General features: G+C 33.7%; 107 protein-coding genes, 4 tRNA genes, 1 rRNA gene, 1 other RNA gene, 1 riboswitch and 1 other annotated feature. Of the genes, 104 read left to right on the forward strand and 9 right to left on the reverse strand.

The genetic code is table 11. From position 1 onward, the window contains the following. The 4 genes from KQI85_RS09505 to KQI85_RS09520 all read left to right on the forward strand — a co-directional run. Nucleotides 1-119 (forward strand): 23S ribosomal RNA (locus tag KQI85_RS09505); the annotation flags it as partial. 323 nt (nucleotides 120-442) lie between these two features. Then, nucleotides 443-1,249, forward strand: coding sequence for a Cof-type HAD-IIB family hydrolase (locus KQI85_RS09510; protein WP_216575857.1), 807 nt, complete (start codon nucleotides 443-445; stop codon nucleotides 1,247-1,249). Between the two features lie 58 nt (nucleotides 1,250-1,307). Beyond that, entirely contained in the window at nucleotides 1,308-2,039 is a 732-nt protein-coding gene (locus tag KQI85_RS09515; protein WP_216575858.1) for a phosphatase, read from the forward strand. A 71-nt stretch (nucleotides 2,040-2,110) separates the two neighbouring features. Continuing rightward, nucleotides 2,111-2,407: a YerC/YecD family TrpR-related protein gene (locus KQI85_RS09520; protein ID WP_216575859.1), complete on the forward strand. Its 297-nt coding sequence runs from the start codon at nucleotides 2,111-2,113 to the stop codon at nucleotides 2,405-2,407. A 292-nt stretch (nucleotides 2,408-2,699) separates the two neighbouring features. Here KQI85_RS09520 and KQI85_RS09525 read toward each other — a convergent pair whose 3' ends face one another. Next, the gene (locus tag KQI85_RS09525; RefSeq protein ID WP_216575860.1) at nucleotides 2,700-3,419 is read right to left on the reverse strand and encodes a DUF1836 domain-containing protein; all 720 of its coding nucleotides are present in this window, start codon (nucleotides 3,417-3,419) and stop codon (nucleotides 2,700-2,702) included. A 608-nt stretch (nucleotides 3,420-4,027) separates the two neighbouring features. On the opposite strand from KQI85_RS09525, the gene KQI85_RS09530 reads away from it, so the two are divergent. The 7 genes from KQI85_RS09530 (at nucleotide 4,028) to rlmD (ending at nucleotide 12,153) form a co-directional block, all read left to right on the forward strand. Further along, nucleotides 4,028-4,714 carry a PspA/IM30 family protein gene (locus tag KQI85_RS09530; protein ID WP_216575861.1) on the forward strand — a complete coding sequence of 229 codons (687 nt, stop codon included), beginning with the start codon at nucleotides 4,028-4,030 and terminating at the stop codon, nucleotides 4,712-4,714. 163 nt (nucleotides 4,715-4,877) lie between these two features. Further along, complete coding sequence (locus KQI85_RS09535; protein WP_216575862.1) at nucleotides 4,878-6,083, forward strand: hypothetical protein; 1,206 nt, start codon at nucleotides 4,878-4,880, stop codon at nucleotides 6,081-6,083. 99 nt (nucleotides 6,084-6,182) lie between these two features. Then, on the forward strand, nucleotides 6,183-7,208 hold the full coding sequence (locus KQI85_RS09540) for an SPFH domain-containing protein (RefSeq protein ID WP_216575863.1): 1,026 nt from the start codon (nucleotides 6,183-6,185) through the stop codon (nucleotides 7,206-7,208). A gap of 115 nt (nucleotides 7,209-7,323) precedes the next feature. After that, nucleotides 7,324-9,579, forward strand: coding sequence for a DNA helicase PcrA (gene pcrA / locus KQI85_RS09545; RefSeq protein ID WP_216575864.1), 2,256 nt, complete (start codon nucleotides 7,324-7,326; stop codon nucleotides 9,577-9,579). Nucleotides 9,580-9,670: 91 nt separating this feature from the next. Next, complete coding sequence (locus tag KQI85_RS09550) at nucleotides 9,671-9,952, forward strand: DUF4366 domain-containing protein (protein WP_216575865.1); 282 nt, start codon at nucleotides 9,671-9,673, stop codon at nucleotides 9,950-9,952. Between the two features lie 153 nt (nucleotides 9,953-10,105). Continuing rightward, nucleotides 10,106-10,528 carry a hypothetical protein gene (locus tag KQI85_RS09555; protein WP_216575866.1) on the forward strand — a complete coding sequence of 141 codons (423 nt, stop codon included), beginning with the start codon at nucleotides 10,106-10,108 and terminating at the stop codon, nucleotides 10,526-10,528. A 266-nt stretch (nucleotides 10,529-10,794) separates the two neighbouring features. Beyond that, a complete protein-coding gene (rlmD, locus tag KQI85_RS09560; RefSeq protein ID WP_216575867.1) occupies nucleotides 10,795-12,153 on the forward strand; it encodes a 23S rRNA (uracil(1939)-C(5))-methyltransferase RlmD in 1,359 nt (452 codons plus the stop codon). A 149-nt stretch (nucleotides 12,154-12,302) separates the two neighbouring features. Here the strand turns inward: rlmD and KQI85_RS09565 are convergent, their stop codons facing one another. Together KQI85_RS09565 and KQI85_RS09570 are read right to left on the reverse strand one after the other, a co-directional pair. Beyond that, nucleotides 12,303-13,580 (reverse strand): site-specific integrase, encoded by a 1,278-nt coding sequence (locus KQI85_RS09565; protein WP_216575868.1) that lies wholly within the window; start codon nucleotides 13,578-13,580, stop codon nucleotides 12,303-12,305. Between the two features lie 177 nt (nucleotides 13,581-13,757). Beyond that, complete coding sequence (locus tag KQI85_RS09570) at nucleotides 13,758-14,198, reverse strand: helix-turn-helix transcriptional regulator (protein ID WP_216575869.1); 441 nt, start codon at nucleotides 14,196-14,198, stop codon at nucleotides 13,758-13,760. Between the two features lie 153 nt (nucleotides 14,199-14,351). Between KQI85_RS09570 and KQI85_RS09575 the strand changes: the two genes are divergently transcribed. The 28 genes from KQI85_RS09575 to KQI85_RS09710 all read left to right on the forward strand — a co-directional run bounded on the left by KQI85_RS09575 (nucleotide 14,352) and on the right by KQI85_RS09710 (nucleotide 37,582). Next, nucleotides 14,352-14,558 (forward strand): helix-turn-helix domain-containing protein, encoded by a 207-nt coding sequence (locus KQI85_RS09575; protein WP_216575870.1) that lies wholly within the window; start codon nucleotides 14,352-14,354, stop codon nucleotides 14,556-14,558. Beyond that, entirely contained in the window at nucleotides 14,559-14,738 is a 180-nt protein-coding gene (locus tag KQI85_RS09580; protein ID WP_216575871.1) for a hypothetical protein, read from the forward strand. A gap of 97 nt (nucleotides 14,739-14,835) precedes the next feature. Then, nucleotides 14,836-16,746: a DNA primase family protein gene (locus tag KQI85_RS16955; protein ID WP_216575872.1), complete on the forward strand. Its 1,911-nt coding sequence runs from the start codon at nucleotides 14,836-14,838 to the stop codon at nucleotides 16,744-16,746. Between the two features lie 221 nt (nucleotides 16,747-16,967). After that, nucleotides 16,968-17,231 carry a hypothetical protein gene (locus KQI85_RS09590; protein WP_216575873.1) on the forward strand — a complete coding sequence of 88 codons (264 nt, stop codon included), beginning with the start codon at nucleotides 16,968-16,970 and terminating at the stop codon, nucleotides 17,229-17,231. Beyond that, nucleotides 17,228-17,398 (forward strand): hypothetical protein, encoded by a 171-nt coding sequence (locus KQI85_RS09595; RefSeq protein WP_216575874.1) that lies wholly within the window; start codon nucleotides 17,228-17,230, stop codon nucleotides 17,396-17,398. The genes KQI85_RS09590 and KQI85_RS09595 overlap by 4 nt, the downstream gene beginning before the upstream one ends. Continuing rightward, nucleotides 17,391-17,648 carry a hypothetical protein gene (locus tag KQI85_RS09600; protein WP_216575875.1) on the forward strand — a complete coding sequence of 86 codons (258 nt, stop codon included), beginning with the start codon at nucleotides 17,391-17,393 and terminating at the stop codon, nucleotides 17,646-17,648. The genes KQI85_RS09595 and KQI85_RS09600 overlap by 8 nt, the downstream gene beginning before the upstream one ends. 347 nt (nucleotides 17,649-17,995) lie before the next feature. Continuing rightward, on the forward strand, nucleotides 17,996-18,583 hold the full coding sequence (locus KQI85_RS09605) for a hypothetical protein (protein WP_216575876.1): 588 nt from the start codon (nucleotides 17,996-17,998) through the stop codon (nucleotides 18,581-18,583). Nucleotides 18,584-18,757: 174 nt separating this feature from the next. Further along, nucleotides 18,758-18,925: a hypothetical protein gene (locus KQI85_RS09610; protein WP_216575877.1), complete on the forward strand. Its 168-nt coding sequence runs from the start codon at nucleotides 18,758-18,760 to the stop codon at nucleotides 18,923-18,925. 235 nt (nucleotides 18,926-19,160) lie between these two features. Further along, nucleotides 19,161-19,598 carry a DUF4355 domain-containing protein gene (locus KQI85_RS09615; protein WP_216575878.1) on the forward strand — a complete coding sequence of 146 codons (438 nt, stop codon included), beginning with the start codon at nucleotides 19,161-19,163 and terminating at the stop codon, nucleotides 19,596-19,598. A gap of 24 nt (nucleotides 19,599-19,622) precedes the next feature. Next, nucleotides 19,623-20,459, forward strand: a complete 837-nt coding sequence (locus KQI85_RS09620; RefSeq protein WP_216575879.1) for a hypothetical protein — start codon at nucleotides 19,623-19,625, stop codon at nucleotides 20,457-20,459. A 98-nt stretch (nucleotides 20,460-20,557) separates the two neighbouring features. Then, nucleotides 20,558-20,809: a hypothetical protein gene (locus KQI85_RS09625; RefSeq protein ID WP_216575880.1), complete on the forward strand. Its 252-nt coding sequence runs from the start codon at nucleotides 20,558-20,560 to the stop codon at nucleotides 20,807-20,809. Nucleotides 20,810-20,937: 128 nt separating this feature from the next. Beyond that, complete coding sequence (locus tag KQI85_RS09630) at nucleotides 20,938-21,294, forward strand: hypothetical protein (RefSeq protein ID WP_216575881.1); 357 nt, start codon at nucleotides 20,938-20,940, stop codon at nucleotides 21,292-21,294. Then, nucleotides 21,278-21,688 carry a hypothetical protein gene (locus tag KQI85_RS09635; protein WP_216575882.1) on the forward strand — a complete coding sequence of 137 codons (411 nt, stop codon included), beginning with the start codon at nucleotides 21,278-21,280 and terminating at the stop codon, nucleotides 21,686-21,688. The genes KQI85_RS09630 and KQI85_RS09635 overlap by 17 nt, the downstream gene beginning before the upstream one ends. Nucleotides 21,689-21,692: 4 nt before the next feature. Beyond that, complete coding sequence (locus KQI85_RS09640) at nucleotides 21,693-24,314, forward strand: tape measure protein (RefSeq protein ID WP_216575883.1); 2,622 nt, start codon at nucleotides 21,693-21,695, stop codon at nucleotides 24,312-24,314. 3 nt (nucleotides 24,315-24,317) lie between these two features. Further along, nucleotides 24,318-24,707, forward strand: coding sequence for a DUF2577 domain-containing protein (locus KQI85_RS09645; protein ID WP_216575884.1), 390 nt, complete (start codon nucleotides 24,318-24,320; stop codon nucleotides 24,705-24,707). Between the two features lie 105 nt (nucleotides 24,708-24,812). Next, nucleotides 24,813-24,962 carry a hypothetical protein gene (locus KQI85_RS09650; protein ID WP_216575885.1) on the forward strand — a complete coding sequence of 50 codons (150 nt, stop codon included), beginning with the start codon at nucleotides 24,813-24,815 and terminating at the stop codon, nucleotides 24,960-24,962. A 130-nt stretch (nucleotides 24,963-25,092) separates the two neighbouring features. After that, complete coding sequence (locus tag KQI85_RS09655) at nucleotides 25,093-26,754, forward strand: right-handed parallel beta-helix repeat-containing protein (RefSeq protein ID WP_216575886.1); 1,662 nt, start codon at nucleotides 25,093-25,095, stop codon at nucleotides 26,752-26,754. 474 nt (nucleotides 26,755-27,228) lie between these two features. Then, a complete protein-coding gene (locus KQI85_RS09660; protein ID WP_055181289.1) occupies nucleotides 27,229-27,918 on the forward strand; it encodes a response regulator transcription factor in 690 nt (229 codons plus the stop codon). Next, entirely contained in the window at nucleotides 27,894-29,159 is a 1,266-nt protein-coding gene (locus KQI85_RS09665; protein ID WP_216575887.1) for a sensor histidine kinase KdpD, read from the forward strand. The genes KQI85_RS09660 and KQI85_RS09665 overlap by 25 nt, the downstream gene beginning before the upstream one ends. A 202-nt stretch (nucleotides 29,160-29,361) precedes the next feature. Further along, complete coding sequence (locus tag KQI85_RS09670; RefSeq protein WP_015516197.1) at nucleotides 29,362-30,036, forward strand: ABC transporter ATP-binding protein; 675 nt, start codon at nucleotides 29,362-29,364, stop codon at nucleotides 30,034-30,036. Then, nucleotides 30,033-32,477, forward strand: coding sequence for an ABC transporter permease (locus tag KQI85_RS09675; RefSeq protein ID WP_216575888.1), 2,445 nt, complete (start codon nucleotides 30,033-30,035; stop codon nucleotides 32,475-32,477). Before KQI85_RS09670 ends, KQI85_RS09675 begins: the two co-directional genes overlap by 4 nt. 84 nt (nucleotides 32,478-32,561) lie before the next feature. Beyond that, the gene (locus KQI85_RS09680; RefSeq protein WP_216575889.1) at nucleotides 32,562-33,005 is read left to right on the forward strand and encodes a GNAT family N-acetyltransferase; all 444 of its coding nucleotides are present in this window, start codon (nucleotides 32,562-32,564) and stop codon (nucleotides 33,003-33,005) included. A 146-nt stretch (nucleotides 33,006-33,151) separates the two neighbouring features. Further along, nucleotides 33,152-33,898, forward strand: a complete 747-nt coding sequence (locus KQI85_RS09685) for a GNAT family N-acetyltransferase (protein WP_216575890.1) — start codon at nucleotides 33,152-33,154, stop codon at nucleotides 33,896-33,898. Nucleotides 33,899-34,128: 230 nt separating this feature from the next. Continuing rightward, the gene (locus tag KQI85_RS09690) at nucleotides 34,129-34,455 is read left to right on the forward strand and encodes an HIRAN domain-containing protein (RefSeq protein ID WP_216575891.1); all 327 of its coding nucleotides are present in this window, start codon (nucleotides 34,129-34,131) and stop codon (nucleotides 34,453-34,455) included. Nucleotides 34,456-34,609: 154 nt separating this feature from the next. Continuing rightward, the gene (locus tag KQI85_RS16585; RefSeq protein WP_216575892.1) at nucleotides 34,610-34,924 is read left to right on the forward strand and encodes a transposase; all 315 of its coding nucleotides are present in this window, start codon (nucleotides 34,610-34,612) and stop codon (nucleotides 34,922-34,924) included. A gap of 48 nt (nucleotides 34,925-34,972) precedes the next feature. Then, nucleotides 34,973-35,143: a helix-turn-helix domain-containing protein gene (locus KQI85_RS16960; protein WP_371820597.1), complete on the forward strand. Its 171-nt coding sequence runs from the start codon at nucleotides 34,973-34,975 to the stop codon at nucleotides 35,141-35,143. 7 nt (nucleotides 35,144-35,150) lie between these two features. Continuing rightward, entirely contained in the window at nucleotides 35,151-36,236 is a 1,086-nt protein-coding gene (gene tnpB / locus KQI85_RS09705) for an IS200/IS605 family element RNA-guided endonuclease TnpB (RefSeq protein ID WP_216575983.1), read from the forward strand. 251 nt (nucleotides 36,237-36,487) lie between these two features. Further along, complete coding sequence (locus tag KQI85_RS09710; protein WP_216575894.1) at nucleotides 36,488-37,582, forward strand: FAD:protein FMN transferase; 1,095 nt, start codon at nucleotides 36,488-36,490, stop codon at nucleotides 37,580-37,582. Between the two features lie 113 nt (nucleotides 37,583-37,695). Here KQI85_RS09710 and KQI85_RS09715 read toward each other — a convergent pair whose 3' ends face one another. Both KQI85_RS09715 and KQI85_RS09720 read right to left on the reverse strand, forming a co-directional pair. Beyond that, complete coding sequence (locus KQI85_RS09715) at nucleotides 37,696-38,262, reverse strand: TetR/AcrR family transcriptional regulator C-terminal domain-containing protein (protein ID WP_216575895.1); 567 nt, start codon at nucleotides 38,260-38,262, stop codon at nucleotides 37,696-37,698. A gap of 80 nt (nucleotides 38,263-38,342) precedes the next feature. Beyond that, nucleotides 38,343-38,915 (reverse strand): manganese efflux pump, encoded by a 573-nt coding sequence (locus KQI85_RS09720; RefSeq protein ID WP_216575896.1) that lies wholly within the window; start codon nucleotides 38,913-38,915, stop codon nucleotides 38,343-38,345. A 436-nt stretch (nucleotides 38,916-39,351) separates the two neighbouring features. Between KQI85_RS09720 and KQI85_RS09725 the strand changes: the two genes are divergently transcribed. The 14 genes from KQI85_RS09725 to KQI85_RS09790 all read left to right on the forward strand — a co-directional run bounded on the left by KQI85_RS09725 (nucleotide 39,352) and on the right by KQI85_RS09790 (nucleotide 51,655). Further along, nucleotides 39,352-40,599 carry a hypothetical protein gene (locus KQI85_RS09725; RefSeq protein ID WP_216575897.1) on the forward strand — a complete coding sequence of 416 codons (1,248 nt, stop codon included), beginning with the start codon at nucleotides 39,352-39,354 and terminating at the stop codon, nucleotides 40,597-40,599. A 168-nt stretch (nucleotides 40,600-40,767) separates the two neighbouring features. After that, nucleotides 40,768-41,595, forward strand: a complete 828-nt coding sequence (locus tag KQI85_RS16965; protein ID WP_216575898.1) for an HAD family hydrolase — start codon at nucleotides 40,768-40,770, stop codon at nucleotides 41,593-41,595. Between the two features lie 84 nt (nucleotides 41,596-41,679). Beyond that, entirely contained in the window at nucleotides 41,680-42,294 is a 615-nt protein-coding gene (locus tag KQI85_RS09735) for a hypothetical protein (RefSeq protein ID WP_216575899.1), read from the forward strand. Between the two features lie 225 nt (nucleotides 42,295-42,519). Further along, nucleotides 42,520-43,461, forward strand: a complete 942-nt coding sequence (locus KQI85_RS09740; RefSeq protein ID WP_216575900.1) for a MoxR family ATPase — start codon at nucleotides 42,520-42,522, stop codon at nucleotides 43,459-43,461. An 11-nt stretch (nucleotides 43,462-43,472) separates the two neighbouring features. Beyond that, entirely contained in the window at nucleotides 43,473-44,597 is a 1,125-nt protein-coding gene (locus tag KQI85_RS09745) for a DUF58 domain-containing protein (RefSeq protein ID WP_216575901.1), read from the forward strand. A gap of 13 nt (nucleotides 44,598-44,610) precedes the next feature. Further along, nucleotides 44,611-47,223 (forward strand): transglutaminase-like domain-containing protein, encoded by a 2,613-nt coding sequence (locus KQI85_RS09750; RefSeq protein WP_216575902.1) that lies wholly within the window; start codon nucleotides 44,611-44,613, stop codon nucleotides 47,221-47,223. Nucleotides 47,224-47,397: 174 nt separating this feature from the next. Further along, a complete protein-coding gene (locus tag KQI85_RS09755; RefSeq protein ID WP_216575903.1) occupies nucleotides 47,398-48,138 on the forward strand; it encodes a TrmH family RNA methyltransferase in 741 nt (246 codons plus the stop codon). A gap of 38 nt (nucleotides 48,139-48,176) precedes the next feature. After that, nucleotides 48,177-49,166 (forward strand): AraC family transcriptional regulator, encoded by a 990-nt coding sequence (locus tag KQI85_RS09760; RefSeq protein ID WP_216575904.1) that lies wholly within the window; start codon nucleotides 48,177-48,179, stop codon nucleotides 49,164-49,166. Between the two features lie 215 nt (nucleotides 49,167-49,381). Continuing rightward, nucleotides 49,382-49,936, forward strand: coding sequence for a phosphodiesterase (gene yfcE, locus KQI85_RS09765; RefSeq protein WP_216575905.1), 555 nt, complete (start codon nucleotides 49,382-49,384; stop codon nucleotides 49,934-49,936). Nucleotides 49,937-50,017: 81 nt separating this feature from the next. Further along, nucleotides 50,018-50,140 (forward strand) — a sequence feature (ribosomal protein L20 leader region). A 28-nt stretch (nucleotides 50,141-50,168) separates the two neighbouring features. After that, on the forward strand, nucleotides 50,169-50,663 hold the full coding sequence (infC, locus tag KQI85_RS09770; RefSeq protein WP_216575906.1) for a translation initiation factor IF-3: 495 nt from the start codon (nucleotides 50,169-50,171) through the stop codon (nucleotides 50,661-50,663). Nucleotides 50,664-50,696: 33 nt separating this feature from the next. After that, the gene (rpmI, locus tag KQI85_RS09775) at nucleotides 50,697-50,894 is read left to right on the forward strand and encodes a 50S ribosomal protein L35 (protein WP_216575907.1); all 198 of its coding nucleotides are present in this window, start codon (nucleotides 50,697-50,699) and stop codon (nucleotides 50,892-50,894) included. A 32-nt stretch (nucleotides 50,895-50,926) separates the two neighbouring features. After that, nucleotides 50,927-51,283, forward strand: coding sequence for a 50S ribosomal protein L20 (rplT, locus tag KQI85_RS09780; protein WP_216575908.1), 357 nt, complete (start codon nucleotides 50,927-50,929; stop codon nucleotides 51,281-51,283). A gap of 187 nt (nucleotides 51,284-51,470) precedes the next feature. Continuing rightward, nucleotides 51,471-51,542 (forward strand) — tRNA-Asn (locus KQI85_RS09785). A 38-nt stretch (nucleotides 51,543-51,580) separates the two neighbouring features. After that, a tRNA-Pro gene (locus KQI85_RS09790) sits at nucleotides 51,581-51,655 on the forward strand. Between the two features lie 270 nt (nucleotides 51,656-51,925). On the opposite strand, the gene KQI85_RS09795 is transcribed toward KQI85_RS09790, so the two are convergent. After that, entirely contained in the window at nucleotides 51,926-54,235 is a 2,310-nt protein-coding gene (locus KQI85_RS09795) for a Crp/Fnr family transcriptional regulator (protein ID WP_216575909.1), read from the reverse strand. A 329-nt stretch (nucleotides 54,236-54,564) separates the two neighbouring features. Between KQI85_RS09795 and nrdD the strand changes: the two genes are divergently transcribed. The 19 genes from nrdD to rnpB all read left to right on the forward strand — a co-directional run bounded on the left by nrdD (nucleotide 54,565) and on the right by rnpB (nucleotide 76,914). Next, a complete protein-coding gene (gene nrdD, locus KQI85_RS09800) occupies nucleotides 54,565-56,691 on the forward strand; it encodes an anaerobic ribonucleoside-triphosphate reductase (RefSeq protein WP_216575910.1) in 2,127 nt (708 codons plus the stop codon). Between the two features lie 118 nt (nucleotides 56,692-56,809). Continuing rightward, complete coding sequence (gene nrdG / locus KQI85_RS09805) at nucleotides 56,810-57,340, forward strand: anaerobic ribonucleoside-triphosphate reductase activating protein (RefSeq protein ID WP_216575911.1); 531 nt, start codon at nucleotides 56,810-56,812, stop codon at nucleotides 57,338-57,340. Between the two features lie 17 nt (nucleotides 57,341-57,357). After that, complete coding sequence (dut, locus tag KQI85_RS09810; protein ID WP_216575912.1) at nucleotides 57,358-57,813, forward strand: dUTP diphosphatase; 456 nt, start codon at nucleotides 57,358-57,360, stop codon at nucleotides 57,811-57,813. 22 nt (nucleotides 57,814-57,835) lie between these two features. After that, entirely contained in the window at nucleotides 57,836-58,390 is a 555-nt protein-coding gene (locus KQI85_RS09815) for a helix-turn-helix domain-containing protein (RefSeq protein ID WP_216575913.1), read from the forward strand. Between the two features lie 91 nt (nucleotides 58,391-58,481). After that, nucleotides 58,482-58,565, forward strand: a tRNA-Leu gene (locus KQI85_RS09820). A gap of 367 nt (nucleotides 58,566-58,932) precedes the next feature. Then, nucleotides 58,933-59,016 (forward strand) — tRNA-Leu (locus tag KQI85_RS09825). A gap of 357 nt (nucleotides 59,017-59,373) precedes the next feature. After that, nucleotides 59,374-60,870 carry a glycerol kinase GlpK gene (gene glpK, locus KQI85_RS09830; protein ID WP_216575914.1) on the forward strand — a complete coding sequence of 499 codons (1,497 nt, stop codon included), beginning with the start codon at nucleotides 59,374-59,376 and terminating at the stop codon, nucleotides 60,868-60,870. A 254-nt stretch (nucleotides 60,871-61,124) separates the two neighbouring features. After that, nucleotides 61,125-62,345 (forward strand): DUF6709 family protein, encoded by a 1,221-nt coding sequence (locus tag KQI85_RS09835; RefSeq protein WP_216575915.1) that lies wholly within the window; start codon nucleotides 61,125-61,127, stop codon nucleotides 62,343-62,345. A gap of 180 nt (nucleotides 62,346-62,525) precedes the next feature. After that, nucleotides 62,526-63,542: a deoxyguanosinetriphosphate triphosphohydrolase gene (locus KQI85_RS09840; RefSeq protein WP_216575916.1), complete on the forward strand. Its 1,017-nt coding sequence runs from the start codon at nucleotides 62,526-62,528 to the stop codon at nucleotides 63,540-63,542. Between the two features lie 47 nt (nucleotides 63,543-63,589). Continuing rightward, nucleotides 63,590-65,350, forward strand: a complete 1,761-nt coding sequence (gene dnaG / locus KQI85_RS09845) for a DNA primase (protein WP_216575917.1) — start codon at nucleotides 63,590-63,592, stop codon at nucleotides 65,348-65,350. A 44-nt stretch (nucleotides 65,351-65,394) separates the two neighbouring features. Further along, nucleotides 65,395-66,495: an RNA polymerase sigma factor RpoD gene (rpoD, locus tag KQI85_RS09850; protein ID WP_216575918.1), complete on the forward strand. Its 1,101-nt coding sequence runs from the start codon at nucleotides 65,395-65,397 to the stop codon at nucleotides 66,493-66,495. 21 nt (nucleotides 66,496-66,516) lie between these two features. Beyond that, entirely contained in the window at nucleotides 66,517-67,212 is a 696-nt protein-coding gene (locus KQI85_RS09855; protein WP_253293826.1) for a class I SAM-dependent methyltransferase, read from the forward strand. Nucleotides 67,213-67,243: 31 nt separating this feature from the next. Then, a complete protein-coding gene (locus tag KQI85_RS09860; RefSeq protein ID WP_371820593.1) occupies nucleotides 67,244-68,908 on the forward strand; it encodes a nucleoside kinase in 1,665 nt (554 codons plus the stop codon). A gap of 33 nt (nucleotides 68,909-68,941) precedes the next feature. Next, nucleotides 68,942-70,756 carry a hypothetical protein gene (locus tag KQI85_RS09865; RefSeq protein WP_216575920.1) on the forward strand — a complete coding sequence of 605 codons (1,815 nt, stop codon included), beginning with the start codon at nucleotides 68,942-68,944 and terminating at the stop codon, nucleotides 70,754-70,756. A 268-nt stretch (nucleotides 70,757-71,024) separates the two neighbouring features. Beyond that, nucleotides 71,025-72,242, forward strand: a complete 1,218-nt coding sequence (locus KQI85_RS09870) for a hypothetical protein (protein WP_216575921.1) — start codon at nucleotides 71,025-71,027, stop codon at nucleotides 72,240-72,242. 78 nt (nucleotides 72,243-72,320) lie between these two features. After that, nucleotides 72,321-73,517, forward strand: coding sequence for a hypothetical protein (locus KQI85_RS09875; protein WP_216575922.1), 1,197 nt, complete (start codon nucleotides 72,321-72,323; stop codon nucleotides 73,515-73,517). A 4-nt stretch (nucleotides 73,518-73,521) separates the two neighbouring features. Then, the gene (locus tag KQI85_RS09880; protein ID WP_216575923.1) at nucleotides 73,522-75,576 is read left to right on the forward strand and encodes a hypothetical protein; all 2,055 of its coding nucleotides are present in this window, start codon (nucleotides 73,522-73,524) and stop codon (nucleotides 75,574-75,576) included. A gap of 131 nt (nucleotides 75,577-75,707) precedes the next feature. Next, a complete protein-coding gene (locus KQI85_RS09885; protein ID WP_216575924.1) occupies nucleotides 75,708-76,430 on the forward strand; it encodes an ABC transporter ATP-binding protein in 723 nt (240 codons plus the stop codon). Nucleotides 76,431-76,567: 137 nt separating this feature from the next. After that, an RNA gene (rnpB, locus tag KQI85_RS09890) (RNase P RNA component class A) lies at nucleotides 76,568-76,914 on the forward strand. Between the two features lie 65 nt (nucleotides 76,915-76,979). Here rnpB and KQI85_RS09895 read toward each other — a convergent pair. After that, nucleotides 76,980-77,405: an aspartate carbamoyltransferase regulatory subunit gene (locus tag KQI85_RS09895; RefSeq protein ID WP_216575925.1), complete on the reverse strand. Its 426-nt coding sequence runs from the start codon at nucleotides 77,403-77,405 to the stop codon at nucleotides 76,980-76,982. Then, a complete protein-coding gene (gene pyrB, locus KQI85_RS09900) occupies nucleotides 77,406-78,326 on the reverse strand; it encodes an aspartate carbamoyltransferase (protein ID WP_216575926.1) in 921 nt (306 codons plus the stop codon). It lies immediately after the preceding gene. Between the two features lie 253 nt (nucleotides 78,327-78,579). Here pyrB and KQI85_RS09905 point away from each other — a divergent pair, with 253 nt between their 5' ends. The 9 genes from KQI85_RS09905 (at nucleotide 78,580) to pstA (ending at nucleotide 86,852) form a co-directional block, all read left to right on the forward strand. After that, complete coding sequence (locus KQI85_RS09905; RefSeq protein ID WP_216575927.1) at nucleotides 78,580-78,780, forward strand: cold-shock protein; 201 nt, start codon at nucleotides 78,580-78,582, stop codon at nucleotides 78,778-78,780. A gap of 68 nt (nucleotides 78,781-78,848) precedes the next feature. Then, nucleotides 78,849-78,993: riboswitch (FMN riboswitch) on the forward strand. Between the two features lie 231 nt (nucleotides 78,994-79,224). Beyond that, entirely contained in the window at nucleotides 79,225-79,845 is a 621-nt protein-coding gene (locus KQI85_RS09910; RefSeq protein WP_253293827.1) for an ECF transporter S component, read from the forward strand. Between the two features lie 307 nt (nucleotides 79,846-80,152). Further along, complete coding sequence (locus KQI85_RS09915) at nucleotides 80,153-80,935, forward strand: response regulator transcription factor (RefSeq protein ID WP_216575928.1); 783 nt, start codon at nucleotides 80,153-80,155, stop codon at nucleotides 80,933-80,935. Between the two features lie 134 nt (nucleotides 80,936-81,069). Next, a complete protein-coding gene (locus tag KQI85_RS09920) occupies nucleotides 81,070-81,984 on the forward strand; it encodes an ABC transporter ATP-binding protein (RefSeq protein ID WP_216575929.1) in 915 nt (304 codons plus the stop codon). A 2-nt stretch (nucleotides 81,985-81,986) separates the two neighbouring features. Continuing rightward, a complete protein-coding gene (locus tag KQI85_RS09925) occupies nucleotides 81,987-82,757 on the forward strand; it encodes a hypothetical protein (RefSeq protein WP_216575930.1) in 771 nt (256 codons plus the stop codon). Between the two features lie 181 nt (nucleotides 82,758-82,938). Then, nucleotides 82,939-84,015: a HAMP domain-containing sensor histidine kinase gene (locus tag KQI85_RS09930; protein WP_216575931.1), complete on the forward strand. Its 1,077-nt coding sequence runs from the start codon at nucleotides 82,939-82,941 to the stop codon at nucleotides 84,013-84,015. Between the two features lie 199 nt (nucleotides 84,016-84,214). Then, a complete protein-coding gene (locus KQI85_RS09935) occupies nucleotides 84,215-85,177 on the forward strand; it encodes a substrate-binding domain-containing protein (RefSeq protein ID WP_216575932.1) in 963 nt (320 codons plus the stop codon). Continuing rightward, a complete protein-coding gene (gene pstC, locus KQI85_RS09940; RefSeq protein WP_216575933.1) occupies nucleotides 85,170-86,021 on the forward strand; it encodes a phosphate ABC transporter permease subunit PstC in 852 nt (283 codons plus the stop codon). Before KQI85_RS09935 ends, pstC begins: the two co-directional genes overlap by 8 nt. Nucleotides 86,022-86,024: 3 nt before the next feature. Beyond that, complete coding sequence (pstA, locus tag KQI85_RS09945) at nucleotides 86,025-86,852, forward strand: phosphate ABC transporter permease PstA (RefSeq protein ID WP_216575934.1); 828 nt, start codon at nucleotides 86,025-86,027, stop codon at nucleotides 86,850-86,852. 408 nt (nucleotides 86,853-87,260) lie between these two features. On the opposite strand, the gene bioB is transcribed toward pstA, so the two are convergent. Further along, complete coding sequence (gene bioB / locus KQI85_RS09950; protein WP_216575935.1) at nucleotides 87,261-88,238, reverse strand: biotin synthase BioB; 978 nt, start codon at nucleotides 88,236-88,238, stop codon at nucleotides 87,261-87,263. Nucleotides 88,239-88,558: 320 nt separating this feature from the next. On the opposite strand from bioB, the gene KQI85_RS09955 reads away from it, so the two are divergent. From KQI85_RS09955 to cysK, 23 genes are all read left to right on the forward strand, one after another. Then, a complete protein-coding gene (locus KQI85_RS09955) occupies nucleotides 88,559-89,542 on the forward strand; it encodes a MoxR family ATPase (RefSeq protein ID WP_216575936.1) in 984 nt (327 codons plus the stop codon). Beyond that, nucleotides 89,539-90,423 (forward strand): DUF58 domain-containing protein, encoded by an 885-nt coding sequence (locus tag KQI85_RS09960; RefSeq protein WP_216575937.1) that lies wholly within the window; start codon nucleotides 89,539-89,541, stop codon nucleotides 90,421-90,423. Before KQI85_RS09955 ends, KQI85_RS09960 begins: the two co-directional genes overlap by 4 nt. A gap of 79 nt (nucleotides 90,424-90,502) precedes the next feature. After that, on the forward strand, nucleotides 90,503-90,994 hold the full coding sequence (locus tag KQI85_RS09965) for a hypothetical protein (RefSeq protein WP_216575938.1): 492 nt from the start codon (nucleotides 90,503-90,505) through the stop codon (nucleotides 90,992-90,994). After that, nucleotides 90,985-91,995, forward strand: coding sequence for a VWA domain-containing protein (locus KQI85_RS09970; protein WP_216575939.1), 1,011 nt, complete (start codon nucleotides 90,985-90,987; stop codon nucleotides 91,993-91,995). Before KQI85_RS09965 ends, KQI85_RS09970 begins: the two co-directional genes overlap by 10 nt. A gap of 29 nt (nucleotides 91,996-92,024) precedes the next feature. Beyond that, nucleotides 92,025-92,951, forward strand: coding sequence for a VWA domain-containing protein (locus tag KQI85_RS09975; protein WP_216575940.1), 927 nt, complete (start codon nucleotides 92,025-92,027; stop codon nucleotides 92,949-92,951). A 5-nt stretch (nucleotides 92,952-92,956) separates the two neighbouring features. After that, nucleotides 92,957-93,631: a tetratricopeptide repeat protein gene (locus tag KQI85_RS09980; protein ID WP_216575941.1), complete on the forward strand. Its 675-nt coding sequence runs from the start codon at nucleotides 92,957-92,959 to the stop codon at nucleotides 93,629-93,631. 114 nt (nucleotides 93,632-93,745) lie between these two features. After that, entirely contained in the window at nucleotides 93,746-94,498 is a 753-nt protein-coding gene (pstB, locus tag KQI85_RS09985; protein ID WP_216575942.1) for a phosphate ABC transporter ATP-binding protein PstB, read from the forward strand. Then, entirely contained in the window at nucleotides 94,498-95,142 is a 645-nt protein-coding gene (gene phoU / locus KQI85_RS09990; protein ID WP_216575986.1) for a phosphate signaling complex protein PhoU, read from the forward strand. The genes pstB and phoU overlap by 1 nt, the downstream gene beginning before the upstream one ends. Before the next feature lie 81 nt (nucleotides 95,143-95,223). Then, nucleotides 95,224-95,664, forward strand: coding sequence for a hypothetical protein (locus KQI85_RS09995; RefSeq protein WP_216575943.1), 441 nt, complete (start codon nucleotides 95,224-95,226; stop codon nucleotides 95,662-95,664). A 21-nt stretch (nucleotides 95,665-95,685) separates the two neighbouring features. After that, a complete protein-coding gene (locus tag KQI85_RS10000) occupies nucleotides 95,686-96,078 on the forward strand; it encodes a hypothetical protein (RefSeq protein WP_216575944.1) in 393 nt (130 codons plus the stop codon). Nucleotides 96,079-96,276: 198 nt separating this feature from the next. Next, nucleotides 96,277-97,527 carry an MFS transporter gene (locus tag KQI85_RS10005; protein ID WP_216575945.1) on the forward strand — a complete coding sequence of 417 codons (1,251 nt, stop codon included), beginning with the start codon at nucleotides 96,277-96,279 and terminating at the stop codon, nucleotides 97,525-97,527. 157 nt (nucleotides 97,528-97,684) lie between these two features. Then, nucleotides 97,685-99,112: a PLP-dependent aminotransferase family protein gene (locus KQI85_RS10010; protein ID WP_216575946.1), complete on the forward strand. Its 1,428-nt coding sequence runs from the start codon at nucleotides 97,685-97,687 to the stop codon at nucleotides 99,110-99,112. 119 nt (nucleotides 99,113-99,231) lie between these two features. Continuing rightward, nucleotides 99,232-102,135, forward strand: coding sequence for an insulinase family protein (locus KQI85_RS10015; RefSeq protein ID WP_216575947.1), 2,904 nt, complete (start codon nucleotides 99,232-99,234; stop codon nucleotides 102,133-102,135). 10 nt (nucleotides 102,136-102,145) lie between these two features. Further along, nucleotides 102,146-103,057, forward strand: a complete 912-nt coding sequence (gene era, locus KQI85_RS10020) for a GTPase Era (protein ID WP_216575948.1) — start codon at nucleotides 102,146-102,148, stop codon at nucleotides 103,055-103,057. A 26-nt stretch (nucleotides 103,058-103,083) separates the two neighbouring features. Continuing rightward, entirely contained in the window at nucleotides 103,084-103,848 is a 765-nt protein-coding gene (recO, locus tag KQI85_RS10025) for a DNA repair protein RecO (RefSeq protein ID WP_216575949.1), read from the forward strand. A 53-nt stretch (nucleotides 103,849-103,901) separates the two neighbouring features. Further along, entirely contained in the window at nucleotides 103,902-104,501 is a 600-nt protein-coding gene (locus KQI85_RS10030; RefSeq protein ID WP_216575950.1) for a hypothetical protein, read from the forward strand. A 56-nt stretch (nucleotides 104,502-104,557) separates the two neighbouring features. Next, a complete protein-coding gene (locus KQI85_RS10035) occupies nucleotides 104,558-105,946 on the forward strand; it encodes a glycine--tRNA ligase (RefSeq protein WP_216575951.1) in 1,389 nt (462 codons plus the stop codon). Between the two features lie 1,212 nt (nucleotides 105,947-107,158). After that, nucleotides 107,159-109,783, forward strand: coding sequence for a pyruvate, phosphate dikinase (gene ppdK, locus KQI85_RS10040; protein ID WP_216575952.1), 2,625 nt, complete (start codon nucleotides 107,159-107,161; stop codon nucleotides 109,781-109,783). Nucleotides 109,784-110,050: 267 nt separating this feature from the next. Next, nucleotides 110,051-110,455, forward strand: a complete 405-nt coding sequence (locus KQI85_RS10045) for a GNAT family N-acetyltransferase (RefSeq protein ID WP_216575953.1) — start codon at nucleotides 110,051-110,053, stop codon at nucleotides 110,453-110,455. A gap of 29 nt (nucleotides 110,456-110,484) precedes the next feature. Continuing rightward, complete coding sequence (locus KQI85_RS10050; RefSeq protein ID WP_253293828.1) at nucleotides 110,485-111,159, forward strand: DNA alkylation repair protein; 675 nt, start codon at nucleotides 110,485-110,487, stop codon at nucleotides 111,157-111,159. Between the two features lie 223 nt (nucleotides 111,160-111,382). Continuing rightward, complete coding sequence (gene mscL, locus KQI85_RS10055) at nucleotides 111,383-111,811, forward strand: large conductance mechanosensitive channel protein MscL (protein ID WP_216575955.1); 429 nt, start codon at nucleotides 111,383-111,385, stop codon at nucleotides 111,809-111,811. Nucleotides 111,812-112,242: 431 nt separating this feature from the next. Beyond that, entirely contained in the window at nucleotides 112,243-113,559 is a 1,317-nt protein-coding gene (locus KQI85_RS10060) for an MATE family efflux transporter (protein ID WP_216575987.1), read from the forward strand. A 417-nt stretch (nucleotides 113,560-113,976) separates the two neighbouring features. Then, nucleotides 113,977-114,909: a cysteine synthase A gene (cysK, locus tag KQI85_RS10065; protein WP_216575956.1), complete on the forward strand. Its 933-nt coding sequence runs from the start codon at nucleotides 113,977-113,979 to the stop codon at nucleotides 114,907-114,909. Nucleotides 114,910-115,343 lie beyond the last annotated feature (434 nt).

Genomic DNA, 115,343 nt, shown 5'->3' on the forward strand with positions numbered 1-115,343 from the left:
TGAGATATCCCAAGCGCAAGCTGTAAGACCCCTTGAAGACGACAAGGTAGATAGGACAAAGGTGGAAGCGTGGTAACACGTGCAGCTGATTGTTACTAATAGGTCGAGGACTTAACCAAGAAAAAGAGGTTAACCTCAGAAAAAGGATTCTAAAAAGATATAATTTCAGCGTGTAGTTTTGAGTTTATAATATATAATATAATACAATGTAATATATTAAAGACCGTAAGGTCTTTTTTTGTGTCTATTGAAGTGCATTTTAGAATAGAAGATTATGAGTATTGTAAAAATCATATACTTGCACAAAAAAACATAGGTAAAATTGTATAAAATATATAGAGATTTTTTAAAAATGATGTGGTATACTAAGTCGGTATGTCGAGAAACGGTACTATAGTTTCTGGTGGCGAATATTAATTCACGTTCTAGAAAGGCGGTTTATATGAAATATAAGGTTTTGGTTTTGGATATAGATGGAACCCTTACCAATAGCAAAAAAGAGATAACACCTGATACCAAACAGGCATTAATTAAATTGATGGAGTCAGGAATAAAAGTAGTATTAGCATCAGGTAGACCTGTAGCAGGAATACAGCCAATAGCAGAACAGCTTGAACTTAAAAAATACGGTGGATATATTCTTGCATTTAATGGGGCGAGAATAATAGAGTGTAATACAGATACAGTGATTCACGACCAGACATTACCAATAAATATTATTCCTAAATTATATGATTTATCAAAAGAGTATAATGTTAATATTCTTTCGTATGATAAAGATGCTATTATCTCAGAGATTCCAGATGATAAATATCTTGAGATAGAGGCTAGAATTAATAAGATGCCGATAAGAAAGGTAGATTCATTTAAACAATATATAGATTATCCGGTTAACAAGTGTTTGATAACAGGTGATGGAGAATATTTGGCTGAAGTTGAAAAAAATATAAAAGATAGATTAGAGGGCGAGATTACTGTATATCGTTCGGAAGCATTTTTTTTAGAATGTGTGCCACTGAATATAGATAAAGCAACTTCTTTAGACGATTTATTGAGATATCTTGGATATACTAAGGAAGAGATGATAGCTTGTGGTGATGGATATAATGATATATCCATGATAGAGTATGCGGGTCTTGGTGTTGCTATGGCTAATGCTAAGGATGAAGTAAAAAAAGTCGCTGATTTCATAACTTTATCTAATGATGATGAAGGAATAACACATGTTATTAATAAGTTCTTTGATTAGATTTAGGTAGATAATAACATATGATTAAAGAGTTTAATAATGAAAGAAGGGATAAATAATGAAATATGTATTAGATACTCATACACATACTATTGCGAGCGGACATGCATATAATACAATAACCGAGATGGTAGAAGCAGCTAAGGAAAAAGGTCTTGAGGCGATTGCAATAACGGACCATGCGCCTAAGATGCCTGGTACATGTCATGAGTTTTATTTTACAAATTTAAAAGCGATTGATAGAAGTGTATATGAAGGTATCGAAGTTCTTTTTGGAACTGAGCTTAATATAATTGATTATGATGGACATGTTGATTTGTCAGACAAAGTATTAAGTACACTTGACATAGTAATTGCGAGTTTTCATGTTCCTTGTATTGCACCGGGAACTATAGAAGAGAATACAAATGCGTTGATAAAAGCCATGGAGAATCCATATATTAATATAATTGGACATCCTGATGATAATAGATTTAAGATAGACTTTGAACAAGTAGTAGAAGCGTCAAAAGCAACAGGTACATTATTAGAACTTAATAATAGTTCATTAAGGCCTGGAGGATCAAGAGTAGATCCAATTGAAAATGATAAAGAGATGATAAGAATCTGTAAGGAAAAAAGAGTTCCGATAGTTGTTGGCAGTGATGCACATCATATATCTTACATTGGTGAACATAAGTTAGCATATGATATGCTTGAGGAAGAGAATTTTCCAGAAGAACTTATTATAAATACATCATTGCAAAAACTTAAAAAATTTATAAATAAGCATAAAAGCAGTTTACTTTAAAACTTTAGTATGTTAAAATAGTAATGGGTTTTAGTGAATAATATAATTTTGACAAAAAAGGAGAAATTAGTATGAGCAAAAAAATCAGAACAGAAGCAGTTGATCATTTATTCGAGGCAATTTTAAGCCTTAATGGAACTGAAGAGTGTTACGCATTTTTTGAGGACATTTGTACTGTAAATGAATTATTATCATTATCACAGAGATATGAGGTAGCAAGAATGCTTCGTAATCACAAGACTTACTTAGAGATAGCTGAGAAGACAGGTGCTTCAACAGCAACAATCAGCAGAGTTAATCGTTCACTTAACTATGGTAATGATGGTTATGATATGGTATTTGCAAGAACACCAGAACAGGAAGAGTAGAGAGATATTGTAAATGCGTAAAGTAGACAATGTATATGCATTGTCAGAAATAGCAAGGAAAGAAGTGTCTGGCAATTAAGTTTGCAAGCATAAAAAAGGAAGGATGACTTTGAATTGTAAAAGTCATCCTTCCTTTTTGAACTTCATATTGAAGATTAAGTCGCAAAGAAGTTAGTATTCAATGTTAAAGTCTAGATAGTTATTATCTTGAGTTACAAAGAAGTTAGTATTTACTATTAAAATCTGGCTAGTTATTATCTTTGATATTCTTTGTAAAAGGTAATTTAGTTATTTAGTCTTTTTTTGATTTATCTTTGTTTTTTTCATCTTTTTTAGAATGATTAAACATAGACAAATCATCGATTATACTTTCAATCATCTGTTTTTTTATATATACATCAAAGCTTAACATGCATACAAATGAAAAAAGTTTTAAAAATTGACTATCATCAGATGACGTTTCAGATGATGTATCAAAATCAGATGATTGTTCTTGATTGTTATCTATATCAGAATTAGAAGCTTTTTCTTTTTTTGATGAAAAATGTTCATCTACCATTTTATATTTATCAATAACATCACGTGATAAAGCAACAATCTGTGATCTCTCAAGCGAAAATACTTCCTGATATATTTCTTCAAGTGAAGGAGCTGCATCAGTTTTAAAATATTTGTCAGTTAAAGGATTGAGAAGGCTTTGTATATCGTTTATTGATAATATATTTTTGAAATAGTAGATAAAAATTAAAATCAATAAATGTTCTTTAGAATATTTCTTCTTAACTGGTGGTGGAAGTAAATTATTCTTAGCATAGTTATTAATCATAGTCTTAGTTAGAATCTTATCCTGCTCATGGCGCTTAAGTGGAGCAAGATGTGAATCCATAAATGTAGTCACCTGATCCATATATAAATCTATATTAGGTATATCTCCAGGTTTAATATATTCAATTTCTGAAAGTTTTTTAATTAGTTGTTTAACATAATCAGAATTATTTTTTTCAAAATTCATTTTTATCACCTCATTATTACATTATATAGTATTAAAAACCATATGACAACAAAAAGTTAAAATCAAAATCAATAAAATTGATTAAATTCCCCCCTAAAAGGGGGGGGATTTTTAGAATGTGTATGCTAAAATATGTAAGAAAGGTTCAACAGATATGGGGTAAAAATGGCAATAGCAATTGGTTGCATTTGTTAAGTACCTATGTAGTATTAAAAATGAAAGCGAGAGTGATAAAGAGAGAATATTGTAGTAAAGACTAGTAATTGATAGAACTAATGATATAGACAAAGACTAGTATTGAACAAAGAGTAATTGAAATGACTGATATTAAACAAAGAATAATTAGAGCTACTAGTAAAGAAAAGAAGAAAAGAGAATGATGGATAACTAAAAGAATAGTGAAGAACTAAAAAGAACATTAATAGACATAACTAGTGGTAAAAAGTTAATAGTAAGTTAAGTAAGATTACTGTTAGCGATAATAAGTAAAGTGCATTTTAAGCTATATTATATATGGTTAAGTGCAGAAAAATCTAGTGACTTTTGATAGTCGGTGTAATATAATAATAATTGTAAAAAGCGTGTTAAACACAAGGAGGATAAAGAATATGGGAATTATGACAAGATTTAAAGACATTATGTCAGCTAATATTAATGCATTATTGGATAAAGCAGAAGATCCAGAAAAAATGATAGATCAGTATCTGAGAAATTTAGAGAGTGATTTAGGTAAAGTAAAAGCAGAAACTGCTTCTGTAATGGCAGAAGAGACAAGAGCAAGAAGAGCATTAGATGAATGTACAGCTAATATAACAAAGATGCAGACATATGCAGAAAAAGCAGTTGCAGCAGGAAATGATGCAGATGCTCGTCAGTTTTTAGCACAGAAGAAGATATATACAGACAAATTAGCTTCACTTCAGCAGACATATCAGCTTGCAGCAGAAAATGCAACTAAGATGAGACAGATGCATGATAAACTTGTAGCAGATATTAATGATCTTAATGCAAGAAGAGATGCCATTAAAGCTAAAGTTGCAGCAGCAAAGACACAGCAGAAGATTAATAAAATTGGAGCTTCTGGAGTTGGAGCTTCTAATAACCTTTCAGCTTTTGCAAGAATGGAAGAAAAAGCAAACAAGATGCTTGATGAAGCAAACGCAATGTCTGAATTAAACTCTTCAGCACAGGAGACATCAATAGATAATTTAGCAAGCAAATATGATACACCATCTACAAGTGATTCTGAAGTAGATGATGAATTAGCAGCATTAAAAGCTCAGCTTGGTAAATAATTAATTAAGTTATATATCATTAAAGGAACCTGTAAGTGTCTGCTTACAGATTCCTTTTTGTGACGAAAGAGTGCTATTTTGTGCTAAAAGTACGATGTTTTGTGGCAAAAATACGATATATAATATACGAGATATAAAAATATGAGATGGGAGTTGAATGTGTATGGAAGAACAGGTATACCGCTGTGAAGCATGTGGTAGTGTAATGGTATATGATGTAGTAAGTAAAAAATTAAAATGCCCTAATTGTAATACAGAGATAGAGATAGCTAATGATAAGGATAGTATTGTAGAGCATAAGCTTACACTTGAGGCACGTAGAACATTAAAGCCGGAAGAGAAACCAACAACAACAATGGAATGTACCGGATGTGGTGCAGTAATAGAAGTAGGTAAGAATATAACAGCTGTAGAATGTCCATATTGTGGTTCGCAGTATGTATTATCACAGAGACAGCTTGATTCAATTATTCCTGATGGTATTATACCATTTGCGATAGATCAGAATCATGTAAATGAGATATTTAGAAAATGGGTTAATGGAAGATGGTTAGCACCTAATGCTTTAAAGAATCTTTATCAAAATGATAAGATACAAGGCGTATATCTTCCATATTGGACATTCGACGCTAAAGCTAAAGCAGATTATACAGCTATGGGTGGAAAACATAGAACTGTTACATATAAAGACAAAGATGGAAATACACAGACTAAGACGGAAACTGATTGGTATCATACAAGAGGTCATGTTGATAAGTTCTTTGATGATGTGCTTGTTAAAGCAGTAAAAAGTGATAAAGCTTTTTTACTAGAAAGTGTTGAACCTTACAATACAAAGGAACTTGCATCATATTCTCCTGAATATATATCAGGATATATATCAGAATGTTATAGTGTGGATCTGGATACTGCACATCATCAAGCAGTTGCTGATATGAATAGTCAGTTAAGAAATATGGCAAGGCAGGATGTTTTAAGAAGGTATGATGATGTTAAGGATATTCATCTAAGAGCAGATTTTAGTAATGAATCATATAAGCATATTATAGTTCCAGTATATACAACATCATATAACTATAAAGGCAAGAATTATAATGTGGTAATAAATGGTCAAAATGGAAAGATAAAAGGAGATTATCCTAAGAGTTTTGTAAAAATAGGTATAATAATTGCCGCTATACTAGCTGTTATTATAGGTATATATTTCTACTCAGAAGGTGGAAGTAAGACTGATAGTGGTAAAGCTGTTGCTGATACACAATATGCATATTTAGAAGATTCAAATATGAGATATGAAAATGATTATCTTAAAGAGTCAGAAATGCTCTATGAGAATACTTATATAGAGAACGAAGATATTGTATTATAGAATAAAATGTGAGTATGGTATAACCAGAGAGTGAAATCAAAATAAGTATTAATAGAGAATAGATACAAATAATTAATATGATTAACAGGAGGCGTAAAAATGGGATTTTTAGGTGGTCAGTTTGCAAATGTAGTAGAATGGGAAGAATATAGAGATGATATAATCTTTTGGAAATGGTCAAACAAAGAAATAAAAAAAGGCAGTAAACTTGTTATAAGACAGGGACAGGATGCCATATTTATGTATAATGGTAAAGTTGAAGGTATCTTTACTGATGAGGGAAGCTTTGATATTGAGTCAGATATCATACCTTTTCTTTCAACATTAAAAGGATTCAAGTTTGGTTTCAATAGTGGAATGAGAGCAGAAGTATTATTTATTAATACTAAGATCTTTAATGTTAAATGGGGAACTAAGAATGCAATAAGTATTCCGGCACCAGGGCTTCCAGGTGGAATGCCAATAAGAGCCTTTGGTACATTTGATGTTAAAGTCAATGACTATCTTCAGCTTATTGAATCTCTTGCAGGAATAAAGAGAATGTATACAGTTGAGGATATAAGAGAATATGTATTATCAATGCTTGATCCATTACTCATGAAGTGGATTACAAGAGAAGGTAAAGATATGTTTAATCTTCAGATGAACTCAATCGAGATTGCAGATGGTATTAAGACTGATCTTGATATGCAGTTAATAAAGAGAGGATTAACATGTACAGCATTTAATTGTTCTAGTTTTACATATCCAAAAGAAGTTCAGGATATGCAGGCTAAGGCTGCATCACAGTCTATGGTAGGCGATATGGCTAAATATCAGGCATTTGCAGTTACAGATGCTATGTCAAAAGGCGGACAGAGAGGAACTGGAGCTGCAGTTGATATGGCAAGTATGCAGATGGGAATGATGATGGGGCAGCAGATGGTTAACAATATGTATAATAACAATATGATGAATCAGGGTTATAATCAGCAGATGCCTAACCAGAATATGAATCAGAATCAACCACAGCAGACATCACAGCAGCCGGCTGGTAATGGTACAGCACCAAAGTTCTGCCCTAATTGTGGTACACCTACTAATGGAGCAAAATTCTGTTCAGAATGTGGTCAAAAGTTAGTATAATTGCTATTAGTAACTGTATATGAATAAAAATAAAATCATAAAGCACTTGAACTTTTAAAACTGACATCGTATTATAGTAAGATATTAAATAAGATGCAGAAGGGAATTGGAACAGATGAGCATATATGACAGCTTAAATAATAAACAGCAGGAAGCTGTGTTTTTAACAGAAGGACCACTACTGATATTAGCAGGTGCAGGAAGTGGTAAAACACGAGTGCTTACTCATAGAATAGCATATCTTATTGAAGAGAAAAGTGTTAATCCATGGAATATACTAGCGATAACTTTTACTAATAAGGCTGCCGGAGAGATGAGAGAGCGAGTTGATAATCTGATTGGATTTGGTGCTGAAAGTGTATGGGTTAGCACATTCCATTCCATGTGTGTCAGAATACTAAGAAGATACGCAGACAGAATTGGTTATACGAATTCTTTTACAATATATGATACAGATGATCAAAAAACTGTTATGAAAGAAGTATGCAAAAAACTTCAGATTGATACTAAAAATCTTAAAGAAAAGGCAATTCTTGGCAAGATATCAGCCTGTAAGGATGAACTTATAGGAGCAGAACAGTTTTTAAAAGAAACACAGAATGACTTTGGTATGAAAAAAATAGCAATGGCATATAGTGAATACCAAAAACAGCTTAAGAGTAATAATGCAATGGATTTTGATGATTTGATATTTAAGACTGTTGAATTGTTTAGAATGAATCCAGATGTGCTTGAGTCATATCAGGAACGATTCAAGTACATAATGGTTGATGAGTATCAGGATACTAATACAGCACAGTTTAAGCTTATAAGTCTGCTTGCCGGTAAATATAGAAATCTATGCGTTGTTGGTGATGATGATCAGTCTATATATGGATTTAGAGGTGCAAATATTAATAATATTCTTGATTTTGAGAAGATATTTAATGATGCACATGTTATAAAACTTGAACAGAATTATCGTTCAACACAGAATATTCTTGATGCTGCCAATCAGGTTATAAGTAATAATTATGGGAGAAAGTCAAAGACTTTATGGACTGATAATGGCGAAGGCGAGAAGATTAATTTTACTGCATATAATACTGGATTTGATGAAGCCAATGGTATCGTAAGTGATATAAAAACTAAGGTGGAAGAAAGAAAATATGATTATAGAGATATAGCAATATTATATAGAACAAATGCACAGTCACGAGCACTTGAAGAAAAATTTGTTCAGAATAATATTCCATATAGAGTATTTGGTGGAGTTAATTTCTATGCACGAAAAGAGATTAAGGATATCCTTGCATATCTTAAGACAATAGATAATGCTACTGATGATGTTGCAGTTAAGAGGATTATTAATGTACCTAAGCGTGGTATTGGACAGACGACTATTGACAGAGTTTCAATATATGCTGATGAGAATGAGATAAGTTTCTACGATGCTCTTAGAGATGCAAGAAATATATCTACTATATCAAAAGGTGCATCAAAGATTGAACCTTTTACTAATATGATTCAGATGTTAAGAAGTAAAGCTTCTGTATATAGTGTTACAGAGCTTGTTGAAGATGTTGTTGAAGATACAGGCTATATACAATATCTGAAAGATACAGAGACTGAAGATGAAGTTGAACAGAGCGTTGAGAATATTAATGAACTTATAACTAAAGCTAAGAACTATGATGATACAGCAGAAGAACCAACATTAAGTGGATTTCTTGAAGAGGTTGCACTTGTTGCAGATATAGATAACCTTGATGAGAATACTAACAGAGTTGTACTTATGACACTTCATAGTGCTAAGGGACTTGAGTATCCGGTTGTATATCTTGCCGGACTTGAGGATGGCCTTTTTCCAAGTTATATGACTATAACTTCTGAAGATCCAAATGCTCTTGAAGAAGAGAGAAGGTTAGCTTATGTTGGAATAACAAGAGCTATGAAGGAACTTAACTTAAGTGCTGCGAAACAGAGAATGATTCGTGGTGAGACACAGTATAATAAAGTGTCACGATTTGTTAAAGAGATTCCACGTAACCTTTTGAAAGTTGATGGAAAAGAGACATCTGAGAGAAGAGTCTCTAAAGAAAATAGAGTTATAAAAGATGAGAGTGTATTTAAGAGAAATACACCGGTAAGAACACCAGTAAGGACTAACTATTCAAGTCTTTCATCAAGTAATATATTTGATAAGACTCCTTCAGGCAATAAAGCGACATTATCTTATGGTATTGGTGATAATGTTAAGCATATTAAGTTTGGAATCGGAAAAGTTGTCGATATAAAAGACGGTGGCAGAGATTACGAAGTTACAGTTGATTTTGATACTGCTGGAACTAAGAAAATGTTTGCTTCATTTGCTAAACTTGTAAAATGCTAAAAAATTTATAGTAAAATTACATGTTTGGTGGTATAATATATATTATATATTAAGAAGATTTCGATTTATGAGGAAAGGATGTGCATTGCCCATGAATAAGTTGGAGGAGTTACTTACAACTTCAAAATTGAATGAGTTGCTTAATAAAAAAGAGCAGGAAGAGAAACATAAGAATGCTGTTCTTTGGGTATTGGCAGTAATAGGTGCTATAGCTGCAGTTGCAGGAATTGCATATGCAGTTTACAGATATTTTACACCAGATTACCTTGAAGATTTTGAAGATGACTTTGATGAAGACGATTTCGATGATGACTTTTTTGATGATGAAGATGACGAAGAAGATGGACCATCATTCGAAGACGAAGAAGAGTAGTTAAGAATTACCGCGGGCCTGACGTGTATGATGACTATATCAGGTTACGCGGTATTTTTATGAAAAACGCGTTAGGTTTTTAGTGGTTATATATTAAGATACTAAGTAAGTAAATTTTAGATATTAATATAAAGATACAGAGGAGATAATATAATGAATAGTAAGAAACAGGAAAATGAATTGTTAGAGTTCCTTGGTGGACTTGCAATGCTTGTTGTAGGACTTTATTGGTTTTCAACAAAAGTTAATGTATCAAGCAGCTTTTTTTCAGGATTTACACTTGGAGGGTTTGGTGTTAATTCAGGAATGGTAATAGTTCCATTTATAATTGCTGTTGTATTATGCTTTGTAAAACCAGAGTCATTTGGATGTAAAGTCTTTCTTGGACTCACAATTTTGTTAATAATAGCAGCAGTTGTTGCATCAACAAGAATGTATCTTTCAACAATGTCATTGTTTGAATGGGCAGGAGTTCTTGTTCTTATCTTTGGTGGTGCTGGATTACTTGGAAGAATCCTATTCAAACCAGTTAAGGCAAAAGATAAGAAAAATGATGAAGAGAATAGACAATTCTAATGTAACATAATTCATTTTAATGTTGATGAATAAAATGATAACGTAGTATTATATACTAAAGACATATATCCTTACTTTACAGTGAGGATTTTTGTCGTATATACTACTATGCAAATATATAAAAATGGATAATAAAGATATTAGGTAATTGTGAAACTATGATTTTATAAAGAAGATTGATTATAATATAGTAAAGTTTTCAATTGAATGTTTGAAAATGTAGGTTTCGTAAATGTCTAGATAAGTGTATGAGTGAAAGGATTTATATGAAAAAAGGACAGTATTTTGAAAGTGTAATTGAAAGAGTTGATTTTCCAAATAAGGCAGTGACTTATGCAGAAGATAGAAAAGTTATAATTAAAAATGCAATACCGGGACAGAAGGTTGGATATACAATATCTAAGATGCGTAAAGATAAGTGTGAAGGAAGACTTGTAGAAGTTGTTGAAAAATCGCCACTTGAGACTGTAGAAGATGTATGTGAACACTTTGGTATATGTGGTGGTTGTACATATCAGTCATTACCTTACGAAGAACAGCTTAAGATAAAAGAAGGACAAGTTAAGAGCCTTTTAGATTCTGTGATAAGTGATTATGAATTTGAGGGAATACTTGGAAGTCCTAAGCATCTTGCTTATAGAAATAAGATGGAGTTCTCTTTTGGTGATGAAGTAAAAGATGGACCACTTGCACTTGGAATGCATAAAAGAGGTAGCTTTCATGATATTGTGACAGTTTCACACTGTAAGATTGTGGATACAGATTATAATAAGATTCTAAAGTGTGTACTTAATTATTTTACAGAGCGAAAAGTTGACTTTTATCATAAGATGCAGCATACAGGATATCTTAGACATCTTATAGTTAGAAAAGCTGTTAAGACAAAAGAGATATTAATAGATCTTGTAACAACTACAAGTGAAAATCATGATCTGACACAGCTTGTGACAGAACTTAACAGACTTACTCTTGAAGGTAAGATTGTTGGAATACTTCATACTAATAATGATTCGCTTGCAGATGCTGTTATTAATGAAGGAACAGAAGTATTATATGGACAAGAGTTTTTCTATGAAGAACTTTTAGGACTTAAATTCAAGATAACACCGTTTTCATTCTTTCAGACTAACTCGCTTGGTGCAGAAGTATTATATAGCAAAGCAAGAGAATATGTCGGTGATACTAAAGATAAAGTGATATTTGACTTATATAGTGGAACTGGTACGATAGCACAGATACTTGCACCGGTTGCAAAAAAAGTTATTGGCGTTGAGATTGTTGAAGAGGCTGTTGAGGCAGCTAAAGTCAATGCAAAACTTAATGGACTTGATAATCTTGAATTTATAGCAGGTGATGTTCTTAAAGTTATTGATGGAATAACTGATAAACCGGATTTTATAGTTCTTGATCCACCAAGAGAGGGAATTAATCCTAAAGCACTTGATAAGATTATTAACTATGGTGTTGATAATATGGTATACATCTCTTGTAAGCCAACAAGTCTTGTAAGGGATCTTGAGATATTAAAAGAAAAGGGATATAAAGTTGTTAAGGCTGCACTTGTGGATATGTTTGCTGGAACGGGGCATGTGGAAACAATTTGCAGTTTAACCCGCATAAAATAAGCATTTGCAAGGTTTTTGAAGTGTGGAAAAGGGCGGTTTGCCACCCATTTGCCACCCTAATTCTAAAAAACTTCACTGAACACAAGAAAAGCACTGAACCCGTTGAACTTTTGACGGATTCAGTGCTTTTTCAGGTCTATATGTAGTTATTATGATGTTTTTGCCCGTGTGAGCTGTTCAAACAGATCAACAGAGCGTTCAACCATCTTTTCGGTATCATGCACGTAAGTCTGCAAGGTGGTTTCAATGTTGGTGTGTCCCAACCGGGTCTGAACATCCTTTACATCAGCACCGTTTTCAATCAGCAGTGTGGCGTGGGTGTGCCTTAATGAATGGTAATCAAAGGCAAGCAGCAGTTCTTTATGAATGACCCTTGAACAGAACTTGAAGGAATCGGTTGAAGTATATTGACCATTTTCTGCAATGCAGACCATGTGAACCCGTGGCAAAGGCGTATTGACACATTTCTGAATTGGAACTATACGCTTCATATCGTTGCCTTTTTCATCCTTTTCAACCTTGATGACATGGATGGTGTAATATTCACCGTACTTCATTTCATTCTTTGCCTGTCTGACCTTTTCAGCCTTTAATGCCCGGTATAGAGTTTCACCAAACTTCACAGTTCGGTTTGATGTGACTGTTTTGGTTGTGCCAAAATACCATGATGATCGCTGTTCTTTCTTTCCCTTCTGTTCAACAACCTTTCTAACATCTGCCCCAAAGTTACGCTTTACAATCTGTTTGTTGACGCTGATGGTGCGGTTATCAAGATCTATATCATCCCAAGTTAGGGCAAAGGTTTCAGAGATACGCAAACCAGTATAAAAACCGATCATAAGCGGAATATGATAACGGGAATCAGGCGGGAAACGGTCAATGATTCGCTGCCATTCGTCCAAGGTCAAAATGATGCGTTCTCTTGGTGCTTTTTCAACCTTGGGAAATTTGACATACTGCATAGGGTTTGAAGTGATGTAGTGCATTGGTTCAACAGCATAGTTCAACGCTGCACTGAATACGGACAAAATGCCGATCATGTGACTTTTAGAATTACCGTTCATTTTCAGTTCAACGGCATATTCCTGTAATATTGCCGGGGTGATCGCTTTCAGGCGGTACACGCCAAACTTGGGAATCAAATGCCCCTGAATGATTCGCAAATAACCGACTTGTGTATTATATTTCAGGTTGGTCTTGCAGTACAGGTCAAACCACTGGTTCAGGTAGTCAGCAACCGTGATTTCAGTAGGTTCAAAAACTGCTCCCGCATTGTTGTATTCATTCAGAGCCTTGGCAAGTGCTGCTTCTGCTTCTTTCTTGGTGCGAAAACCTCTTTTTTCCTTTCTTTTGCGTTTTCCGTCAACTTTTCCAAGGTCAAAATAGTATGACCATGTTGAACCTCTTTTTCTTACTGAACCTTTCATAAAATAAGCACATCCTTTCTAAAAAATGGTGCATTTAACAAAGGAATGTGCTATACTGTATCTGTCTTGGAAGTATCACATATTCCTTTATATGGTTTATGGGTTACATCTATTGAAACCGTTCCGGCTGCAACCGGGGCGGTTTTTAGCATTATTTACATTGATTAAAAATATACTTTATTGATTATGTTTTCCATCACTTATATATTTGGTGATTCTCAAATCAATGTTTTCTTTGGTAGTACGTTCTAATGTGTCCATTTCTTCACGGCTGATATAGACTTCAGTATTGGAATTTTTAATATTGATCACCCATTTATCATTATAAGGGCTTTCATGTATTTCATAGCCTAAAATACCTAAATAATCTTTGAATGAAGTTGTTTCATGTATTTCCTTTTCCACTTCATCCAAATAGTCAGATATCCCCATTAAATCAGCAACTTTTACTTCTAGGGCGGTTGCTATTTTTTCTATAGTCTTTAGTTGGGGGGTTATGTTTGAGTTTATTTCATATTTTCTTATATTGGCTTCATTTATTCCGCATAGTTTACCAAGTGCTTTTTGGGTCAACCCCTTTTCTTTTCTGATTTTTCGTATATTTTCACCTATTGTCACTTTTTCACCACCTTCTATGTTCGAGTATATCATAAATGATGAAAAAATAACAGATAAAAAAACATCTATTGGCAGATAAACAAATATCTGATAAAGTGACTATAACAGATAAACAAATATCTGTCAATAGAAAATGAAAGAGAGGTAGACACATTGAAAATTAACAATTCTAAATTACAGATTGCCTTGGCTACTGCTTGTATGAATCCATATGATTTATGTAAAGTGGTAAATATTCAATATCAGACATACAGAAGAATTTCAGCCGGGAATAACTGTAAGCCCGCAACAGTTGGCAAAATTGCCAAAGCACTTGATGTACCAGTAGAAAGTCTGATTGATTTAGAGGGCGGTGATTGAATGAGATACCGGATTGAATACGCTAATGGTAAATGTTGCAGCTTTGCCAATAGTAGCAAAGATTTAATTGATTGGCTGAAACTTTTGAAAGATGAAACTATCAGTGACATCCGAAAAATTTATAAAAGTGGTGTTACTGATTCTGTTAAAGAAAAATATCAAAAGTATATCAGTAAATAGGTGTTGCAGCACCTTAGAAGATGTAACCTAGACAACTAACCAAGGAATGAATGTTAAAACGAATAAAAAATATAAGTAGGAAGGCGGTGAAAATGAAGTGATAGATTTTGATGAAACAGGGCTTTACAAAGGCTTTGTGAAGAATCAGAAGGGAAAGAAGTTCCCCGGTAGAAATCCGCACCTTTTAACTTTATCAGAAGCAGATACTTTTGATGGTTTTAGCGGAATAATGAAACCTAATACAGTACTTATAGATGCAGATGAAGAACCCCATAATGAGATTTTGCAGAATATCATCAAAGGGGAGAAATTAGCTTGCTATATGACAGATCGAAAAGGTGGCAGAGGTGTTCATGTACTGATGATTAACAGTAATATGTCACTGAAAAAGTCAGACAAAGTAATGCTTGCCTGTGGTGTTGTGGTAGATTTTCACCCCGGTTATTCATTGCCGGGTGAGTGTTTAAGGTTCAACGGTGTTGAACGCACACCAATTTATAATGAACAGCCTTATCAGGAATTACCCAAGTATTTTACACCGTTGCCAAAGTGCAGCATAGATTTTACGAATATGGGTGAGGGTGACGGTAGGAACAGCACATTGTACGCCTATATCCTGTCTTTGCAGAATGCCGGACTTGATGAAGATGATATTAAGGATACAATCAGGATAATCAACCAGTATGTGCTTGCTGAACCACTGGAAGAAAAAGAACTGGATGTGATTCTTAGGGATGAAGCGTTTAAGAAGTCGGTTTTCTTCACAAAGAACAAGTTTTCGCATGACAAATTTGCAGAACATATCAGGACACTGTACCATGTGAAAAAAATCAATGGTCAGCTTCATATTTATGAAAATGGTATCTATGTACCCGGTTATGATGCGATTGAAAGGGCAATGGTGAGGGAGATTCCTTCCCTGACATCCAATCAAAGGAATGAGGTGCTGAAATACCTAAATGTAGTGTGTGTTGGGGAAGAAAGAAATGCAGATCTGAATTTGATAGCGTTCAAGAATGGAGTATATAACCTGAACACTGACAGTTTAGAGCAGTTCAGTCCACAGTATATCATTACAAATAAAATACCTTGGAACTATAACCCTGATGCAAAATCAGATTTAGTGGATAGTATGCTTGATAAATTGTCATGTGGTGATAAAGACATACGATATTCATTAGAAGAAGTTGCCGGGGCGTGTCTATACAGATCGGCTGCTGTTGGTGGTGGTATGGCTGCTATACTGGTGGGGGACAAGCATAACGGGAAAAGTACGTATATTCATTTAGTAGAATGTATGCTTGGAAAAAATAATTACTCTGCTGCTGATATAGGTACTCTTGGGAACAGGTTTATTACAATTACACTATATGGTAAGTTGGCAAATATCGGTGATGATATATCAAATGTGTATATTGCAGATACTTCAATTTTTAAAAAACTGGTAACAGGTGAAGAAGTTCAAGCAGAGGAAAAAGGCAAACCACCAATTAACTTTGCATCTTATGCAATGCACATTTATTCAGCAAATGATATACCGCACATGAAAGACCCTACCGGGGCAGTGCTTAGAAGGTTGTTATTTATCCCTTTGAATGGGAAATTTACAAAAGATACCCCTGACTATGATCCACTTATCAGGTACAAACTAGAACAGCCGGAACATATAGAGTATTTCATACAGTGCGCCTTGGATGGGCTTGCAGATGTTTTGAAAAATAAATCCTTTACAATTCCGGCAAAGTCAGAGCAGCAGAAGGAAAGCTATGAGAGGGAAAACAACCCTATTCTTGCATTTATTGATGAAGTAGGAAAGGAAAGCATTATCAATGAACCAACTGCTGATGTTTATAAAAGGTATCAGGTATTTTGTGCTGACAGTGGATTTCAGCCGGGAAGTAACCTGACATTTTCAAAGAGCATTAACCGAACATTGGGAACAAAAATCATAACCGGACATATAGGAACAGGAAAGAAAAGGAAGTCAATCAAAATGTTTTCTGAATAGTGGCACTGTATGGCTACCGTTAGGTACTGTTATACGGTACGGTTAAAAAACAATAAAAATCAATGTGGCACTGTATGGCACTGTTTGGGTGAACTCTTTAATATATTTTTTTGTGTGTTGTGTTACATAAGTAAAAAATATAAAAATAATATAATTTACCCCTTAAATAGTGCCAACAGTACCCGAATAGTGCCAAGCATAGAAAGGATTGGTGAAAAAATATGAATCAGTATGAAGCTATTGTTAAACATCCATACATAGACAGGCAGAATAAACATTTTATTCTATTGAATAATGCAGAGCCGGAAACAGTGGAAACTTTCATGATTGTGTTGGATATTGCTGAAAAATTGTGTACTTGCAGTGATGAAATGTATATGAAACTGCTGCCTATATTTAAAGAGTTTTATTCGTTAGTAGGTGATGCAGAAATTGAAATTGAATTTATCAAAAAGCAAAGAAAGGAATCAGGTGGTAGATCATGAAGAAAACTTTAGAGGTAAACACAGATTGGAAGAAAATGGTATTTGATATGTGTGCAATGTTAAAAGACAAACCAAGAGAAACACAGCTTGCATATACTTATGTTTGTGCACTTACTGGTAGTAAAATGTCGGATTTGAAAGAAAGAGAAGGTGAAGCTGATGAATAGACAGGACTATGAAAAATTAAACAATCTTGCAATATCTTTTGATTATCTCATGTCTATGATTGAACTTGCTGAATATATGACAGGTGAACTCGTATGCAGTGACATAATAGATGATGCAGAAAGGGCAAAGGAACATATAGATAGACTTTGGTCTTTACTGAATGGAATGGTTGAACTTTCCCATTTAAGACATGAAGAATTTGAACAGGTGTTAAAGTTAGTGACAATAACAGAAAATGCCCCTGAATAATCATAAGGACTATACAAGGGGCTTGCCACATGGTAAACACATGACCTGAACAACCATAGTTTATCATGTGGCAATTTGTTTTATCAAGTATCAGTTTTAAATGATTTTTGAATAAAAAAGTTGAATAATTTTACATAAATCGTGAGTTGGAAAACATAAATTTCAGATTTTTTTAATCAGTGAAACAAAATCGGGAAAGTATTAAAAGTGAAAAATGCCCTATATTGGGATATTACAAAATTGATGGTTGAAAATAAAGTTAGTATTTAGGGTTTTGTTCGCGCACACGTGCGTATTGTCAGATTTGTCAGTCCCTAAAAAGGCATATGCAGAAAGAAGGTGATTTGATGACACGAATTGATGTAAGAGATTTGAAGGGAAAAATTAAAGACAATGCTATTCAGGTCACTTTGGATGTGATCGGTAAAAAGCATGATCTGATGCTTGCATATCAAAATACTGGGTTCGGAAAGAAACGGTTTTTTGTATGTCCGTATTGTTCAAAGAATGTTCAGTATTTGTATATTACCGGGAACAGCTTGAAATGCCGGGTGTGCAGCGGTGTGAAATACACCGGAATACAGAACAACACCAAGGGCGGTTATGATGAAATAGCATACAGAATGAAAAAATATGCTGCTGCACATGACATTCAGTTTGATTTCCCGTTCAATTACTTGGATTTCGTTCTTGATAGTAGGATGCACCGGGAGAAATTCAGAAATTATGTGATAGTGCTGCAAGCATTGGAAAACATGAGATTTCAAGGAATCATCTGTAAAACAACATACAGTGCAAAGACAATCAGATTGGTGACCAGTGGAAAGCATCCATTGTTGCAAAAGTGTAGCCTGATGGAACTGAAAGAATATTTTTATGACTGGGAAACAGGACAGCAGATCATCATTCCGTCAGTTAAAAGCATACTGAAATAATGGCATAGTGACATTTCTGACACCCTAAAAAGCGTGTGTTGGTGGCATCAGGGTGGCAAATGCTTGGTTTTAGGTGCTGCCGGATGACAAGAAACATAGGAAAATAGCGGTTTTGAATGGTTGGGGTTTCCTAATGGTTACACTGTTGAAACCCTGACAGAAAGGATGATGAAGATGAAAATTAAAGTTACATATGCAGAGAATGAAAAAGAGAAAAAGGCAAAACATGAAGCAATAGTGAAAAAACTTTTCCCTGATGCCAAAGTAAAAGAAACAGCACCAAAAGATGGTTTTTTGCATACTGTTTTAACTATCCCCAAGCCTAAAGAATATACAAAATAAGCTGTATTTATTGACTACAACCACTAAATATAGTATAATAATATATACAACAGAATAACGGCATGAGTACCGCACTACATGATTTTAACTGTTTTCTTGATGTAGTGTTAGCTTTAATTTTGGATTGTTAAGGCATGGGAATAACTGATTTTTGATTGATTTGGTCAGTTATGCTCATGCCTTTTTTGTTTGGTAAATTTAGTCAACTTCGGACGTAAAAAGAAGGGAGAAAATCATGGAAGAAAAAAACATGAATCAGAATGCAGACCCGGCAACCAGTCAGGAAACAGGGGAAAAAACCTTTACACAGGAAGATGTGAACCGTATTGTTCAGGAAAGACTTGCAAAAGAAAAGTCAAAGAATAACGGTGATGCAGATTTTGCAAAAAGGGAACAGGAACTTGCGCAGCGTGAACTTCATATGTCTGCAAAGGAAATGTTATCAGAAAAAGGACTACCTGTACAGTTATTTGATGCTCTGAACTGTAAGGATGAAGAAACATTGAAAAAGAGCATTTCAACAATAGAAACAGTATTTAATGAGTATAAAGCGAATGCAACTAAGTCAATACAATTTAAGAGTTTCACACCGGGTGTACCAACATCCCCAGTAAATGCGGGGGATGGGGATGCAGACGATCTTAATATTAGAAAGGCTATGGGGCTTCGCTGACGAAAAGAAAGGAAGCGTTAAACTATGGCAGTTATCAATTTAGTAACCAAATTTTTACCGTATGTAGATGAAATGTTTACTACGGAAAGTAAAACATCATTACTGACAAATAAGGACTTTGAATTTGATGGTGCAAAGACAGTAAAAGTGTATAAGGTGTCTACAGCTGAAATGTCAGACTATGACAGAGACGGTAGTTCAGGAAATCAGTCAAGATATGGAGTGATTCAGGGCTTGGATGCCACAACAGAGGAATTCACACTTAGCAAAGACAGATCATTCACATTTGCAATCGACAAATTGGATGAAAACGAAACAGGCGGTGTATTAAAGGCAAGCACTGCACTTTCAAGACAGTTGCGTGAGAAAGTTATTCCTGAAGTAGATACTCACACTTATTCAAAAATGTGTACTGGTGCGGGAATTAAGCCAACAGCGGTTGAACTTACAAAAGAAAATATTTGCACAGAAATCTTAAAGGCGAATACTGCATTAGATAATGCAGAAGTGCCGGAAAATGGAAGAATTATTGTTGTTACGCCTGACACATATCTTCTGATTAAGCAGTGCAAGGACATTATCATGGAAACAGACATTGGTAATGATTTGAGATTAAAGGGCGTTGTGGCTATGATCGACGGGGCACTAGTTGTAAAAGTTCCGGCTACAAGATTACCAAAGAAATTTGGTTTTATGGTCGCACACCCTTGTGCAACTGTATCACCGACAAAATTAAGCGAATACAAGGTACATGAGGATGCACCAGGTATCAGCGGTTCATTGGTAGAAGGTAGAATTGCCTATGATTCTTTTGTACTTGAGAACAAGGCAAAGGCTATTTACTATCAGGCAACAGTATAATTTTTGATAAAATACCCCGGACTTTTGTGGATAGTCCGGGGTGTATTTGAATATGGGAAATGTTGCACTCTTATTTGAACGGAAAGGAAATACAGAATATGAATAAATTCTATGAAACAGAACAGCCGGATTTAGTAACTGTGATAAGCGGTGAATTTCGTTTATATCGCAATGGTCAGCGATTGGCGGTATCAAAACCGCAGTTCACAGACAAGGATGGTCAGAAGCGCATAGGTAAGACCGTCAGCATTGATTTGGCAGCCAATAAAGGAAATCAGGAACTGATTAGACTGCTTCAAAGTGCGATTGAAATATTACAGACAGACAATTCAGCACAGGACAACAAATAATTGCTATATGGCGGTTATATGAGGTCAGAAAGGGCAAAGAAATGATGAAAACAGTACGCCACAACAGGAAGGAAATAAAACACATTGAAAACTGCACATCTCAAAATGCAGTGAAAAAACAGGTCAAGGTGAACAACTATCTTTTCATGGATAATAAGAAACGATTTGAAAATGTGTGCCTTGGGTATTCAATTCAGGCTGAACGGCTGATGAAGGTAATACAGAAGGACACCGCCGGAAAGATCACAAAGGACTGGGTGACACCTGAAAGAAAAACAGCCATTGAACAAAGTTCAGTGCTTATGGAAATGATTCAATTACAACTTCTGAAACTGAAAGAAGCAAGTGGAAAATATCAGAAACACATCAAAAATTCTGTTTACTGTCAGCAGTTGTTAAGACCGTACATCAGCAAATTACAGAAGATCATTACAGAAGTAGATGCACTGGTTGGAACAGGGGGACAGCATGAACGGGAACATTGAAGTTGTGAATGAAAATCTTTGGTGTGTCAATCAGCATTATGTTCATGCCGGGTATATTAAAGAACTGACTCTGTTACCGGGGACATCATTGGATAAAGAAATTTATCTGACTAATCAGGGTATTTTGGTTTTGAATACCGCTGCCCCGGCTTATGAAGTCACAAGAAAGATGCTGTTGCGTGTTATGGGGCATACAGATGAACAACTGGAATATGCACGGCAGAAGATGCAGAAGGTGGAAACGCCTGATGCGTATGTAAAAATGTATCTTAATGTGTTGGAGTGGGAAATAAAAAGACGGTGTGTAAAGGCTGAATATATTGCAAGCCAACCCAAGCAGACACTTTTAGATAAATTCAAAAATAAAGTAAAGAAATTTTTAGAAAGAAGGTGAATGAATGTCATCCATTCAAACAGGTATTGTCTTACAGGACAATTTTTCTAATGTTGCACAGGGTGTTGTTGAATCTATGTATAACATGACTGCTGCTGCATATGAAGCATCACAGGCTGTTAGTTCAAATGTTGACACAAGCAGTATTCAGGCAGCAACAGAAGAAATCAATCAAGCAACTGCTGCTATGGATGAACTTAGTGCAGCAGCAAGCAGACCAACAGCACCAAGTGTTGCACAGCCTGTTGTGGATGGGGGAAACGGTCAGGTGATTAACGTGGATGTAAACCCGGTACTTCCTGATCCTTTGGTTGAAAATCCTGAACCTTTAACATTGGATATTCAGCCAAACGCACCCCCGACAGGTGAAATCGGTCAACGTATCGAAAATATCAGAAATCAACTGAATGATGTATTATCAATGCAACAGCAGATTGACCAAACTGCTGCAACAGTTGATGTATTGCCGGATGAAGTCACTAACAGAATGTCACGGGTAAATGCTCTTATAGAGCAGATACAAGCAAACCTTGCCTTTTCAGTAGAAAATCCTTTTGGTTTAGGTGGCAATGAAATTGAACAGCAACTTTCAGCAATAGAAAGATCACTGAATCAGGCTGTTACACAGCAGAATATGCTTAATAATGCTGTTGGCAACACAGAAAGGTATATCCGTGACAATGTGGATGAACAGGGGCGTTTCAATCAGGAAATTTCAGCCGGAACACAACAGGCAAATGAACTGACCAACACCATTAAACGGGCAGTTGCAGCCTATGTCAGTATTCAGTCAGTCGGTAAGGCGTTGGATATTTCTGATGAACTTGCAAGCACAACGGCAAGATTGAATCTGATGAATGACAATCTGCAATCAACAGAAGAATTGACTAACATGGTTTATGCTGCTGCACAAAATTCAAGGGGTTCATTTTCTGATATGGCTGCAAATGTTGCCAAAATCGGAAATCTTGCGGGTGATGCGTTCAGTAGTTCAGAACAGATTGTTGTTTTTGCTGAACAGTTGAACAAGCAGATGAAACTTTCAGGAGCATCTACACAGGAAGCAAGTGCAGCAATGTTACAGTTGACGCAATCGTTAGCCAAAGGTTGCCTGAATGGTGATGAACTTACTTCTGTTATGGAAAACGGTTCAGCGGTAACAAAAACGATTGCTGAATATATGGGAATTACCCAAGGAGAACTAAAAGACCTTGCAGCAGAGGGACAAGTTACATCTGATATAATTATTGCAGCAATGCTTGGTGCAGCAGATCAGACAAACGCAGCCTTTGAAACATTACCTATGACGTGGGCAGATGTTTGGCAGAGCATGAAAAACAGTGCTTTGGTTGCGTTCCGTCCAGTATTGCAAAGAATCAACGATTTGGCGAACAGTCAGGCGGTTCAAACTTTTGTAAATGGTGCGATTGAAGCAATGGCAGTACTTGCAAATATTGTATTAAACATTTTTGAACTTGTCGGAACAGTAGGCGGTTTCATTGCTGATAATTGGTCAGTGATTAGTCCTATCATTTATGGTGTCATTGGTGCGTTAGCGGTATATGCAGCGTACCTTGGTATTGTAAAAGCTATTGAGTTAGCATCCGCAGCAGCAAGCATGATTCATTCATTGGCAATGTCGGCAAAGATTGCTGTTATGGCAGCAGTTACCGGGCAGACAATGGCAGCAACCGCTGCACAGATGGGTTACAACGGTGCTTTATATGCGTGTCCTGTTGTTTGGATTATTATGTTGCTGATCGCACTTATTGCAATAATTTTTGCCGTATGTAACGCAATAGCCAAGATGACAGGAGTTGCAAACAGCGGATTCGGTGTCATAATGGGTTGTATTTTTACGGTAGGGGCTTTATTCAAGAATTTGGGTCTTACCGTGGCAAACATTGCCTTGGGTATTGGTAACGCCATTGCAGCACTTGCATCCAATATGATGACGGCATTTCACAATGCTATTTGCAACGTACAGTCATGGTTTTACAATCTGTTATCAACCGCCTGTTCAGTAATTGAAAATATAGCAGCAGCCTTGAACAAGTTGCCGTTTGTAAGTTTTGATTATTCAGGCATCAGTTCAGCAGCAGATGACTATGCAGCCAAGGCAAGTGAAGCAGCCGGAAACAAAGAGGACTACACCAGTATTTCAGATGCGTTCAATGAAGGTTTCACAACCTTTGATGCGTTTCAGGACGGTTGGGCATCAGATGCTTTCAATGCGGGTGCAGCTTGGGGTGACGGCGTTGCTGATAAAGTATCAAATTTCAGTTTGTCAGACTTGTTTGGTAAAACGGAAGTACCTGACCCGGCATCATATGCTGATGGTTTCAATGATGTAATAGCAAATTCCGGCATTGGTGACGGTGTTGGAAGTATTGACGATAACACAGGTAAAATCAAGGATTCTTTGGAAGTATCAGAGGAAGAATTGAAATACTTGCGTGACATTGCGGAACAGGAAGCCATTAACAGGTTCACAACCGCAGAAGTAACTATCAATCAAACCAACAATAATAATGTTTCATCAGATACAGACATTGACGGTTTTATTACCGCATTGGATGATGCAATGGGTGAAGCAATAGATTCGATTACGGAAGGGGCAAGATAAAAGATGGATGCAAATGGAATTGTTAAGAAAGTACATCAGGCAGCGATTGATGCAATGGAATCAACAAAACCCGTGAATGTATATTTTGGTGAAGTGGTGAGTGCTTCACCGCTGAAAATCAATGTTGAACAGAAGATGATACTGGGTGAAAAACAGTTGATTCTATCAAGAAATGTGACAGATTTCAAGACAAAAATTACAGCCGGAAACATTAAAAACTATTACTATACAGGTGATGTAAATTCAGGAACTGCACCTGTTTCACCCGCACACGTTCATGCAGTAGGAACGATTGACATTACCGTACACAATGGCTTGGCGGTCGGTGATGGCGTTATTCTGATAAGACAACAAGAAGGTCAAAACTTCATTGTTATGGATAGAATTGGATAAAAATGATAATGCAAAAGTCCTTGGTGCAGATCAGGGACTTTTGTTTTGTCTTAGAAGGTGTTACAATTCTGATGAAGCATAAGATTATAATAGGTGGTTCAATCTATGGAAATTAAAAGAAAAGATGACGGGACTATTGAAGGAATGACAACAATGGGGGATTCCGTCAAGGAAAAATTCACTGATGAAGAAAAGAAACGTCAGGAAATGAAAAAGAAATATGATAAAAAGTATGCAGTAGGCACGGTCAAATAACCGTGCTTTTTTAATACCTTAACAAGTTATCAATCAATTAAACCAAGCGTTTATATAAGCGTTATATGAAACCCTGATATAATACTTTTACCCTTTTGCATGGGGAATATTATTTTGGAGGTTTCAGAAGATGAAGAAAAAGAAGATTGTGGTTAGTATGCTTGTGGTATGCCTGTTATGTGTGAATCTGTTAAGCATGGCAGTAAAAGCAGAAACAACACCAACTGTTCATGTAGTATCAGATTGGTATGATTTTAAGAATGCAGTGCAGTATTCACAGGATGGGGACATAATTGTTGTTTACGGTGTAGTTGATTTGGGTGATGTTGTTAAAATTGGCAGCAGTTCCAAGCATCTGACGATTGAAAGAGGGTCAGCAGATGGTTATATTATTTTTGGTTATACGCATGAAGAAGTGATGAATACAACATTTGACGGTGGTGGGATTGTATCATCATATTCTTGGATAACAAGCCAACATGAAACAACCTTTACAAATTGCACGTTCAAAAATTTTGGAAGCAAGGAAAATCTTTCAAGCAGTGGAAGTGTTGGCGGTGCGGTAAAAGTTCAATCAGGTTCATGTGTGTTCAATGCCTGTACTTTTGAAAACTGTTATGCCCTTGAGGGTGGTGCTATTAACATAGATGGTGATGCACAGGTTGAAATCAATGACTGCATTATAAAAAATGGTGGTGCAGTAAGTTGTGGCGGTGCTGTTTATAACAGCTCGTATGCTGCAACCTGTACCATATCAGGCAGTGAGATCACCGGGAACACTGCACATGATTTTGGCGGTGGGGTCAGCAATGCCGGGAATATGACCATAATAGGCACGAAAATATATGCAAATAGTGCGGTGAATGGTGGTGCTGATGTCGCAACAAAGGTTTCAGGTGTGACAACTCTGAAAGATACTGTTGAACAACTCAATGAACTGTTCAGCAGTGACAATATTGAAGTGAATGGTTGGGTATGTGACTATGATTTTGATGAAAATATTTATATCCCGGATGTGACCCCAACAAATGAAAATGCACTGTTGAAATTGGACTATTCAGAAAAGCAGCCGGAAACACCTGACCCAACAGACCCGGTTGAGCCGTCAGAACCTTCCGAACCATCAACACCAACAGACCCGGAAAAACCGGGTGAAACTGAACCAGGAACAGAACCAAGTGAAACGCCTGAACCGACAAAACCGGGAAAAGAAGAACCTGATGATAAAACTGAACCGTCAAAATCTGATAATGTGACAAATACAGATAATTCAAGCACCAATACAAGCAATGTCAGCAATAGTGACACGGTGAACAGCACCACAACCACCACAACAACGGACAATTCAAACAGCCGGGTTGATAATTCAAAGGTGAACAGTACGGGTGACACCAATACCACCACAACGACTAATACAACAAACAATTATTATCAGGCAGCAGCCGGGAACACATCACAACCAACCATTCAGGACAGCACCCCACAACATGAAAGCAATACATATATTGTTTATCCCAATAACTGGGATGCAGTCACACAGACTGACGAAGCACCCAAGGCGGTCAAGGATGCTGACCCGGTGCAGAATTTTAGTATTGATGCAAAGGGCGTTGACTGCAAGATTGAATTGGTGGATGGAAAATATAACATAACCATCAATGCAGATCAGCAGCAGACCGTGGTGGATGATTCAGCCAATGGCAGCAGCGTGGATTGGTTGCAGATTATTCAGGCGGTGTTGTTGGTTGCTATTCTTATATGCCTTGTCAGGAAGCCTAAAGACCGTCAATGATAAAATATAAGGGTATAGGGTAGAAATGCCATATATAACGCTTATATGAGTTGTCAGCGGTGTTGTAGCATGGTAAAATACTGATGAAGCAGATGAAAACAATGGGCGGTGTGTTCAGTGGTGGCATTGCCACCCTATTGCCACCGCCCCACAAGATATACAAAGAACTGCAAAGATATTGAAACACTGAACATTTGAAAAAACTTGATTTTTCAAGGCTTACAAGGTTTAACAAGAGCGTACGAGATACGGAAAAACAGAAGTTTCAACAGACGGGGCATGTGGAGACGGTTGTTCTCTTGTCTAGATTAAAATAAAAATTTGATGATTATATTAGTGTCACGATTGAACTTGAAGATGTGTACATAACATCTGCAGAGACTAAGGCAACATATGATGAGATAAAGAAAGTGCAATTGTGGAGGCATTGAAGCATTTTAAGATGAATAGTTAATAAAGAGAGGTGCATATGCTATGCCAGGTATACTCGTGGTTGAAGATGATGAAAATTTAAATCGTGGAATTACATTTTCACTGAAAAAATCCGGATATGAGGTTTTTTCAGCAGAATCAGTGAAAAAAGCGAAAAGAATTGCAAGTGATCATAATGTGGATGTTACCATTTGTGATGTGAATCTTCCGGATGGGAATGGACTGGAATTTGTAAGGTGGATGAGATGCAATTATAATACATACATTATTTGCCTTACAGCGCTAGATCAGGAGATGGATCAGGTCATGGGATATGAAGCAGGGGCCGATGATTATATTACAAAGCCGTTTAGTCTTTCGGTACTTCTTTTAAAAATAGAAGCACATTTCCGCCGCAGACAGGAGAAAACGGAAGCCGGAAAGATGATTTCGGGAGATATCGTATTTATCGCAGGAGAAATGAAAGTCCTGATAAAGAGTCGTGAAATCAGTCTGACAAAAACGGAGTTGAAAATGCTGACTTTTTTTCTTCAGAATCCGAAACAGATTCTTTCAAAAACACAAATATTGGAAAATGTGTTTGATCTGGAAGGGGATTTTGTGGATGAAAATACAATCGCTGTCAATATCAGAAGACTCCGTGAGAAAATCGAAGACAATCCGGCTGCACCGGTCTATATAAAGAATATCAGAGGTCTTGGGTATATATGGAATCAGGAGGTAAGGCAGTGACAAAGAGATATCGCAAGAAGATTACAGTAGTGCTCTCATTGGTATTACCTGTCATATTATTGTTTGCAATATTAAATTGCTTTACCACGTATGTGTTTTATGAAGATTATAAATATAAAATGAATCTTATGACAGAGATTGCTGCAAAGGAAGAATTTTCCGGGCTGGATGTTGTTTCGGAATTGCTTAAGGATAAGGATATTGAAACTAACGAACAGGGAAGGCGATTATTGGAGCAATATGGATATTGGGGGAATAAAGGGAATGCATTTTATTCGCAATTCCGGCATCAGGTTATGGTGACCGGTGCTGTAAGCACTGTGATATGCGTGCTTCTTTTGACTTTTTTACTTTATTGGAAGAAAAAAGAAGATGCGTGTCATCAAAAAATTTTAGACCAGTTGGAAGAAATTCTGATCAGATTCCGTGAAAATAAATTTGATGATTTACTGAAAACGGAAAATCATGCAGAACTGGAAAAATTGAATGACCAGCTTGAAGCAATCGGACATCATATTCAGTTGATAAAGGAAGAAGCAAGGGCAGAAAAGGAGAATACGAAAGAAATGGTTTCTGATATTTCTCACCAGTTAAAGACACCGGTTGCAGCTTTGGATACATGTTTTAGTGTGCTGATGCAGAATGACTTAAGTGCCACAGAACAGGAGGAGTTTCGTATCCGTTGTCGGAGTGCTCTGGATGGACTGGAGACATTATTGCAGTCGCTTCTTGAAATATCCAAGATGGAAACTGGACTGATTCAGATTAATAAGAAAAAACTTCCGCTTATGGATACTGTCATATCTGCTGTGAACCGCACTTATCCTAAAGCGGATGAGAAAGAAATTGAATTCGTTTTTGACTATGAAAAAGAGCTGGAAACATGCACGATTATGCAGGATAAAAGGTGGCTTGGTGAAGCTGTGATCAACGTTTTAGATAATGCAATCAAGTACAGTCCGTGTGGTTCAAAAATATTTATCCGGTTACAAAAAAGAAACGATCTTGTAAGAATGGAAATTGAGGATCAGGGAATTGGTATTCCGCAGAATGAGTATCACAAAATTTTTCAACGATTTTACAGAGGAAGTTCTGGGGAGGTCATGGAAAAGAGTGGTACAGGAATCGGACTTTTTCTATCGAGAGAAATTATCGAAAAACACGCAGGTACGATTACGGTAACCTCCGGCAAAAAGAAAAAAGGAAGCACGTTTGTGATTCAATTACCATATGTTGGTTAAATTTTAAGTGAGCAGAAATCTTACAATTCTGTAAGGGTTCTGCTCATTTTTTGAAAGTGAAATGAAAGATTGTCCTGATATAATTTGGGTGTAGGTTGAAAAATGACGAAATATTTCAAGTCGAGCAGCTGCGAGACTTGGCACGTGATTCTGGTCAGCGTAAGCTGACAAATTCTTTACAGAATTGAAAAGGAGGCAACACATGAGTGTGATATTAGAAACCAAGCAGCTTTGTAAGTTTTATGGCGCAGGTGAGAATCAGGTCAAAGCGGTCAATCAGGTGGACATTCAGATTGAGCAGGGAGAATTTGTTGCAATTGTTGGAAAGTCAGGTTCCGGCAAAAGTACATTACTTCATATGCTTGGAGGGCTTGATACCCCGACAAAAGGCAGTGTTATTTTAGCAGGGAAAGATTTATACAGGATGAAGGAAGATGCCCTTGCTGTTTTCCGCAGAAGAAAAATCGGATTTGTTTTTCAGGCATTTAATCTGGTTTCATCTGTTAATGTCTGGGAAAATATTGTACTGCCACTGGGGCTGGATGGAAGAAAAGTGGATGAAGCGTATGTAAATGATATCATTGCAACTCTGGGGATTGAAAAGAGGATTTACAATCTGCCAAATCAGTTGTCCGGAGGACAGCAGCAGAGAGTAGCAATTGCAAGAGCACTGGTGAATCGTCCGGAAATTATATTTGCAGATGAGCCGACAGGAAATCTTGATTCTAAGACCAGTGATGAGGTAATCGCCCTGCTTAAGATGACAGCAAAAAAATATGGACAGACAATTGTAATGATTACCCATGATGACGAAATTGCACAGGTCGCTGATCGTATTCTGGTAATTGAGGATGGACAGGTGGTGGATTTCAGATGAAGACAATAAGCAGGATTGCATATAGCAATGACAAAAAGAACAAGACAAGAAGTATACTGATTATGATGTCCATATGTCTGACTACGATGCTGCTTGTGATTATCAGTACTGTGGGAAATGGAATGATCCGTTTACAGAAAAGTCAGGCGGCAGGCTCATATGGAAGCAATTATGGTTTGTTTGTCGCAGCAGATGCCTCGCAGTTAAAGGAAGTAAGCCGCCGTGCAGAAATAGATGCAATAGGAATTATGTGTACAGAAGGCATCATAAAAGGCAACGAAAACGGTGGTTTTGTCTGCATGGATGAGACTGCAAGAAAAATGCTTCCCTATAATAAGGAATATGAGTTAAAGGAAGGAAAGTATCCGGGGGGAATGCAGGAAATTGCCGCAGGAAGAGCATTTTTTAGTGAAATGGGATATGATGATGTAAAGGTCGGAGATACGGTTACACTGGATTACCGCGCAGGGATGCAGTCAGAATATAAGCCGGAAGAATTTGTTGTCAGCGGAATCCTATATGATCGGGATGAGTATACCATAGAGGCATCTTATGTTGCTTTCGGGTCACAGGAGTTTTATGATGAGCACGTCGCAGAGAATGACAGACAGTATAATATTTATTTTACTTTAAATGATTCTGCAAATGTATCTATGAATAATATTGATTCGGTTATAAAGCAGATTGCAGCAGCTTGTGGGATCGAAGAAAAAAACGTTATAGTCAATGATCTCTATTTGCAATGGGTCTTGCAGCCGAGTTATGAAACGATTGCGGTATGCGGGGTTTTGATTCTTGCAATTGTACTTTTCTCTGTTGTGGTCATTTATAATATTTTTCAGGTCGGTATTGCCAACAAGATACAGGAGTATGGAAAAATCAAGGCTCTGGGAGCGACAAAAAAGCAGATGAAACAACTGATCTTCAGAGAGGGCATTTTTTTGACATTTTTTTCAATACCGGTTGGATTGCTTTTTGGCTTTCTGATTGCAAAATGCGGTTTTAACTGGCTGGTAGAACAGGGGAACCTTGTATCAACCCAAACTGGCTCTATGGAAGTTCAAAATCAGCAGGTGCCTCTGTTTTCCCTGCCTGTTATGCTTCTGTGTATTTTCGTATCATTTCTTACCGTTGCTTTGGCACTGCGTAAACCAATGAAAATTGTTTCACGGATTTCACCTATCGAAGCAACACGGTATTTAGAAAATGCAGAAACACAAAAAAAAGGAAAACGAAATGGCAGAAAAAATGTCACCGTGTTTTCTATGGCAATGGCAAATGTAACGGGTAATCCCAAAAGAACTATTGGTACTATCCTCACAATGGGTTTTTCTTGCGTATTGTTTGTGATTATCTCTAATTATGTGGGAAATATTGACACGGAGCATGAAGCACGTCTTTCCGTTAATCATGGACAATTTGAACTGCAGCTTGACTATTCTGCTGAGTATGATGAAAGATATCCGGAGAATAATCTGGATACGATTCTTACGGATGATCCATTGAATGATTCGCTGATTGAAGAAATCAAAAGCATTCCGGGAGTAACAGATGTCATGACGAGAGAGATTGTCTCTGTAAATCTGAACGGAACAAGATTTCCGGCTGATATTGTGAGTAAAAAGGATTTTGATTTTATGCGCCAGGACGGGGATATTGGCTCTATGGACTATGATCAGGCGGTAAAGAATGGTGATATTTTCTTTGGCTGGTCAACGTGGATGGAACAAGATGGATATGCTCCGGGTGAATCCATTGCATTTGACTTTGAGAATGGAAGTGGAACCTATACCTATCAGGGAAAGATTGCAGGATCTTTTGTAAGTGCGGACACTTATCTTGTCATTCCGGAAGGTGTATATCGTTCCATGAATCCGAGAGGAACAGCTTATGGCTATCTGTGGGTGGACTGTGATAAAAAAGATGTGGCATCTGTAGAACAAAGTCTGAATACTTTGATTTCTAATACTTCGCATATAAAAATGGATACTTATCATGCGCAGTTACAATCTGCCGAATTTGCAAGCAGCATGATGAAGCTTGGCTGTTATCTGTTTATGGCTATTGTAGGACTCATCGGGTTTATGAATATGGCGAATACCATGATCATGAATATTACGACAAAAAAGCAGGAATATGGTATATTACAGGCTGTGGGTATGACAAATAAACAATTAAATTTATGCCTGCAGTTACAGGGACTGATGTTTACGGTTGGTACCATATGCGTAGCTTTGATCATTGGTCTGCCGCTCGGCTATGCACTTTTTTCCTATGCAAAACATATGGGAATATTTGGAATGAATATCTATCATGTTCCAATCGTACCAATTTTTATTATGATTTTTTTGGTCGGTCTGTTGCAGATTGTACTTTCATGCGTTTTAAGCAGTAATCTGAAAAAGGAAACGCTGGTTGAAAGAATAAGGTATCAGGGATAGCAAGTAATATGTAATGAACTAGGTCTTAACGAAGAGGAGAAATAGATAACTTCCAGATTTGAAGTTGAAGGAGGGGCTTTCACTATGATTAGAGAATTACGAAAAGCAGATATCGATATAGTTGCAGATATATGGTTGGATACCAATATAAAGGCTCATTATTTTATCCCTGCTCAATATTGGAAAAGAAATTTGGAACTTGTGAAAGAACTGCTGTTGCAGGCAACAGTCTACGTCTATGAAGATAATAATGAGATACAGGGCTTTATCGGAATGAATGGTGAATATATAGAAGGCATTTTTGTTTCTGAGGCAATGCAGTCTCAGGGCATTGGCAAAAATCTGCTGAATTATGTAAAGAATACAAGGAGCAAACTGCTTTTAAATGTATATCAAAAAAATATACTGGCCATATCTTTTTATCAGAGAGAAGGATTTGAGATTCAGTATAGCGGCCTAGATGAGGCTACCGGGGAAAAAGATTATTTAATGGTATGGCTCCATTGCAACACATCGAAAGAAAAGTAATATTTTTATCATTTAACAGGATGCAAATTTTATGACAGGTTACGCATTTAACCTTTACGCATCCTGCTTTTTGTTATACTATATAAGCGTATTTTTAAGAGGAGCAAGTGGATGATTAGTTTATCGTAGTGAGAGGTGATGGAGATATGGATTATATAAAAGAAAAACTATATCAGCAGTTAGCAATTGACTATTGTTGTCAGGTTTCGGATATAAAGGATGATAAAAATCATTTTACGGAATATGAAAAACTTGAAGGCAGGAGAATCTTTGAAGAAGCTGATGAATGTATCTTAAAGGTGATTGCAGTAAATGGAAAGCTGATATTTACAGGAAAAAAGAGCATTGTTGATGTATGTCAACAGCAATTTTTAAATAAATCAGGTAATTGGTTTATGGATGCTTCAAATTTTAGAAAACTGGATGAAATTTTGCAGAAAGAAGGATGCAGAGTTAAAACAGTTCATCCGTTTTTTATTCCAAAGGATGATAATGTGCAAGAAATAAATGGTATTGAAATAAAAAAATACAATCAGGAAGAAATTCTTCAATTTAAAGATGATGATAGGTTTGATGAAGCATTTTGTTTTAGTGAAGAGTCACCGGATGTACTTGCAGTTGCAGCAATTATAGATGATGAGATAGTAGGCATGGCAGGAGCTAGTGCTGATAGTCCTTCTTTTTGGCAGATTGGAATCAATGTGAACAAGAATTTTGAGGGTAGGCATATTGCATCGGGACTTGTATCAATACTTAAAGCCGACATCCTCAAAAAAGGAATCGTGCCATATTATGGGACAAGTTTTTCAAATCTTGCATCACAACATGTCGCTGCAAAAGCAGGATTTGAGGTTGCATGGGTGGAATTGATTACAGAAAGAATGGAGAGTTAAGTAATTATATTCCTGGTATTGCTGCTTATAGGAATTGTTCTATGCAGAAAATAAAAAGGTTGATTCTTTAAAGTAATTAACAAAAAAGGTTGATTCTGACAGATACTTTTTATTGGACACCTTATATGATAATCTTTAGATATAGAAAAGAATTAGATAAATAATTCTAGAGAAACAATAAAAAACTCTATCAATTAAAGATTTATCAAGATAAGAAAGGTGGATATGGTATGGATAAGATGTATTTTACGATAGCAGGGTGTGGACATTATTATGGTAATAAGTTCATGGAAAAAGGAATGAAAGTTAAGCTTGAAAAAGAACCGGATAATAAGTTTGACAGTGAAGCAATTATGGTAAAAGTCAAAGGTCTTGGAAAGTGTGGATATGTTGCTAACAGTACATATACTGTAAGAGGCGAATCAATGAGTGCAGGAAGGCTGTATGATAAGATTGGAGACAAAGCTAAAGGCAAGATTGTAGCAATTATTCAGGACTGTGTTATTGCAAAGATTACTGATACAGGAATTGAGAAAGACAAAGTAACATCTAGATAAGACTAATATAAAAGAAAAATTAAATCAATCATTAGTCAGAAAATCTATGACACGTAAGCTATTATCTAAAGTTATATAGAACATTAATAATTACTAGTTAAAAAGCCCGTTTAAAGGTAATTTAGCAGAAATCCAGTTAGCTTTAGCTAAGTGAGTGGATGAATGCGACAATCATAAACAGATTGTTCTAAAGCAATCGTCCGTTGCCGATAAATCAAATAAAGGAGATTTGTCATGGGCGAATGGAAATCTAAAAATCATAGTAAATACTTATTACAGTATCAACTTATGCGACCTTGTTAGAACTATGAAAAGTTATACCACTTATCATATCTGGAAGAAATATCATACTTATCTTTCTAAATTCTTTTGGAAAGAACATACCTTTTGGACGGATGGATATTTTGTATGTTCAGTTGGAAATGTCAGTGAAAAAATTCTAAAGGAATATATCGAAAAGCAATGGTAAATGTAAAATTATGGTTGACTATTATGTGGTAGTTCCCTATAGTATAGTATATTAAGAAAAAGTACAGGATTGAGCCAAAGTAAGTTTTCTGCTTACTTTGGCATACCTACAGCAACATTACAGGATTGGGAGCACAAAAGACGTACTCCCCCACCATATATCATTGGTATGATGGCACGAATATTAGAACTGGAAAAAGAACTTTCAGAGAAAGGATAAGATTATGATTCAGAAAGCATATAAATTTCGATTATATCCAAACAAAGAACAAAGAGAATATTTTGCCAAGACTTTCGGTTGTGTGCGTTTTGTATATAATCGTATGCTTGCTGAAAAGATAGCCTATTACGAGGAAACAGGTAAATCTTTGTCTGTTACTCCTGCAAAGTATAAAACTGAATTTCCATGGCTGAAAGAAGTGGATTCCCTTGCACTTGCAAATTCACAGATGAATTTACAGAGTGCATATCGCAATTTTTTTCGTGATAAATCAGTGGGTTTTCCTAAATACAAGAGCAAAAAGAACAACCACAAAGCCTATACAACAAACAATCAGAAAGGTTCAGTTGCGATTGTTGGGAAATACATAAAGTTACCTAAGATTGGATATGTAAGGATAAAACAGCATCGTGGATTTATTGGTAGAATAAAGAGTGTTACGATTTCTCAAGTACCCAGTGGAAAGTATTATGTGTCAATACTTGCAGAAACAGAGCATATCGAGTTTCCACATACTGATAATAAGGTTGGACTGGATTTAGGAATTAAAGATTTATGTATCGCATCAAATGGAGATAAGTTTGAAAACCCTAAGACATTAAAGAAATACGAAAAACAGTTGGTAAAATTACAACGTCAGCTTGCACATAAGGAAAAAGGCAGTGCCAATTTCTATAAAATGAAACGAAAGATAGCAAGATGCCATGAAAGAATTACAAATATCAGAAAAGATAATCTGCATAGAATTTCACATAAACTAATCAACGATAACCAAGTGATAGTAAGTGAAAATCTAGCAATATCCAATATGATAAAAAATCACAACCTAGCAAAATCAATAGCAGACTGTTCATGGTATGAACTAACACGCCAATTAGAATACAAGGCTGAATGGAACAATCGTCAGTATATAAAGGTCGATACATTCTATGCGAGCAGTCAGTTGTGTGGGTACTGTGGATATAAGAATCCAGATGTAAAAAATCTAGCAATAAGAATATGGTCGTGTCCTGTATGTGGGACAAAACATGATAGAGACCTCAATGCAAGTCAGAATATATTAGCAGAGGGACTTAGACTACTCTCTGCATAACACAAAATACAACTAGGGATGGTTCAAGCCCGAAGTTACGCTTGTGGAGTTAGTAGGTTACGAGGACGTTGAAGCAAGAAGCCACTAAGCTTTAGCTTAGTGGTAGTTCACGAGTATATAGCATATAGACTATAATATATGCATTGCACTTAGATGGGCTTTTAAAGTAGAATATAGAAAGTATATGTTGATACTAATGAAGGACATGACATAGTATAAGCATCAATGCTAATGGGAAGGTATGAGATAGAATGGTTAGAATAATACAACAAAAAAGAATCAGAAAGATAAAAAAACACATACAACTTATTTTTACAATAATATTAACAGTAATTATAGGAATAAGTGTAATGACAAACTTAGCAGGTTGTTCTAATCTTAACGATAAAAGTGCAAAAAGAGATTTTTTTGCAATGGATACATATATGCAGATTGTATGTTATGGTAAAGAATGTGAAGAAGCAGTAGACAAAGCAGAAGAGGAGATTAAGAGGTTAGAATTAATATTTGATACAAATAGAGAAGATAGTGAAGTTACAGAACTTAATAAATCTAAGAAGATTAATGCAAGTAACGATATGTTAGAAGTTGTTAGAAGCAGTATAGATATATATATAAGTACAGATGGTGCATTCGATATAACATTAAAACCACTTATAGATCTGTGGGGATTTAGTATAGGAACTCTTAACATACCAACACAATCAGAGATAGATAACGAACTTATGGGCTGTGGCAGTGATAGAATAGTTACAGATGTAGATGGAGATATAACAATAGGCGATGAACAGATGATAGATCTTGGCGGAATAGCAAAGGGATATGCGACAGACAGGCTTAAAGAGATATTAGATAGTTATGAGATTACAAGTGCATATATGTCACTTGGAGGTAATATATATTGTTATAATAAAAAAGTTGATGGAACACTTTGGAATATAGGAATACGAAACCCAAAAGCAGCTGATGAGTCTGATTCGGATGGAGATTGTTATGCAAGTATTAGTGTAGCAGATAAAGCAGTAATAACATCTGGTGGATATGAGAGATATTTAACAGATGACAAGACAGGTAAAAGATATATTCATATAATAGATCCAAAGACTGGAAGACCAAGCGAGAGTGATATCTTGTCAGCAACGATAGTATCCGAAGATGCAACACTTGCCGATGGACTATCGACAGCATGTTTTGTAATGGGAAGCGAAGATGCGATTGCTTATTGGCAGCAGCATAGAGAAGAATTTGATATTATACTATATACTATTGATAATAAAGTGATTGTGAGTAGTGGGCTTGAAGATAATATTAAGTGTTATATAGATAATATTCAGATTGTAAGATAGAATGATGTCAGGGTCAAAAGGTCTAAACCCACGTGAGCTTGCATTGTATAACGTAGTCACAAAAATAAAAACAATACAAATCGCCTTCGTAGTAGCGAAGGCTTGTATTGTTTTTATTTCTTAAATAAATCAAAAAAAGTATGAGATATCATAAATTTATAACCTTCAAAAATATCATCCGCAGAGATTTTGTTGCCATGAATCTCAAAAAGCCAGCTTTTGATAACATTAACAATACCAATAGTATAGTATCTTGCGATAGTCTCAGGTCTAAACAGTTTGAGCTTCTGGTTATCAGCAACAGGATGTTTGTTTATATATTTCATAAAAGATAGAAAGACATGTTCACCAAGCATTTCTTCAAAACTATTTTGTCCTGTTATTTTAAAAGCATTAGTGAAGAACTTCCTATCTTTATCAATAGAGACAAAGATACATTTTAAAGCTTCAATTTCCATTCCCATATCAATAAGTTTATCTGTATTTTCAAAAATCTTTTTAACCATAATCCATTCAAGCAGATCATATTTGTCCTGAAAGTAGTAATAAAAAGTCGGTCTGATTACATTAGAAGAGTCTGTTATCATCTTTATGGTTATTTTCTCAAAATCATGAGTAAGCATTAATTCATAGAAACTCTCAGCAAGGAGTTCCTTGGTAATTTCTTTCTTTAGTTCCATAACACATCTCCTAAGAATATTTTATATTTTGCCTTGTTAAATAATAGCATATATAATAACATATTTACAATAACAGTTTACTAAAAATATTTTATAAAGACATTTATAGAAGCAGCAAGTAGTAAAATACCACCAAGAATATAAGCTTTATTCTTGTGTTCAAAACCGAAACGATATCCGGTATACAGTCCAAGTATAACTACAATTATAGTAGTTATCATAACGGATATTCCTTCTAATAAGAGTTTAGTCTTTAAAAAACCAAAACCGATACCGGCAAAGAAAGCATCAACACTTGTTAGTAAAGCCCATAGGCATAATATTTTAACAAAAAAATTATCTTCACGTTTTTCAAGAAAAGGTTTTTTGCTAAAACCTTTATATATCATAATTCCTCCAAGTCCGGCAAATATTACACCAGATAACATCTCTAGTGTATGTGCAAGTTTTTGCGATTTATCTGCAAAGTCAGGAAGTATGGCAATAAGATCACCAAGAATAAGAGCTATTACTTGCCATATAGCAAAGATAGCACAGGATTTAAAGACCTGTTTTGTAGGAATCTTTGATAAAACAGCACCTTTACATACCATAACAGCAAATATATCTAGTGAAAGCCCTATAGAGATCCAGATAATCTCGATTAAACTCATAAGATCAATCCTTTCATTATATTTTATTAGTTGGTTAATATTACAAAAATCTCAGTAAACACTATATCGCAAATTATAAGATTTGGAAAGTGCCAGTAAAAAATAAGTGTAGTTAAGGTTACTACATATTATAACTAATGTATAAAAAATAGAAAACTTAAATTTGAAAAAAGTTTTCCAAATGTAGGCAAAACTTAAAAAATTAATCTTTAAGAAATGAAATTGTAACAATTAGTTAATAAATAAAAGGTAAAAACCGTTTACATACATATATCGGAAACTAGTTGTGAAAAATAAGTGTAAATAAGGGAAAATTGGCGAAAAAAATATGAAAATTTACTAAAAAAAATATTTACAAACAACTTTTTATATTATATCATAGTAAATGAAGTAAACAAGTTTGTTTAAGTAACTTAAAGATAAGGAGAGCGAGAGTATGAGGAAAATCAAACAACTGATGTGTGCTTTACTGAGCCTGGTGCTAATTATTTCCATGGGAGGGTTTGGAAAGACAATTATTGTAAGTGCTGCAGACAGCGATGTTGTAACAATAGTTTATAACATAAAAGATACTAAGTATGGAATAGTTTCATTTGTGCAGTCATATGAACCGGGTGAGAAACTGGTTTTTCCTACCAGATATGATTATGAGTACAAATATAACAGTGAAGACGAAGGGGTTAATCTTAGAAGATACAGACTGGGAAAGAGATGGCTGAACAAAGATAATGAATTTGTATCAGACGATATAACAGTAACAGAAGATATGAACGGGATGGTTTTAACTGCTGAGATTTATTCAAGAAGTGATTTAAAATTATGTTATTATGTTCTTAACAGAGGACTTACACAGCCTGATGAGATAAGTTCATATCCAAAGCCTAACTATTCACAGGGAATTGAGATTAATGATGCGATAAGACATTTTACAGAACTTGGCGATGAGGAAGCTGTAAATGATAATATTATTATAAAACCAACAAGAGAACAGTTAGAAGAAGTTGGAGTAATTCTTGCAGATAATGAATATGTAAAATGGTATGTTCTAAAAGATGAAGCAGATCATTGGCATATAGATGGAATTATTACAGAAAAAGATCCGGAAATAGAAGAACCAACAACAGAGACTGAGACAGAAACAGAAGAACCAACAACAGAAACTGAAACAGAAACAGAAACAGAAGAAGTAACAACAGAAACTGAGACAGAAACAGAAGAAGTAACAACAGAAACTGAGACAGAAACAGAAGAAGTAACAACAGAAGTTGAGACAGAAACAGAAGAAGTAACAACAGAAGTTGAGACAGAAACAGAAGAAGTAACAACAGAGGCTGAGACAGAAACAAAAGAAGTAACAACAGAAGTTGAGACAGAAACAGAAGAAGTAACAACAGAGACTGAGACAAAAAAATCAGAAGTACTTGGTACAGAAGAAGTTAATAATAAAAAACCAGGAGAAACAGTTGTAAAGAAGCCAGCTAAGAAAAAAGGTGTTTTATCAACAATAGAGATAAAAGATCATGTAAGCAGATATACAAAGAATACTAAGAATACAGGAGTTCTTTCAGCTAATACAACTAATGTAGTAAAAACAAGTGATGATAAGCCTATTAATCAGGCAGTAGCAGCATTAGTAATATCAGGTGCAGCATTTATTATCGCTTTCAGAAAAAAAGTTAAATAAACAAAACATAAATATTAATATATGACAAAACTGTATCACAAACAAAAAGTGATACAGTTTTTTTGTTTTATTAATGCTTTATCTAAGTAAGAGTAAAGAATATGCCGAATAGATATTAAGAGTGACAGTACGCCATTATATGAACAAAACTTGAATGGAGGTATTAGTGTGATTGATTTTGAAAAAAGTAAAGATTACCTGATATGTGTTGATAGTGATGGAAGTGTATTTGATACACAAGAAGAGAAACATAGGAATTGCTTTGCACCAAGATGGATAGAAGTTTTTGATCTTAATGAGCATTATCAGGAAGCAATGATGATATGGTTAAAGACTAATCTATATTCAAAAGCAAGAGGAATTAACAGATTCATAGCACTTGAAAAATGCCTTAAACAGATTGAAGAGATAGGTGTGGAAGTAAAAGGACTTATGGGCTATGAGAATTGGATACTTTTATCTAATGAGTTATCAGATAAAGCACTTATGGAACAGATACGAAAAGTAGAAAATGAGTGTCTTGAAAAAGCACTTATATGGAGTCTTAGAGCAAATAGAAGTTTCAATATGCTTGTAGATGAAGTTAAGATATTTGACAATGTGAAAAAAGCATTACGTTTTGCAGATAAAATAGCAGATGTTGTATGTGTATCAGAAGCAAATATGGATACATTAGAGAAAGAATGGGGAGATAATGATATACGAAAGTATGTAAAAGCAATATATGGTCAGGAGGCAGGAATACCTGATAATACAATAGAGAAACTTATCGCAAAAGGATATGACAAAGATAAAGTAATAATGATAGGTGATTCGCCAAATGATCTTGAAGCAGCAAAAGCAAATGGAATAAGTTTCTTCCCTATTGTTGTAGGTCAGGAGGCTGAAAGCTGGGCACAATATATATATGAGGCATCAACAAAATTCCTTGAAGGTGAATATAAAGGAGAATATGAAAACAACCTTATTGATATATTTGAAAAAGTACTTGAATAAGAATACGAGAAATTGATATAATAAAAATATGGGGATACTTTTTATAGAGGCGAAAATATATAAACGGGAATGGAGATACGAGAGATGGAAACTGAATACATAGAAGTAAGAAAAAAACAATGGAACAATTGGTTGGCTAATTCACCAATCCAGATAACAGAATGGAGACTTATGGCAGGAACAACTTCTGCAGATTATTATATCCAGTTTATACTTAGGAATACAGGTAATGATGATATAACTAATATAAAGCTCGCAATAGCATTGTGTGATGAAAATGGTGAAAAGTTCAAGTTAGTTCCATTTGAATACAAGAAGATAAAGATGGTAAAGAGAAGGGATTTTGGCGAAGAATATTATATTAATGTTGGAGAAAGAATTCCTGAGAAGATAAAACTTTCGATAAATGAAGTCAGATATGAAAATGGAAGAGTATGGAGTAATTATAAGAGTGTAAGGAGAGAGATTCTTCCAAAACAAACGGAGATAGAATCGCTGTCAGAGATACAAAAAAATATGATAAAAAGATCTTTTAAAGTAGAACATATAATGTATATACCAGAGAGAGTGATGTATATACCGGTTGCAGAACATAATTTTTGGATGTGTTCATGTGGACAGCCTAATGAAGCAACCGAAGAGACATGTATAAGATGTTCATTAGATAAACAGTGGTTATTCAAAAATGTAAAAGCATGATAAGATAAAATACCGATTCTAAAGATATCAGATAAAAATGATGAAGAAGAATCGGTATTTTTTTACGAATTTTTAGGCAAAACTACACAAACAATCTTTTGTATGGTAATATAGAATTAATAGTAATCTGGTATTTACAATTAGGAGATAAAGAATATATATGAATATGATTATGTAAATATTGTATGAATACAAATGGATAATTAAAATGATGGGGGATATGAGATGGAAAGATATCTGAGTATAATTAATAGTATTACAGATGAGGTAAAAAAAGTAGTAGTAGGTAAAGATGATATAGTAGATAAAGTAATGATGGCAATATTAGCAGGAGGGCATATACTTATTGATGATATACCGGGAGTAGGTAAGACTACACTTGCAATCGCATTCTCTAAGGCAATGAGTCTTAAACAGAATAGAATTCAGTTTACACCAGATGTTATGCCGGCTGATATTACAGGATTCTCAATGTATAATAGTAAGACTGGCGAATTTGAATACAAACCGGGGGCTGTAATGTGTAATCTTTTTCTCGCAGATGAGATAAATAGAACATCTTCAAAGACACAATCAGCACTTCTTGAAGTAATGGAAGAAAGACATGTATCAGTTGATGGACAGGCATATAGTGTTCCGAATCCTTTTATAGTAATGGCAACACAGAATCCTGTAGGCTCAATAGGAACACAGATGCTTCCAGAATCACAGCTTGACAGATTTGCAATATGTATAAGCATGGGATATCCTGACATTAAGAATGAAGTACTTCTTATGAAAAACAGGCAGAATAAAGCACCATTAAACAGTGTAAAAGCTATTATAAGAAGTGAAGATCTTAGAACACTTCAGAATATAACAGAGCAGATATATATAGACGATGCAGTACTCACATATATAGCAACAATCGCAGACAGAACAAGGAAACATCCATTTGTAGAACTTGGTATAAGTCCAAGAGGAAGTCTTATGGTAGCGAAGATGGCTAAAGCTAGTGCATTTATGAATGGAAGAAACTATGTTATTCCAAAAGATGTTCAAAGAGTATTCGCTGATGTGTCAGGACATAGAATGATACTTAATTCAAAAGCAAAACTTAATGATGCGACAATGGAAACTGTGATTGCATATATATTACAGTCTGTTGCTGTGCCAAAAATAGCATAGGTGGTGACAGGATGATTATCGCAAGACTTATATATATATTGTGTTGTATAGAGATTATATGGATTAATATTGTATATACAGATTATATACCTATATTATTAATACCAATTATGCTTGGCGTTCCTGTAATATCATTTTTTATAATGTTTGTTGCAAGAGAGAATTGTGATATAGAATTTAAGAGCAATACAGAGAGTATTGTTGTCGGAGAAAAAGCAGTATTTGGAATAAGAGTGCATAATTCATCTATATTTCCGGTACTTAATTCAAAGTATAGATTAATAATAACCAATGAACTTACCGGTATGACAGAAGTCAAATATGTGAGAATACCAATAGGAGCAAGAAAAAGTGAAGTAATATATTTTGATATTACAGGAAAACATTGTGGTAATATGGCTGTTGAATTAGAATGGGTAAAATTATATGATTATATTAATATTTTTACATCAAAAATAAAAATTGATTCGAAGATTATTCTTAGTGTATTTCCGGAAACTTTACAGACAGAAGTAAGTGTAACAGATACTAATGAAGAAATATATGAAAGTGAGATATTCTCAAAAGTAAGACCGGGCGATGATGCATCAGAGATATTTGATATAAGAGAATTAAAACCCGGAGATAAGATACAGAGAATTCATTGGAAACTGAGCATGAAATATGAGAAGATGTTAGTAAAAGAATATTCTCTTCCAATAGCTGATAATAATACAATACTCTTTGAAGTAGATAGAGAATATAAAGATAATGAAGAACATTTAGATGTGATGATAACTGCATTTATCTCATTGTGTCTTGGTATGTTAAATTGTACAGAACAGATATCATATAAAATTGCATATATTGACAAATATACAGATATTCTTAATGTTATACGAATTGATAGTGAAGAAGAACTTTACAATACAGTAAAGACACTATTCTCATTTGCAAAGATAAATGATAATAAAGAACTTCTGCATACATATTGTGACAATACAAAAAATGTAGTTTCTGAAAAAATCTATTATTTTACAAATAAAAATAATGAGAATGTTACAAAAATTGCAAAAATATATGGAATAGCAAATACTATGAAAATATTTGAATATACAGAATCAGGAAAAATATTGCCGGAAGAGATGTATATATAAGGGGATAGACAGGATGAGATTAGCAGGAAAGATAATAAAAAATGACAAAAGAAATATAGCAGACCAAAATGTGAAAAGTAATTTTACAATAATGCATCAGGATAGTGCAAAAAGTGGAATGTTTTTACTTATATTGACTGTAATATGGGGGATGCTCTCATCTGTTATGTGTTTTGTGACATCATTCGAACTTGAAACAGAACCATATAAGATAGGTATTACAATTATTGTGACTGCATTGGTATCGTGGATATGTGCTTCACTAAAGAAGATAGGTAATATAGTAACTACAATACTGTTTATGTGTTACATTATGTTATTCGTATTCCTTGTTGTAACCGAAAAAGAGCAGTTTATGGTACTTAACAATGATGTGATGGGGACAATTAATAAAGTATATTTTACATCTTTTTTTGAGTTTGACATAAGTAAGAGCGTAATACAGAATACAGATTATACGATAGCAGTTATGTATATAGCATCATTACTTACATTTCTGCTCAATATATTTGTGAGTATAAAATATAATATAATTATGTGTCTCATAATAACATTTGTGCCGGCATTTTTTGGCTTTACATTTACACTTATGCCTAATGTTGTATGGTTTATTGCATATATAGGTTTCCTTATAGGACTATTCTTAAAGAATAATATGAGTACAGACTTTTCCGGAAATATAAATGGTAATTTTCAAAAACGAGGTAAAGAATATGTACTTAAGGATGATATAGGTTATGGTAAAGATGTATTTATTGCAACAGTATGTATAGGAATATCAGTTGCAATTATAAGTTTTACAACAATGATATTTATACCATTAGACAGTTATGAACGTCCGGGAATACTTGAAGATGTCAGACAGTCATTTGAAAAAGGAATAGTATTTATACAGAATAATATGTGGGGAAGTCGTAATGCAACAGGTGGCATTAGTGGAGGAAAGCTTGGAGATGTCTCAAATATAATATTTAGTGAGAATACAGAACTTGAATGTGAGCTGCCATATACAGGACAAAATATATATCTTAGAACATATATCGGAAGTGAATATACAGGAAGATCTTTCGAACCATTATCGGATGAAGTATATATGGAATATGCAGATGAATTTGAGCATTTAAAAAATGATAAATTCAATTCGTTAACAATGACTTGTGACATACTAAAAAAGCTAGAAGGTCAGAATGTATTTTATACTGACAATGGTGATGCCATACACTCATATGTCGGTGATATAAAGATTAAAAATGCATCTAAAAGACATAGTTACATTCCTTATTATACGAATGTTATATCTGATGATAATGTGAATGTTGAAGATGGTTTTATGAAGAAGATATCATCTAAATATACAATTCCTATATATTGGATTGAGAATGATGCAAAGTATGATGTGATATCAGAATATGGTTCATATAAGAGATATACAGATGATTATGAATTCTTTGGCGATGAAAGCATGAGAAGTGTAACAAGTGAGGGACTTGAGAGATATTTTGATGATGAAAAGATATATCGAGATATTGTTAATGATGTATATACAAGGCTTCCTGATAATATAAGCAGTGATATTGTAGACAATATGGGACAGTATGATATATTAACTAATGACGATATATTATCATTAATTGGTAACCTGCAAGATTATTATAACAAAAATTTCACATATACGCTATCACCTGGAGTAGTTCCTAAAGATGAAGATGTAGTAGAATATTTTTTATACAAGACTAAAAAAGGATACTGCACATATTTTGCAGCATCTTCTGTTATATTATTAAGAGCAGCAGGAATTCCGGCAAGATATGTAGAAGGATATGTAGTTAAGCGGAAGGATTATACTGACAAGACTAAGATAGAAGATGGGAATATCCAGATAGGAAAAGTTAATATAAAAGATTCCGCAGCACATGCGTGGACAGAAGTATATATTAATGGTTATGGCTGGCTGCCGGTTGATTTTACACCAGGATATCAGGAAGAATTCAGGGCATCAGGTGTAGTTCATACAGAAGAAGAGACCGAGAATATGACAACAGAAGAAGAAACAGAGACATTAGAAGAACAGACAAAGCAACAAAATGAGACAGAGCAAGATAATACGCATGAAGCTATCACTGAGGAAGAGACAAAAGCAGATACACAGAACGTGGCTGTTGGTAGTGATAAAAAAGAGTATTTTATAGTAGCTGCAATTAGGAAACTTGGAATCATAATATTGTATATTATAGCAGTAATGGCTGTTGTATGGATATATCATGCTATAGTAATATCTGTGATAAAGCTAAGGCTTAATAGAGCAGACAGAGATAGAAAAATTAAGATAATCTATAGACGTATGGAGAAACTGCTTGAGTTAGTGGATATTAAAAAAGAAAAATCGGAATCATATCCGGACTTTGCTAAAAGGACAGAAGAGTCAGTCAAGGTATTTGATCAAGGTGTATTTATAAAATGTGTTCAGATAATTGAGAGCATAGAATATGGCAATCATAAAGTGACAGAAAGTGAATGTATATATTTTGAAAATGCCTTAAAGACAGCACAAAAGAGAGTTACATCTTATATGGGAATAATGAGAAGAATTATATACAGATATTTTATAAACCGTCTTGGAATATAAAATGATACATGTAGATTCTTGACATAATGCATTATGTGCTTATAAAATATGATCTGAACAGGTAATTGTTAAAAAGAGAATAGCTTGTAGATTCATGTAGATATAAGCACTATAATTACATATATGATGTGGAAAAGAGAAAGGAGTACTGCGATAAGCAGCAGTAAGTACAATATGTCAGAGAAAAATATTAGTTTTGAAGCAATAAAATCATATAAAAAAGAGTTTGAATATTCATATACACTTGGAGCATTTCCAACTGTTGAACTCATAAAAAATAAGCCTGAGAAGATTCGTAATATATATCTTCACTCACATTATAAAGGCGATTGCGACATCGAAAAACTCTGCAACGAGAGACATATACCGGTTGTACATGATGATAAAGTATTTAACAGAATCAGCCAAAAAGAAAACTGCTTTGTAGCCGGTGTAGTTAAAAAGTATAGTTGTGAGCTTATGGGAGATAAGAATCATGTAGTATTAGTCAATCCGAGTGATATGGGTAATATGGGAACAATAATAAGAACTATGGTAGGATTTGGAATATATGATCTTGCTATCATTGCTCCATGTGCAGATATATTTAACCCAAAGACACTAAGAGCTTCAATGGGAGCAGCATTCAGGATAAGATTCAGAGTGTTTAATTCATTTGAAGAATATGATAAAGAATATGGTAACCATGATTATTTTCCATTTATGTTAGATGCAGACAGATCACTTACAATAGAGAGTTGTCCTCATTCAGAACTGTTCTCGCTTATATTTGGCAATGAAGCATCAGGACTTCCGGATTCATTCAAAAATGTTGGTCAAAGTATATTTATCCCGCAGTCACCTGATGTTGATTCGCTTAACCTTACAATAGCAGCAGGTATAGGAATATATACATTTACAAGATGTATGAAGTAACTTATACATATAAAATAATCTGAAAACAGGGTGAAGATATGAATACAGAATTGCTGGCACAATTAAAAAAAGTCACTGAAGAAGAATTGGCAATTCTTAATGGAAGCGACAAAATAGAAAAACAGATATATTCGAATACTAAAGATTTTACAATAAGAAGTAATAAAATGCTTGAAAAAGGAAAGTTTATAGATGTCAGGACACATACAAGATTTGTAGCATTTCCAAAGCATAGGCATGATTATGTAGAGATGATATATATGTGTAATGGAAGTACGACACATATAATCAATTCGCAGGAAAAAATAGTACTTAAAAAAGGAGAATTGCTAATTCTTAATCAATATGTATATCATGAGATTGAAGCCGCAGGAAGTGATGATATAGCAGTTAATTTTATTATATTGCCACAATTTCTTGATGTTGCACTTGAGATGCTTGGGGGAGAGAATATAATAAGCAGATTTATAATAAATTCATTAAGAGAAAAGAATGATGAATTTGGATATATGTATTTTCAAGTAGCAGATGTACTTCCAGTACAAAATCTCCTAGAGAATATGGTATGGTCACTTGTTAATAAGAAGAATTACAGAAATATAATTAATCAGACAGCAATAGGGCTTCTGTTTATGTATCTTGCTGATTGTATAGACATGATAAGTGTTAATGATAATATATCAGGCAAAGACAGGCAGACTGTAATGCGTGTTATGGCATATATAGACGAGAATTATAAGACAGCATCGCTTAATGAGATGGCATTTAATGAGAATATGTCGATATCAACACTTAGCAGGCTGATTAAGGAGTATACAGGAAAGAATTTCTCACAGCTTTTGCTTGAAAAACGTTTTGCAAAGGCAGCAAAGCTATTAAAAGATACAACACTTGCAATATCGGACATTGTTACAGCAGTTGGATATGATAATAATAGCTATTTTTACAGAGTTTTTAAAGAAATGTATAATGTAAGCCCTAAAGAATACCGAAGACTAGGGAAAACGGACACAGGTAATGAACTATAACTGATAACAAGTGATTGTAAAGATGTAGTGTTTGAACCAGCTATATTACCATACAATTGTAGATACAAGGACAGAAAAGCAGATTCAGAATGCTATGTATAGTCTTATGCAATGGCGAACATGTATTAGGCAGTTTGTGTGAAAATATGAGTTTGGTAATAAAAATATAAAAGCTAAAGAGATAAAAGATAAAGAGATGAGGAGATGTATGGTATATGAGATTAATGATAGCATCAGATATTCATGGTTCTAAATATTATTGTGAGAAGATGTTGCAGGCATTTGACAGAGAAGGAGCTGAAAAACTTCTTCTGCTTGGTGATATTCTATATCATGGACCACGTAATGATCTTCCAAGAGAATATGCACCAAAAGAAGTAATAAAGATGTTAAATGACAGAAAAGATATAATCATGTGTGTGAGGGGAAATTGTGAAGCAGAAGTAGATCAGATGGTTCTCAAATTCCCGGTAATGGCTGAATATATTGCTCTATTCATAGATGGACATACAATCTATGCAACACATGGACATAAGATTAATGCAGATAATCCACTTCCTTTTACAAAAGGTGATATTCTTGTGCATGGGCATACTCATGTACAGGCTATTGAAGAATATGATAACTTTACATATATTAATCCAGGCTCAGTATCAATACCAAAAAATGGTAATGAAAACAGTTATATGATATATGAAGATGAGACATTTAAGATTAAGAATATGGAAGGCAATGTTATACATGAGTATAAGATCAATACAGAGAGATAAAAATATAAAAACAATAATAAAAGCTATAAAAAGTATTGACACATATGCAAATGTATGATAGAATACAATAGTTGTGAAAAGAAAAGAAAGAAGAGTATCCACTCTCACCTTAGCACATATTAAGTGACTCGGGTTAATATTTGGAAAATGATTTAATTGTTTTTTATGAGTGGATAGTCTGACTATCCACTTTTTTAATATATTATGGAGGTGCACGATTATTAGCGATTTAATGATTAACGAACAGATCAGGGATAAAGAAATCCGTGTTATTAGTGAAGATGGTGAGCAGCTAGGCGTTATGTCAGCGAAAGAAGCAATGAAGTTAGCAAAAGAAGCAGGTCTTGATTTAGTGAAGATTGCACCAGCAGCTAAACCACCTGTATGTAAGATTATCGATTTTGGTAAATACAGATATGAATTAGCCAGAAAAGAAAAAGAAGCAAAAAAGAAGCAGAAAGTAATTGACGTAAAAGAGGTTCGTTTATCTCCAAATATTGAAGCTAATGACCTTAACACTAAGGTTAATGCGGCAAGAAAGTTCATCCAGAAGGGTGATAAAGTAAAAGTTACTTTGCGCTTTAGAGGTAGAGAGATGGCACACATGGCAAGCAGCAAGAAGATACTTGATGATTTTGCTGAGATGCTTACAGATGTTGCAGTAGTTGAAAAGCCACCAAAACTTGAAGGCAGAAGTATAATGATGTTTTTAACAGAAAAACGTTAAAATAAAATTTTTAGTATTTAAGGAGGATATATCATGCCAAAAATTAAAACAAGCAGAGCCGCTGCAAAGCGTTTCAAAAAAACAGGTTCAGGACAGTTAAAGAGAATGAAAGCTTACAAGAGCCATATCTTAACAAAGAAATCAGCTAAGAGAAAGAGAAATCTTAGAAAAGCAACTATTACAGATGCTACAAATGTAAAGAATATGAAGAAAATTTTACCTTATTTATAGGATTTATATAGAAAGAAGGAGGAATACTTAACATGGCAAGAGTAAAAGGCGGTTTAAACCACAAAAAAAGAGCAAATAGAACACTTAAGCTAGCTAAAGGTTACAGAGGCGCTAGATCAAAACAGTATAGAGTAGCTAAACAGTCAGTAATGAGAGCTTTAACAAGTTCTTATGCTGGTAGAAAAGAAAGAAAGAGACAGTTCAGACAGTTATGGATTGCAAGAATCAATGCAGCTGCAAGAATGAACGGTTTATCATACAGCAAATTCATGTATGGATTAAAAGCTTCAGGCATCGAATTAAACAGAAAAGTACTTGCTGATATGGCAGTTAACGATGCAGAAGGATTTGCAAAATTAGCAGAAGTTGCTAAAACAAAAATTGCTTAATTAATATTAAGTAGATATTTAGGCTGCCCGGATGGGCAGCTTTTTTATAGCTAGAGCTTAAAAACTACTACCTTTAGGTGGTAGTTTTAAGTGACAAAAGCATAAATGCCAAAAATAAAAAACCTATAAAAAAATTATGAAAAAGTATTGACTTTTGAAAAAAAGAGTATATAATAATAATTGTTCTTCCTCGATAGCTCAATGGTAGAGCGCACGGCTGTTAACCGTGATGTTGTAGGTTCGAGCCCTACTCGGGGAGTTCTTTTTATGTAATAATACAAGTTAACATAATATTAACGGGGTGTGGCTCAGCTTGGCTAGAGCGCTTGATTTGGGATCAAGAGGTCGCAGGTTCGAATCCTGTCACCCCGATTCCTAATATATTTCTTAATAAAAATCTCCTCTGAGGATAATTTCAGAGGAGATTTTTTGGTTTCATAATATAAGTTATAAGCAGATGACATTTCAAAAGATATTCGACAACTGCTACAAGACGATAACAAACCACAAGATATTCGACAACTGCTACAAGACTATAACAAAACATATAGATAAATACAAAATATGAGATATCAGCATATATGACAGTATAACCACAAGAGGGTTGTCGAGTAGTTTTGGATAAATTACATACCTTAATATCTACATATCATAGAATTCAAGATTAGTCTGGAGTGGAGGTGTTATTATACCACCATTTTTACTAACCTTAAGGTTGACACCTTCAGCACGTTTTTTCTTGTTAGCAGTCTGAACTGCATACCTTTCTAGTAACTCTTTGAACATAGGACTTTGTGAAAGTGTTGTACGGTATTCTTTAGAAAATGGACAATATGTGAAGATAATTCGCCTTGCAACTTTATTAAGTCTTGATGCTCCTTTAGATTCATATATAATCCATTGCTCGTAATCCTTGGCAAAAAGCTCTCTTGTACTATTTCTTGCTTTTTGAAGAGAAGATTTGAGCTTCTCTTTTGCCTGATCTGATAAATCTCTATTTTTCTTATAAAACTGTACATAATCACAATATTCAGCAGTAAGAGATTTCTCAGACAGATCATTCCATCTTGCACCTTGTATACGACGACATATCTCCCAACGATATCTTCCAACAAGTCCGACAAGAGTCTCTAGAAGTTCTTCTTGAAGAATAACAGGCATTGCGAACCTTGCAGGAGTATTTCGCTTAGAATTACCAAGTTCCTGCCACATATGTCCCTTTGTTCCTGAATTAGGAAACAATATAATATCGGGAAGAACTTCCTGTTGAACAAACTCTTTGTCAAGTCCATGTTTTATATCAGAATACATAACTTCTCTATAGAAAGCTGAGAAATCTATAGATCTTATCTTGTTAAGAGTATCGTCAACCTTAGATGCATTAAGACATGAAACTGCAAGTGGTTTTATAATAACATCATCTGACAGGAGTGGACAGAATGTTGAGATACGACCACAAGTTACTCGGTTAGCAGAGATGAAGAAGTTACGCATCTCAAAATTAAGTCTCATATCCATATTATTCATATATTCATTAAGTTGAGCAGCTGTTATTCTTCCTGATTTTTTCTCATCTCTAAGATAAGCAGGATAATCAAGGTCAAAATCATTCTTGGAAGGATCACGTCTACCGGTATAGATAGCTTTGAACCATTCGAATATTGTAAATATATGTTCACTGTTAAGTTCATGGATGTTCTCTGCATAACCATATATCTGAATAGCATTATCTATGCCAACAAGCTGTTCATCGATATATCCAAAGTTAAGAAACATAGATATAATGGTTGGAACATTAGAATCATGAATGGCTTTAACGAGTATTGATTCATATATATCATAATATAGCTTGGTGATTTCTTTTCGTGTCTTCATTGCATTATCACCAGTATCACTGCGATCTTTGAAATTCTTAAAAGTATGCACAAGCGATTTGAATCTTGTTGCAGTATCTTCATCAGTTTCTGAGTATTTAAGTATTGTATTTATAGAATCCTTGATGATGAGTTTGATCTTCTCAGGATCAGTATCAACATGAGTTTTATTGGCATTGTCATCAGTAGGAATAATCTCACCTACAGGAATCTCAGTAAGTTCAGTTTTAAATCTCTTTACACGTTCGGATGTCTTGTTAGCATCATACAGTTTAGATGATATTATAAAATCTGAGAGTTCGTTAACCATTGCAATAACACTTTTGACATCCTTGCCTGAGCGTGTAAGATCAAAAGCAAGCTCACATAGACATTTAAAAAAATCTTCATGTCTGTCATTGATGAGATTGTTCCTTAGATCGAATACATAATCCTTGATAGACTGAACATCATTAACAAGTGATACAACGAAGTTACTGGCTTCTGATATAATATATGCCGCAGTTCCGGGACTGCATTTGTAATAAGCATCAGAGATATTCTTAGGCATATGGCTGACACCATGATAATAAGATATAGTCAGCGGATCAACTGATGATATGTCAGGATCGTTATTAAGTATACTGATGTCGGTATATGGCAGTGGAGCAATCTTGTTATCTGCACAAAGTGTCTGATATTTTCCATAATTGTTTGTAATATAATTCTTTAATTCTACTGAATGATTGATAAAAATACGCAGATAATTGAGGTATTCATTAATATATCCGGTAATTTGTTTTACAAAAAAAGTTGCATAATTGTTATATGAACGCATTATTATCTCAATATCTTCGATGCCGGAATATGGAAACAATATTACTGTACTATCTTCCACAGCAACATAAGAAAAATTGTATATATCGAAAGAAGCGTCTAATATTCCGGCTATCTGACCGGATTCAATAGTGAATCCGATACGATTATCACTGGCTTTGATGCGACCGCTTTTAACAAAAGCCATCTGTTTAACGGGAGAACCCTTATGATAAAGAGTCTGCCCTTTTTTTACTTCAAATGTTTCACTCGCTGAATTCATACATACCCACCTTTTCTAAAATTAAATATAAAAAGTAAAAGTTGACACTAAATTACAAAAAAATCATTTTGGTTAGCTAATAACTAATTCGTATTTCGACCTGTTTTGGGTATAAATGTAGAGTAAAAGGTGTTTGATTGTAATAGTCAGTATATTGCGTAAAATGCTGAATAATACTAAATATAGTAAGACTTTTAAAAAAAACACTATATTTAGTGGACTTAAAGAGTGAGCGGTGCTATAATCAGTAGGAGAGAGTTTTGGTCTCGAATATATTTTAACAAATAAATAACGCAAAGAAGCGTTATATGGGAAAGGGAGAAGGTCACGTGAAAGTCATAAAAAGAGATGGACGCGAAGTTACATTTGACAGAAGTAAAATAGTAACCGCTATCCAAAAAGCCAATAGTGAAGTAGAACCTGAAGAAAGAGTAGATGAAGATACAATAGAGAAGATAGTATCATTTGTTGAATCTAAGAACAAGAAAAGAATGCTTGTTGAAGACATTCAGGACATTATTGAGCTTAAACTCATGGAACAGAACAAATTTGTTTTGGCTAAGACTTACATCATTTACCGTTACAAGCGAGAACTTGTCAGAAAAGCAAATACAACAGATGAATCTATATTAAGTCTTATAAGAAGTACTAATAAAGATGTTATGGAAGAGAATTCCAATAAGAATGCTGTTGTTGCATCAACACAGAGAGATTTAATTGCTGGTGAAGTATCTAAGGATCTTACAAAGAGAATACTTTTACCAGAGAAGATATCAAAAGCACATGAAGAAGGCGTATTACATTTTCATGATGCTGATTACTTTTTACAGTCAATTTTTAACTGTTGTCTTATCAATATTGGGGATATGCTTGATAATGGTACAGTTATGAATGGCAAATTAATTGAAAGTCCAAAGAGTTTTCAGGTTGCATGTACAGTAGTTACACAGATAATAGCTGCAGTTGCAAGCAGTCAGTATGGTGGACAGTCAGTCAATGTTAGTCATCTTGGCAAATATTTAAGAAGAAGTCGTGATAAATTCAGAAGACTTTTAAGAGAAAAACTTGGTGATGAATTAAGTGAAGAGATGATGGAGAAGATTGTTGAAGTAAGACTTAGAGATGAACTTAAGTCTGGCGTTCAGACAATTCAATATCAGATTAATACACTTATGACAACTAATGGTCAGTCTCCATTTGTTACATTATTCTTATATCTTGATGATAATGATGAGTATATAGACGAGAATGCTATGATTATAGAAGAGATATTAAAACAGAGATATGAAGGAATTAAGAATGAAAAAGGTGTATATGTAACACCTGCTTTTCCAAAACTTATCTATGTACTTGATGAGAATAACTGCTTAAATGGTGGTAAATATGATTATATAACAAGACTTGCTGTAAAATGTTCATCTAAGAGATTATATCCTGATTATATATCAGCTAAGAAGATGCGTGAACATTATGAAGGCAATGTATTCAGTCCGATGGGATGTAGAAGCTTCCTCTCACCTTGGAAAGATGAGAATGGCAATTATAAGTTTGAAGGAAGATTTAACCAGGGTGTTGTATCAATCAACCTTCCTCAGATAGGTATTATAGCAAAAGGTGATGAAGACAAGTTCTTCAAACTTCTTGATGAAAGACTTGAATTATGTTATGAGGCACTTATGTGCAGACATAGAGCACTTGAAGGAACATTGTCAGATGTCAGTCCAATTCATTGGCAGTATGGCGCTATTGCAAGACTTAAAAAAGGTGAGAAGATTGATAAATTATTACATGGTGGTTATTCAACAATTTCACTTGGATATATAGGTCTGTATGAAGTTACAAAACTTATGAAAGGTGTTAGCCATACAGATGAAGCTGGTAAAGAATTTGCATTAAAAGTAATGAATAAGTTAAGAGAAGCATGTGATAAATGGAAAGAAAAGACAGGACTTGGATTTGGTCTTTATGGAACTCCGGCAGAATCATTATGTTATAGATTTGCAAGAATAGATAAAGAGAGATTTGGAACAATCAAAGACGTAACAGACAAAGGATATTATACTAATTCATATCATGTAGATGTAAGAGAGAAGATAGATGCGTTCTCTAAATTCGATTTTGAAAGTCAGTTCCAGGTAATCTCATCAGGTGGTGCGATATCTTATATTGAAGTACCTAATATGAGTAAGAATCTTGAAGCTATGGAGACTGTTGTAAAATATATATATGATAATATTCAGTATGCAGAGTTTAATACAAAGTCAGATTATTGTCATGTATGTGGTTTTGATGGTGAGATTAAGATTAATGACAATCTTGAATGGGAATGTCCAAATTGTGGTAACAAAGACAGAAATAAGATGAATGTTACCAGAAGAACATGTGGATACCTTGGTGAGAACTTCTGGAATGTTGGTAAGACAAAAGAGATAAAATCAAGAGTATTACATTTATAATTATTTAACCAGAGAATACACAGAAGAGAAAACTTCTGTGTATTTTTTAATAATTATGTTGACTAACTGATTTTTCAGAATTATTATAGAAATACATTGCAACAGGAGGAAAATTGTTATGAATTATGCAGATATAAAACAATTTGATATAGCGAATGGTCCGGGAGTGAGAGTGTCACTATTTGTAAGTGGCTGTTATCATCACTGTAAGAACTGTTTTAATGAAGAAACATGGGATTTTAATTATGGAAGTCCATATACTAAAGAGACAGAAGATAGAATTATTGAATATATGAAACCGGATTATGTAGAAGGGATAACATTATTAGGTGGAGATCCTTTTGCACTTCCTAATCAAAAACCTCTTGTAGAATTGCTAAAGAGAATAAGAGAGATATATCCTTGTAAGACTATATGGTGTTTTACAGGATATCTGTATGACAAAGAGATACTTGAAGATATGGCAATAGACCATGAAGAGACGATGGAATTGCTTAATCTTATAGATGTACTTGTTGATGGAAGATTTGTAGAGAGTCTTAAGAATGCCAAATTAAGATTTAAAGGCTCATCTAATCAGAGAACAATTCTTGTAAAAGAATCACTTGAAAAAGGTGAGATTGTTCTATGGGATCCTAATACAAGATAGTTATGTGGAGGCTTATAATGAATAAAGTAAATGTAAAATTTAAGAAACTAAAAGAAAATGCAATTGTTCCAACATACGGAAGTGAATATGCAGCAGGAGCAGATCTATATGCATGTATGGATGATGGAATTAATGAGATTAGCATTAATCCGGGCGAGACTGTGCTTATCCATACAGGAATAGCTATGGAGTTACCAGTAGGCTATGCAGGACTTATATATGCAAGAAGTGGTCTTGCTAGTAAGAGAGGACTTGCACCTGCTAATAAAGTAGGTGTTGTTGATAGTGACTATCGCGGGGAATTTATGGTAGCACTTCATAATCATTCAGATAAAATTGCAACAGTTGAGAATGGTGAGAGAATAGCACAGCTTGTTATTACACCATATCTTACAGCGATCTTTGAAGAAGTAGATGAACTTAGTGATACAGTTCGTGGCGAAGGTGGATTTGGTTCAACAGGAACAAAATAAAGAGTAAGAGGATGACGGTGCAATGGACAAAGTGGAATTAGGAAAGAGAATAAGAGAAGCAAGGCTTTTTAGAAAGATGACTCAAAGTGAGTTGGCAGGTGATGCAATTACCCGTAATATGTTAAGCCTTATTGAAAGTGGAACAGCATCACCATCAGTTAAGACATTACAATATCTTGCTGAGAGACTTGGAGTGCCATACGAGCATCTATTAGCTCCAAAAGAAGAGAAAGAAGAGATTGCTGATACTGTTGAAGAAGCAGCACCTAAGTGGGCAACACCTGTTGAAGTGCAATATAATGAACTTCTTACTGGCAAGGAATTATATAGAACCAAGCATTATGAAGAAGCTATAGAGCATCTTAAGAAGTATACAGATAAGCAAAGCAAGATATATGATGAAGCATGTGCAATAGTAGCAAAGAGCTATTATGAACTTGCAAAACCAAAAGTAAGAACAGAAAAAGCAGCTAATGTTGAATATGCGAAGAGTGCAGCTGATTATGCAACAAAGGGAATATATGCGAATAAGAATCTAAGAGCAGAAGCACTTTTTATAATTCAGGATTATATCTGATAAAATCTTTAATTGTTAAAAACTAATCTAAAAATGAAAATAGATATTGAAATTATGAACAAAAGGTGTTAATATCTAATGGTGACGTTAAGCAGCAGTGGCGAAATTGGCACACGCGTATGATTCAGGTTCATATGATAGCAATATCATGAGGGTTCAAGTCCCTTCTGCTGCATACATTTTTACAACCCTAGTAATTACTGGGGTTATTTTTTTGCCATAAAGTAGGAACAGATATGATTATATTTAGAAAAAAGGCTATGTCATATAATGTGAATTCTGGTATATCGATATAATAAAATCATCTAATAAGTTGTGAATGGAGAGGAAAATATGCAATATTTGCGAATGAATGAACGGTATCATATGACACTCAAACTCGCTAAAATACTGCATTTGTTAATATCGGCAAAAAAAGTTGAAAAAAATATTAAAAAAAATTAAAAAAGGTGTTGACATAATTAGACAGATAGTGTATTATACTAACTGTTGAGGCAATCACTTAGAAGTCACAACAAAGACAACAACTTAATATAAGACTTGCGGGAATGCTGGAATTGGCAGACAGGCTAGACTAAGGATCTAGTGTTGGCAACGACGTGAGGGTTCAAGTCCCTTTTCCCGCACTTAGCTTTGCATGATATGCAAAGCTTTTTTTATATCTAAAAATGATATAATATGATTCAAGGGTCAAAAGGTATCATCGATGCATGCTTGCATGCAATTCGGTGTATGCCTTATTGACTCACACTACACCGAGAAAGTAGCAATTTACTGCGTGGAGGCAGTAAATTAGCGAATTTCGAGGTGTGGTCAGATTACAGGAATGCGTAGCATGTAGTAATCTGATGAATCATAAATGACGGGCAAAATACCTTTTGACCGTCATATCATAATATAAGAAGGTTATAAATATATGGCGCCCTGCCAGGTTTTCTTGTGGGAGCAGTCAGAATAAAATATATAGATGGGAGCAAAAGAATATGGAGAAGTATGTACTCGCAATAGATCAGGGAACAACAAGCAGCAGAGCAATTATATTTGACAAGCAGACGAACATAGTCGCATGTTCGCAAAAAGAATTCAGGCAGATATTTAAACAGCCTGGATGGGTTGAACATGATGCTAATGAGATATGGCTTAGTGTATTGTATGTAATGACAGATGTGCTTAATAGCAACAATATATCAGCAGAACAGATAGATTCAATCGGAATAACCAATCAGAGAGAGACAATAGTAGCATGGGATAAAAATACTGGAATTCCTATATATAATGCAGTTGTATGGCAATCAAGGCAGACTGATTATATATGCGATGAATTAAAAGAAGCAGGATATGCAGATATGATTCATCAAAAGACCGGACTTAGAATAGATCCTTATTTTTCAGGAACAAAAGTAAAGTGGATTCTTGATAATGTAAAAGGAGCAAGAGAAAAAGCAGATAAGGGTGAATTAATATTCGGAACAATTGATACATGGCTTATATGGAAGATGACAGGTGGCAAATCATTTGTCACAGATTATACTAACGCATCAAGAACACTTATGTTTAATATACATACACTTAAGTGGGATGAAGAACTTATGGATATATTCGGTGTTAATGAGAGTATGCTTCCAAGGGTACTTAATTCATCAGGTGATTTTGGCATGACAGTTCCTGGACTGTTTCAGAATTATTCAATCCGTATTGGTGGTGTTGCAGGTGATCAGCAAGCTGCATTATTTGGACAAAATTGTTTTGAAAAAGGAATGGCAAAATGTACATATGGAACAGGCTGTTTTCTATTAATGAATACAGGAGAAGAACCGGTAGAGTCTAAGAATGGTCTGTTAACGACAATAGCATGTGCAGCAGATGGAAGTGTTAATTATGCATTAGAGGGCAGTATATTTGTAGCAGGAAGTGCTATATCATGGTTAAGAGATGGAATGGAGATGATTCATAAGGCATCTGAATGTGAAGATGTTGCAAAAGAAGTACCTGACAGTGATGGCGTATATGTTGTTCCGGCATTTGTAGGACTTGGTGCACCATATTGGGATGATAAGGCAAGAGCATCTATATTTGGAATGACGAGAGGAACTACAAGAGCACATTTTGTAAGAGCAACGCTTGAGTCAATAGCATATCAGGTCAAAGATCTTATAATAGCAATGAATAAAGACAGTGGTAATAAACTTATAAGACTTAGAGTAGATGGTGGCGTTGTTAAGAATAATCTTCTTATGCAATTTCAAAGTGATATTCTTAATGAAATTGTGGAGAGACCTTTGATTAATGAGACTACAGCACTTGGTGCTGCATGTCTGTCTGGAATGGCAACCGGATTCTATAAAGATATGAGAGAGATAAGCGAGAATAGAAAAACAGATAGAATGTTTATTCCATCAATGGAAAAGGAGAAAAGAGAAAAACTGTATAGAGGATGGCTTAATGCAGTTGGGGCAACAAGAGTATTTAAAGGAAACTGATTGTTGCAGAAAAAGTGCCATATAGTACTTTTGACACATTGACACATTATAAAAAATAGTACTATACTGTACCTAGCTCATTGATATGAGCAGAGGGACTTGTTTAGAGACTTACTTAGCTACTAGTATACAGACATCGTGTGGACATCGTATCGACATCATGTAGACTTGTAGATAATTTACTTAATTAAAAAAGGGACGCATTAATAGCGCCCCTTATTTTATATAAAAAAAGTGAGTGGAGGATAAAAAGGATGACATTATTAGAAGAACTTAAGAGGGTTGAGAAGAAGAAGTTTAGGACATCGGTAATTATACTTGTTATTCTTGCAGTAGTGCTGTCGGGAGTGGTAACTTACTGTGGAATGTTCAAATTACTAAAACCTAACGACTTCTGGAAGTATTCAGAGCGACTTATGGATGGCGATGATAGCATGAAGGGTGAATTTGCCAAGCTTAAAGTTGACTATCTGATGGATTATTATATTCAGGAGTATACATATAAGGAGAATCAGTCATATAATAAGAAAGTGACAACACAGTATTATTTATTTCCTGTAGATGATCAATTATCATATTATGTGACGATTATTGCACCGAAGATGTACTTTGATGATTTTGATAAGATATCAGAAGAGACTTGGGATTATATTATCAATGGAACACAGCCTGAGACAACAGTTGAAGTACAAGGTGTATTCACAGAACTGACAGATGAAGATCTTGGATATGCTGCCGATTATTTTGAAGAAGCACTAGGGGCGCAATATTCAACAGAAGAGATAAAAAATATTGTATCACCAATGGCTATCAAAGTTGATTATACAACAGATAATGTTGCAGCAAGTGCTAAATATCTATTTATGGTTTTATATGCAGCTATATTGATAATGTTAATACATCAGATTATAAGATACTTAACACATGCATATTCAAAACCTATTATTAAGGCAGCTGGCGGTAGTGAACAGGTTCTTGCAGAGATGAATTCTGATTATATGAATGCGAATGAACTTGCAGGTTCAGTAAGAGTCGGAAGAAAGTATATATTCGGACCAAAAGGAAGAAACTACGGAGTTATTGAATTAGCAGATGTTATATGGACTTATTCGTATATATATAATAATAGAGGTGTTAAGTACTATTACGTACATATCTATAATAAAGCTAATAAGAAGGTGGCATTCGGACCACTAAGAGGAGTTCGTTCAACAGATCATATTATTGAAGCGATATATAAAGCAAAGCCTTACATATATGTTGGAGCTTCAAAAGAGAATAAGCAACTTCACAAACATGATTTTGCTCAGATGGTTAATAATGTAAAAGCCGGTGAACAGCAGTATGCAGCTAATATTGCATATGGTATGGATTATACTTCAGGTTATGCACAGCCTGATATGCAGGATGATTATGCACAGTATAATAATCAATCAGAAGGTAATATTAACCAGGAACATTTTGGTGATAATTAAAGTTAATATATTAAAAAATAAAAGGATAGTCATACACAGACTGTCCTTTTTGTGATAGAATGGTAAATGTATGTAAAATGATTAAAAAGTTGTTAAATAATGAAAATTTGTAATAGTAATTAGTATAACAGCCAAGTAGTAGTTAATAGAATGATTTATATCAGAAATGGAGGTCGTTTTATGGATATACGAATACAGCAGGAAGAATTAGAATATGCATACCTTAACAGATATGCATCATATAGTCGTGAATCAAAAGGCAGAGATATACCAGAGCCAGAGTGTGACATAAGAACCTGTTATCAGCGTGACAGAGACAGAATATTGCATTGTAAGTCATTTAGAAGACTAAAACATAAAACACAGGTATTTCTGGCTCCTGAGGGAGATCATTATAGAACTAGACTTACACATACACTAGAAGTTGCACAGATTGCAAGAACGATATCTAAAGCCTTGAGACTTAATGAAGAACTTACAGAAGCGATAGCACTTGGACATGATCTTGGACATACACCATTTGGTCATTCAGGTGAAGATGCACTCAATAGTATATGCAAAGAAGGCTTTAGACATTATGAACAGAGTATAAGAGTAGTAGAGATACTTGAGAATGATGGAAGAGGACTTAATCTTACAAAAGAAGTAAGAGATGGAATACTTAATCATAGAACAGCGGGACATCCTTCAACGCTTGAAGGACAGGTGGTAAGGTTGTCAGATAAGATAGCATATATTAACCATGATATTGATGATGCGATGAGAGCAGAGATATTATTTGAATCAGATATACCGGATAGATATACTAAAGTATTAGGCAAGAGTAAAAGAGAACGTCTTAATACAATAATATGCGATATAATAGCTAATAGCATGGATATGCCACAGATTAATATGTCAGAAGATATAGCAGATGCAATGTCGGGACTTAGAGCATTTATGTTTTCAAGTGTATATACTAATCCTAAGGCAAAGAGTGAAGAGAAAAAAGCAAAGAATATGCTTATAACACTTTATCAATACTATTTGGAGAATTTTGATCTGCTTCCTGATGAATACAAAAAACTTGTAGAGACGAGAAGAGAGAAACAGGAACGAATAGTATGTGATTACATAGCTGGAATGAGTGATACTTATGCAATTAATGCGTTCAAGGAACTATTTGTACCAAAGCCATGGACAAGAGTGCAAAAATAAATATATATAGATTAATTAAGAAAAAGCAATAGAATTGAGATGAGAAGATGTATTATCCAGATGAAGTAATAGAAGAAGTAAGAGAAAAAAATGATATAGTGGATGTGGTTTCTGAATATGTAAAGCTTACAAGAAAAGGAAGCTCATATTTTGGACTTTGTCCATTTCACAATGAAAAGTCGCCTTCATTTTCAGTATCACCAGGTAAGCAGATGTATTACTGCTTTGGATGTGGTGCAGGAGGTAATGTATATACTTTTCTTATGGAATATGAGAATTATACATTCCAGGAAGCACTTAAGACACTTGCAGACAGAGTGAACTATCCATTACCGGAGCTTGAATATTCAAAAGAAGCTAAGCAGGAAGCAGACCTTAAGGCAACACTTTTTGAGATTAATAAGCTTGCAGGCAAATATTATTATTATATGTTAAAGAGTGAGCATGGGCAAAGAGCGATGGAATATCTTAAGAACAGACAGCTTACAGATGAGACAATACTTAAGTTTGGACTTGGATATTCAGGCAAGAATGGATATGATTTATACAATTATCTAAAATCAAAAGGTTATAAAGATGATATTCTTAAACAGACAGGATTGTTTAATGTAGATTCAAAAGGTTTTTATGACAGATTTAGAAATAGAGTAATGTATCCTATAATGAATACTAATAATAAAGTAATAGGTTTTGGTGGAAGAGTTATGGGTGAAGGTGAGCCGAAATATCTCAACTCGCCAGAGACGAAGTTATTCGATAAGAGCAGAAATCTATATGGACTTAATATTGCCAGAAGCTCACGAAAGCCTAATATGATAATATGTGAAGGATATATGGATGTAATATCACTTCATCAGGCAGGATTCAATCAGGCAGTCGCATCGCTTGGAACTGCACTTACAGTTAATCAGGCGGCGATATTAAAGAGATATACAGATAATATTCTGTTAACGTATGACAGTGATGGTGCAGGTGTTAAAGCTGCATTAAGAGCAATCCCGATACTTAAGGAGGCAGGGCTTAGTATCAAAGTAATCAATATGCGACCACATAAAGATCCGGATGAATTCATAAAAGCACTTGGATGTGAAGAATTTCAAAAGCGAATAGATGGGGCAACTAATAGCTTTATGTATGAAGTGGCAATTATGGAAAAAGATCATGATCTAAAAGATCCAGATTCAAAGACAGCATTTTTTAAGGAGGTAGCAGGCAAACTTACTGAATTCACAGAAGAACTAGAGAGAAACAATTATATAGAAGCAATAGCCAACAAGTATATGATAAGTTATGAGAGTCTTAGAAATCTGGTCAATGCAAGAGGAATGCAACTTGGAATAGAAGCATCAAGAAGACCGGTAAGACAGAAAAATAAAGACAATATCATTAATAAAGAGGATGCGTTAGTACAGGCACAGAGAGTGTTGCTTACATGGCTTATAGAAGATACAGGATTATTCAAGAAACTTGAGAATGTGCTTAGTCCAAAAGATTTTATAGAGCCTTTATATAATAAAGTAGCAGTATTGTTGTATGAGCAGTATGCAGGTGGAAAAGTAAGCCCGGCAGCAATAGTTAACCATTTTGACAGCGAAGAAGAACACAAGGAAGTAGCAGCGTTGTTTAATACACCATTAAGAAGTAATCTTAATGATAATGATAGAGAAAAAGCACTTAATGAGACTCTGCAAAGAGTTAAAAATAATAGCTTTGATTATCGTAAAGAACATGCCTTAAGTGTTAACGAACTTCAGGAGGTAATGAAAGAGCAGGCGCAATTTCAGAAGATGCATATATACTTGAACTAATTTTGTAGAAATAGCGGATGCTATTTAGAAGGGTGGAGAAAGTGATGGATGAAAATATGTTAAAGTTCACAGAGAGATTAAAAGAATTGTTAGAGAGTGCAGCAAAGAATAATAATACAGTTGAATATAAAACAGTTAGAGAATTCTTTGGTGACATAGAACTTACACCAGATAAATTCGATAAGATTATAGCAATGCTTGAAAGCAATAATATAGATATTATAAGACCGACAGAAGATGAAGAAGTGCTTATTGTTGAAGATGAAGATGAGGAAGAAGATAATAATCTTGATCTTGGCAATATTGAGGGAATAAGTACAGAAGATCCTGTAAGAATGTATCTTAAAGAGATAGGTAAAGTGCAGCTTCTTACACTTGATGAAGAGATAGAACTTGCAAAGAGAATAGAACTTGGAGATGAAGATGCCAAACATAGATTAGCAGAAGCTAACTTAAGACTTGTTGTAAGTATAGCAAAGAGATATGTAGGCAGGGGAATGCTATTTCTTGATCTTATACAGGAAGGTAATCTTGGTCTTATAAAAGCTGTTGAAAAATATGATTATCGTAAAGGATACAAATTCAGCACTTATGCAACATGGTGGATAAGACAGGCGATAACAAGAGCGATAGCAGATCAGGCAAGAACTATAAGAATACCAGTGCATATGGTTGAGACGATTAATAAACTTATAAGAGTTCAAAGACAGATGTTACAGGAGCTTGGAAGAGAACCTTATCCGGAAGAACTTGCCAAAGAGATGAAGATGCCGGTTGAAAAAGTAAGAGAGATTATGAAAGTCGCACAGGAACCGGTATCATTAGAGACACCGGTAGGTGAAGAAGATGACAGTCATCTTGGAGATTTTATTCAGGATGACAATATGCCACTTCCAGTTGAAGAAGCTTCATATACACTTTTAAAAGAACAGCTTGTGGATGTGATGTCAACACTTACACCACGAGAAGCAGAAGTTATAAAGCTTAGATTCGGACTTGAAGATGGAAGAAGCCGTACACTTGAAGAAGTAGGCAAAGAATTCGATGTTACAAGAGAGCGAATAAGACAGATAGAAGCTAAAGCTCTTAGAAAGTTAAGACATCCAAGCAGAAGCAAGAAACTAAAAGATTACCTTGAGTACTAATAAGGAGAAAAAAATAGATATATGATTCAGTTATCAAAGAGATTACAGGCAGTTGCAGATTATGTAAGCAAGGGAACAACCGTTGCAGATATAGGGACAGATCATGGATATATACCAATATATCTTACAGTTAATAATATATGTAAGAAAGCATATGCCATGGATGTAAGAAAAGGACCACTAGAACATGCAAAAGCCAACATAGAGAGAATGGGATTATCAGATAGAATAGAAGCAAGATTGTCTGATGGTCTTAGTAAGTTACAAAGTGGAGAAGCAGATACAGTTGTAATCTCCGGAATGGGAGGACATCTGACAACAGAGATATTAGAAGCAGGTAAGGATGCATTAGAGAGCGTAGAAGAACTTGTATTGTGTCCACATGCCGATGTAGATGTTGTAAGACATTATCTTCATGATAATAATTATATGATTGAAAAAGAGACAATGCTTATAGATGAAGGCAAATTCTATAATATTATCAAAGCACATAGAGGAAGTGAAGTCTATGATAGAGAAGTATATTATCAATATGGCAAGAAGCTCTTAGAACAGCAAGACAGTGTATTAAAAGAATTCTTAGATATAGAAAGAGATAAATATCTAAGAGTTAGAGATATACTAAAGAATAATGATAATGAAGCCGGACAAAAGAGACTTATACAAGTTGAAGAGATAATAAAATATATGGATGAGGGACTTGAATTCTTCAAGTAACCCATAATTCCCAAAAGGATGGTGCATGATTATGGAAAAAATCAATGTTGTTATTAATGGTGAGAATAAAGAATATGATAAAAATATATCATTAGAAAAATTGGCACATGAATATCAGGGAAACTATGAACATAGAATAGTTCTTGCAAAAGTTAATGGTAAACTTCGTGAACTGTTCAAAAAAGTAAAAACAGATAACAGTGAGATAGAATTCGTTACACTTAATACCAAGATTGGATATATGACATATCAAAGAAGTGCCATATTCCTTATGCTTAAAGCAATATATGATGTATATGGCAAACAAAAAGTTCTCGATGTAAGAGTACAACATTCACTAAGCAAGGGATTATACTGTGACTTTAAAGGTGAACTAAAAGCTGATGAAGAGTTTATTAAAAAAGTTGAAAATAGAATGAATGAACTTGTAAAAGAAGATGTAAGAATTGAAAAAAGATCAGAGGCAACATCTAATGCGATAAGCATATTTAATAAACATAAGATGTATGACAAAGAGAGACTTTTCAGATATAGAAGAGTATCAAAAGTAAATATATATAGTATAGAAGGCTTTGAAGATTACTTCTATGGATATATGGTTCCATCAACAGGATACATAGACAGATTCAAGTTATATCCATTTGGCGATGGGTTCGTAATTCAGCTTCCGACAAGAGAAGAACCGGAAGTAATACCGGAATTTGAACCACAGGTAAAACTTTTTGGAATATTAAAAGAAGCAGCAAAATGGCTTGAACTAATGGAAGTAGAGAATGTAGGTGCGCTTAATGATGCAATAGCTAATGGAAGAATAAGTGAACTTATGCTTGTACAGGAAGCACTTCAGGAGAAGAAACTTGCACAGATGGCAGATGAGATAGCATCCCATAGAGATAAAAAGTTCGTTATGATAGCAGGACCATCATCATCAGGTAAGACAACATTCTCACATAGATTATCTGTACAGCTTATGACTAATGGATTAAAACCACATCCAATAAGTCTTGATGATTATTTTGTTGAGAGAGTGAATACTCCAAGAGATGAATTCGGAGAATATAACTTTGAATGTCTTGAAGCACTTGATATAAAACAGTTCAATGAAGACATGTGCAATCTTCTTGAAGGTAAGACAGTGGAGATACCTACATTTAACTTTAAGGCAGGTAAGAGAGAATATAAAGGTAATTATAAGACACTTGGCCCGGATGATATTCTTGTAATAGAAGGAATACATGGACTTAATGACAGACTTTCATATTCTCTTCCAAGAGAAAGCAAGTATAAGATATATATAAGCGCACTTACACAGCTTAATATTGATGAACATAATAGAATACCTACAACTGATGGCAGACTGATAAGACGAATAGTTCGTGATGCAAGAACAAGAGGAACATCAGCTAAGCAGACAATATCTATGTGGGATTCTGTAAGACGAGGTGAAGAACAGAATATATTCCGTTTTCAGGAAGGTGCAGATGCAATGTTTAATTCAGCATTAATATATGAACTTGCAGTACTTAAACAGTATGCAGAACCACTTCTGTTTAGCATAAAAGAAGATGAACCGGAATATGACGAAGCTAAGAGATTATTAAAATTCTTAGATTACTTCCTTGGAATTACAAGTGAGGATATTCCTAAGAATAGTATTCTTAGAGAGTTCATTGGAGGCAGTTGTTTTAGAGTATAAAAAAATAGGAAAAGACGGGATGATTAAGACACTATGATATTGGCAGATTTTTTTAACGAAGAGAGAACGAGAATTGGCGCAACACTTGAACAGATGAGTTATGGTCTGTATACAAAATCAATGATGATACAGATAGAATCAAAAGATAAAGAAGCGAATAGAAGATATATAAATAGAATTCTTCAAAGACTTGGGATAGAAGATGAACTAAATGAAGAATATGTAAGTTGTGAAGAATATGATATATATATGCTTGAAGAAAAAATAATGAATAATATCAGTAATAAGAATTATGAGCAGGCGAGTAAAGAACTGATAGAATACAAAAAACAGGTAAAGAATAATAAAGTGTCATTGCAGTTTATGACTGCAATGACAGCTTGGATTATGAGAGAACATAATTTTTCTAAGGAAGAAATAAGTAATACATATAAACAATCAATTAGATATACAGTTCCTGAATTTGAACTAAGTATAGATGAGTATCTGTTATCAAGTCAGGAATATAATCTTATTCTGGAATATTATAATTATATGTCTGGTGAAGTATTTGAAGAATGTATATTGAAGCTGATTGATAAGATAGAGAATAGCAGTCTTACGCAATATTCAAGGGCAAAGATATATCCTAAGATAGTAATATATCTGTCAGACAGATATATGGAGTTGAAAAAAATAGATGATAAGGAATTAATCAGATTAGGTGAAAAAGCATTGGAATTGTTAATTAGCTGCGGCAAAATGTATTATATTATGGAACTGCTTAATGTACATAATAGTAATCTATTAAGGTATATAAAAGAACATAATAGCGAAGATATCAAAGAATATGTATTACGAAGAACACAGATATTACAATATATGAATACTATAGATGACATTGCAAAAGAATGTAATATAGATATTGAAAGAGGCAATGACAGTTATCTCTATGAACAGAGAGGAATATATAGTATATCAGATGTAATAAGAATAAGAAGAATAATGCTTGGAATGACAAGAGAAGAATTGAGTGATGGTATATGTTCTGTGAGAACAATTATGCGAATAGAGAATAGAAAAGGATGTGCTCAGAAGAATATAGTAAGACAACTCTTTAGAAGGTTACATCTTGCACCTGAACTTACAAGGACAGAGGGAATAACATCACAGAGAAAAGCTATAGAATATGAAATAAAATGGAATGATGCTATATGTAGAAAAGATAACAATATAGCAGAGAAGATACAGTCAGAAGTGCATAATTACAAATGGGAAGATGTTGTTGAAAATAGACAATGTTTTGAAAATAAGAGTATAATAGCCAAGATACAGGCAGGTAAGATTGCACCGGATGAAGCTGAACGGGAATTAAAAAAGATTCTAGAATATACAGTGCCTTATGATAGTATTCATAAGAAAGAATGCTATTATACAAAAGTAGAAATGATATGCCTATATACGATAGCAACGCTTAATAAAGACAAGCGTATAGAGAGATTAAAACGATTAATAGATGTAATTAAATCAGAAAAAGGCAACGATCCTATATCGAATAGGATATCAGTGTATGAGATTATAGCGATAGCATATGCTAGTGAACTTGGTAATAGAGAGAGGTATGATGAATCTAATCAATATAGTATAAGGACAATGTATAAGTCAATTAAGAGTAATAGAATGTTCTATTTGGAATTAGACGAATATGGCTTGATTTGGAATTATGTGCAAAGGACACCAAAAGAACAGTTAGATCTTAAATATATAGAAGAGAAGATAGATAACTGTATAATATTGGCAGAATTAAATAAACAGGATAGAAAAGTTGAATTCTATAAAGAACATAAAAAAAGCTGGATACCTAATTAAAAAAATGGGTATCCAGGAAAAAGATTGTCATTAAAAGGAAATGCAAATAGATATAAAAATAAAAGCATGTGTTACCTCCTTAAATATGTATTAAATAGATATAAAATCTGTACGGTATAGATATCGGCGAATATCTAAAAAAGTAAATAGCATAATGATACATTAAAAGTTTACTACTCTGTCACTTGACTATGAAAAAAACGGTATATATAATTAAAGAGTAATTGATTACAAGAATATCAAAAATATTAAAAATGGGAGGATTGTTATGGAAAGAAAAATATATAAAAAGAGCAAAAGTATAAAAATAGTAACTATGATAATGCTTGTAATGATTATAAGCTCTTGTGGAAATAAGAAATCATCGCTAGAAGATTTACAAAAAGTAACAACTAATACAGAGGATAAAAGTAATAATTTTGCATCAGGATTAATAGCTAATACTGATACTGGATATTATACATGGAATATAGATAAAAAGCACATGATGTATTTTGATAATGAATCAGAAAAACAAGTAATATTATGTAACAGACCGGATTGTGAGCATAAGTATGACGCAGATGGTTCGGTTACAACCGATGTTAAGTGTAATGGATATTTTTCAGATGAATATTCTAAGAATCATATATTAACGTATGGAAATAGTATTTTTCTTATAAAAAAAGTAAACAAAAAAGGTTTATATCTTACTCAGATAGCTGAGGATGGGCATTACAGGGAAGAACTGCTATGCCTTACTGAGAATACTTCGGAGGAAAGTCTTAATAATATTATATTACATAGAGGATATTGCTATTTCGCAATTGAGAGTATGAAAGACAATATTGCTGTATCAGAATTGTATCGTGTGCAGCTTAAAAAGGATGCTAAGCCAATAAAGATAGATGAGATACAGGGAACATCGCCTATAATAATGCATATAAAAGGATATGAAGATGAAGTATATTATGTGAAGTTTACATGTAATAGTGAATCACTTAATAATCCACTTGATGCTAAGATGTCTTATGAACTTAAGAAGTATGATATAAAGGCAGAGACAATTAGCGATGTACTAGATGAGAATATAGATGATTATGTTGTTGATACAGTCAACAATGTTCTATATTACCATAGATGTGGAGAAGCAGTGTATAAGTGCGATTTGAATACTTTGCAGACAGAACAGATATATAGTGATAATAATCTTATATTGTGTAAACTTATGTATGATGGAACTAATATATATATTGATAATCTGCAGACATATATATGTGATGGAGATATTGACCGAAAAATATATGCTATAGACTCTTATGGAAATATTGTTAAGAAGATAGAGTGTCCGGTGACATTTGATAAAGGAATATTTGAATGTGGTGATAGCAAATATCTGTTTAATTATACATATGATTATTGGAATTATATAGGCAAAGATAGTTTGAATCAGAACAATAACGATGTAATTACACAGGAAGAATGGAAACAGATAGAGTGGGAATGATAGTGTGAAAAATAGCACATTTAGAGAAAAATGTTAAGTTATTATAAGAAAAAAATAAAAATAAAAGGGGATAATATGATGAGATACAAAAAAATAGTAGCTCTTGGAATTACGATAGCAGTTGCAGGTCTATCAGGATGCAATCAAAGTACAAAATTAGAAAATATGGAGTCAATATCAGTTAATACAGAAGATAAAAGTGAATATTTTCCAGGAAAATTTTTTGCAAGTAACACGAGTGGATATTATTATTGGGGATATACAGATTATATGACATTTTATGATCTGAATACTAAGAAATCAGTACTTCTATGTAATAAGCCAGATTGTAAACATGTAATAAATAATGATAATACAATAGAGACAGACAAAGATTGTAATGCATACTATTCTTCAGTTTATCAAAATGAAAAAGTATGGACATATGGAGATTGTGTTTTTGTGCTTCAAAAAATAGATAAAAAGGGATTATATCTTACACAGATATCATCAGATTCAACTATGCGAAAACCGGTTATTCGATTATCTGAGAATACAGAAGCGATCGTAGAACTTATTATGAATAATGGATATGCATACTATTCAATAGCAGCTAATACAACAGAGGGAATGGCAGAACTATATAAAGTTGAATTAAAAGAAAATGCAAAACCGGAAAAAATAGATAGTATCGAGGGTGCATCACCAATCATAACTCATCTGAAAGCATATGATGACAATGTCTATTATGTTAAATTTTATTCTGATGAGTATAATGCACAAGATCCATTATCAGTAGAGATGAATTATCAGCTATATATGTATAATGAAGAAAGTGATGAGACTAAAGCAGTATCTGATAAGAATATAGATGACTATGCAGTTAATGTTGATGATAATGAATTGTATTATCATGAATGTGGAGGCAATGTATATAAAGCTAATCTAGATGATATGACATCAGAATGCATATATAGTGATGAGAACTTAATACTAAGCAGAATAGCATATGATGGTAAGTATATTTATGTAGATAATTTTCAGGATGTTATTCTTGAAGTTGATGATGAGCGAAAAATATATGTGATAGATAATGATGGAAATATTAAAAAAAGAGTAATAGCTGATGATGATAAAAGAAAAGCAACAGTTGAATATGGAGACGATAAGTATATGTTTCTTATAAGTTCGAAAGGGTATTATATGCTTGATAAAAGCAATATATATTCAGATGAGGGAGATACCTGTAATGAGTGGATGCCAATAGAGGTAACTGGTCTTACTAAGAAGGAGTGACAAGATGGAATTTAGACATTTATGGAAGAGTAGATGGACAATTATTCTTATTGTTATGCTTATATTTAATGGAATTCTATTTGGCAGCAGTGGGATAATTAATCAATATGATAAAAAAGAATATATTGATGATTATTCAATGTATATAGAAGCTACACTGAATTCTGCAGATACAATGAGTGGAATAAGTATTTTTGCTAAACAGAATTCATATTCATCAAAGAATATTGAGAGAACTAAGAATGTGTTTGCAAAGTGCAGAAATATAGAGTTAGAAGAGACTAATGATACTGCATTAGAACAGGTTATGTCATGGAAACTAAGATATATATTGGTACTTATATTGCTTATAGTTGTAGCAGAAGAATTATTAGTTGAGCGCAAGAATGGATTGTGGGAAGTAACTTATGCAGAGACGATACATCGAAAAAGAGCTGAAGTTAAGAGAATATTTGCACTGCTTGCGACATCATATCTGGTTCAGTTATTATTCACAGGAACACAGTTAGTGATTGCATTAGTAAAATATGGTGGAATACAGGATATGTCATCTGTAGTTCAGACAAGTCTTCTTTTTAAACACTTTCCTTATATTATTAATAAGTGGGAGTTCCTTGTAATATATCTTATTTTGGCTGGTGCAGGAACATTTATAGTAGCTCTTTTTATTCTTATGGCTTTTAGTATATTTAAAGAGAGGCTGTTAAGCTATATTCTTGTAATTAGTATGAGCGTAATTGAATTATTATGTAAATATCTTATACCGGAACATTCAGTTATGAATATCTTTAAGTATGTTAATGCAGCGACAGTATTTATGCCGGAAGAATACTATACATATTATGCTAACTGGGGAATGGGCAGTTTTATAATCAATCGCAATATACTTATATTAATTGTGGCAGTACTTGCAATTCTTGTGTTCACAACTGTTCTATTGTGGAATAGAGACAGGCAAAGACCTTGTTCTGGTGGAGGAAGACTTGAGAGATGGGCTGTAAGATGTATGAGAGATTTTCACCAGTGGATAGCCAATAGAAGTATACGAGGAAAAGAAATCTATAAGATATATATACTTCGTGCAGGAATTGTATTCATTATAGCAGCAGGCATAATGTCTGTATATAATAGTAAGATTGATAACAAATCATATACTGTTGGCGAGCGTATGTATGAAGATTATTGTAGAAAGTACATTGGTGATGTCAATGCTGATGCACAAAAAGAGCGTGAAGATATAAGAGACAGATTGAATGTTATGGACGAGCAGTTTAATGCAATCAGAGAACAGAGAGATAATGCTAATACATCGGATACTTCAGGTAATAGTGATGGTACTAATGCTATAAGTGATGAAGATTATGCAATGTATATAACACTTATGGAAGGCAGTCAGTCATTAAGGGAAGAATTGCAATATATTGATGCGAATATGGAATATCTTGATAATCTTAGTGCAGAGCGTGGAATAGATGGTAAGATTATAGTACAAAGAGGTTATGATGAACTATTTGGAGAAGATATGGAGAAGACAGAGAGATATGGACTTCTCTTTATGTTTATTGTTCTTGTACTTGTAATGCACAGAGATTATTCAGAAGATATAGAGAATCAGATGTATTCACTTTATAGAAGTATTGCAGATGGATGTAAGAGAGTATATAGACTAAGAACATCCGTAGAGATAGGTTATATAACTCTTATGTATCTTATATTCTATGGAATTAAGATAGGAATAGTAGTATATTCGTATGGCTTAAGCGGACTTTCATATCCTGTACAGAGTATAATGATGTTGTCAGATGTCAAATTGCATATTAGTATTGGTATATATCTTGTGCTATTTTTACTTATAAGATATATGGTTATTCTGTCAGCTTACGAGATTGTAAAGTGTGCATCAATATTGTTAAAAAATAATTGGAAGAGCTTTTTCGTATCCGGTGTTATTATGATAATAGTGAGTGCTATAGGTGTACTTAAATATTATCCTGTTATTATAATACCAGGGATAATCGCAATTATATTAAGCAGAATGTCATGGAAGAAGATTAGTTAGAATTATAAGGTGACAAATGCCAGATTAGATGATGAAAAAGTCAAAAGATCTAAGATGAGATAGTTGACAAGTGAGTGATAGATATTTTGACTAATGTCATGTAAATAAGAATAATTGAAAGGGGAGATATTATGAAGCTTGAGATAAAGAATCTTACCAAGACGTATGGTGATCTTGTGGCTCTTGATTCATTTACAGCGAATCTTGAATGTGGAATATATGCACTGCTTGGTGTTAATGGAGCAGGAAAGAGTACGCTTATGGGACTTCTCACAGATAATGTTGAGAGAGAAAAAGGTGAGATTCTATTTGATGATAAAGAGATATTAAAACTTGGCGCAGATTACAGAAGATTGCTTGGCTATATGCCACAGAAGCAGGCTTTGTATGAAGATTTTACACCACTTGAATATCTCACATATATAGCAGAACTTAAAGAGATTAAGCGTAAGGATGCTAAGAAACAGATAGAAGATATTCTTAAGACTGTTAATCTTACACAGGTGCGTAATAAGAAGATTAGAGGTTTCTCTGGAGGTATGAAGCAAAGAGTAGTACTTGCACAAGCACTTCTTGGAGATCCTAAGATTATAATACTTGATGAACCAACAGTAGGATTAGATCCTAAGGAACGTAATAATTTTAGAAAGTATCTTAAAGAGACTGCAAAAGGCAGAATAATAATATATGCAACGCACGTTGTAAGCGATGTTGAAAGCATAGCTGACAGTGTAATTATTATGAAAAATGGTAAGATAATGGTTCAGGGAACGGTTGATGAACTTACTAAGAATGAGATTAATCCGTCAGACAGATTTAGCTTAGAAGATGCATTTCTTAATTATGTAAAATGATTAGAGAGTGTATATATTTTCTAATCTAACAGAATAGTATTATACTCATGTTAATTATTAGATTAACGTGGCTTAGTTGGTTGGAAGTAAGAAAATAAAACTTTACAAAATATGGTTCGGGTGTTAGAATAGAAATTCGAGTAGGATGAATGGTCGCGCTTGTACAGACGAAAGGGTGCAGGTGAGGAAAGTCCGGGCTTCATAGGGCAGGATGCCGGATAACGTCCGGTGGAGGTGACTCCAAGGCTAGTGCAACAGAAATATACCGCCACGCAAGTGGTAAGGGTGGAAGGGCAGTTTAAGAGACTACCGCCTCGTTGGTAACAAAGAGGGCATATGTAAACCCCATCCGAAGCAAGACCGAATAGAGAACTATGTGGCTGCCCGTCACGTTTTCAGGTAGGTCGCTTAAGACTATTGGTAACAGTAGTAACAGATAGATGATCATTCACGACATAACCCGGCTTACAGTTCTGCTCATACAAAAAGAGACATATATATTTGCGCATTATGTGCATTTACATATGTCTCTTTTTTATAAATTATCAGCTAGAGAGAATATTTCTCCTCACAATATTTACAACGGTATACCTGCTTTTCTTCGTCTGTTAAGACAAATATCTGTTTAAGCTCCTGTTCGATTGAGCTTATACATCTAGGATTTTTACATTTGATGACATTAGTAATTGTCTTAGGTAGAGAAAGTGATTTTTTCTCTGCAATTACACCATCTTTTATAATATTAACAGTGATATTGTGGTCGATAAATCCAAGAATATCAAGATCTACGACATCAAGACCACCATCAATTTTAATAATATCTTTTTTACCCATCTTATTACTCTTGGCATTCTTGATAATAGCAACACAGCAATCAAGTTTATCAAGACCAAGGTAATGATATATCTCCATAGCTTTTCCAGCTTCTATATGATCTAATACAAAACCGTTATTAAGACTTCCTACGTTTAACATTTATTTTACCTCCAGACCAAGTAATGTAGCGATTATAGCCATTCTTACATATACACCATATTGAACCTGCTTGAAGTAAGCAGCTCTTTCATCATCATCAACTTCAACGGATATCTCATTAACTCTTGGAAGTGGATGAAGAACTAACATATCAGGTTTGGCAAGTGCCATCTTGGCTTTGTCAAGTATGTAGAAATCTTTCATTCTAAGATAATCTTCTTCGTTGAAGAAACGTTCCTTCTGAACACGTGTCATATATAAGATATCAAGGTCTGCGATAGCATCGTCAAGACTCTGAACTTCCTTATATTCAATTCCTTTTGCATCAAGAACATCCTGGCGGATATAATCAGGGACTTTTAATTCATCAGGTGAGATAAGAACGAATTTGATACCTGTATAACGTACAAGTGCATTAATAAGTGAATGAACAGTTCTTCCGAATTTTAAGTCACCGCACAGACCGATAGTAAGGTTGTTAAGACGACCTTTTAATGAACGGATAGTAAGTAGATCTGTGAGAGTCTGTGTTGGATGCTGGTGACCACCATCACCTGCGTTGATAACAGGAATTGAAGAATGAAGTGAAGCTACTAATGGAGCACCTTCTTTGGGATGTCTCATAGCACATATATCAGCATAACATGAGATAATTCTAATAGTATCGGAAACACTTTCGCCTTTAGAAGCAGAACTTGATGCTGCTGAAGAAAAACCAATAACATTACCACCAAGATTCATCATGGCAGCCTCAAAACTGAGTCTTGTTCTTGTACTAGGTTCGTAAAATAGGGTTGCAAGCTTTTTACCTTTACAAAGTTCGCTGTACTTTGAAGGGTTCCTTTCCATATCGTTTGCGAGATCTAATAGTTTGTCAATCTCCTCGACTGAAAAATCTAATGGACTAAGTAAATGTCTCATAATATCCTCCTAAATGTTTTTTTTTATAATACTCTTTTTTTTATGAAACTACAACAATAAATTTTAAATTTTATGTACAAAATGAAAAACTTGTTTTGCAAAACATACCAATTAATTAACTGAATAATTGGCTAAATGTACCAAAATATTAAGGAAAAATAAAAAATATATTAAAAAATATTGACATCTAAAAATTAGTGTGATAAAGTGTTTACATCAATTAGATTAAGTAATTGGGGAGGGAGATTTAGCTATGCAAAAAGGTACAGTAAAGTGGTTCAACGCTAAAAAAGGATTTGGTTTCATCAGTGATGAAGCAGGTAATGATGTATTTGTACATTTTTCAGCACTCAACATGGATGGTTACAAACAGTTAAGTGATGGGGATTCAGTTGAGTTCGAAATTGCACAGGGCGCAAAAGGCCCACAGGCTGCTAACGTAACAAAGTTATAATATTGTAATAATAACAATAACAATATTATATTTAAGTTGCTATAATAGTAGTAACAAAAAACAATTTAATATGACTTCAGGGCAGAGTGAGGCGGTTGCCAATTCTCGACTGGCGGTGAATGTATGGTTGCATAAGTCCGCGAACTGTGTTAGCACAGCTGATTGGGTGTGATTCCCAGACCAACGGTATAGTCCGGATGAAAGAAGTAAGACTGTTGTAAGATGAAGATAGTTGTAATTAAGAATTAGAATTATATAATCGGAACTAAGATTTTAGATATCTGATCATTAATGCTTTTTAATATACAGTAAAGCTTTATTTTATATGACAGATTAAAAAGCCCTGTGTTTATGCACAGGGCTTTTTCGTATGAACAATTAGACAAACTGAAACGAGTATTATTGTTTTTTGATATAAATATTTTTTTCAGGAGGAAAAGAAAAATGGATATGAATGTAGAAATTAATGAAAAGGAAAAGAAAGTAAAAAAGGTGAATGTAAGGAAAATTACAGTTACAGGTATGTTTGCAGCACTTTCTGTTGTATTGTATATGACAATGAGTTTTAAACTTCCATTTATGCCAAGTTTTATATCACTTGATTTTTCAGAACTTCCAGCAGTAATAGCAGCATTTACAATGGGACCTTTATATGGCGTTGCAGTATGTCTTATTAAGAATATAGTGCATATGTTAGTATCAAGTTCAATGTGGATTGGTGAATTATCTAACTTTATTCTTGGAGCAGCACTTACATTATCATGTGGATATATATATCAGCATAACAGAACTAAGAAAGGTGCGATTATTGCAGGTATAGCAGGTGCAGTTACAATGGCATTAGTTAGTGTTGTATCAAATTATTTTGTAATATATCCTTTATATTTTACAGTATGGCCCAAAGAGGCAGTACTTGGAATGTATCAGGCTATTATGCCATCAATTCATGGACTTTTACAGGCACTTGTTGTATTCAATATGCCATTTACATTCTGCAAAGGGCTTATATGTGTGTTAATTACAATTCTTATATATAAACCACTGATTAAGATAATTAATCAATAGGAACAATCAGACAACACTGATAATAGATTAATAGAGATAATAAATTATATGAGAATAGATTACAATGTGAATATCAACTATCTTTATCGTCAAACTAATTGTAAGAGATTATGAAAATGTTGTTAATAAAGTTGTAGAAGTTGTTAAGAAAGTAGTTGAGACAATAGTTAAGATATTTAAATGGTTTGGCAGACATTAATAAATATAATAATTACAAACGGTTTAAGATAACAAGTCAAATTTTGACGACAAAAAAATAGTATGATAAAATGTCCTCTGATAGAATATGATCGGAGGACATTTTTTTATGGGAAAAATACTAGTGGTAGATGATGATCAGGATATAAACCGACTGATATCTACTATATTGAAGAAAAAAGGACATGATGTTACAAGTGCTTATTCGGGAACAGAAGCAGAATTACTTATTAATATGAATACATACGATCTTGTTATATTAGATCTTATGCTTCCGGGACTTACTGGTGAAGAAGTTATAGAAAGACTTAGAAAAGTGAGTAACATTCCTGTTATTGTATTGTCAGCGAAGGGCGCAATGGAAGATAAAGTAGAGGTACTTAATCTTGGTGCGGATGACTATATAACAAAGCCTTTTGAGAATGAAGAGATAATAGCAAGAGTCAATTCGCAGCTTAGAAGATATACTAAGCTTGGTGCAAGTAATGATATTAAAAATGATACTTTAATGAATTGTGATGATAAATCTTTTTCTGATATAGCAAATAGCAATATAGCGAATAGCAATATGTCAGATAGCAATATGTCAGATACCAATTCAGATGTTATATATAAGAATATTCATATACAATCAGCAGGGCGTGAAGTATTTATAAAAGGAGAACAAGTCTCATTTACAGCACATGAATTTGATATAATGGTATTATTGTTCTCTAATCCATCTAAAGTATATTCAAGAGAGATGCTATACCAAAGTGTATGGAAAAATGGATATTATGGTGAAGATAATACAGTTAATGTACATGTAAGTAATATCCGCAAAAAGATAGCAGAACATGATACAGAAGAATATATAAAAACTGTATGGGGAATCGGCTTTAAAGCATGTTAGATAAATCTATATATGATAAAAAATGATATAATATGCAATTTAAACTTTAAACTTTCTTTAAACTTTTTTTAAGACATATTAAATCTTAGATGATAATATATAGTTCGTAATAAACAACGAGAGGATGAGTAGATATGTATAATAATGCGGTTACAACGACTAATCTTAGTAAGCAATATGGCAGACAGATGGTTCTTAACAATGTAAGTATTCAGGTTAAACCGGGACAGATATATGGTCTTGTAGGTAATAATGGAGCTGGTAAGACGACACTTTTAAGAATTCTGTCTGGGCTTACAATTGAAAAATCAGGTGAATATACAATCTTTGATGAGAGCGAATATTCTAAGAAGAATGAAGCTAGAAGAAGGGTAGCTTCACTCATAGAGGAACCTGGATTTTTCCCATTTATGACAGCAAGACAGAATCTTGAGTATTTTAGAATCCAAAGAGGAATACCAGGTAAAGAGATTGTTGATGAAGTATTAAAAGAAGTTGGGCTTGATAAAGTAGGTAAGAAGAAGTTTGGTAAATTCTCACTTGGTATGCGACAGAGACTTGGAATAGCACTTGCACTTATGGGAGAACCTGAATTGCTGCTCCTTGATGAACCAATTAATGGACTTGATCCGGAAGGAATTATAGATATCAGAAATATAATTCTAAAAGTAAATAGAGAAAAGAATACGACTATAGTTATATCAAGCCATATTCTTCCTGAACTTTCCAATATTGCAACCTATTATGGTTTTCTTAAAAAAGGCGAGCTTGTTGAACAGATATCAGCAGAGGAATTAAGTGAAAAATGTGAGACATATCTAGAGATGATAGTATCAGATGTTAGCAAGGCTGTTATAATACTTGAAAAACAGTTAGGGATAACTAATTACAAGATTCTTCCAGGTAATGTAATTAATATATATGACAGAATAGATGATGGTGAGTTAGTAAGTCGTGAGATAGTGACTAATGGAATTGGTTTAAAATCACTCTATCTTAAATCTATTAATCTTGAAAAATATTATATGTCACTTATGGGGGAGGAATAATTATGATTAATTATATAAGAAGTGAATTCTATAGAATAAAAAGAACGAAGAGCCTGTATATATCAATGGGAGTGATATTAGCAGTGTTGGCGTTTGCGATATATGCAGCAACTGATGTAACTAGGGAATATGGACTCGGAGCAGGAATGATATATGCATCCATAGCACAGACACTTGGAATGTGTACTTATATGGTAATATGGATTATGTCATGTGCACAGGGTGATGAAGGTAAATATCATATATTTAAGAGCAGTATATCATCAGGGAGCGGAAGAGGAGTAATATTCTTTGGACGTTTTATAGCTGAGATAGTAACATGTATAATATCATATATAATTATTAACTTGTTCATAATACTTATGACATCACTTATGGCAGGTGATTTTGATACAGAAGCTATGAGTGCATACTGTATGCTTATGCTAAAGCAGTTGCCAGTACTTGTAGCGATGGCAGCAGTTGTTCATACATGCTATATAGTATTTAAAAATTCTCTTTCAGCAGTTGGTGTATCATATTTTATACTTTCATTAATGCCACAGATTGCTACAGTAGTAGGAATGAAGTATAAGTTTATATCTAAGTTAAGAGACTTTTCACCAGTGAGATTTCTAGAAGCTACATTTGATGCAGATACATATACATATAGAGTAGTATGTGCATGGGAGATTGGTAATTCAACTTGGAAGATGATATTGACAGTAGCTATCTATTTTATCGGAGCATTAGTAGTAGGTTATGCTATTATGAGAAAAAAAGATATTAAATAGGTACTAGGATATGAATAAGAAAGATATAAAATAGTTATTCGGATATAAAAATAAAAAAGATATTAAAGATATTCGGATATAAAAATAAAAAAGATATTGAAGTTATTCGAATATAAAAATAAGAAAATATTGAAGTTATTCGAATATAAAAAATTCAATTATGAAGATGGAAGTGGCTAATATGAAAGGATATATAGTAATAATCATAATATTGTCATTAATAAGCGTGTATTCAACTACACGCTTTCTTCTGTTAGAGAATGAGATAAGAAAACTTAATAAGTATCTTGAGAAGATATTAAAATCAAAATCAGATATTACAGAAGATTATAAAAATGCAGCTGATGTTGAAGATGCAAGGATTATAACATGTACAATAGGAGATCGTAATTACGAGAATTTGGTAAAAAATATTAATAAATATATTAAAAATAAGAGAGTTGAAAGAATTACTTTTTTTAACAGAGAGCAGGAGTTCAAGATGGAGATTGCTAATATATCACATGATCTTAGAACACCACTTACAACAATACTTGGATATATGGATTTGATTAAAGAATCACTTAGAGATGAACAGATAAGAATAGAAGATAATGTTAAGAAGAATGACATAATATTAGGCAGGGAAGATACTAGAGAGAATAATAATATATCAGAATCACAACGAGTAGAAGCAATAGAACATACAAAAAGTGATATATGGACATATATAGACATAGTAGAGAGACGTTCTAAGAATCTGCAGAATCTAATCGAGCAGTTCTATGAATATTCAAGGCTTAATGATATTAATTATGTAATTGAACTTACCAAAGTTAATATTACACAGATTGTAAGCGAACATCTTCTTTCATATTATCAGGATTTTGAAAACAGAGGGATAGAAGTTCATGTTGATATAGAAGACAGACCAATATGGGTAAGTGGAAGTGAGAATACAATAGGAAGGATAGTTAACAATCTTACAGGTAATGCATTAAAATATGCGACAGATGGACTAAAAGTTAAAGTATATGAAGATGATAATTATGCATATATAGAATATTCTAATCGGACAGAATGTATGACAGAGTATGATATTAAGCATATTTTTGATAGATTTTTTATGACAGATAAATCACGCAATAAGAGTAGTTCAGGACTTGGACTTACAATAAGCAGACTCCTTGCAAATAAGATGGGTGGCGAGGTTTATGCAGAATATGAAGAACCATGGTTTATAATAACAGTAAAATTAAAAAAATGGGATTCAGATTAATGAGTTAATTAAATATATGTGGATTGTCAAAACAATATTAATATTGTATGTGATAAAAGGTGATTAATAAAAAATAATTATAGATTTTACATTGATTTTACATAAGAATGATTATAGATTTTACATAAGACCATTATTATATGCATTGTAAAGAAAAAGAAATAAAAGTGCAAAGCACATAATAATGGAGGAATTAAAAATGAGAAAATTTATCGGAATGGCAATGGGAGTAATCCTTATGGCAACAGCCATGGTTGGATGTGGCAGTAAAGATGCTAATGGAACAGGAACTGAATCTGGTAAAGCAGTACAGGAGACAACGATTGATGGTACAGATAAGAAATCAGACAGCAAAGATTCAAAATCAGATTTTGATACAAGTTCTGAGATTACAGTAGTATCAAGAGAAGATGGTTCAGGTACAAGAGGTGCATTCATAGAACTTATGGGCATTGAACAGAAGAATGCCGACGGTAAAAAAGTTGATATGACAACAGAAGAAGCAGTTGTAACTAACTCAACATCAGTAATGATGACAACAGTAGCAGGTGATGAATATGCACTTGGATATATCTCACTTGGTTCATTAGATGATACAGTAAAAGCAGTAAAAGTTGATGGAGTTGAAGCAACTGTTGATAATATCAAGAGTGATAAATACAAAGTATCAAGACCTTTCAATATTGCAACAAAAGGTGATGTAACAGGAGTTGCAGCAGATTTTATCAAATTCATCATGAGTGCTGATGGACAGGAAGTTATCACAGATAATGGATATATCAGTGTATCAGAAGAAGGTGCTTTTACAAGTGATAATTCAGAAGGTAAGATTGTTATAGCTGGTTCTTCATCAGTAACACCTGTTATGCAGAAATTAAAAGAAGCATATCTTAAAGTTAATACAAAAGCTGAAATTGAGATTCAGGAAAGTGATTCATCAACAGGTATGCAGGCAGCTATCGAAGGTGCATGTGATATCGGTATGGCATCAAGAGACTTAAAAGATAGTGAAAAAGAAAGCGGACTTACACCAACAGTAATAGCAAAAGATGGTATTGCAGTAATCGTTAACAATAATTGTCCTGCAGAAGATTTAAAATCAGAAGATATTATGAAAGCATTCACAGGCGAAGTAACAGAGTGGTCAGAGATATATGAATAAGATAATAGATAAATTAATGAAGGTAGTATTCTTTATTGCAGCATGTGCGTCAATAGTAGCAGTAGCACTTATATGTGGATTTATGTTTGCTAATGGCGTTCCTGCAATAGGAAAGATAGGATTTGTAAAGTTTATATTTGGTAAAGTATGGAAACCGGGAAGCGAATTATTTGGAATCTTTCCTATGATAGTCGGAAGTTTATATGTTACAGCCGGAGCGATAATTATAGGAGTTCCAATAGGAATATTGACAGCGATATTTATGTCAAAGTTTTGTCCAAAAGGATTGTACAAATTTTTAAAACCTGTAATAGATTTACTTGCAGGTATCCCTTCAGTAGTTTATGGATTCTTTGGCCTTGTGGTTATAGTACCATTTGTGCGTGAGAATATTGGCGGAAAGGGGTATAGCATCCTTTCCGCTTCTGTTTTATTAGGGATAATGATACTTCCGACTGTCATCGGAGTATGTGAATCAGCAATTAATGCTGTACCTGAGAGTTACTATGAAGGTGCACTTGCACTTGGTGCAACACACGAGAGAAGTGTATTTAAAGCGGTAGTACCTGCTGCCAAATCAGGAATATTTGCCGGAGTAGTTCTTGGAATAGGTAGAGCAATAGGCGAAGCGATGGCAGTAATTATGGTATGTGGTAATCAGGCAAGAATGCCAAAAGGACTATTAAAGGGTGTTAGAACTCTTACGACCAATATTGTAATGGATATGGGATATGCAGCAGATCTTCACAGAGAAGCACTCATTGCGACAGGTGTTGTATTATTTGTATTCATATTATTAATCAATATTGCATTTTCAGTGCTAAAGAGTAAGGAGGCAAAATAATTCATGAAAAAATATATAAGACATCCTGGTTCACTTATAATAAGAGCAATTGTATATCTAGCAGCAGCATTCACTGTTATAATGCTTGGTTTTATAATTGCACATATACTTATAAAAGGTGTGCCATATCTTACTCCGGATTTATTCGCACTTAAGTATAATTCTGATAATGTGTCGATGATGCCTTCAATAATTAATACACTTATAATGATAGTACTTGTACTTGTTATAGCAGTTCCATTTGGTATATTCTCAGCAATATATCTTGTAGAATATGCAGATAAGAATAATAAATTCGTGAATGTAATAAGACTTACAACAGAGACTTTAACAGGAATTCCTTCAATCATATATGGTCTGTTTGGTATGCTCTTTTTTAATTATGCATTACATTGGGGTAATTCTCTTATCGGTGGAGCATTAACACTTGCAATAATGGTACTTCCTGTAATTATGAGAACGACAGAAGAAGCACTTATTGCAGTACCATTAAGTTACAGAGAAGGTTCATTTGCTCTTGGAGCAGGTAAGGTAAGGACAATATTTAAAGTAGTACTTCCACCGGCTGTTCCAGGTATACTATCAGGTATAATTCTTGCGATAGGTCGTATAGTTGGAGAAACAGCAGCTCTTGTATATACAGCAGGTACAGTACCGGATCTGCCAAAGAGTATATTCTCATCAGGCAGAACACTTGCAGTTCACATGTATTCATTAAGTCGTGAAGGTATGTATACGAATCAGGCTTATGCAACTGCAGTAATATTATTGTTACTTGTCATTATAATTAATAGAGTATCAGCACTTATTGCAAAAAAATTGCAAAAGTAATATTTTTAGGGGGTATCTGGGCTTGTCAGAGTATTAATAATATCAACGAAAACACGCTTTCGCTAAGTGTACATCGTAACGGTACTAAGTTTGTTGGAAGTTAAAACTTTAGGCGCACTAAGTGCCGACGATTACCACATTGTTTTTTTATGATATTATTAATACTCTGACAAGCCGATTTACGTTTTCGTGAGATGTTAGTAGTGTTTATGTAAGGCGATTTGCGATTTTGTGAGATGTTAGTAGTGTTTATGTGAAGCGATTTGTGTTTTTGTGAGATTTAGTAGTGTTTATGTAAGGTGATTTGCGTTTTTTGTTAAAAAAACGCTCTCACTAGTAATATTTTTAGTGAGAGTGTATTTTAAATGATACTATTATACTTTTATGGTGCTAATACAAGGGCAAGATTTATTTTAGATAGTCGGGTGTAACATCACGTCCCATATCTTTAAGAAGTTTTTTATCACTTCGTATTGTTGCACATGCAACGGTTGTAAGCATATTGCCGGTAATAGTTGCAGAAGCACCGGATTTAAAAGCAAGCTCGCCATCATTGGTAAGTAATGCACGTCCGGCAGCAAGTCTTATATCAGCAGTCGGATTAATATATCTAAAGAAAGCGATAGTTCTTAGAATATCTTTTTCACTTATTCTCTCAAGATTCTCAAGAGGAGTTCCTTTTATAGGCATAAGTGCGTTAATAGGGATTGAATCTACAGGAATTTCAGACAGGCTTACAGCCATGTCAAGGCGATCTTCCCATGTCTCACCCATTCCGATAATTCCACCAGAACAAGCATACATTCCTTCAGCTTTAACTTTTTTCAGAGTATCTATCTTCATATCATAAGTATGTGTAGTGCATATATTAGGAAAGTTTCTCTTAGAAGTTTCTATATTATGGTGGTAACTTGATACACCTGCTTCATGAAGTCTGTGCAATTGTTCAGAAGATAAGAATCCCATTGAAGCACATAAGTCAATTTTACATTCTTTTTTCATAGTCTCATAAGCATGAATTGCTTTATCAAATTCGATACCGGTAAGTGCCTTGCCGGCAGTTACTATTGAAAAGCGATCTACACCTTCGCTTTCATTCATGCGACATGCTTCTAATATCTTATCTTCTGGAAGAAAATCATATATATCACAATCTGTATGATGATGTGCAGATTGGGCACAATATTTACAGTCTTCAGGGCATCTGCCGCTTCTTCCATTTATAATAGAGCATAGATCAACTTTGTCACCTACAAAGTGTTCTCTTATCTTATCAGCACCTTTACACAATTCATCAAGATCACATGTAAGAAAAAAGGTTAGATCATCATCTCTTGTAATTCTTCGTCCGTTAATTATCTCATTAGCCAGTTCCATTGCATCCATACGCTCGTCTCCATTCGTTTATTATATTATAAAAAACTCTCATAAAAGTACATTGGTGGCATATATTTTTAAATTTTTTAGTGAATTATGATTGATAATATTATTTTTTATTAATACCATAATTAAAATAAGGAAATAAAAGGTAAACCTCAATGTACTATAAGTTAACAATAATACTTTTTATATTTGGTGTCAACTCTTAAAAAAAGACTATTGAATTTCGCTACCATATTAAAGTATAATACTAGTTGTGTGTTGTCTGGCTAAGAGAGGATAGACAGATATATGTATACACAAAAAAATATTAAGGGGTCAAAATAATGAGGACAGAGATTACGAGAGAAGAACTCGAAAGAGCAACAGGTACTATTAACAGAATCAATGGATACTATCAGAGTAAGGTAGTTGGACAGTCATATCTTGGATGTGCACTTTTGGTTGCACTTATGACTAATGAACATATTCTGCTTGAATCGGTACCGGGACTTGCCAAGACAACTGCAGCAAAAGTAATGACTGATGCTGTTAATGGTGAGTTTTCAAGAATTCAGTGTACTCCTGATTTATTACCAGGAGACATAATTGGAACACAGATCTATAATGCAGCAACTAATACGTTCGAGAATAAGCTTGGACCTGTATATGCTAACTTTGTACTATTAGATGAAGTTAACCGTTCAAGTGCCAAGACACAGAGTGCAATGCTTGAAGCGATGCAGGAACATGCTGTAAGTATTGGGGGAACTACTTACAATATGCCAGAAGTATTTGTTGTAATCGCAACACAGAATCCAGTAGAACAAGAAGGAACATATATGCTTTCCGAAGCACAGATGGATAGGTTTTTATTAAAAGTTAATCTTACATATCCGGATGCAGCAAGTGAGATGGAGATTCTTAATAGAATTGAAGCAGACATATTTAGCGAAAGTCATGCAGTTGCATCATTAGATGATATTGTATTTTTACAGAAACTTTGTAAAAAAGTATATATGGATCCGGCAATCAAGAAGTATATAGTAGATATAGTTCAGGCATCAAGAATGACAGACAGAATTCTGCCACCAGAATTATCACAGTATATCTCAATGGGAGCAAGTACCAGAGCAGCAATAGCATTTATGGATGTAGCTAAAGCAGTTGCACTTGCTAATGGAAGAGTATATTGCATACCAGATGATGTCAAGATGATGCGTTATTCCGTACTCAGACACAGAATAATGCTTAATTTTGCTGCAGTTGCTGATGGAATTAGCGAAGAGACGATAATTGATGCGATAATAGGGGCGGTTAAGACACCATGAGACTGAATTATATAATGAAGATAGAATCACAGCTTAAGAGATATAGGACAATAAGTACTAACAGACTTACTTCAAGAATACTTGATGGTTCGTATGTATCAATGTATAAAGGGAGAAGTATGAACTTCGATGAATTAAGAGAATATGAGCAGGGTGATGATATAAGAGATATTGATTTTAAAGCATCAGCAAGAAATCCACAGGGTAAATTCCTGGTGAAACAGTATATAGCAGAGAAAAAACATAATATTATGTTATGCATAGATACTAATAAAAGAATGCTTGCACATACACCGTCAGGATATGAAAAAAGAGAAACTGCACTTATGACAGCAGGTACTCTTGCATGTCTTGTATCTAAGAATGGTGATTATGTAAGTGCAACATTCTCTAATGACAAACTTATGGAACATTATCCTTTTAAAAATGGAACTATTAATATTGAGAATATATTAGAGCAATATTATAAAGCTGTTAATATGAATAATGAATCAACACTTACAGATTCACTTAAATATATTATCCGTAATTATAGAAGAAGAATGATAATCTTGATAGTTACTGATATTGAAGGAATAAGAAGTATAGATGAGAATATTCTTAGACAGATTAGAGCTGTTAATGATGTGCTTTTAGTATGTGTGGAAGATGCACAGGCAACCGGTGGGAATGTATATAGTGTTAAGAATGCAAGTTATCTGCCTGAATTTCTTACAGGAGATAAAAAACTTGCAAAGATATTGCAACAGAAGAAACAAGATGTATATGAAGAATGTGAAGCAAAACTTAAGAGATATGGAATAGCACATTCTATTATAAATAGTTGTGAAGAGATTGACACTAAGATAATTGAACTTCTTGAGAAGCACAAAAAGAATTAATATGTTTTTATAAAATATGTTCACACCTAATACAATTTAATTAGAATAGATGCAAAGCTAGAAAGAGGAAAGATATAATATGCAGACAGAGGTAAAACTTCAAGATCCTTTTTCTTATTCACTGTTACCGGTTATAATTACAGGTATTATTGTAGTAGCATTTATTATTTTTATAATAGTGAGAAAAATTATAATAATAAGAAAAAATGCAAAAATGCGTAAGAAAACGGTAATAGAAGATAGAAGAAGAGAACTTACTGAAGAAGAAATATTACAGATAAAAAAAGAATATATATCACAGCTTATAAAGATACAGGAAGGTTATGACAATGGCCAGCTTGCAATGCGTGATACATATCAGAGAATAAGTGCAAGTATCAGAGAATTTGTATTTAAAGTCACAGATATAGAAGTACATAATTATACACTTACAGATATAAAGAGACTTAATATGCCAGTTCTTGCGGAACTTGTTGAAGAATATTACAGACCGGAATTCGAAAGAGAATCACTAGGTGATGTTAAGAATTCTATAGAAAAAACAAAAAGGGCGATAGAAAGATGGAATTAAGAAATCAATATGTAATCTATATTTTTGCAGCCATCCTGGCAGTTGTTTTTATTCTGCGTGGTAAGAATAAGACTGATAGGTATAATGGCGGTAAAAAAGTAACAGGTATGTCTTATATTGAAGATGATCCATATTATAAGAAAAGATTAAGAACATACAAAGTATTATCAGCGATGGTTGCTATATTATGCATATTAAGTATTGTAACATCAGTTGTTATACTTGCAAGGCCTTATAGCAGAGCTTATGTTGAAAAAGAGAATCATAACAGAGATATAATGTTGTGCCTTGATATATCAACATCTGTAGACGAACTTAATCTGTCACTTGTTGAAAATCTTAAAAGTGTAGTAAATGAACTAAAAGGAGAACGATTCGGAATAGTAATATTTAATACATCTCCGGTATTATTAGTACCACTTACAGATGATTATGAATATGTTAATAATACTCTTGATGAGCTTGCAAGATGTCTTACTAATAGAATAGATGATGATTATAGCGATGATGAATGGATGTATCTTCAGTCATATCTTGAGACAGGAACACTTGTAGGTAATGAAGAAAGAGGAAGTTCACTGATTGGAGATGGACTTGCAGGTGCATGCATTAATTTTGATAATCCTGAGACTGAGAGAACAAGAATAGTGATATTGGCAACAGACAATGATATTCAGGGTGAGCCTTATTATACACTAAGTGAAGCGGCATCACTTTGTGCTGATAATAAGATAATTGTATTTGGAATTGGAACTAAAGAGATGACAAGTGACAATTCCGAATCTATGGAGAGTGCTGTTAGAACTACAGGTGGAAGTTTTTATATTGAAGAAGAGAGTGGAACAGTTAAGAGTATAATTAATGATATTAACAAGCAGGAAAAGAGCCTTATAAAAGGTAATAAAGAACTTATAAAAACAGACATAATAACGATTCCTTTTATAATTCTCATGATATCAATATCATTAATGTATATGCTTGCATCAATTATTAAAAAATAATAAGGAAGACATTATGGAGAGTATGAAATATGAAGATTAATCCTATTATACCAATATGGCTGATGGCTGTTATATGTGTGGTTATCCTCTTTTTTAGACGAAAAAAGGCAGCATATATAAGACAGATTGTAGCAGTAATATTATTATTTGTTATGAATCTTAGAATAATGATACCGGATATGACAGTTAAGAAGACAGATGTAGAGATGAATACAAGAGTATTATTTGTAATAGATAATACTCTTAGTATGATTGCGAATGATTGTGATGATAACAGACAGAGAATGGAAGCAGTTAAGGAAGATTGTGAATATATAACAGATAAACTTGCAGGATCAAAGTTTGCAATAATAACATTTGATAATGTGGCTGAAGTTGTATCACCATATACAGGTAATACAGAATTTGTTAAGAATGCAATACAGTCAATAAGACCGTTAGATTCGCTATATGCGAAGGGAACATCATTTGAAGCACCACTTGATGATATTAAGAGAATGTTAGATAGTATAGAAGATGAAAAATGTAATAAAATAATTTTCTATATAAGTGATGGTGAGATAACTAATGGTGATAATATGCCTTCATATAAGAAGATAAGTGAACTTGCAGATGCTGGAGCTGTACTTGGCTATGGAAGTGAAGAAGGCGGTAAGATGTATGTAGATGAGTACGGAGATGGTGAAGAAGCGATAAAAGATCCAGATACCTATAAAGATGCAATATCAAAGATTGATGAAGATAATCTTAAAAAGATTGCAAAAGATATGGGACTTAATTATGTCAAGATGGATTCTAAGAAAGATATTGATAAAATATTAAAGGATATAATAGATAATTCTGATGCAATAGAGGATGAGAATGATACAAAAGGCTATGCAGATATTTATTATTTTTTTGCAATACCATTAATTATTCTTGCTGCGTATGAATTATATACAATGAAAAGGAAGTGAGAGATATGCTAAAGCGAATGACAATCGTATGGGGAATAATAACAGCAATATTTGTATATCTTCTTGTTAACTATACTTCTAATGAGATAATGATTAACAATTATAAAAAAGGAGAATATAATAATAATCCACTGTCATTTATGGGATTTTATGAGCCTTATGTTGAAGATTATAACAGAGGTAACATAGCATATAAAAATGATGATTATGAGATGGCAGTTACTTATTATGAAGAAGCTTTAACTAAGAATCCTCCGGTTAAAAAAGAATGTAGTATAAGAATCAATCTTGTACTTGCAAAGCTTAATCAGATTGATTTTGATAATATCACAGAAGAAGATAAGAATGAGGTAATAAGAACACTTGATGACTGTATTGATATTCTGTGTGAAGATGAATGTGCAACAAGGGATGGTAAAGGACATAATGCTGATGCACAGCAGTTAGAAGAAGATATAGAAGCATTAAAAAAACAGCTTAATGAAACTTCAGAATATGTTAAAGATAATCATGATAATACTAAAGATGATAATAATGAGACTAAAGAAGATAATAATAATGAGCAAAAAAAGGATAAATTAAAAGAAGACCAGCAAAAAGGTCAAGAGGAGAGAAGTGGAGAATTAAGAGAAGACAAAGAATTATCAGATTATGATTATTATGATGGAAAAAGGTGGTAATAGTATATATTTTACATAGATTTTACATTAATCTGATTATACATTTTACATAGCAAATATATAATAAGCCATGATGAAAAAATAAAAAAGGTACTGCAAAAGGAGTAAAATTATATGGCAGAAAAATTTGTTGTGGAAAATTTGAACCTGCATTATGGAGATTTTCACGCATTAAAAGATATTAATCTATCTATGAATGAAAATGAGATAACTGCATTTATCGGACCTTCAGGATGTGGAAAGTCTACATTTTTAAAGACTCTAAACAGAATGAATGATCTTGTGGCAGGTTGTAAAATCGATGGAAGTATAAAACTTGATGGTGAAGATATATATGGTAATATGGATGTTAATATCTTAAGAAAAAGAGTTGGCATGGTATTTCAGAAACCTAATCCATTCCCTATGAGTATATATGATAATATTGCTTTTGGACCAAGGACACATGGTATTAAGAATAAAGCAAAACTTGATGATATCGTTGAAAAATCACTTCGTGATGCAGCAATTTGGGATGAAGTAAAAGACCGACTTAAAAAGAGTGCACTTGGTATGTCAGGCGGACAGCAGCAGCGTCTGTGTATAGCAAGAGCATTAGCTGTTAAACCAGAAGTAATATTAATGGATGAGCCGACATCAGCTCTTGATCCAATATCAACTTCCAAGATAGAAGATCTTGTTCTTGAACTTAAGAAAGACTATACGATTATAATGGTTACTCATAATATGCAACAGGCAACAAGAGTATCTGACCGTACAGTATTTTTCCTTTTGGGTGAGATTGTAGAAAGTGGAAAGACTGAAGACATCTTCTCAGTACCGAAAGATAAACGAACAGAAGATTATATTACAGGGAGGTTTGGATGATGAGAAACAGATTCGACAGGCAGCTTGATGAACTTAATAAAGAACTTAATAATATGGGTAGTCTTATAGAACAGGCTATTGAGATGGCAATAAAGGCACTTATAGAGCAGAATGTTGAACTTGCAAAAACAGCAATTGATTTTGATCAGGAGATTGATGATCAGGAGAAGAAGATAGAGAATCTCTGTATGAAGTTATTAAGAGAGCAACAGCCGGTAGCAAAAGATCTAAGAGTTATATCGGCAGCACTTAAGATGATTACAGATATGGAGAGAATAGGAGATCATGCAGCAGATATATCAGGAATTACAATAGAGATGGCAAAAGATAAATATATCAAGAAGCTTGAACATATACAGATGATGGCAAAAGAGACAACTGTTATGGTAATAAAGAGCATTGATGCTTATGTGAATAAAGATATTGAAATGGCAAAAGAAGTAATAAAGCAGGATGATGTTGTTGATGAACTTTTTGCAAAGATAAAAGCTGAGCTTATAGGTCTTATGAATGCCAATGTGCAAAATGGTGAACAGGCAGCAGATTTGCTTATGGTAGCAAAATATTTTGAACGAATAGGCGATCATGCAACTAATATTGGTGAATGGGTAATATTCTCTATTACAGGTAATCATGAGGTCTAATAATTTAATACGAATATTAAATTATTAGACTGTTACTTTAGATTGAATGATAATTAGTGGATAGAGGAGATGTTTGAGATTATGGGAGAATCAATAGAAGATATTATGCATGATTTCTTTGTAAGTGAGATAAAGCCAGTTTTGGCACCGTATGTCATAGGCTATAATCAGCCTGTTCCATATCTTTCACAAGATAAAGAATATATACTTACTATAATGAAGACTAGAAAAGGTAATCTTAAGGCTGGAATAATTCCACTTGATGAAGAGATGTGTAAAGTATATGATATACCGGGGCACAGAAAAGCAAAAAAAGCAGAACTTATATGTAATTACATAAGTGAAGTATATGAGAATTACAGAATAGAATCTACTGCATATATGATATTAAAAAGAGATGATAGGAAGATTGTATCTATAAATCTATCTGACAGAATAAAATTAAGTCAGGCATTATTCATCTGTAGAATAATTGGAATTGATATCAAAAATATTATGTATGATATGGAGGCTGTAGTCTAGCAAAGGTGGTTTCTGCGAATAATGAATAAACAGATTGAAGATATTGCAAAAATTGAGAGATATATTCAAAAATCGGATTTTGTTAATGACTGCATGAATAAGATAGAACATCTTGAAGCTGAGATAATTAAGATAAATGACAGAGAAAAAAAGCATACAGGAAAAGAAATTATATGCGTAATGTCACATCGTATAAAGACAGCACAAAGTATATATAATAAACTTATCAAAAAAGGTTACATACCTGTAAAGAAGAACATAATAAAACTCAAAGATATAATAGGAATAAGAGTAGTATGTTCTTCTTTGGAGGATGTATACAGACTTAGCGATGAGATTAAGAATATAGAAGATATAATTATATTAAAAGAGAAAGATTATATTAAAAAGCCTAAGAAAAAAGAAAAAATATAAAGTATAGATTTGGGTACAATACATTGTTATTGTGCTTTTTTTGATCTACGGATATGGTTTTGCCAGAGAGTATAATTAATAATGTATAATGATAAATTTTACATAATATTTACGTTAATGTATTAATAAAATTTACATTAGTAAAGTATCATTTATATAGTTAATAATTAAGTAATAAGTAGAAAGAGGAGAACTATAATGAATGGTAAAAAATTAACGTCACTTGAAAAAAGCTGGATATTGTATGATGTAGGTAATTCAGCGTTCATACTTCTTGTATCAACAATAATACCGATTTTATTTAAGAATCTGGCATCACAGGCAGGAGTAGCCAATGCACAATCAACTGTATATTACAGTTATGCAGCATCAATAACAACAATAATAGTAGCAATACTTGGTCCGATATTTGGTAAGATGGGAGATAGACATTCTACTAGAAAGAAACATTTTATAATAAGTTTTGTAGCAGGTGCAATTGCATGTCTTTGTCTTTCAATTACTAACAGTTATCTGGTATTTCTTGGAATATTCATTCTTGCTAAAGTAGCATATTCAATAAGTCTTATACATTATGATTCTATGCTGATGGACGTAACAGATAAGGACAGAATGGATGAGATATCATCACAAGGATTTGCCTGGGGATATATCGGAAGCTGTATTCCATTCGTAATAAGTCTTATGATTATACTTTTGTCAGATAAGATTGGTCTTACAATGAATAATGCAATGAAACTTTCATTTATAATATGTGGAATCTGGTGGATAGTAAGTTCAATACCATTAAGCAGACAGTATAATCAAAGATGTGTTAATTCTGAAGATACTAATATTATTAAAGTTTTAAAAGAGATTAAAAATAACAAGAAAGTATTAAAGTTCTTAATAGCTTTTTTCTTCTATATAGATGGAGTATATACAATAATTGAGATGGCAACTTCTTATGGCAAAGATGTCGGAATAGATGACAATTCAATGCTTTTAGCACTTTTACTAACACAGATAATAGCTTTCCCTTTTGCATTAATATTTGGAAAATTATCAAAAAAATATAAAACAGATAATCTTATATCAATTGCAGTTGGAGCATACTTTATTATAGCACTATTTGCACTTTCACTTGATTGTGCGTGGAAGTTCTGGCTTCTTGCTATATGTGTTGCTATATTCCAGGGAGCAGTACAAGCACTTTCAAGATCATATTATGCAAGAATAATACCACAAGAAAAAGCAGGTGAATATTTTGGAATATATGATATATTTGGAAAAGGAGCATCATTTTTTGGAACAATGTTAATGGGAATTGCGACACATATAACAGGGAATTCAAGAGTAGGTGTATTTATGATAGCACTTATGATATTCATAGGATTTTGTATATTTAATGGTGGACGAATAAGAGAAAGTGAAAAAAATAAGGAAGTTATAACAGATACAACATTTTAAAACTTACTTAAGTTTTTAAGACAGCTTCATTGACGATACTTATCTGGTGTGATATATAAATATAGGTAGTATAATAGAAACTACCCTTCTAAGAGAGAGCATTTTACTTTTGGAAGGAGTAGTTTTTTTAATATAATGAAAAAAGGATGTGTGAAAATTGTTAACTTACTCATTAGAAGACAGAGGTTCAGTGCCAATATATGATTATCTGTATCAATGTATTAGAGATGATATTTTGTCAGGCAAGATAAAAAAAGATGAAAAACTCCCATCAAAAAGAGAGTTTGCAAAACACAATAAAGTAAGTGTCATAACAATTGAAAATGCGTATTCACAACTTCTTACAGAAGGTTTTATATATTCACTTCCTAAGCGGGGATATTATGCTTCGGATATACTTAAAAACACAGAATACCTTGATAAGAATCAGAATGTTAAAGTTGCACATGAGCAAGAATTTGTAACAAAATATGTAGATCATGAATATTTTGTTGATCTGAAGTCTAATAGTGCATCGCTTGACAATTTTCCATTTTCTGTATGGTCAAAACTTATGCGAGAAGTATTATCTGTTCATGATACTTCATTATTAAAAATAGTACCTTTTAACGGAATTGCAGAACTAAGAATGGCACTTAGCGATTATCTATATAGATTTAGAGGAATTGCAGTATCACCGGATCAGATCATTATAGGAGCAGGAACTGAATATCTATATTCAAGACTTATACAGCTTCTTGGCAGTGAAGACAGATTACATTTTGCAGTAGAAGATCCGGGATATAAGAAGATATCAGAGATATATAAGAGTAATGGACTTGATTATTCATATATTCCGGTTGATGATAATGGAATGAAGATAGATGAACTTGAGAAGTCCAATGCTAATATAGCACATATATCAGCATCCCATCTATATCCGCTTGGACAGATAATGCCAATTAAGAGAAGACAGGAACTGTTACGATGGGCAGCTAAGAAGGAAGACAGATATATAATAGAAGATGATTATGATTGCGAATTCAGAATTAATGGTAAACCGGTGCCACCGATAAAAAGTTATGACACATGTAATAAAGTTATATATATTAATACTTTTTCAAAGACGTTGTCACCTTCGATAAGAATAAGTTATATGGTACTTCCGGAGAAACTTATGGAGAAATATATTAATACTATGAGTTTTTATGCATGTACAGTATCAAGTTTTGAGCAGTATACACTAAAGCGTTTTATCAGTGAAGGCTATTTTGAGAGACATATAAGCAGAATGAGAAATTATTATAAGAATCTTCACAGCGATATAATTAAGGCAGTTAGAAAGTCGGAATTTATAAACAGAGCAATTATATGTGAGGGTAATGCAGGAACGCATATTCTTTTGAAACTGGATACAGACAAGACAGATAAAGAACTGATTGAAGCAGCAGCCGGATATGATGTTAATATAACATTTGTATCAGAATATTGCAGCGATACTTTACTTGGCTGTGGTAATTACAATCATATTCTTATAGTCAACTATTCAGCGATAGTACCAGAGAGGATGGAGTATGCATTTAATGTTATTGCAAAGATATTGTAATAAGAAGGAATACAAAAATAGTTTGATAAATCAGAATATTTGGTGCATAATATGAGAAGATGATATCTTGATATATAGATAATATTACATTGACATATTAAAAAAGAGAGGAAGACAATATGAAGTTTACAAATTATGAGCTTATAAAAAAACAAAGTATCCCTGAATTAAAATCAGAAGGATATCTGTTAAGACACAAAAAGAGTGGTGCAAGAGTAGTATTGTTATCAAATGATGACGAGAATAAAGTATTTACAATCGGTTTTAGAACACCACCTGAGAATTCAAAAGGTGTACAGCATATAATCGAACATTCAGTATTATGTGGGTCAAAACTGTATCCGGCAAAAGATCCATTTGTTGAACTTGTAAAAGGATCACTTAATACATTCCTTAATGCGATAACATATCCTGATAAGACAATATATCCTATTGCAAGCTGTAACGATACTGATTTTCAGAACCTTATGCATGTATATGTTGATGCAGTTTTTAATCCTAATATATACGAGAGAAAACAGATCTTTATGCAGGAAGGCTGGCATTATGAACTAGAGAATGAAGATGACGAGTTAAAATATAATGGCGTCGTATATAATGAGATGAAAGGTGCTTATTCATCACCGGATGAAGTACTTAATAATATTACATTACAGACTCTTTTTCCAGATACATGTTATAGCAAAGATTCAGGTGGAAGACCTGATGTGATTACAGATCTTTCTTATGAAGAGTTTCTTGAATATCACAGAACACATTATCATCCATCAAATAGCTATATCTATCTGTATGGTAATATGGATATGGATGAGAAGCTTGAATTTCTTGATAGAGAGTACTTAAGCAAATATGATGCAATAGAAGTTGATACAGAGATTAAGAGTCAGCCACAGGCAGGTAGAGTTAAGAAAGTTACAGGAACATTCTCAGTAACAGAAGGTGATACAGATACAAAATCATATCTGTCATACATTGTATTATGTGGGAATATTCTTGATAAGGAATTGTATCTTGCAATGCAGATGCTTGACTATGCACTTTTATCATCATCAGGTGCACCATTAAAGCAGGCACTTATAGATGCAGGCATAGGAAGTGATGTATATGGTTCATATCTTAATATTAAACAGCCTGTATATTCAATTATTGCCAAAGATGCAGATGAAAAAGACAAAGACAGATTTGTTAAGATTATAAAAGATACATTACGAGAACTTGCTGATAATGGTATTGATAAGAATTCACTCTTAGCAGGAATTAATTATTTTGAATTCAAATATAGAGAAGCAGATTTTGGACAGTTTCCAAAAGGACTTATGTATGGAATACAGGCATTTGACAGCTGGTTATATGATGATAATGAACCATTTATGCATATACAGGCTAATGATACTATAGAATTCCTTAAGAATAATGTAGACAGTGGCTATTTTGAGAATATTATTAAAAAGTATCTTTTAGATGAAGACAACCTTGCAATCGTTGTTCTTAATCCAGAAGAATCACTTACTAAGAAACAGGATGATATTACAAAAGCAAAACTTGCTGATTATAAGAAGACACTTTCAAAAGAGCAGATTCAGGAGATAATTGACAATACAAAAGCACTTAAGAAATATCAGGAAGAGCCAAGTACAAAAGAAGAACTTATGACTATTCCTCTGCTAAAGAGAGAAGATATAAGGAGAGAAGCAGCACCTCTTTATGTTGATGAGAGAGATGTTAATGGAGTAAAAGTAATATATTCAGATGTATATACTAATGGAATTGGATATCTAAAACTTACATTTAACACACAGTATGTTCCTGACGAATTAGTACCATACGCTGGACTTTTAAGAGCTGTACTTGGAGACATTGATACAGACAGACATAGCTATTTTGAACTGTCTAATGAGATTGATATGAATACAGGTGGAATCGGTTTTGTATCAGCAATGTATCCAAATATAAAAGATTATAAGAAGTATGTAGCATCAATAGAAGTATCAGCCAAATCACTTTATGCAAAACAGGGATTTGTATTTGATACGATTGAAGAGATTATCAATCATTCAAAATTTGATGATGAAAAGAGACTTCTTGAGATAATCAATGAAGTTAAGTCAAGACTACAGTCAGCTATATTATCATCAGGACATACACTTGCTGTAAAAGAAGCTGCATCATATTATTCAGAATATTCATATTATTCAAACCTTACAGGTGGAATTGAATATTATAATTTTATTACAGATATTCAGAAGAATTATGATAAGAAAAAAGATGAGATAATAGCTAACCTTAAGAAAGTTGCAATGCTTATATTCAAAAAAGAAAATCTTACTGTATCATATACAGCAGATGAAGACGGATATAAGGAGATACCATCTCTCTTAACTGCTTTTATAGAGAAACTTAATACAGTTAAAGCTGAGAAAGTTGTAAGAAAATTTAACATTATTAAGAAAAATGAAGGCTTTATGACACCTTCACAGGTTCAGTATGTAGCAAGATGCGGCAACTTCATTAACCATGGATATCAATATACAGGTGCGTTGAAGATATTAAAGTTAATCTTAAGTTATGATTATCTGTGGATTAATGTACGAGTAAAAGGCGGAGCTTATGGTTGTATGAGCAGCTTTGGAAAAAATGGTGAATTATATCTTGTATCATATAGAGATCCAAATCTAAAGGAGACTAATGAGATCTATGAAAAGACAGCTGATTATATAAGAAACTTTGATGTCGATGAGAGAGATATGACCAAATATATCATAGGAACAATGAGTGAGATGGATACACCACTTACTCCATCAGCCAAAGGATCAAGATCTTATACAACTTATATGAATGGTATATCCTATGAAGATATTCAGAAAGAGAGAGAAGAGATACTTACAGCTAATAAGGAAGACATAAGAAAACTTGCCGGAATTGTTGAAAGCGTAATGAAAGATGATTATTTGTGCGTTGTCGGTAGTGAAGGTAAGATAAAAGAAAATAAAGATATGTTCTTAGAGATAAAGAATCTTTTATAAAGGAGTAAAAATGAACGAAAATTGTAAATCAGGATTTGTAACACTGATAGGAAGACCTAATGTTGGCAAGTCTACACTAATGAACCATCTGATTGGCCAAAAGATTGCGATAACATCTAATAAGCCTCAGACAACAAGAAACAGGATACAGACTGTCTATACAGATGAGAGAGGACAGATAGTATTCCTTGATACACCAGGTATTCACAAAGCTAAGAATAAACTTGGAGAATATATGGTCAATATTGCTGAGAAGAGTATCAAAGATGTTGATGTAATATTATGGCTTGTAGAACCAACAACATATATAGGTGCAGGTGAACAGCATATTGCAGAACAGTTAAGACACTGTAAGAAACCGGTAATTCTTGTAATTAATAAGATAGATACTGTAAAAAAAGATGAGATACCAAAGTTTATTGATGCATACAAAGAAGTATGTGATTTTGCAGAGATAATACCGGTATCAGCATTAAGAAGTAATAATACAGATACTGTAACAGACTGTATATTCAAATATCTTCCATACGGTCCTATGTTTTACGATGAAGATACAATAACAGACCAGCCAATGAAACAGATTGTTGCTGAGATGATAAGAGAAAAAGCACTTCGTTCTCTTGACGAAGAGATACCTCATGGAATAGCTGTATGTATAGACCGAATGAAAGAAAGAGGTAATACAGGTATTATGGATATTGATGCTACAATTATATGCGAGAGAGACTCACATAAAGGAATTATAATTGGAAAAGGCGGAAGTATGCTAAAGAAGATTGGAACACAGGCAAGAGCTGATGCTGAGAATATGCTTGAGATGAAAGTTAATCTTAAGCTATGGGTAAAAGTTAAGAAAGAATGGCGTGACAGTGATTTCTTAATTAAGAATTTTGGATATGATAAGAAACAAGAAGAGATATAATTGATAAAAAAGAGGTGAAGACAGGTATGGCTGACAATAATATTATAACTGTAACAGGTATGGTAATATCAACCATGCCTGTTGGAGAAACCGACAGAAGAATAGTACTTCTTACGAAAGAAAGAGGTAAGATAACAGCTTTTGCAAAAGGAGCAAAAAAGCCGAACAGTCCATTATCTGCTTCATGTCAGCCATTTGTATTTGGAGAGTTTGAAGTATACGAAGGAAGAACATCATATAATATAAGGAATGTTAATGTTAAGAATTATTTTAGAGAACTCGTTACAGATTTCTATGGAGCTTATTACGGGTTCTATTTTCTTGAACTTGCAGATTATTATGGAAGAGAAGGAATCGATGAGAGTGTACTTATAACACTTTTATATCAGACATTCAGAGCACTTCTTAATGAGAATATTCCTAATGAACTTATAAAAGTGATATATGAACTTAAGATAATGACAATTAATGGTGAATATCCGGAGATGACAGTATGTACAGAATGTGGTACAGATACAGATATAGCATATTATAGCGATAATAACAATGGAGTATGTTGCAAGATATGTGGAAGCAGAAGAGGAGACTGTTTTACAATATGTGATTCAACAATATATGCAATGCAATATATAATATTCTCTCCAATAGGCAAGCTGTATAACTTTAATGTTAAAAGAGAAGTGCTATATGAGATGCGAATGATAGTAAATCGCTTTAGAAGCAAGTATATAGATAAAAAATTGAAGTCATTAGAGATATTAGAAAGTCTCTCTAATGAAAAATTGGGTTGAAAAAATAAATTATAAAGGTTACAATAGATTATAATTTTTAGGAGGGTAAAATTGTGAAAAAATTATTAAAAACAGTAATAGTAACTGGATTACTGTGTACAGTTGCAATGTCAGGATGCAAGAAGGCAGATAAGTTCGATCCGTCTTCAAATGCTATTAATATTAAAAGCGACAATACAATTGAAGAGGCAGCTATAGGAAGTTTTTCAGAATCATATTACAATGAGAGCGAATTGACTACATATGTCAATGACAGTGTAGCATCATATAATGATGCTAATGGAAAAGATAAGATTAAAGTTTCATCTGTAAAAGTAAAAGATAACAGTGCAAAGATTATGATGAAATATCAGTCTTATGAAGATTATCAGACATATAATAATGAAGTATTATTTGTCGGAACTGTAAGTGATGCATTAAAAGAAGGATATGATTTTAATGTCAATTTTATATCAACAGAGACTAATGAGAACGTTGCAAAAGATGATATTATATCACACGTTGATTCAAAAGTTGTAGTTGTAAATGAATCTTCAGATTATCTTATTGATCTTCCGACAGCAATAGTGTATTATTCAGATAATACAGCTCTTAACGGTAAGAAAGAAGCTAAACTTACAAAAGATTCATTAACATATATTATATATAAGTAATAAACGTGTTGCGGAAGTCCGTTTTACACAAATAATAAAGAAAGGTTGTTATTAAGATGGAAAAAACAATGGAAAAAATTGTTGCTTTGGCGAAAGCAAGAGGATTTGTATATCCAGGTTCAGAGATTTACGGAGGATTAGCTAATACTTGGGATTATGGTAACCTTGGTGTAGAACTTAAGAACAACGTAAAGAAAGCATGGTGGCAGAAATTTGTTATGGAGAATCCATACAATGTTGGTGTTGACTGTGCAATACTTATGAACCCACAGACATGGGTTGCATCAGGACATCTTGGTGGTTTTGCAGATCCTTTAATGGATTGTAAGAGCTGCCATGAGAGATTTAGAGCAGATAAATTAATAGAAGACTGGTGTGCAGATAACAATTTTGAGCTTGAAGGTTCAGTTGATGCTTGGTCTAATGAACAGATGATGAACTTTATCAATGAGAAAAATATCTGCTGTCCAACATGTGGAAAGCATGATTTTACAGATATCAGACAGTTTAATCTTATGTTTAAGACATTCCAGGGTGTAACTGAAGATGCTAAGAATACAGTATATTTAAGACCTGAGACTGCACAGGGTATATTTGTTAACTTTAAGAATGTACAGAGAACATCAAGAAAGAAGATACCATTTGGTATTGGTCAGATTGGTAAATCATTCCGTAATGAGATAACACCAGGTAACTTTACATTCAGAACAAGAGAATTCGAACAGATGGAACTTGAATTCTTCTGTAAACCTGGAACAGACCTTGAATGGTTCAACTACTGGAGAAGTTACTGTATCAATTGGTTAAAGAGCCTTGGAATCAAAGATGATGAGATGAGAGCAAGAGATCATTCACAAGAAGAATTATGCTTCTATAGCAAAGGAACAACAGATATCGAATTCTTATTCCCATTTGGATGGGGTGAATTATGGGGTATCGCTGACAGAACAGATTATGACTTAACACAGCATCAGAATGTATCTGGTGAAGATATGTCATATTTTGATGATGAAGCAAAAGAAAAATATATCCCTTATGTAATCGAACCATCACTTGGTGCAGACAGAGTTACACTTGCATTCTTATGTGCTGCTTATGATGAAGAAGAACTTGAAGGTGGAGATGTTCGTACAGTATTACACTTCCATCCAGCACTTGCACCAGTTAAGATTGGTATATTACCTTTATCAAAGAAGTTAAACGAAGGTGCAGAAAAAGTATTTGCAGAATTATCTAAGAAATATAACTGTGAATTCGATGACAGAGGTAACATTGGTAAGAGATACAGAAGACAGGATGAGATAGGAACACCTTTCTGTATTACATATGACTTTGATTCAGAAGAAGACCATGCAGTAACTGTTCGTGATAGAGATACAATGGAACAGGAGAGAGTTAAGATCGAAGATCTTAAGGCATACTTTGAAGATAAATTTACATTCTAAAGATATAAGTTGTATTGTAGATTAAGTATATTATAAGCGACTTTACAAAGTTAAGAATGAGAGTGATATATTAATCATATATTCTGGATAATATGTGATATATTCTAGATAATATGTGAGATAGAACTTGACAATTAGATAGTAGTATACTATTATGGTTGACATAAGATGCAACGGGGCATGAGAACTCGTTGCATCTTTTTTTGTGAACAATGTTCATAAGTACTAGCTATAATATCTGCTAGTTGGCGTTCATTGTCGCAACAATACCATTTTATCCATTTATATTTATTTATTCTTTTTATTTACGCAAGTGGCAATAGGTTGCAAGACGAGAAGTGATAACTTATAAGTATATTATGTGTCAGTTTACTATAATATGGCAGAATTAATCAGTTCGAAAACGCATAATAATTATGGAATGATTAATCAATTTGAATACGTATAATCGTTATAGAGTGATTAATAGATTCGAAAACGTATAATCGTTATGGAATAATTAATTAGTTCGAAAATGCATAATCGTTATGGAGTGATTAATCAATTTGAAAACGTATAATCGTTGTAGAATGATTACTTAAGATAAAAACTGATAATTAATACTAGAGTATAATAGTTAACATAATATATGCCGCATAACGGTGAAACATACAAAATATTGTTAAAATATTTGCAAAGATGCAATGGGGTTTGCTGCCTATTGTATCTTTTTTTGTTTCACACATAATAAGCCCCTAGATAGGTTATAAATGCTCAATTATAACTTTCCTAGATAGAACCTGATAGAAAATGCTCATTCTATCAGGTTTTTTTATACAGAAGATAAGTCAAAACCTGATAAATATGAGCTTTTTGGCAAAATAAGATAGATATTGGCGTAAAATAACAATTACAAATATTGTATAATATTACCCGTATATAGGAGCGTGGTACTAGAAGAAACTGTGATTATGTGCAAAAAAAGTGCAGATATTTGAGGACGTATTAAATGAAAAACAATGTAACTTTGATACAAAAAAGACTAAAAAACGCCATAAAATGAGAAAAAGTTATCAGAAAAATATAATAGCAACAGCGCAAATGTAAATGCTTACAACAAAAAGTAGGTATTTTTTATAAAAAAAGTAAACAAAATATTAAAAAATAGTGGACTATTTATAATTTTGTGCTATAATATTAGCATGTTTAATATATTTTAGGAGGAAGAAGAATATGGCAAAATGGGTTTACTTATTTACAGAAGGTAATGCTGATATGCGTAATCTCCTTGGGGGCAAGGGTGCTAACCTTGCAGAGATGACTAATCTTGGCTTACCAATTCCACAGGGTTTTACAGTTACAACAGAGGCATGTACAGAATATTATAACAGTGGTAAGAATATTACTGATGAGATAAAGACTCAGATATTCGATGCTCTAAAGATACTTGAAGAGAAGCAGGGTAAGAAGTTTGGGGACACTAAAGACCCACTGCTTGTATCAGTTCGTTCTGGTGCCAGAGCATCAATGCCTGGTATGATGGATACTATTCTTAATCTTGGTCTTAATGATGAAGCTGTAGAGGGGTTTGCAGCTAAGACAGGTAATCCAAGATTCGCATATGATTCTTATAGAAGATTTATTCAGATGTTCTCAGACGTAGTTATGGAAGTACCAAAGTCATTCTTTGAGAAAATCATTGATGAAGTCAAAGAAGCAAAAGGTGTAAAATATGATACAGAACTTACAACAGATGACTTAAAAGAATTAGTTGTAAGATTCAAAAAAGTATATAAAGATGCAATGAATGGCGAAGAATTCCCACAGGAACCAAAAGTTCAGCTTATGGAAGCTGTTAAAGCAGTATTCCGTTCATGGGACAACCCTCGTGCTATCGTATACAGAAGAATGAATGATATTCCTGGTGACTGGGGAACAGCAGTTAATGTTCAGGCTATGGTATTTGGTAATATGGGAGATACATCTGGAACAGGTGTTGCATTTACACGTAATCCATCAACAGGTGAAAAAGGAATCTATGGTGAATACTTAATCAATGCACAGGGTGAAGATGTTGTTGCAGGTGTAAGAACACCACAGCCTATTACACAGCTTGAGAAAGATTTACCTGAATGTTATAAACAGTTCATGGAACTTGCAATGAAACTTGAGAATCATTACAGAGATATGCAGGATATGGAATTTACAATTCAGGAAGGTAAGTTATATTTCTTACAGACTCGTAATGGTAAGAGAACAGCTCCTGCAGCAATCAAGATTGCATGTGATCTTGTAGATGAAGGCAAGATTACACCAGAAGAAGCAGTTCTTAGAATTGAAGCTAAATCACTTGACCAGTTATTACATCCAACATTTGATCAGGCAGCTCTTAAAGCTGGTAAAGTAATCGGCGAAGCACTTCCTGCATCACCTGGTGCAGCAGCAGGTAAAGTATATTTTACAGCAGAAGAAGCAAAAGAAGCAGGTCAAAGAGGAGAAAGAGTTATTCTTGTACGTCTTGAGACATCACCAGAAGATATTGAAGGTATGCATGCTTCAGAAGGTATCTTAACAGTTCGTGGCGGTATGACATCTCATGCAGCAGTTGTTGCTCGTGGTATGGGTACAGCATGTGTATCAGGATGTGGCGATATTAATATAGATGAAGAAGGTAAAGTATTCACTCTTGGTGGAGAGACAATCAAAGAAGGAGATTATATCTCACTTGATGGTTCAACAGGTAAGATTTACCTTGGCGATATTAAGACAGTAGAAGCATCAGTAAGTGGTGATTTTGGAAGAATCATGGCTTGGGCTGATGAATTTAGAAAACTTGGAGTTAGAACTAATGCAGATACACCAGCAGATACTAAGAATGCAGTAAAACTTGGAGCAGAAGGTATCGGTCTTTGCCGTACAGAGCATATGTTCTTTAACGAAGATAGAATTCCAAAGATTCGTAAGATGATTCTCTCTAAGACAGTAGAAGGAAGAGAAGCAGCACTTGCAGAATTACTTGAATTCCAGAAAGCTGACTTTAAAGCAATGTATGAAGTTCTTGAAGGTAAACCAATGACAGTACGTTATCTTGATCCACCTCTTCATGAATTCGTACCAACAGATGAAGAAGACATAAAAGCACTTGCCAAAGATATGAATTTGAGCGTTGAAGAAGTTAAAGCTACATGTGATGCTTTACATGAATTCAACCCTATGATGGGACATAGAGGATGTCGTCTTGCAGTTACATATCCAGAGATAGCAAGAATGCAGACAAGAGCTGTTATGGAAGCTGCTATTGAAGTTAAGAATGAAAAAGGATTTGATATCGTTCCAGAGATTATGATTCCACTTGTTGGTGAGAAGAAAGAGCTTAAATATGTAAAAGATGTTGTTGTAGAGACAGCAGAAAAAGTAAAAGCAGAAAAAGGTTCAGATATTAAATACCATATCGGTACTATGATCGAGATACCTCGTGCAGCTTTACTTGCAGATGAGATTGCTGAAGAGGCAGAATTCTTCTCATTTGGTACTAACGATTTAACACAGATGACATTTGGATTCTCTCGTGATGATGCAGGTAAATTCCTTGATTCTTATTATAAGAATAAGATTTACGAATCAGATCCATTTGCAAGACTTGACCAAAAAGGTGTTGGACAGCTTGTTAAGATGGCAGCAGAAAAAGGTCGTCAGGTAAGACCTGATATCAAACTTGGTATCTGTGGAGAACATGGCGGAGATCCTTCAAGTGTTGAATTCTGTCACAGAGTTGGACTTAACTATGTATCATGTTCACCATTCAGAGTTCCAATTGCAAGACTCGCAGCAGCACAGGCAGCTTTAAAAGACAGATAGGATATAATAAGGACAAATAGATAATAGTATATAAGTTTGCAAGGGAAAGCATTTATGGCTTTCCCTTGTTTGAGTTTTGAAATAGCACTTTTATTAATAATTACGTTTCATAGAGTGAGTGTTGAATTTGTTTAGGTCTGACATGATTTTAGGAGTATTACAATACATCGTATAGGTCAGGAGGCATGTAGAAAAATAATATATACTGTGGTATAATTGCTGTGTTTAAGAAGAATGAAAGCTAGAATTTTGTGGAGGAAAAATATTATGAAAATTATTAATTTGAATGAACAGCAAGTAGAGAGTATAGAAGACAGGCTTAATACTTATGATGAAAATTATATTACATATAAAATGGAAGGTAGTATTAAGATAGGAATTGAAGAAGATGGAAGAATAGTGGCTGGATTAGATGCGTGTATTACTGCATTTAAGATATTATATGTATCTACAGTATTTGTTGATGAAGAATATAGAAGAAAAGGTTATGGTAAATCACTTATAGAAGAAATGGAAAAGCGAGCAAGTGAAATGGGTGTGAATACAATTCGACTTGATACATTTAGCTGGCAAGGAAAAGAATTTTATGAAGCTTTAAACTATGAAATAGTTGGAAGCTATGAAGATGATATTTGCGGATATGCAGAATATTTCTTCTTGAAGCGAATATAAAATATAGATAAATGCGAGAAAGGATATATATGTTAACACCATTACAGATGCGATTGTTTGAATTGCAAGATAAAAAATACAGAGATTTTCATAGCAAACTTATACCGAATATACCCTATGAGAATATAATTGGTATAAGAACACCAATACTTAGAAAGTTTTCAAAAGAATATGCAAAAGAAAATACAGAAGTTTTTTTACATTCTCTTCCGCATAGATATTACGAAGAGAATAATCTTCATATGATGCTTATTACAGGAATAAAAGATTATGACAGATGTATCACAGAAGTAGAAAACTTCTTACCTTATATAGATAACTGGGCTACATGTGATTTCCCGGCACCGGCTTGTTTTAAGAATAATACAGATAGACTACTTACACATATTGTAAAGTGGATAGATTCCGATGAACCATATACGATAAGATATGGAATAGGTATGTTAATGAGATTATATCTTGATGATAATTTTAAGGATGAGTATCTTAAGATAGTAGCACAAGTAAAGTCTGAAGAATATTATGTTAATATGATGATTGCGTGGTATATGGCAACGGCACTTGCTAAGCAGTGGGATAGTACGATTGTATACATTGAGGAGAAGAGATTACCAGAATGGGTTCACAAAAAGACAATACGCAAAGCTATAGAGAGTTATAGGATAACAGATAAGCAAAAAGAGTATCTAAGGACACTTATATAGAGATAGAAACGCATCTTGTAATTAACTGCTTTAATGTGATACAATCTACTGATGGAGATATATTCTTTTAAGATATTAGTGTTCATTAAGATGCGACTAGGATAGATCATTAAGACAAGCTTGCAATAGGAGCAGTATATAAGATTAAGAAAAATGTATAGATCATCTGTCTGAAAGCAGAAAATAGTGATATGAAAATATACAATAAGGGAGAGAATTACAGATGTCAAAAGAAAAAGGATTTATTTCAGAATTTAAGAAGTTTATAATGCGTGGTAATGTGATGGATATGGCTGTCGGTGTTATTGTCGGTGGTGCATTTACAGCGATTGTTACATCACTTAACCAGGATATTTTAACACCAATACTTGGAATATTTGGTGGAATTGATTTTTCTAACCTTAAAGTTAAACTTGGAACAGGAGAGAGTGCACCAATACTTTGTTATGGTAATTTTATTACAGCAGTGATTAATTTTCTCATAACAGCACTTGTAATATTCTGTATAGTAAAGCTTATTAATAAGATTAATGATAAGTTCTCAAAACATGAAGAAACAGTGTCAACTACTAAGAAGTGTCCATATTGTCTTAGTGAGATTAATATAAAAGCAGTTAAGTGTCCGCATTGTACTTCGGATCTTGAGAAGTAATATTATATTCTGCATATAGTTAATAATACAGAATACATGATATAATACAGAATGGATATATAGTACAGAATAGATATATAGATAAAAATACAGTCATAGTATATGCAAAAGTATATACTATTTAATAATAAGATAATATATAAGACTTTCGTAGTAACTAAGCGAGAGTCTTATTGCGTATTTATACAAAAAAGCATTGACATAAACCTTATTCTAAGGATTATAATATAATTTGTGCTTAATTTGACTAATCGACTGTAAAACTAAGTGTTTTAGCACATAACACTGTCTGATTTTATTATAAGTCAGCACCATCTGATTGTCTTTTACTTAGTTTTACCGATTATATAAAGATTTAACAAAAGGGAGGAGAAAAAGTGGAAAACAAAAGAACATCATTAACAGAAGGAACAATATGGAAAAATATAATAATGTTTGCATTGCCTATATTCCTTGGTAATGTGTTTCAACAACTCTATAATACTATGGATTCACTAATTGTTGGTAAATTCATTGATAGTGATGCACTTGCTGCAGTAAGTTCATCAGGAACACTTATATTTTTACTTGTAGGATTTTTTAATGGAATTGCAATGGGAGCAGGCGTTGTAATATCCAAATATTTTGGTGCGAAAGATTATGATGAGATGCAGGATGCAATTCATACAGATATTGCATTTGGAATTGTTGCAGGTATGATTCTTACAGTTGTAGGCGTTATATTTACACCACAGATACTTGTATGGATGAATACACCAAAGTCAGTTTTGCCTAACTCAATAGTCTATTTTAGAACATATTTTTATGGAGCAATATTTGTAGTATTATATAATATATTCGTAGGAATACTTCAAGCTGTAGGTGACAGTAGGCATCCATTGTATTACCTTATATTTTCATCATTTGTTAATGTAGCACTTGATATTCTTTTTGTTGCAAAGTTAAAGCTTGGTGTTGGTTCAGCAGCACTTGCAACAGTAATATCACAGGCTCTTAGTGCAATTCTTTGTTTTATAAGGCTTATAAGATATGATACTGTATACAAGGTTCATCCATCTAAGATTAGATTTCATAAGATTATGCTTGGCAAAATAATATCTCTTGGTCTTCCATCAGGTGTACAGAATTCTATTATTGCATTTGCTAATGTAATTGTACAGACTAATATTAATGCGTTTGAGAAGAATGCAGTTGCTGGATGTGGAGCATATTCTAAGATTGAAGGATTTGCTTTTCTTCCAATTACATGCTTTTCAATGGCTCTTACAACATTTGTCGGACAGAATATTGGAGCGAAGAAATATGACAGAGTTAAAAAAGGAGCTCGCTTTGGAATAATATGTTCAATCATTCTTGCAGAAGTAGTTGGAGTTATTATATTTACACTTGCACCACATCTTATTGCGTTGTTTAATAGTGAGCCTGAAGTAATTGCATTTGGAACAAGACAAGCTAAGACTGAAGCACTTTTTTATTTCCTTCTTGCATTTTCACATTGTATAGCGGGAATTATGAGAGGAGCAGGTAAAGCGACAGTGCCTATGTTTACAATGCTTTTAACATGGTGTGGCATAAGAATTACATATATATCAATTATGGTTAAGATAATACCGGAGATAGGTGTAATATTCTGGGCATATCCACTTACATGGTCACTAAGTTCGATTATATTCCTGATATATTTTCTTAAAGCAGATTGGATACATAATTTTGAACGACAAGAGCAGAAGTCGCTTGCAAGGAATTAATTTTAGAGATGTTATCATATTTATAGATGAAGTATATGCAAAAAGCCATGCAATTTACATAATAGAAGATAAAGGTAACATTTTTAAGAAAAAATTATATTTGCTATGCAAAGAGAGAATCGGTAAAACGGTTCTTTTTTTGTGCTTTTTATTAAAAGACAATAAAAATTAAAAAAGCAATAAGACTGCAAAACAAAATAACACTATAAAACTACTTGACATGTACGTGAATATATGTTAAATATTATTCATACAAATTAGCTAGGAAATGTATGAATAATAGGAAACGTATGAAAAGTATAAATATCATACATTGAAATTATACATTGGAATGAATATATAGCTGGAATAAGGTAAATATAATTATGTCAATAGTTAAAGTATATATAGCATAATAATTGAAAGGCGGTATGAAGCATGGCTAATATAAAGAGAGGATTTACAGAATTAATAGGTAATACACCACTTGTAGAAGTTAGTAATATTGAGAATAAGTTAAATCTTAAGGCAAGATTACTTGTAAAGGTTGAATATTTTAATCCGGCAGGAAGTGTAAAAGACAGAATAGCACTTGCAATGATACAAGATGCCGAAGAGAAAGGAATTCTTAAACCCGGTGCAACGATTATTGAACCAACAAGTGGCAATACAGGAATAGGTATCTCAGCAGTTGCTGCAGCAAGAGGATATAGAGCGATACTTACAATGCCTGAGACTATGAGTATAGAGAGAAGAAAGCTTGTTAAGGCTTATGGTGCAGAAGTTGTACTTACTGATGGAAGTAAGGGTATGAAAGGCGCAATAGATAAAGCGGAAGAACTTAACAGAGAGATAGAAGGTTCTATAATATTAAGTCAGTTCACTAATCAAGCTAATCCTAGTGTGCATGAGAGAACAACAGGTCCGGAGATATATGAAGCAACTGATGGTAAAGTGGATTATTTTGTAGCTGGTGTTGGTACAGGTGGAACTGTGACAGGAACAGGAAGATATCTTAAGTCGAAGATTGATGGAGTTAAGATTATAGCGGTTGAACCTAAGAATTCACCGGTATTATCAGAAGGTAGAAGTGGTTCACATAAGATACAGGGTATAGGTGCAGGATTTATTCCGGATACACTTGATACAAAAGTATATGATGAAGTGTTTACTGTAGAGAATGAAGCTGCATTTGAGACAGCAAGAGAGATTGCGAGAACAGAAGGAATTCTTGTAGGAATATCTTCAGGAGCAGCATTATATGCAGCAATTGAAATAGCAAAGAGACCAGAGAATGAAGGAAAGACAGTGGTTGCACTTCTTCCGGATACAGGAGAGAGATATCTTTCAACAGCTCTTTTTGAAGAGTAAGACATAGGCATATCGAGTGTATACGTTTTTTATAAATTTTGCATTGCATTAAAGCTTAAAGGCTTTTGCCACCGACATCTTAATTTGTAGCACCATTCACTTTGTGACTATGTGAATTGAGAGACATATACATTCTTTGCATCATATATAGGAAAATATATAATATTAACCACATTTTGCACAGGTACAGATGATTAAACGTAGACAACATTAGTTAGAGTATTAAATATAGAAATATTATATACTCTCTATATAGTAAAATGATTAACTAATTGTTACATGGATTTTAATATATAAGAAGGATATATTCTCTGCAAAACACCCAAATATTATGCCAATACGTTCAAAATAAGCTGAAGCATAGGAAACCAATACAGAAAAAATAGTACAAACACAGAAATATTGATGTTATATTAGATATAGAAGGTTTTGAT

The organism is Falcatimonas sp. MSJ-15 (assembly GCF_018918265.1).
In the GTDB taxonomy this organism is placed as follows: domain Bacteria; phylum Bacillota; class Clostridia; order Lachnospirales; family Lachnospiraceae; genus Falcatimonas.

What these genes read in the sequence shown, in the direction of transcription:
- KQI85_RS09510 (WP_216575857.1), top strand. Translation starts at nt 443, where the DNA reads ATGAAATATAAGGTTTTGGTTTTGGATATAGATGGAACCCTTACCAAT.
- KQI85_RS09515 (WP_216575858.1), top strand. Translation starts at nt 1,308, where the DNA reads ATGAAATATGTATTAGATACTCATACACATACTATTGCGAGCGGACAT.
- KQI85_RS09520 (WP_216575859.1), top strand. Translation starts at nt 2,111, where the DNA reads ATGAGCAAAAAAATCAGAACAGAAGCAGTTGATCATTTATTCGAGGCA.
- KQI85_RS09525 (WP_216575860.1), bottom strand. Translation starts at nt 3,419, where the DNA reads ATGAATTTTGAAAAAAATAATTCTGATTATGTTAAACAACTAATTAAA.
- KQI85_RS09530 (WP_216575861.1), top strand. Translation starts at nt 4,028, where the DNA reads ATGGGAATTATGACAAGATTTAAAGACATTATGTCAGCTAATATTAAT.
- KQI85_RS09535 (WP_216575862.1), top strand. Translation starts at nt 4,878, where the DNA reads ATGGAAGAACAGGTATACCGCTGTGAAGCATGTGGTAGTGTAATGGTA.
- KQI85_RS09540 (WP_216575863.1), top strand. Translation starts at nt 6,183, where the DNA reads ATGGGATTTTTAGGTGGTCAGTTTGCAAATGTAGTAGAATGGGAAGAA.
- pcrA (WP_216575864.1), top strand. Translation starts at nt 7,324, where the DNA reads ATGAGCATATATGACAGCTTAAATAATAAACAGCAGGAAGCTGTGTTT.
- KQI85_RS09550 (WP_216575865.1), top strand. Translation starts at nt 9,671, where the DNA reads ATGAATAAGTTGGAGGAGTTACTTACAACTTCAAAATTGAATGAGTTG.
- KQI85_RS09555 (WP_216575866.1), top strand. Translation starts at nt 10,106, where the DNA reads ATGAATAGTAAGAAACAGGAAAATGAATTGTTAGAGTTCCTTGGTGGA.
- rlmD (WP_216575867.1), top strand. Translation starts at nt 10,795, where the DNA reads ATGAAAAAAGGACAGTATTTTGAAAGTGTAATTGAAAGAGTTGATTTT.
- KQI85_RS09565 (WP_216575868.1), bottom strand. Translation starts at nt 13,580, where the DNA reads ATGAAAGGTTCAGTAAGAAAAAGAGGTTCAACATGGTCATACTATTTT.
- KQI85_RS09580 (WP_216575871.1), top strand. Translation starts at nt 14,559, where the DNA reads ATGAGATACCGGATTGAATACGCTAATGGTAAATGTTGCAGCTTTGCC.
- KQI85_RS09590 (WP_216575873.1), top strand. Translation starts at nt 16,968, where the DNA reads ATGAATCAGTATGAAGCTATTGTTAAACATCCATACATAGACAGGCAG.
- KQI85_RS09595 (WP_216575874.1), top strand. Translation starts at nt 17,228, where the DNA reads ATGAAGAAAACTTTAGAGGTAAACACAGATTGGAAGAAAATGGTATTT.
- KQI85_RS09600 (WP_216575875.1), top strand. Translation starts at nt 17,391, where the DNA reads ATGAATAGACAGGACTATGAAAAATTAAACAATCTTGCAATATCTTTT.
- KQI85_RS09605 (WP_216575876.1), top strand. Translation starts at nt 17,996, where the DNA reads ATGACACGAATTGATGTAAGAGATTTGAAGGGAAAAATTAAAGACAAT.
- KQI85_RS09610 (WP_216575877.1), top strand. Translation starts at nt 18,758, where the DNA reads ATGAAAATTAAAGTTACATATGCAGAGAATGAAAAAGAGAAAAAGGCA.
- KQI85_RS09615 (WP_216575878.1), top strand. Translation starts at nt 19,161, where the DNA reads ATGGAAGAAAAAAACATGAATCAGAATGCAGACCCGGCAACCAGTCAG.
- KQI85_RS09620 (WP_216575879.1), top strand. Translation starts at nt 19,623, where the DNA reads ATGGCAGTTATCAATTTAGTAACCAAATTTTTACCGTATGTAGATGAA.
- KQI85_RS09625 (WP_216575880.1), top strand. Translation starts at nt 20,558, where the DNA reads ATGAATAAATTCTATGAAACAGAACAGCCGGATTTAGTAACTGTGATA.
- KQI85_RS09635 (WP_216575882.1), top strand. Translation starts at nt 21,278, where the DNA reads ATGAACGGGAACATTGAAGTTGTGAATGAAAATCTTTGGTGTGTCAAT.
- KQI85_RS09640 (WP_216575883.1), top strand. Translation starts at nt 21,693, where the DNA reads ATGTCATCCATTCAAACAGGTATTGTCTTACAGGACAATTTTTCTAAT.
- KQI85_RS09645 (WP_216575884.1), top strand. Translation starts at nt 24,318, where the DNA reads ATGGATGCAAATGGAATTGTTAAGAAAGTACATCAGGCAGCGATTGAT.
- KQI85_RS09650 (WP_216575885.1), top strand. Translation starts at nt 24,813, where the DNA reads ATGGAAATTAAAAGAAAAGATGACGGGACTATTGAAGGAATGACAACA.
- KQI85_RS09655 (WP_216575886.1), top strand. Translation starts at nt 25,093, where the DNA reads ATGAAGAAAAAGAAGATTGTGGTTAGTATGCTTGTGGTATGCCTGTTA.
- KQI85_RS09660 (WP_055181289.1), top strand. Translation starts at nt 27,229, where the DNA reads ATGCCAGGTATACTCGTGGTTGAAGATGATGAAAATTTAAATCGTGGA.
- KQI85_RS09665 (WP_216575887.1), top strand. Translation starts at nt 27,894, where the DNA reads ATGGAATCAGGAGGTAAGGCAGTGACAAAGAGATATCGCAAGAAGATT.
- KQI85_RS09670 (WP_015516197.1), top strand. Translation starts at nt 29,362, where the DNA reads ATGAGTGTGATATTAGAAACCAAGCAGCTTTGTAAGTTTTATGGCGCA.
- KQI85_RS09675 (WP_216575888.1), top strand. Translation starts at nt 30,033, where the DNA reads ATGAAGACAATAAGCAGGATTGCATATAGCAATGACAAAAAGAACAAG.
- KQI85_RS09680 (WP_216575889.1), top strand. Translation starts at nt 32,562, where the DNA reads ATGATTAGAGAATTACGAAAAGCAGATATCGATATAGTTGCAGATATA.
- KQI85_RS09685 (WP_216575890.1), top strand. Translation starts at nt 33,152, where the DNA reads ATGGATTATATAAAAGAAAAACTATATCAGCAGTTAGCAATTGACTAT.
- KQI85_RS09690 (WP_216575891.1), top strand. Translation starts at nt 34,129, where the DNA reads ATGGATAAGATGTATTTTACGATAGCAGGGTGTGGACATTATTATGGT.
- KQI85_RS09710 (WP_216575894.1), top strand. Translation starts at nt 36,488, where the DNA reads ATGGTTAGAATAATACAACAAAAAAGAATCAGAAAGATAAAAAAACAC.
- KQI85_RS09715 (WP_216575895.1), bottom strand. Translation starts at nt 38,262, where the DNA reads ATGGAACTAAAGAAAGAAATTACCAAGGAACTCCTTGCTGAGAGTTTC.
- KQI85_RS09720 (WP_216575896.1), bottom strand. Translation starts at nt 38,915, where the DNA reads ATGAGTTTAATCGAGATTATCTGGATCTCTATAGGGCTTTCACTAGAT.
- KQI85_RS09725 (WP_216575897.1), top strand. Translation starts at nt 39,352, where the DNA reads ATGAGGAAAATCAAACAACTGATGTGTGCTTTACTGAGCCTGGTGCTA.
- KQI85_RS09735 (WP_216575899.1), top strand. Translation starts at nt 41,680, where the DNA reads ATGGAAACTGAATACATAGAAGTAAGAAAAAAACAATGGAACAATTGG.
- KQI85_RS09740 (WP_216575900.1), top strand. Translation starts at nt 42,520, where the DNA reads ATGGAAAGATATCTGAGTATAATTAATAGTATTACAGATGAGGTAAAA.
- KQI85_RS09745 (WP_216575901.1), top strand. Translation starts at nt 43,473, where the DNA reads ATGATTATCGCAAGACTTATATATATATTGTGTTGTATAGAGATTATA.
- KQI85_RS09750 (WP_216575902.1), top strand. Translation starts at nt 44,611, where the DNA reads ATGAGATTAGCAGGAAAGATAATAAAAAATGACAAAAGAAATATAGCA.
- KQI85_RS09755 (WP_216575903.1), top strand. Translation starts at nt 47,398, where the DNA reads ATGTCAGAGAAAAATATTAGTTTTGAAGCAATAAAATCATATAAAAAA.
- KQI85_RS09760 (WP_216575904.1), top strand. Translation starts at nt 48,177, where the DNA reads ATGAATACAGAATTGCTGGCACAATTAAAAAAAGTCACTGAAGAAGAA.
- yfcE (WP_216575905.1), top strand. Translation starts at nt 49,382, where the DNA reads ATGAGATTAATGATAGCATCAGATATTCATGGTTCTAAATATTATTGT.
- infC (WP_216575906.1), top strand. Translation starts at nt 50,169, where the DNA reads ATGATTAACGAACAGATCAGGGATAAAGAAATCCGTGTTATTAGTGAA.
- rpmI (WP_216575907.1), top strand. Translation starts at nt 50,697, where the DNA reads ATGCCAAAAATTAAAACAAGCAGAGCCGCTGCAAAGCGTTTCAAAAAA.
- rplT (WP_216575908.1), top strand. Translation starts at nt 50,927, where the DNA reads ATGGCAAGAGTAAAAGGCGGTTTAAACCACAAAAAAAGAGCAAATAGA.
- KQI85_RS09795 (WP_216575909.1), bottom strand. Translation starts at nt 54,235, where the DNA reads ATGAATTCAGCGAGTGAAACATTTGAAGTAAAAAAAGGGCAGACTCTT.
- nrdG (WP_216575911.1), top strand. Translation starts at nt 56,810, where the DNA reads ATGAATTATGCAGATATAAAACAATTTGATATAGCGAATGGTCCGGGA.
- dut (WP_216575912.1), top strand. Translation starts at nt 57,358, where the DNA reads ATGAATAAAGTAAATGTAAAATTTAAGAAACTAAAAGAAAATGCAATT.
- KQI85_RS09815 (WP_216575913.1), top strand. Translation starts at nt 57,836, where the DNA reads ATGGACAAAGTGGAATTAGGAAAGAGAATAAGAGAAGCAAGGCTTTTT.
- glpK (WP_216575914.1), top strand. Translation starts at nt 59,374, where the DNA reads ATGGAGAAGTATGTACTCGCAATAGATCAGGGAACAACAAGCAGCAGA.
- KQI85_RS09835 (WP_216575915.1), top strand. Translation starts at nt 61,125, where the DNA reads ATGACATTATTAGAAGAACTTAAGAGGGTTGAGAAGAAGAAGTTTAGG.
- KQI85_RS09840 (WP_216575916.1), top strand. Translation starts at nt 62,526, where the DNA reads ATGGATATACGAATACAGCAGGAAGAATTAGAATATGCATACCTTAAC.
- dnaG (WP_216575917.1), top strand. Translation starts at nt 63,590, where the DNA reads ATGTATTATCCAGATGAAGTAATAGAAGAAGTAAGAGAAAAAAATGAT.
- rpoD (WP_216575918.1), top strand. Translation starts at nt 65,395, where the DNA reads ATGGATGAAAATATGTTAAAGTTCACAGAGAGATTAAAAGAATTGTTA.
- KQI85_RS09855 (WP_253293826.1), top strand. Translation starts at nt 66,517, where the DNA reads ATGATTCAGTTATCAAAGAGATTACAGGCAGTTGCAGATTATGTAAGC.
- KQI85_RS09860 (WP_371820593.1), top strand. Translation starts at nt 67,244, where the DNA reads ATGGAAAAAATCAATGTTGTTATTAATGGTGAGAATAAAGAATATGAT.
- KQI85_RS09865 (WP_216575920.1), top strand. Translation starts at nt 68,942, where the DNA reads ATGATATTGGCAGATTTTTTTAACGAAGAGAGAACGAGAATTGGCGCA.
- KQI85_RS09870 (WP_216575921.1), top strand. Translation starts at nt 71,025, where the DNA reads ATGGAAAGAAAAATATATAAAAAGAGCAAAAGTATAAAAATAGTAACT.
- KQI85_RS09875 (WP_216575922.1), top strand. Translation starts at nt 72,321, where the DNA reads ATGAGATACAAAAAAATAGTAGCTCTTGGAATTACGATAGCAGTTGCA.
- KQI85_RS09880 (WP_216575923.1), top strand. Translation starts at nt 73,522, where the DNA reads ATGGAATTTAGACATTTATGGAAGAGTAGATGGACAATTATTCTTATT.
- KQI85_RS09885 (WP_216575924.1), top strand. Translation starts at nt 75,708, where the DNA reads ATGAAGCTTGAGATAAAGAATCTTACCAAGACGTATGGTGATCTTGTG.
- KQI85_RS09895 (WP_216575925.1), bottom strand. Translation starts at nt 77,405, where the DNA reads ATGTTAAACGTAGGAAGTCTTAATAACGGTTTTGTATTAGATCATATA.
- pyrB (WP_216575926.1), bottom strand. Translation starts at nt 78,326, where the DNA reads ATGAGACATTTACTTAGTCCATTAGATTTTTCAGTCGAGGAGATTGAC.
- KQI85_RS09905 (WP_216575927.1), top strand. Translation starts at nt 78,580, where the DNA reads ATGCAAAAAGGTACAGTAAAGTGGTTCAACGCTAAAAAAGGATTTGGT.
- KQI85_RS09910 (WP_253293827.1), top strand. Translation starts at nt 79,225, where the DNA reads ATGGATATGAATGTAGAAATTAATGAAAAGGAAAAGAAAGTAAAAAAG.
- KQI85_RS09915 (WP_216575928.1), top strand. Translation starts at nt 80,153, where the DNA reads ATGGGAAAAATACTAGTGGTAGATGATGATCAGGATATAAACCGACTG.
- KQI85_RS09920 (WP_216575929.1), top strand. Translation starts at nt 81,070, where the DNA reads ATGTATAATAATGCGGTTACAACGACTAATCTTAGTAAGCAATATGGC.
- KQI85_RS09925 (WP_216575930.1), top strand. Translation starts at nt 81,987, where the DNA reads ATGATTAATTATATAAGAAGTGAATTCTATAGAATAAAAAGAACGAAG.
- KQI85_RS09930 (WP_216575931.1), top strand. Translation starts at nt 82,939, where the DNA reads ATGAAAGGATATATAGTAATAATCATAATATTGTCATTAATAAGCGTG.
- KQI85_RS09935 (WP_216575932.1), top strand. Translation starts at nt 84,215, where the DNA reads ATGAGAAAATTTATCGGAATGGCAATGGGAGTAATCCTTATGGCAACA.
- pstC (WP_216575933.1), top strand. Translation starts at nt 85,170, where the DNA reads ATGAATAAGATAATAGATAAATTAATGAAGGTAGTATTCTTTATTGCA.
- pstA (WP_216575934.1), top strand. Translation starts at nt 86,025, where the DNA reads ATGAAAAAATATATAAGACATCCTGGTTCACTTATAATAAGAGCAATT.
- bioB (WP_216575935.1), bottom strand. Translation starts at nt 88,238, where the DNA reads ATGGATGCAATGGAACTGGCTAATGAGATAATTAACGGACGAAGAATT.
- KQI85_RS09955 (WP_216575936.1), top strand. Translation starts at nt 88,559, where the DNA reads ATGAGGACAGAGATTACGAGAGAAGAACTCGAAAGAGCAACAGGTACT.
- KQI85_RS09960 (WP_216575937.1), top strand. Translation starts at nt 89,539, where the DNA reads ATGAGACTGAATTATATAATGAAGATAGAATCACAGCTTAAGAGATAT.
- KQI85_RS09965 (WP_216575938.1), top strand. Translation starts at nt 90,503, where the DNA reads ATGCAGACAGAGGTAAAACTTCAAGATCCTTTTTCTTATTCACTGTTA.
- KQI85_RS09970 (WP_216575939.1), top strand. Translation starts at nt 90,985, where the DNA reads ATGGAATTAAGAAATCAATATGTAATCTATATTTTTGCAGCCATCCTG.
- KQI85_RS09975 (WP_216575940.1), top strand. Translation starts at nt 92,025, where the DNA reads ATGAAGATTAATCCTATTATACCAATATGGCTGATGGCTGTTATATGT.
- KQI85_RS09980 (WP_216575941.1), top strand. Translation starts at nt 92,957, where the DNA reads ATGCTAAAGCGAATGACAATCGTATGGGGAATAATAACAGCAATATTT.
- pstB (WP_216575942.1), top strand. Translation starts at nt 93,746, where the DNA reads ATGGCAGAAAAATTTGTTGTGGAAAATTTGAACCTGCATTATGGAGAT.
- phoU (WP_216575986.1), top strand. Translation starts at nt 94,498, where the DNA reads ATGAGAAACAGATTCGACAGGCAGCTTGATGAACTTAATAAAGAACTT.
- KQI85_RS09995 (WP_216575943.1), top strand. Translation starts at nt 95,224, where the DNA reads ATGGGAGAATCAATAGAAGATATTATGCATGATTTCTTTGTAAGTGAG.
- KQI85_RS10000 (WP_216575944.1), top strand. Translation starts at nt 95,686, where the DNA reads ATGAATAAACAGATTGAAGATATTGCAAAAATTGAGAGATATATTCAA.
- KQI85_RS10005 (WP_216575945.1), top strand. Translation starts at nt 96,277, where the DNA reads ATGAATGGTAAAAAATTAACGTCACTTGAAAAAAGCTGGATATTGTAT.
- KQI85_RS10015 (WP_216575947.1), top strand. Translation starts at nt 99,232, where the DNA reads ATGAAGTTTACAAATTATGAGCTTATAAAAAAACAAAGTATCCCTGAA.
- era (WP_216575948.1), top strand. Translation starts at nt 102,146, where the DNA reads ATGAACGAAAATTGTAAATCAGGATTTGTAACACTGATAGGAAGACCT.
- recO (WP_216575949.1), top strand. Translation starts at nt 103,084, where the DNA reads ATGGCTGACAATAATATTATAACTGTAACAGGTATGGTAATATCAACC.
- KQI85_RS10035 (WP_216575951.1), top strand. Translation starts at nt 104,558, where the DNA reads ATGGAAAAAACAATGGAAAAAATTGTTGCTTTGGCGAAAGCAAGAGGA.
- ppdK (WP_216575952.1), top strand. Translation starts at nt 107,159, where the DNA reads ATGGCAAAATGGGTTTACTTATTTACAGAAGGTAATGCTGATATGCGT.
- KQI85_RS10045 (WP_216575953.1), top strand. Translation starts at nt 110,051, where the DNA reads ATGAAAATTATTAATTTGAATGAACAGCAAGTAGAGAGTATAGAAGAC.
- KQI85_RS10050 (WP_253293828.1), top strand. Translation starts at nt 110,485, where the DNA reads ATGTTAACACCATTACAGATGCGATTGTTTGAATTGCAAGATAAAAAA.
- mscL (WP_216575955.1), top strand. Translation starts at nt 111,383, where the DNA reads ATGTCAAAAGAAAAAGGATTTATTTCAGAATTTAAGAAGTTTATAATG.
- KQI85_RS10060 (WP_216575987.1), top strand. Translation starts at nt 112,243, where the DNA reads ATGTTTGCATTGCCTATATTCCTTGGTAATGTGTTTCAACAACTCTAT.
- cysK (WP_216575956.1), top strand. Translation starts at nt 113,977, where the DNA reads ATGGCTAATATAAAGAGAGGATTTACAGAATTAATAGGTAATACACCA.